The 113081-nt window shown below is 60.5% G+C and carries 103 protein-coding genes and 5 pseudogenes (1 of these 108 running past the window's edge); 56 read left to right on the top strand and 52 right to left on the bottom strand.

The window, feature by feature from the left end:
* The 4 genes in view from ACVC7O_RS21555 to ACVC7O_RS21540 are tightly spaced (at most 47 nt apart) and all read right to left on the bottom strand, a layout consistent with a single transcriptional unit that may run on beyond the window.
* A protein-coding gene (locus tag ACVC7O_RS21555) for a GNAT family N-acetyltransferase (RefSeq protein WP_458326175.1) crosses the window boundary here: on the bottom strand, nucleotides 1–474 show its 5' portion. The gene continues 24 nt to the left of window position 1, outside the view; only the first 474 of its 498 coding nucleotides appear in the window; its start codon is at nucleotides 472–474; the stop codon falls past the left edge of the window.
* Between the two features lie 47 nt (nucleotides 475–521).
* Nucleotides 522–2129 carry an ABC transporter ATP-binding protein gene (locus ACVC7O_RS21550; RefSeq protein WP_458326174.1) on the bottom strand — a complete coding sequence of 536 codons (1608 nt, stop codon included), beginning with the start codon at nucleotides 2127–2129 and terminating at the stop codon, nucleotides 522–524.
* Nucleotides 2126–2941 (bottom strand): ABC transporter permease, encoded by an 816-nt coding sequence (locus ACVC7O_RS21545; RefSeq protein WP_458326173.1) that lies wholly within the window; start codon nucleotides 2939–2941, stop codon nucleotides 2126–2128. The genes ACVC7O_RS21550 and ACVC7O_RS21545 overlap by 4 nt, the downstream gene beginning before the upstream one ends.
* The gene (locus ACVC7O_RS21540; protein ID WP_458326263.1) at nucleotides 2938–3885 is read right to left on the bottom strand and encodes an ABC transporter permease; all 948 of its coding nucleotides are present in this window, start codon (nucleotides 3883–3885) and stop codon (nucleotides 2938–2940) included. The genes ACVC7O_RS21545 and ACVC7O_RS21540 overlap by 4 nt, the downstream gene beginning before the upstream one ends.
* A gap of 79 nt (nucleotides 3886–3964) precedes the next feature.
* Between ACVC7O_RS21540 and ACVC7O_RS21535 the strand changes: the two genes are divergently transcribed.
* On the top strand, nucleotides 3965–5110 hold the full coding sequence (locus tag ACVC7O_RS21535) for an acetoin utilization protein AcuC (RefSeq protein WP_458326172.1): 1146 nt from the start codon (nucleotides 3965–3967) through the stop codon (nucleotides 5108–5110).
* Between the two features lie 144 nt (nucleotides 5111–5254).
* Here ACVC7O_RS21535 and ACVC7O_RS21530 read toward each other — a convergent pair whose 3' ends face one another.
* Both ACVC7O_RS21530 and ACVC7O_RS21525 read right to left on the bottom strand, forming a co-directional pair.
* Nucleotides 5255–5464: a hypothetical protein gene (locus tag ACVC7O_RS21530; RefSeq protein WP_458326171.1), complete on the bottom strand. Its 210-nt coding sequence runs from the start codon at nucleotides 5462–5464 to the stop codon at nucleotides 5255–5257.
* Between the two features lie 449 nt (nucleotides 5465–5913).
* A complete protein-coding gene (locus ACVC7O_RS21525) occupies nucleotides 5914–7365 on the bottom strand; it encodes an ABC transporter substrate-binding protein (protein WP_458326262.1) in 1452 nt (483 codons plus the stop codon).
* A gap of 149 nt (nucleotides 7366–7514) precedes the next feature.
* On the opposite strand from ACVC7O_RS21525, the gene panB reads away from it, so the two are divergent.
* Complete coding sequence (gene panB, locus ACVC7O_RS21520) at nucleotides 7515–8336, top strand: 3-methyl-2-oxobutanoate hydroxymethyltransferase (RefSeq protein ID WP_458326170.1); 822 nt, start codon at nucleotides 7515–7517, stop codon at nucleotides 8334–8336.
* The gene (gene panC, locus ACVC7O_RS21515; RefSeq protein WP_458326169.1) at nucleotides 8333–9187 is read left to right on the top strand and encodes a pantoate--beta-alanine ligase; all 855 of its coding nucleotides are present in this window, start codon (nucleotides 8333–8335) and stop codon (nucleotides 9185–9187) included. The genes panB and panC overlap by 4 nt, the downstream gene beginning before the upstream one ends.
* Before the next feature lie 139 nt (nucleotides 9188–9326).
* Here the strand turns inward: panC and ACVC7O_RS21510 are convergent, their stop codons facing one another.
* From ACVC7O_RS21510 to ACVC7O_RS21490, 5 genes are all read right to left on the bottom strand, one after another.
* Nucleotides 9327–9473, bottom strand: a complete 147-nt coding sequence (locus ACVC7O_RS21510) for a hypothetical protein (protein WP_458326268.1) — start codon at nucleotides 9471–9473, stop codon at nucleotides 9327–9329.
* A 235-nt stretch (nucleotides 9474–9708) separates the two neighbouring features.
* A complete protein-coding gene (locus ACVC7O_RS21505; protein WP_458326267.1) occupies nucleotides 9709–9882 on the bottom strand; it encodes a hypothetical protein in 174 nt (57 codons plus the stop codon).
* A 269-nt stretch (nucleotides 9883–10151) separates the two neighbouring features.
* Entirely contained in the window at nucleotides 10152–10547 is a 396-nt protein-coding gene (locus tag ACVC7O_RS21500) for a hypothetical protein (protein WP_458326168.1), read from the bottom strand.
* A 178-nt stretch (nucleotides 10548–10725) separates the two neighbouring features.
* Nucleotides 10726–11340, bottom strand: coding sequence for a dimethylsulfonioproprionate lyase family protein (locus ACVC7O_RS21495; RefSeq protein WP_458326167.1), 615 nt, complete (start codon nucleotides 11338–11340; stop codon nucleotides 10726–10728).
* 94 nt (nucleotides 11341–11434) lie between these two features.
* Nucleotides 11435–12721, bottom strand: coding sequence for an acetylornithine deacetylase/succinyl-diaminopimelate desuccinylase family protein (locus ACVC7O_RS21490; protein WP_458326166.1), 1287 nt, complete (start codon nucleotides 12719–12721; stop codon nucleotides 11435–11437).
* 195 nt (nucleotides 12722–12916) lie between these two features.
* Here ACVC7O_RS21490 and ACVC7O_RS21485 point away from each other — a divergent pair, with 195 nt between their 5' ends.
* The 5 genes from ACVC7O_RS21485 to ACVC7O_RS21465 all read left to right on the top strand — a co-directional run bounded on the left by ACVC7O_RS21485 (nucleotide 12917) and on the right by ACVC7O_RS21465 (nucleotide 16050).
* The gene (locus ACVC7O_RS21485) at nucleotides 12917–13744 is read left to right on the top strand and encodes a formate/nitrite transporter family protein (RefSeq protein WP_458326165.1); all 828 of its coding nucleotides are present in this window, start codon (nucleotides 12917–12919) and stop codon (nucleotides 13742–13744) included.
* Between the two features lie 66 nt (nucleotides 13745–13810).
* Nucleotides 13811–13999, top strand: a complete 189-nt coding sequence (locus ACVC7O_RS21480; RefSeq protein ID WP_458326164.1) for a PLDc N-terminal domain-containing protein — start codon at nucleotides 13811–13813, stop codon at nucleotides 13997–13999.
* Between the two features lies 1 nt (nucleotide 14000).
* Nucleotides 14001–14906 (top strand): YihY/virulence factor BrkB family protein, encoded by a 906-nt coding sequence (locus ACVC7O_RS21475; protein ID WP_458326163.1) that lies wholly within the window; start codon nucleotides 14001–14003, stop codon nucleotides 14904–14906.
* Nucleotides 14907–14998: 92 nt separating this feature from the next.
* Nucleotides 14999–15496 carry a Dps family protein gene (locus ACVC7O_RS21470; protein WP_458326162.1) on the top strand — a complete coding sequence of 166 codons (498 nt, stop codon included), beginning with the start codon at nucleotides 14999–15001 and terminating at the stop codon, nucleotides 15494–15496.
* A gap of 230 nt (nucleotides 15497–15726) precedes the next feature.
* Nucleotides 15727–16050, top strand: a complete 324-nt coding sequence (locus tag ACVC7O_RS21465) for a hypothetical protein (RefSeq protein ID WP_458326161.1) — start codon at nucleotides 15727–15729, stop codon at nucleotides 16048–16050.
* Nucleotides 16051–16182: 132 nt separating this feature from the next.
* Here the strand turns inward: ACVC7O_RS21465 and ACVC7O_RS21460 are convergent, their stop codons facing one another.
* Nucleotides 16183–16992 carry a response regulator gene (locus tag ACVC7O_RS21460; RefSeq protein ID WP_458326160.1) on the bottom strand — a complete coding sequence of 270 codons (810 nt, stop codon included), beginning with the start codon at nucleotides 16990–16992 and terminating at the stop codon, nucleotides 16183–16185.
* Nucleotides 16993–17041: 49 nt separating this feature from the next.
* Here ACVC7O_RS21460 and ACVC7O_RS21455 point away from each other — a divergent pair, with 49 nt between their 5' ends.
* The 3 genes from ACVC7O_RS21455 to ACVC7O_RS21445 are packed head-to-tail and all read left to right on the top strand — an operon-like array spanning nucleotide 17042 to nucleotide 19538.
* Entirely contained in the window at nucleotides 17042–17257 is a 216-nt protein-coding gene (locus tag ACVC7O_RS21455) for a NepR family anti-sigma factor (protein WP_458326159.1), read from the top strand.
* Entirely contained in the window at nucleotides 17254–17811 is a 558-nt protein-coding gene (locus tag ACVC7O_RS21450) for an RNA polymerase sigma factor (protein ID WP_458326158.1), read from the top strand. The genes ACVC7O_RS21455 and ACVC7O_RS21450 overlap by 4 nt, the downstream gene beginning before the upstream one ends.
* 2 nt (nucleotides 17812–17813) lie before the next feature.
* A complete protein-coding gene (locus ACVC7O_RS21445; protein WP_458326157.1) occupies nucleotides 17814–19538 on the top strand; it encodes a histidine kinase dimerization/phosphoacceptor domain -containing protein in 1725 nt (574 codons plus the stop codon).
* A 337-nt stretch (nucleotides 19539–19875) separates the two neighbouring features.
* On the opposite strand, the gene ACVC7O_RS21440 is transcribed toward ACVC7O_RS21445, so the two are convergent.
* Nucleotides 19876–20442: a cupin domain-containing protein gene (locus ACVC7O_RS21440; RefSeq protein WP_458326156.1), complete on the bottom strand. Its 567-nt coding sequence runs from the start codon at nucleotides 20440–20442 to the stop codon at nucleotides 19876–19878.
* Between the two features lie 203 nt (nucleotides 20443–20645).
* Between ACVC7O_RS21440 and gabT the strand changes: the two genes are divergently transcribed.
* Complete coding sequence (gabT, locus tag ACVC7O_RS21435) at nucleotides 20646–22052, top strand: 4-aminobutyrate--2-oxoglutarate transaminase (protein WP_458326155.1); 1407 nt, start codon at nucleotides 20646–20648, stop codon at nucleotides 22050–22052.
* Between the two features lie 49 nt (nucleotides 22053–22101).
* Here the strand turns inward: gabT and ACVC7O_RS21430 are convergent, their stop codons facing one another.
* The gene (locus ACVC7O_RS21430) at nucleotides 22102–23721 is read right to left on the bottom strand and encodes an FMN-binding glutamate synthase family protein (RefSeq protein WP_458326154.1); all 1620 of its coding nucleotides are present in this window, start codon (nucleotides 23719–23721) and stop codon (nucleotides 22102–22104) included.
* 536 nt (nucleotides 23722–24257) lie between these two features.
* Here ACVC7O_RS21430 and ACVC7O_RS21425 point away from each other — a divergent pair.
* From ACVC7O_RS21425 to ACVC7O_RS21370, 12 genes are all read left to right on the top strand, one after another.
* Nucleotides 24258–25316, top strand: a complete 1059-nt coding sequence (locus ACVC7O_RS21425; protein ID WP_458326153.1) for a carbon-nitrogen hydrolase family protein — start codon at nucleotides 24258–24260, stop codon at nucleotides 25314–25316.
* A gap of 68 nt (nucleotides 25317–25384) precedes the next feature.
* Entirely contained in the window at nucleotides 25385–28138 is a 2754-nt protein-coding gene (locus ACVC7O_RS21420) for an aminotransferase class I/II-fold pyridoxal phosphate-dependent enzyme (RefSeq protein ID WP_458326152.1), read from the top strand.
* 24 nt (nucleotides 28139–28162) lie between these two features.
* Complete coding sequence (locus ACVC7O_RS21415; RefSeq protein ID WP_458326151.1) at nucleotides 28163–29614, top strand: biotin carboxylase; 1452 nt, start codon at nucleotides 28163–28165, stop codon at nucleotides 29612–29614.
* 21 nt (nucleotides 29615–29635) lie between these two features.
* On the top strand, nucleotides 29636–30607 hold the full coding sequence (locus ACVC7O_RS21410) for a C45 family autoproteolytic acyltransferase/hydolase (protein ID WP_458326150.1): 972 nt from the start codon (nucleotides 29636–29638) through the stop codon (nucleotides 30605–30607).
* 128 nt (nucleotides 30608–30735) lie between these two features.
* Nucleotides 30736–32316 (top strand): ABC transporter substrate-binding protein, encoded by a 1581-nt coding sequence (locus tag ACVC7O_RS21405; RefSeq protein WP_458326149.1) that lies wholly within the window; start codon nucleotides 30736–30738, stop codon nucleotides 32314–32316.
* Nucleotides 32317–32406: 90 nt separating this feature from the next.
* The gene (locus ACVC7O_RS21400; RefSeq protein WP_458326148.1) at nucleotides 32407–33972 is read left to right on the top strand and encodes an ABC transporter substrate-binding protein; all 1566 of its coding nucleotides are present in this window, start codon (nucleotides 32407–32409) and stop codon (nucleotides 33970–33972) included.
* A gap of 9 nt (nucleotides 33973–33981) precedes the next feature.
* On the top strand, nucleotides 33982–34962 hold the full coding sequence (locus ACVC7O_RS21395) for an ABC transporter permease (RefSeq protein WP_458326147.1): 981 nt from the start codon (nucleotides 33982–33984) through the stop codon (nucleotides 34960–34962).
* Nucleotides 34962–35918, top strand: coding sequence for an ABC transporter permease (locus tag ACVC7O_RS21390; protein WP_458326146.1), 957 nt, complete (start codon nucleotides 34962–34964; stop codon nucleotides 35916–35918). Before ACVC7O_RS21395 ends, ACVC7O_RS21390 begins: the two co-directional genes overlap by 1 nt.
* A complete protein-coding gene (locus tag ACVC7O_RS21385) occupies nucleotides 35918–36898 on the top strand; it encodes an ABC transporter ATP-binding protein (protein ID WP_458326145.1) in 981 nt (326 codons plus the stop codon). Before ACVC7O_RS21390 ends, ACVC7O_RS21385 begins: the two co-directional genes overlap by 1 nt.
* On the top strand, nucleotides 36898–37860 hold the full coding sequence (locus ACVC7O_RS21380; protein WP_458326144.1) for an ABC transporter ATP-binding protein: 963 nt from the start codon (nucleotides 36898–36900) through the stop codon (nucleotides 37858–37860). The genes ACVC7O_RS21385 and ACVC7O_RS21380 overlap by 1 nt, the downstream gene beginning before the upstream one ends.
* Before the next feature lie 6 nt (nucleotides 37861–37866).
* Nucleotides 37867–39108 carry a flavin-dependent oxidoreductase gene (locus tag ACVC7O_RS21375; RefSeq protein WP_458326143.1) on the top strand — a complete coding sequence of 414 codons (1242 nt, stop codon included), beginning with the start codon at nucleotides 37867–37869 and terminating at the stop codon, nucleotides 39106–39108.
* 28 nt (nucleotides 39109–39136) lie between these two features.
* Entirely contained in the window at nucleotides 39137–39859 is a 723-nt protein-coding gene (locus ACVC7O_RS21370; RefSeq protein WP_458326142.1) for an SDR family NAD(P)-dependent oxidoreductase, read from the top strand.
* Here ACVC7O_RS21370 and ACVC7O_RS21365 read toward each other — a convergent pair.
* Entirely contained in the window at nucleotides 39856–40608 is a 753-nt protein-coding gene (locus ACVC7O_RS21365; RefSeq protein ID WP_458326141.1) for an MBL fold metallo-hydrolase, read from the bottom strand. The genes ACVC7O_RS21370 and ACVC7O_RS21365 overlap by 4 nt on opposite strands.
* 49 nt (nucleotides 40609–40657) lie before the next feature.
* Between ACVC7O_RS21365 and ACVC7O_RS21360 the strand changes: the two genes are divergently transcribed.
* Nucleotides 40658–41785 carry an aminotransferase class I/II-fold pyridoxal phosphate-dependent enzyme gene (locus tag ACVC7O_RS21360; protein WP_458326140.1) on the top strand — a complete coding sequence of 376 codons (1128 nt, stop codon included), beginning with the start codon at nucleotides 40658–40660 and terminating at the stop codon, nucleotides 41783–41785.
* On the opposite strand, the gene ACVC7O_RS21355 is transcribed toward ACVC7O_RS21360, so the two are convergent.
* The 7 genes from ACVC7O_RS21355 to ACVC7O_RS21325 all read right to left on the bottom strand — a co-directional run bounded on the left by ACVC7O_RS21355 (nucleotide 41782) and on the right by ACVC7O_RS21325 (nucleotide 49126).
* Entirely contained in the window at nucleotides 41782–42348 is a 567-nt protein-coding gene (locus tag ACVC7O_RS21355; RefSeq protein WP_458326260.1) for a PqiC family protein, read from the bottom strand. The genes ACVC7O_RS21360 and ACVC7O_RS21355 overlap by 4 nt on opposite strands.
* Nucleotides 42349–42350: 2 nt before the next feature.
* Nucleotides 42351–44435, bottom strand: coding sequence for a PqiB family protein (locus ACVC7O_RS21350; RefSeq protein ID WP_458326259.1), 2085 nt, complete (start codon nucleotides 44433–44435; stop codon nucleotides 42351–42353).
* Nucleotides 44432–45076: a paraquat-inducible protein A gene (locus tag ACVC7O_RS21345; protein ID WP_458326258.1), complete on the bottom strand. Its 645-nt coding sequence runs from the start codon at nucleotides 45074–45076 to the stop codon at nucleotides 44432–44434. The genes ACVC7O_RS21350 and ACVC7O_RS21345 overlap by 4 nt, the downstream gene beginning before the upstream one ends.
* A complete protein-coding gene (locus ACVC7O_RS21340; RefSeq protein WP_458326257.1) occupies nucleotides 45043–45681 on the bottom strand; it encodes a paraquat-inducible protein A in 639 nt (212 codons plus the stop codon). The genes ACVC7O_RS21345 and ACVC7O_RS21340 overlap by 34 nt, the downstream gene beginning before the upstream one ends.
* 64 nt (nucleotides 45682–45745) lie before the next feature.
* Nucleotides 45746–47143 carry an NADP-dependent phosphogluconate dehydrogenase gene (gndA, locus tag ACVC7O_RS21335; RefSeq protein WP_458326256.1) on the bottom strand — a complete coding sequence of 466 codons (1398 nt, stop codon included), beginning with the start codon at nucleotides 47141–47143 and terminating at the stop codon, nucleotides 45746–45748.
* A complete protein-coding gene (locus tag ACVC7O_RS21330; protein WP_458326255.1) occupies nucleotides 47140–48036 on the bottom strand; it encodes an SMP-30/gluconolactonase/LRE family protein in 897 nt (298 codons plus the stop codon). The genes gndA and ACVC7O_RS21330 overlap by 4 nt, the downstream gene beginning before the upstream one ends.
* 58 nt (nucleotides 48037–48094) lie before the next feature.
* A complete protein-coding gene (locus ACVC7O_RS21325; RefSeq protein ID WP_458326254.1) occupies nucleotides 48095–49126 on the bottom strand; it encodes an L-idonate 5-dehydrogenase in 1032 nt (343 codons plus the stop codon).
* A gap of 111 nt (nucleotides 49127–49237) precedes the next feature.
* Here ACVC7O_RS21325 and ACVC7O_RS21320 point away from each other — a divergent pair, with 111 nt between their 5' ends.
* Nucleotides 49238–49996, top strand: a complete 759-nt coding sequence (locus ACVC7O_RS21320) for an SDR family oxidoreductase (protein WP_458326253.1) — start codon at nucleotides 49238–49240, stop codon at nucleotides 49994–49996.
* A gap of 505 nt (nucleotides 49997–50501) precedes the next feature.
* On the opposite strand, the gene ACVC7O_RS21315 is transcribed toward ACVC7O_RS21320, so the two are convergent.
* The 3 genes and pseudogenes from ACVC7O_RS21315 to traA all read right to left on the bottom strand — a co-directional run bounded on the left by ACVC7O_RS21315 (nucleotide 50502) and on the right by traA (nucleotide 53866).
* Nucleotides 50502–51461 carry a BID domain-containing protein gene (locus ACVC7O_RS21315; protein WP_458326252.1) on the bottom strand — a complete coding sequence of 320 codons (960 nt, stop codon included), beginning with the start codon at nucleotides 51459–51461 and terminating at the stop codon, nucleotides 50502–50504.
* Between the two features lie 44 nt (nucleotides 51462–51505).
* On the bottom strand, nucleotides 51506–51994 hold the full coding sequence (locus ACVC7O_RS21310; RefSeq protein WP_458326251.1) for a hypothetical protein: 489 nt from the start codon (nucleotides 51992–51994) through the stop codon (nucleotides 51506–51508).
* A pseudogene (gene traA, locus ACVC7O_RS21305) lies at nucleotides 51995–53866 on the bottom strand (Ti-type conjugative transfer relaxase TraA). It lies immediately after the preceding gene.
* A 202-nt stretch (nucleotides 53867–54068) separates the two neighbouring features.
* Between traA and ACVC7O_RS21300 the strand changes: the two are divergent.
* The 5 genes and pseudogenes from ACVC7O_RS21300 to ACVC7O_RS21280 all read left to right on the top strand — a co-directional run.
* A complete protein-coding gene (locus tag ACVC7O_RS21300) occupies nucleotides 54069–54317 on the top strand; it encodes a TraC family protein (RefSeq protein WP_458326250.1) in 249 nt (82 codons plus the stop codon).
* Between the two features lies 1 nt (nucleotide 54318).
* Nucleotides 54319–54531, top strand: coding sequence for a conjugal transfer protein TraD (locus ACVC7O_RS21295; protein ID WP_458326249.1), 213 nt, complete (start codon nucleotides 54319–54321; stop codon nucleotides 54529–54531).
* Nucleotides 54528–54890, top strand: coding sequence for a hypothetical protein (locus ACVC7O_RS21290; RefSeq protein WP_458326248.1), 363 nt, complete (start codon nucleotides 54528–54530; stop codon nucleotides 54888–54890). Before ACVC7O_RS21295 ends, ACVC7O_RS21290 begins: the two co-directional genes overlap by 4 nt.
* A pseudogene (locus tag ACVC7O_RS21285) lies at nucleotides 54847–56157 on the top strand (type IV secretory system conjugative DNA transfer family protein). Before ACVC7O_RS21290 ends, ACVC7O_RS21285 begins: the two are co-directional and overlap by 44 nt.
* Nucleotides 56158–56250: 93 nt before the next feature.
* A pseudogene (locus ACVC7O_RS21280) lies at nucleotides 56251–56934 on the top strand (IS30 family transposase); the annotation flags it as partial.
* Nucleotides 56935–57384: 450 nt separating this feature from the next.
* On the opposite strand, the gene ACVC7O_RS21275 reads toward ACVC7O_RS21280, so the two are convergent.
* Complete coding sequence (locus ACVC7O_RS21275) at nucleotides 57385–59253, bottom strand: polysaccharide biosynthesis protein (protein ID WP_458326247.1); 1869 nt, start codon at nucleotides 59251–59253, stop codon at nucleotides 57385–57387.
* A 438-nt stretch (nucleotides 59254–59691) separates the two neighbouring features.
* Between ACVC7O_RS21275 and ACVC7O_RS21270 the strand changes: the two genes are divergently transcribed.
* Nucleotides 59692–60327, top strand: a complete 636-nt coding sequence (locus ACVC7O_RS21270) for a sugar transferase (RefSeq protein ID WP_458326246.1) — start codon at nucleotides 59692–59694, stop codon at nucleotides 60325–60327.
* Between the two features lie 4 nt (nucleotides 60328–60331).
* Here the strand turns inward: ACVC7O_RS21270 and ACVC7O_RS21265 are convergent, their stop codons facing one another.
* From ACVC7O_RS21265 to ACVC7O_RS21230, 8 genes are all read right to left on the bottom strand, one after another.
* Nucleotides 60332–61879: a lipid II flippase MurJ gene (locus ACVC7O_RS21265; protein ID WP_458326245.1), complete on the bottom strand. Its 1548-nt coding sequence runs from the start codon at nucleotides 61877–61879 to the stop codon at nucleotides 60332–60334.
* Entirely contained in the window at nucleotides 61845–62663 is an 819-nt protein-coding gene (locus ACVC7O_RS21260; protein WP_458326244.1) for a hypothetical protein, read from the bottom strand. The genes ACVC7O_RS21265 and ACVC7O_RS21260 overlap by 35 nt, the downstream gene beginning before the upstream one ends.
* A gap of 27 nt (nucleotides 62664–62690) precedes the next feature.
* Nucleotides 62691–63986 carry a type III glutamate--ammonia ligase gene (gene glnT, locus ACVC7O_RS21255; RefSeq protein ID WP_458326261.1) on the bottom strand — a complete coding sequence of 432 codons (1296 nt, stop codon included), beginning with the start codon at nucleotides 63984–63986 and terminating at the stop codon, nucleotides 62691–62693.
* Nucleotides 63987–63998: 12 nt separating this feature from the next.
* The gene (asnB, locus tag ACVC7O_RS21250; protein WP_458326243.1) at nucleotides 63999–65756 is read right to left on the bottom strand and encodes an asparagine synthase (glutamine-hydrolyzing); all 1758 of its coding nucleotides are present in this window, start codon (nucleotides 65754–65756) and stop codon (nucleotides 63999–64001) included.
* A 17-nt stretch (nucleotides 65757–65773) separates the two neighbouring features.
* Nucleotides 65774–68473 carry an aminomethyl-transferring glycine dehydrogenase subunit GcvPB gene (gene gcvPB / locus ACVC7O_RS21245; RefSeq protein WP_458326242.1) on the bottom strand — a complete coding sequence of 900 codons (2700 nt, stop codon included), beginning with the start codon at nucleotides 68471–68473 and terminating at the stop codon, nucleotides 65774–65776.
* Nucleotides 68474–68546: 73 nt separating this feature from the next.
* The gene (locus ACVC7O_RS21240) at nucleotides 68547–69029 is read right to left on the bottom strand and encodes a hypothetical protein (RefSeq protein ID WP_458326241.1); all 483 of its coding nucleotides are present in this window, start codon (nucleotides 69027–69029) and stop codon (nucleotides 68547–68549) included.
* Nucleotides 69026–70540: a DegT/DnrJ/EryC1/StrS family aminotransferase gene (locus ACVC7O_RS21235; RefSeq protein ID WP_458326240.1), complete on the bottom strand. Its 1515-nt coding sequence runs from the start codon at nucleotides 70538–70540 to the stop codon at nucleotides 69026–69028. Before ACVC7O_RS21235 ends, ACVC7O_RS21240 begins: the two co-directional genes overlap by 4 nt.
* A gap of 2 nt (nucleotides 70541–70542) precedes the next feature.
* Entirely contained in the window at nucleotides 70543–71652 is a 1110-nt protein-coding gene (locus ACVC7O_RS21230) for an O-antigen ligase family protein (RefSeq protein ID WP_458326239.1), read from the bottom strand.
* Between the two features lie 298 nt (nucleotides 71653–71950).
* On the opposite strand from ACVC7O_RS21230, the gene ACVC7O_RS21225 reads away from it, so the two are divergent.
* The 4 genes from ACVC7O_RS21225 to ACVC7O_RS21210 all read left to right on the top strand — a co-directional run bounded on the left by ACVC7O_RS21225 (nucleotide 71951) and on the right by ACVC7O_RS21210 (nucleotide 75956).
* Nucleotides 71951–72988 carry a hypothetical protein gene (locus ACVC7O_RS21225; RefSeq protein WP_458326238.1) on the top strand — a complete coding sequence of 346 codons (1038 nt, stop codon included), beginning with the start codon at nucleotides 71951–71953 and terminating at the stop codon, nucleotides 72986–72988.
* A 94-nt stretch (nucleotides 72989–73082) separates the two neighbouring features.
* On the top strand, nucleotides 73083–74159 hold the full coding sequence (locus tag ACVC7O_RS21220; protein ID WP_458326237.1) for a GNAT family N-acetyltransferase: 1077 nt from the start codon (nucleotides 73083–73085) through the stop codon (nucleotides 74157–74159).
* A 10-nt stretch (nucleotides 74160–74169) separates the two neighbouring features.
* The gene (locus tag ACVC7O_RS21215) at nucleotides 74170–75219 is read left to right on the top strand and encodes an N-acetylneuraminate synthase family protein (protein ID WP_458326236.1); all 1050 of its coding nucleotides are present in this window, start codon (nucleotides 74170–74172) and stop codon (nucleotides 75217–75219) included.
* The gene (locus tag ACVC7O_RS21210; RefSeq protein ID WP_458326235.1) at nucleotides 75216–75956 is read left to right on the top strand and encodes a class I SAM-dependent methyltransferase; all 741 of its coding nucleotides are present in this window, start codon (nucleotides 75216–75218) and stop codon (nucleotides 75954–75956) included. Before ACVC7O_RS21215 ends, ACVC7O_RS21210 begins: the two co-directional genes overlap by 4 nt.
* Here ACVC7O_RS21210 and ACVC7O_RS21205 read toward each other — a convergent pair.
* From ACVC7O_RS21205 to neuC, 3 genes are read right to left on the bottom strand one after another with little or no spacing between them, the layout of a single operon-like run.
* Complete coding sequence (locus ACVC7O_RS21205; protein ID WP_458326234.1) at nucleotides 75953–76282, bottom strand: hypothetical protein; 330 nt, start codon at nucleotides 76280–76282, stop codon at nucleotides 75953–75955. The two genes, ACVC7O_RS21210 and ACVC7O_RS21205, sit on opposite strands and share 4 nt — an antisense overlap.
* 3 nt (nucleotides 76283–76285) lie before the next feature.
* Nucleotides 76286–76948 (bottom strand): class I SAM-dependent methyltransferase, encoded by a 663-nt coding sequence (locus ACVC7O_RS21200; protein ID WP_458326233.1) that lies wholly within the window; start codon nucleotides 76946–76948, stop codon nucleotides 76286–76288.
* A complete protein-coding gene (neuC, locus tag ACVC7O_RS21195) occupies nucleotides 76945–78153 on the bottom strand; it encodes a UDP-N-acetylglucosamine 2-epimerase (RefSeq protein ID WP_458326232.1) in 1209 nt (402 codons plus the stop codon). The genes ACVC7O_RS21200 and neuC overlap by 4 nt, the downstream gene beginning before the upstream one ends.
* 248 nt (nucleotides 78154–78401) lie before the next feature.
* On the opposite strand from neuC, the gene ACVC7O_RS21190 reads away from it, so the two are divergent.
* Nucleotides 78402–79670 (top strand): hypothetical protein, encoded by a 1269-nt coding sequence (locus ACVC7O_RS21190; RefSeq protein ID WP_458326231.1) that lies wholly within the window; start codon nucleotides 78402–78404, stop codon nucleotides 79668–79670.
* Here ACVC7O_RS21190 and ACVC7O_RS21185 read toward each other — a convergent pair.
* From ACVC7O_RS21185 to ACVC7O_RS21160, 6 genes are read right to left on the bottom strand one after another with little or no spacing between them, the layout of a single operon-like run.
* Nucleotides 79667–80464, bottom strand: coding sequence for a formyltransferase family protein (locus ACVC7O_RS21185; RefSeq protein WP_458326230.1), 798 nt, complete (start codon nucleotides 80462–80464; stop codon nucleotides 79667–79669). The genes ACVC7O_RS21190 and ACVC7O_RS21185 overlap by 4 nt on opposite strands.
* Nucleotides 80461–81381, bottom strand: coding sequence for a polysaccharide deacetylase family protein (locus ACVC7O_RS21180; protein ID WP_458326229.1), 921 nt, complete (start codon nucleotides 81379–81381; stop codon nucleotides 80461–80463). Before ACVC7O_RS21180 ends, ACVC7O_RS21185 begins: the two co-directional genes overlap by 4 nt.
* A gap of 18 nt (nucleotides 81382–81399) precedes the next feature.
* On the bottom strand, nucleotides 81400–82182 hold the full coding sequence (locus tag ACVC7O_RS21175) for an SDR family oxidoreductase (protein WP_458326228.1): 783 nt from the start codon (nucleotides 82180–82182) through the stop codon (nucleotides 81400–81402).
* Entirely contained in the window at nucleotides 82179–82877 is a 699-nt protein-coding gene (locus ACVC7O_RS21170; protein WP_458326227.1) for an acylneuraminate cytidylyltransferase family protein, read from the bottom strand. Before ACVC7O_RS21170 ends, ACVC7O_RS21175 begins: the two co-directional genes overlap by 4 nt.
* Complete coding sequence (locus ACVC7O_RS21165) at nucleotides 82877–83893, bottom strand: Gfo/Idh/MocA family protein (protein ID WP_458326226.1); 1017 nt, start codon at nucleotides 83891–83893, stop codon at nucleotides 82877–82879. The genes ACVC7O_RS21170 and ACVC7O_RS21165 overlap by 1 nt, the downstream gene beginning before the upstream one ends.
* A gap of 5 nt (nucleotides 83894–83898) precedes the next feature.
* Nucleotides 83899–85245 carry an NAD(P)-binding protein gene (locus ACVC7O_RS21160; RefSeq protein ID WP_458326225.1) on the bottom strand — a complete coding sequence of 449 codons (1347 nt, stop codon included), beginning with the start codon at nucleotides 85243–85245 and terminating at the stop codon, nucleotides 83899–83901.
* Between the two features lie 351 nt (nucleotides 85246–85596).
* Between ACVC7O_RS21160 and ACVC7O_RS21155 the strand changes: the two genes are divergently transcribed.
* Nucleotides 85597–86901: a nucleotide sugar dehydrogenase gene (locus tag ACVC7O_RS21155; protein ID WP_458326224.1), complete on the top strand. Its 1305-nt coding sequence runs from the start codon at nucleotides 85597–85599 to the stop codon at nucleotides 86899–86901.
* Between the two features lie 10 nt (nucleotides 86902–86911).
* Here the strand turns inward: ACVC7O_RS21155 and ACVC7O_RS21150 are convergent, their stop codons facing one another.
* Both ACVC7O_RS21150 and ACVC7O_RS21145 read right to left on the bottom strand, forming a co-directional pair.
* Nucleotides 86912–87127: a hypothetical protein gene (locus ACVC7O_RS21150; protein WP_458326223.1), complete on the bottom strand. Its 216-nt coding sequence runs from the start codon at nucleotides 87125–87127 to the stop codon at nucleotides 86912–86914.
* Nucleotides 87128–87154: 27 nt separating this feature from the next.
* On the bottom strand, nucleotides 87155–87592 hold the full coding sequence (locus ACVC7O_RS21145; protein WP_458326222.1) for a hypothetical protein: 438 nt from the start codon (nucleotides 87590–87592) through the stop codon (nucleotides 87155–87157).
* Between the two features lie 59 nt (nucleotides 87593–87651).
* Here ACVC7O_RS21145 and ACVC7O_RS21140 point away from each other — a divergent pair.
* Both ACVC7O_RS21140 and ACVC7O_RS21135 read left to right on the top strand, forming a co-directional pair.
* Nucleotides 87652–88456 (top strand): annotated as a pseudogene (locus ACVC7O_RS21140) (IS3 family transposase).
* Between the two features lie 27 nt (nucleotides 88457–88483).
* Nucleotides 88484–88754, top strand: a pseudogene (locus ACVC7O_RS21135) (integrase core domain-containing protein); the annotation flags it as partial.
* A 443-nt stretch (nucleotides 88755–89197) separates the two neighbouring features.
* Here ACVC7O_RS21135 and idi read toward each other — a convergent pair.
* The 6 genes from idi to ACVC7O_RS21105 are packed head-to-tail and all read right to left on the bottom strand — an operon-like array spanning nucleotide 89198 to nucleotide 95339.
* Nucleotides 89198–89728, bottom strand: coding sequence for an isopentenyl-diphosphate delta-isomerase (gene idi / locus ACVC7O_RS21130; RefSeq protein ID WP_458326221.1), 531 nt, complete (start codon nucleotides 89726–89728; stop codon nucleotides 89198–89200).
* Nucleotides 89725–90903: a geranylgeranyl diphosphate reductase gene (locus tag ACVC7O_RS21125; RefSeq protein WP_458326220.1), complete on the bottom strand. Its 1179-nt coding sequence runs from the start codon at nucleotides 90901–90903 to the stop codon at nucleotides 89725–89727. The genes idi and ACVC7O_RS21125 overlap by 4 nt, the downstream gene beginning before the upstream one ends.
* A 3-nt stretch (nucleotides 90904–90906) precedes the next feature.
* Nucleotides 90907–92193: a BCD family MFS transporter gene (locus tag ACVC7O_RS21120; RefSeq protein ID WP_458326219.1), complete on the bottom strand. Its 1287-nt coding sequence runs from the start codon at nucleotides 92191–92193 to the stop codon at nucleotides 90907–90909.
* Nucleotides 92190–93089 carry a chlorophyll synthase ChlG gene (chlG, locus tag ACVC7O_RS21115; RefSeq protein ID WP_458326218.1) on the bottom strand — a complete coding sequence of 300 codons (900 nt, stop codon included), beginning with the start codon at nucleotides 93087–93089 and terminating at the stop codon, nucleotides 92190–92192. The genes ACVC7O_RS21120 and chlG overlap by 4 nt, the downstream gene beginning before the upstream one ends.
* Before the next feature lie 49 nt (nucleotides 93090–93138).
* Nucleotides 93139–94560, bottom strand: a complete 1422-nt coding sequence (gene ppsR, locus ACVC7O_RS21110; protein WP_458326217.1) for a transcriptional regulator PpsR — start codon at nucleotides 94558–94560, stop codon at nucleotides 93139–93141.
* Entirely contained in the window at nucleotides 94557–95339 is a 783-nt protein-coding gene (locus tag ACVC7O_RS21105) for a cobalamin B12-binding domain-containing protein (RefSeq protein ID WP_458326216.1), read from the bottom strand. Before ACVC7O_RS21105 ends, ppsR begins: the two co-directional genes overlap by 4 nt.
* A 310-nt stretch (nucleotides 95340–95649) precedes the next feature.
* Here ACVC7O_RS21105 and bchF point away from each other — a divergent pair, with 310 nt between their 5' ends.
* The 16 genes from bchF (at nucleotide 95650) to ACVC7O_RS21025 (ending at nucleotide 112383) form a co-directional block, all read left to right on the top strand.
* Nucleotides 95650–96162, top strand: coding sequence for a 2-vinyl bacteriochlorophyllide hydratase (bchF, locus tag ACVC7O_RS21100; protein ID WP_458326215.1), 513 nt, complete (start codon nucleotides 95650–95652; stop codon nucleotides 96160–96162).
* Nucleotides 96159–97484 (top strand): ferredoxin:protochlorophyllide reductase (ATP-dependent) subunit N, encoded by a 1326-nt coding sequence (locus ACVC7O_RS21095; RefSeq protein WP_458326214.1) that lies wholly within the window; start codon nucleotides 96159–96161, stop codon nucleotides 97482–97484. The genes bchF and ACVC7O_RS21095 overlap by 4 nt, the downstream gene beginning before the upstream one ends.
* Nucleotides 97481–98995 carry a ferredoxin:protochlorophyllide reductase (ATP-dependent) subunit B gene (bchB, locus tag ACVC7O_RS21090; protein WP_458326213.1) on the top strand — a complete coding sequence of 505 codons (1515 nt, stop codon included), beginning with the start codon at nucleotides 97481–97483 and terminating at the stop codon, nucleotides 98993–98995. The genes ACVC7O_RS21095 and bchB overlap by 4 nt, the downstream gene beginning before the upstream one ends.
* Entirely contained in the window at nucleotides 98985–102557 is a 3573-nt protein-coding gene (locus ACVC7O_RS21085; RefSeq protein ID WP_458326212.1) for a magnesium chelatase subunit H, read from the top strand. The genes bchB and ACVC7O_RS21085 overlap by 11 nt, the downstream gene beginning before the upstream one ends.
* 55 nt (nucleotides 102558–102612) lie before the next feature.
* A complete protein-coding gene (bchL, locus tag ACVC7O_RS21080; protein ID WP_458326211.1) occupies nucleotides 102613–103512 on the top strand; it encodes a ferredoxin:protochlorophyllide reductase (ATP-dependent) iron-sulfur ATP-binding protein in 900 nt (299 codons plus the stop codon).
* Nucleotides 103512–104243, top strand: coding sequence for a magnesium protoporphyrin IX methyltransferase (gene bchM / locus ACVC7O_RS21075; protein WP_458326210.1), 732 nt, complete (start codon nucleotides 103512–103514; stop codon nucleotides 104241–104243). The genes bchL and bchM overlap by 1 nt, the downstream gene beginning before the upstream one ends.
* Nucleotides 104240–105670: a PucC family protein gene (locus ACVC7O_RS21070; protein WP_458326209.1), complete on the top strand. Its 1431-nt coding sequence runs from the start codon at nucleotides 104240–104242 to the stop codon at nucleotides 105668–105670. Before bchM ends, ACVC7O_RS21070 begins: the two co-directional genes overlap by 4 nt.
* Nucleotides 105671–105692: 22 nt before the next feature.
* A complete protein-coding gene (gene puhA, locus ACVC7O_RS21065) occupies nucleotides 105693–106460 on the top strand; it encodes a photosynthetic reaction center subunit H (RefSeq protein WP_458326208.1) in 768 nt (255 codons plus the stop codon).
* Between the two features lie 58 nt (nucleotides 106461–106518).
* Nucleotides 106519–107151 (top strand): photosynthetic complex putative assembly protein PuhB, encoded by a 633-nt coding sequence (gene puhB / locus ACVC7O_RS21060; protein WP_458326207.1) that lies wholly within the window; start codon nucleotides 106519–106521, stop codon nucleotides 107149–107151.
* Between the two features lie 4 nt (nucleotides 107152–107155).
* A complete protein-coding gene (gene puhC / locus ACVC7O_RS21055) occupies nucleotides 107156–107629 on the top strand; it encodes a photosynthetic complex assembly protein PuhC (RefSeq protein WP_458326206.1) in 474 nt (157 codons plus the stop codon).
* A gap of 13 nt (nucleotides 107630–107642) precedes the next feature.
* Entirely contained in the window at nucleotides 107643–107939 is a 297-nt protein-coding gene (locus ACVC7O_RS21050) for a hypothetical protein (RefSeq protein ID WP_159975315.1), read from the top strand.
* Entirely contained in the window at nucleotides 107936–109081 is a 1146-nt protein-coding gene (gene acsF / locus ACVC7O_RS21045; protein WP_458326205.1) for a magnesium-protoporphyrin IX monomethyl ester (oxidative) cyclase, read from the top strand. The genes ACVC7O_RS21050 and acsF overlap by 4 nt, the downstream gene beginning before the upstream one ends.
* 136 nt (nucleotides 109082–109217) lie before the next feature.
* Nucleotides 109218–110060 (top strand): putative photosynthetic complex assembly protein PuhE, encoded by an 843-nt coding sequence (gene puhE / locus ACVC7O_RS21040; RefSeq protein WP_458326204.1) that lies wholly within the window; start codon nucleotides 109218–109220, stop codon nucleotides 110058–110060.
* Entirely contained in the window at nucleotides 110050–111264 is a 1215-nt protein-coding gene (gene hemA, locus ACVC7O_RS21035; RefSeq protein WP_458326203.1) for a 5-aminolevulinate synthase, read from the top strand. The genes puhE and hemA overlap by 11 nt, the downstream gene beginning before the upstream one ends.
* Nucleotides 111265–111337: 73 nt before the next feature.
* Nucleotides 111338–111751, top strand: coding sequence for a c-type cytochrome (locus ACVC7O_RS21030; RefSeq protein ID WP_458326202.1), 414 nt, complete (start codon nucleotides 111338–111340; stop codon nucleotides 111749–111751).
* Nucleotides 111752–111921: 170 nt separating this feature from the next.
* Nucleotides 111922–112383 (top strand): YHS domain-containing (seleno)protein, encoded by a 462-nt coding sequence (locus ACVC7O_RS21025; protein ID WP_458326201.1) that lies wholly within the window; start codon nucleotides 111922–111924, stop codon nucleotides 112381–112383.
* A 14-nt stretch (nucleotides 112384–112397) separates the two neighbouring features.
* Here the strand turns inward: ACVC7O_RS21025 and ACVC7O_RS21020 are convergent, their stop codons facing one another.
* Nucleotides 112398–113081: a DnaA N-terminal domain-containing protein gene (locus ACVC7O_RS21020; protein WP_458326200.1), complete on the bottom strand. Its 684-nt coding sequence runs from the start codon at nucleotides 113079–113081 to the stop codon at nucleotides 112398–112400.

Here is a 113081-nt window from a genome sequence, read left to right as displayed (position 1 = left end):
CCGGTTGTGACCGTCGCTGTCCGGCGTGGCGGGCGCATAACGGTGGGGCAGGAAGCCTTCCCGGATCCAGAAATGCATGGCCCGGGGGTTGGCCTCAAGCACGGAGAGCTTAAGCGAGGCGATTCCCTGCTCTGATGCGCGCTCCTTAATGAGGTTTACCACAGCCCGCCCGATCCCGCGCCCGCGAAAGGCAGGGTCAAGCAGCACGAGGCCGATCCACCAGTCGTCAGGGAATTCATAGCCATGCGCGATACACATCATCCCCAGCATCGCGTTCCCGTCCATGATCGCGAAATGCAGCAGATCACTTTCCGAGAGCCCTGGAGGTGCTGCGGTAAAGAAGCTGTCGACAAAGTCCATGTTAGGCGCGTGCCCGACCTCGAGCGTCACATAGTCCGCGGCGCGAGTGGCGAGATCGAGTGTGTCCTCGGCGTGGTCTCTGCGGGTGATCGGGAGAAGCGTCGGATCAGCCATGCCGGAGGTCCCGGTGGGCATGGCCACCAGACACAATCAGGCAAAGGTCAGATCGGGCCGACATCTTCGTGCTGCATCCTCAGATCGGGCAGCTTGGGTGCCGCCTCTAACAGCTTTGTGGTGTAAGGATGTTGAGGGTTCGTAAACACGGCCTCGGTTAACCCTTCTTCAACGATTTCGCCGGCTTGCATCACCATGACCCTGTCGGTCACGGAGCGCACCACGCTGAGGTCGTGGGAGATGAAGAGATAGCTGAGCGCATAGGCGCGACAGAGATCGGCGATGAGGTCGAGGATCTGGGCGCGGACGGAGACATCGAGGGCCGAGACGGCCTCGTCGAAGAGAATGAGGTCTGGCTGGATAATCAGCGCGCGGGCGATGGCGATACGCTGGCGCTGACCACCAGAGAATTCGTGGATGTAGCGGGTGGCGTCGTCGGGCCGCAGGCCAACGGCCGTGAGCGCCTCGGCGATGGCATCTTGGCGCGCAGACCCCTTCGGCGGATCGGGCAAGAGGTGAAACGGTTCGGTGATTAGGCGCGCGACGCGGTGGCGCGGATTGAAGCTGCCGAAGGGGTCCTGGAAGACGACTTGTATGCGCCGGCGCACCGCGAGGTTGGGTTTGCCGTGAGAAATGACCGGCGCGCCATCAAGCAGGATCCGCCCTTGCTGAGGCTGTTCTAGGCCCAGGATCGCGCGGGTGAGGGTGGATTTGCCACAGCCGCTTTCACCCACGAGGCCCAGCCGTTCGCCGCACATCAGCGTGAAGCTGACGCCCTTCACGGCCTCGAATTGGCCAGGGCTTGAGAACAGCTGCGTTCGCGGCAGGCGGTAGCTGCGATGCAGATTTTGGACTTCGAGCAGAGGTTCGGGCGGTGGCGGCGCGGGCAGATCGACCCGGTGCCCGGATGCGTCAAAGAGCATGCGTGTGTAGGGGTGCTGCATGCTGCGCAGCAGATGTTCCGTGGGGCCGGTTTCGACCACTTCGCCGTGGCGCATGACGGCGATGCGGTCGGCGATGTCTGCCACCACAGCCAGATCATGGGTGATCAGGATGAGCCCCATGCCGAAGTCCTGTACCAGCCCTTTCAGCAGGGTGAGGATCTGCGCCTGGGTTGTCACATCGAGCGCGGTCGTGGGTTCGTCGGCGATCAGCAGTTTGGGCCGCAGAGCAATGGCCATGGCGATCACCACACGCTGACGCTGGCCACCGGAGAGCTCATGCGGATAGCGGCTGAGGGGGAAGCGGTCGGGCGGCAGACCGACACGGGTGAGCATGTCACGGGCCTGTGCGTCCGCGTCAGCGGTTGGGTCATGCAGGCGGATGGTTTCGGCGACCTGTCGCCCGATGGTATGCACCGGGTTCAGCGCGGTCATCGGCTCCTGAAAGATCATGCCCATGTCATTGCCGCGCAGGTCGCAGAGGTCGGTTTCCGAGAGTTTGGTCAGGTCGGTGCCGCCCAAATGGATGCTGCCGGTGGTCTGTGCACCACGCGGCAGAAGCTGCATGATCGCCAGTGCGGTCATGGATTTGCCAGAGCCGCTTTCGCCGGTGATGGCGAGGATTTCGCCGGGCGCGACAGTCAGGCGCACGTCCTTGAGGATCGGGGTGCCGCTGATCTCTAGCGACATATGATCGATCTGCAGCAGGCTCATGCGCGCACCCGTTGCAGGCGCGGGTCTAGTGCGTCGCGTAGCCCGTCGCCCAGCAGGTTCAGGCCCATGACGATGCCGATGATGGCCACACCCGGCACGATGGCGAGATGCGGGGCGAGGGTGACCAGCGTTTGCGCGTCAGCCAGCATCCGTCCGAGGGATGGGGTCGGGGGCTGCACCCCGAGGCCTACGAAGCTGAGCGCGGCTTCGACCTGGATGCCGAGTGCGAACTGGATGGTGCCCTGCACGATCAGCAGGTTCAGCACGTTCGGCAAGATGTGTTCGACCGAGATATGCACGCGGGTCTTGCCCGCGACGCGGGCGGCGAGGATGAACTCTCGTTCCCAGAGCGGCAGGGCGCCGCCACGGGTGACGCGCGCGAAGACGGGGATGTTGAAGATGCCGAAGGCAACGATGGCGTTGGTGGCCGAGGGGCCGAAGACAGCGGTGATCAGGATCGCCATCACGAGCAGCGGGAAGGCGAAGACGATGTCATTGCCGCGCATGATGGCCTCGTCGAGCCAGCTGCCTTTGTGCATGGCGGCGGCGAGTCCAAGCGGCACGCCGAGGCTGAGCCCGATGGCCAGCGCGAGCAGGGCCACGCCCAGCGACGTGCGCGCGCCCACCATGACCATACTGAGGATATCGCGGCCAAGTTGATCGGTGCCGAGCAGGTGCGCCGCGCCTGGCGGTTGCAATTTGTTCGGGATGTCCAGGGTGGTGTGATCGTGCGGTGTCCAGATGAGGGACAGAAGTGCCATGCCAATCAGGAGGGCCGAGAGCAGAGCGCCGATGATCAGGGTGCGGTTCATGTGCGTGACCTGAGGCGCGGATCGACGGCGGCATAGGCGAGATCGACGAGGAAGTTGATCAGGATCACCGCGAAGACGACGAGCATGACGACGCTTTCCACAACGATCAGGTCGCGGGCGGAGATCGACTGGAAGATGAGCCGTCCGAGGCCGGGCAGGTAGAAGACCTGCTCGATGATGATGGTGCCTGCGAAGAGGAAGGAGAACTGCAGCCCGATGATGGTGAGCACCGGGATCATCGCGTTCCGGAGGCCGTGCCGCCAGAGGGTCTGGCGCGCGGTGAGGCCCTTGGCGCGGGCGGTGCGCATGAAGTCTTCGCCCAGCACGTCAAGCAGGGCCGAGCGCATGACGCGCGTGAGGATCGCCGCCTGCGGCAGGGCGAGCGCGATGGCGGGCAGGGTGAGGGACGTGAGGCCCGCGAGCAGCCCCTCGTCCCAGCCCGCAAAGCCGCCCGCAGGAAACCAGCGCAGCTGGATGGCGAAGACCAGCACCAGCATCATAGCGAACCAGAAATTCGGCAGGGCGACACCCAGCTGCGTGGCGCCCATGACGCCGAGATCCCCCGCTTGCCCGCGCCGGGACGCGGCGAAGATGCCAGCGGGAAAGGCGATCAGGATGGATAGGATCAGCGCATAGAGCGCCAGGGGCAGCGAGACTGCGATGCGGTCGGCCACCATTTCAGAGACCGGCGTGCGGTAGGTGTAGGAGGTGCCGAAGTCGCCCGTCAGCATGCCGCCGACCCAGTCGAGATATCGCTGCACCTTCGGTACGTCGAGGCCAAGCTCGGTGCGCAAGGCAGCCAGGGTTTCGGGTTGCGCATTGATGCCGAGCATGAAGGAGGCGGGGTCGCCCGGCGCCACTTCGATCACGGTGAAGATGATCAGCGACGCCACCGCGAGGCTGAGGACGAGCGAGGCCAGACGTTTGAGCACGTAGCGCAGCATTGCCCCCGACGTTAGGGGTAGGCCCGGCGCCGGTCCAGAGGGGTTGTAGGGCGCGCCGGCTGCGTTAGGTTTTGGGGTCATGACTGCTGCGCGTTTCATCGGGGCGGAGATTTTCCGCCATTCGAGCTATGGCCGCTGGCACCCGCTGCGGGTGCCGCGGGTGAGCACGGTGATGGACCTGTCGCGGGCGCTTGGCTGGTTGCCGAAGGACCAGTTCATCACCGCGCCACGGGCGAAACCGAAGGCGTTGGAGGCCTGGCATACATCTGATTATGTCGCCGCTTTACAACGGGTTGAGGCGGCACAGGCGGCGACAGCAGAGGACTTGAAGCGGCATGATCTGGGCTCGGTCACGAACCCGGTTTACCCCGAGATCTACCGCCGCCCGGCAACGGCCGCGGGGGGCTCGCTGCTGGCGGGTGAGCTGCTGCGAGAGGGGGGCGTGATCTACAACCCGCCGGGGGGAACGCACCATGGAATGCCGGATCGGGCGAACGGGTTTTGCTATCTCAATGACCCGGTGCTGGCGATGCTGAGCCTGCGGCGGAACGGCGTGCGGCGGATCGCTTACGTGGACATCGACGCGCATCATTGCGACGGCGTGGCGGTCGGGTTTCACGGCGATCCGGATTGTCTGATGATCTCGGTGCATGAGGAGCGGCTCTGGCCGCGCACGGGGGTGCTGGAGGATGATGCGGGCGGATCGGCGCTGAACCTGCCGGTGCCGCGCGGGTTGAATGATAGCGAGATGGCGTTCATCCGCGAGGCGCTGATCGTGCCGCAGGTCGCGGCGTTCCGGCCGGATGCAGTCGTGCTGCTCTGCGGGGCGGACGGGGTCGAAGAGGACCCGTTGGCGCATCTGTCGATGAGCAACAATGCGCATTGGGCGGTGGTGGCCGCGTTGATGGGAATGGCGCCCCGGCTGCTGGTGCTGGGCGGTGGCGGATACAATCCGTGGTCGGTCGGGCGGCTCTGGACCGGGGTCTGGGCGATGCTGAACGGACATGCGATCCCGGAGCGTCTGCCGGAGGCGGGGGAGGCGGTGCTGCGCGGCTTGCGGTGGGAGAACACGCGCCGAGGCAAGAGCCCGCCGGAGCATTGGTTCACGACCCTGCGGGACGCGCCGCGCGAAGGGCCGGTACGCGACGAGGTCAAGGACCGCGTGCGTGTCCTAACGCAACGGTCGGTGGGCCGATCGGGCCCACCACGGCGAATCGTAGGTTAACGTGGGAAAACTTGGGGGCCGACACGTCGGTATCACGTCGGTATTTTGTCGGTATCGCGTCGGTGGGGACGTCGGTCCGGACGGGGTTAACAGGGCGCGCGGCTGGCTTTGTGACCAAAGCGTAGCTGGTGCGCCCGGTCAGTCTCAGACAGGCATGTTGTCGAACATGTCCTCAAGCGCTTCGTCGCGCAGGTCGTTGTTTATCCGCTCCAGGCGGCGCGGCACGATCTGGCCGGAGGCTTTGAGGGTGGCGATCACACGGTCGAACTGTGGTTGCAACGCGATGCGCTCTTTCGCCGAGGCGTTCTCGATCAGGTGCTCCAGGTGGGACGCGCGCTGTTGTAGGTCAGTCAAGGCATACTCCTTTCGTCCAAAGAGGGTTGTCTTGCAGGATGCAGCAGCTTCGGATGTTCCCTTATCCGAATGTCTTAGTTGTACTCGGAAAAGTAGAAACTGCACAAGCAAATGCGTAAAAAATGGGCGCCACTTTGCGTTATGATAGCAGCTTAGGCAGCCTGTTTGTTTGACCTCGATCAATTGCTGCGAAGTACAAACGCTGGCGTATGGAAAATGCTGTTTCGCGGCGGAGGGCAGTGAGCCCTCCGGTCTCAATTCCGATGCCCAGTCTGGTGCCTCAGCGTGGGTGATTCGTCAGGTGGTCTGGCAAAGGGCCGTCGCCCGAACCGCTCGCACAGACCGTTGAGCCGCCGCGCCCGGCGCTTGTGCCGGGCAGCGCCCGACCTCCTTCGACAGGAGGGAGGGCGCTCCCTCTCTACCGGTTCTGCCCCTGCCGCGGCTGACCTCTACTCGGCCCAGCTTACGCCGGTGAGGTCCGTGGCCTGGGTCGGCGCATTGGCCCAGAGACCCTGCAGCTCGGCCTTGGCGACCGAGAGCTGCGCGAGCTGGAAGAGGTAGCCGTTGACGTAGTCATCCGCGATGATCTGCTGCGCCTCGCGCATCATCTCTGTGCGCGCGTCAGGGTCGGTCGTGCTGTTCAGCTTTGTGATCAGCGCCTGGAAGTCGGGGTTGTCGTACTGGAAGTAATAGTCCGGGTTGGCGTAGATGCCGATGTCCATGGGCTCGGTGTGGCTGACGATGGTCAGGCCGAAATCCTTGCCGCGGAAGACGCTCTCGAGCCATTGGGCCCATTCGACATTCGTAATCTTCGCGGTGATGCCGACCTCGGCCAACTGCGCCGCGATGATCTCGCCGCCGCGCCGGGCGTAGGAGGGTGGGGGCAGGTGCAGGGTGGTCTCGAACCCCTCCGCCAGCCCCGCTTCGGCCAGCAGAGCGCGGGCCTTCTCGGGGTCATAGGCGGACTGATCGGTCAGGTCCTTGTAGGCGGGGTTATGCGGCGCGAAGTGCGTGCCGATGGGCGTGCCATAGCCGAACATCGCGCCGTCGATGATTGCCTGCCGGTCGATCGCATGGGCGACAGCCTGGCGCACAAGCGGGTTGTCGAAGGGCGGCATCTTGTTGTTGGTCGAGAGGATCGTCTCGCCTTCAGTCGAGCCGACGAGGACCTGGAAGCGCGGATCAGCCTCGAACTGCGGCAGGTTCTCGGGCGCGGGGAAGGCGTAGAAATAGTCGACATCCTCGGCCATCACCGCGGCGAAGGCGGCGGTGGGGTCGGAGATGAATTTGAAAATCGCGGCTTCCAGAGCGGCGGGCTTGCCCCAGTAGTCTTCGTTGCGGGTAAGCTCGATGCGATCCGACTGGACCCACTCGACGAATTTGAAGGCGCCGGTGCCGATGGGCATCTGCTTGATGCCGTCGATGCTTTCAGGGGCCACGATCACCGCATCGCCCCAGGCGAGGTTGAAGAGCATATTGCCGTTAGGCTCGGACAGGGTGAGCTGCACGGTCAGCGGGTCGATCACCTCGACAGATGCGATGGCGGTGTAGAGCGCTTTCTGGGCGTTCGCACTGTCATCTGCCAGGATGCGGTCGAGCGAGAATTTCACATCCTCCGCGTCCATGGTGGTGCCATCGTGGAAGGTCACGCCGGAGCGGAGCGTGAAGGTGTAGGTGAGGCCGTCGTCGCTGATCTCCCAACTTTCGGCGAGACCCGGCACCACCGAGCCATCGGCCATGAAGCGCGTGAGCCCTTCGAAGACGTTGGAGTAGAGAACCGTGTCGATGGCGCCTGCGGCGGCCGAGGTCGGGTCGAGGTGTGGCGGCTCAAGCTGGACGGCAACGGTGATGTCGGTCTGCGCGTGGGCCTGCGCGGCGATCAGACAGGCGGCGGTGGTCATCATCAGGCGGTGGAACATGGTGGTCTCCCCGTGGGTGCGGTTGTGCGCCCAGCTTTCCCGCAAACGCGGCGTCGCGCAAGGGACAGGTGGATTGGGCGCGCGTGGCCTGCTATGCCGCGCGCCAAAGGATCCATGGAAAGGCAAGACCCATGAGCGCCACCGCCCGCAAGACCGCCCCGCTGCCCGATGATATTCGCGCCATGAAGGGGGGCACGCCGATTGTGAGCCTGACGGCCTATACGACGCCCATGGCGCAGATGATGGACGCCCAGTGCGATTTTGTGCTGGTGGGCGACAGTGTCGGCATGGTGCTGCATGGGTTGCCTTCGACGCTGGGCGTGACCATGGAGATGATGGTGATGCACGGGCAGGCGGTGGCACGGGGGTTGTCCTCGGCGATGATGGTGATCGACATGCCGTTCGGCAGTTACGAGGAAGGCCCCGCGCAGGCGTTTCGAAATGCGGCGCATCTGATGCGTGAGACGGGCGCGGGGGCGGTGAAGCTCGAAGGCGGCGTGGCGATGGGTGAGACGATTGCCTTTCTGGTGGCGCGCGGCATTCCGGTGATGGCGCATGTGGGTCTGACGCCGCAGTCTGTGAACACGCTGGGCGGATACATCGTGCAGGGGCGTGGCGAAGCGGGTGCGGCGCTGCTCGCCGATGCGCAGGCGGTCAGCGAGGCCGGAGCCTTTGCGGTGGTGCTGGAGAAGGTGCCGCAGGGGCTCGCTGATGGGATCACCGGGGCGGTGCCGATCCCGACAATTGGCATCGGGGCCTCGGCGGGCTGTGACGGGCAGATCCTCGTGGTCGATGACATGCTGGGGCTGTTCACGGCTTTCAAGGCGAAGTTCGTGAAGCGCTATGCCGAGCTTGGGGGCACCGGCGCGGCGGCGATTGCGACCTATGCCGAGGATGTGCGGGCGCGCCGCTTTCCGGGGCCGGAGCATGTGTTTGCGGACAAAGCACCATGACCGCGCCGATTGTCCGGACACTGGCGGAGCTGCGTGCAATGACGCGCGGCTGGCGGCGGGCGGGCGAGAGCATCGGCGTGGTGCCGACCATGGGCGCGCTTCATGACGGGCATCTGAGCCTGGTGGCGCGGGCCAAGGAGATGGCGGACCGCGTCATTGTGACGATCTTCGTGAACCCCAAGCAGTTCAACAACCCCGATGATCTGGCGAACTACCCGCGCACCGAGCATGAGGACGCGCGCAAGCTGGAACGCTTTGCCGTCGATGCGATCTATGTGCCGGATGGGGCGCAGATGTACCCGGAGGGCTTTGCGACGAACGTCAGCGTGGCCGGGCTGACGGATGTGCTGTGTGGCGCGCATCGGGCGGGGCATTTCGACGGGGTGGCGACGGTGGTCTCGAAGCTGTTTCTGCAGACGGCGGCGGATTTTGCCTTCTTCGGCGAGAAGGATTTTCAGCAGTTGCAGGTGGTGCGGCGCATGGCGCGCGATCTGGATATTTCGGTGGAGGTGGTCGGTTGCCCGACGATCCGCGAGATCGACGGGCTGGCGATGTCTTCGCGCAACTTGCTGCTGTCCGATCAGGCGCGGAGCCGGGCGGCGGTGCTGAACGAGGTGATGGAGGAGATGGCCGCGGAGCTGGGGCAGGGGGCAGCGATCACCGAGCTGCGCGGCGGAGCCGAAGCGCGGCTGGCGGCGGCGGGGTTCGGCGAGATCGATTATCTGGAGATGCGCACCCATGACACGCTGGCGCTCATCGAGCGCGCCCAAGCGCCCGCGCGGCTCTTCGCCGCCGTTTGGGTGGCGGGCGTGCGGCTGATCGATAATATCGAGGTGCCGGTCGCGCAGTAAGACCTTAACCGGGACTGGAGAGGCGACCTGTGCCGCCGTCCGCCCGGCCGACAGGCCGGGCAGCGCCCGACCCCGCTCGATGGGGGCGAGGGCGCTCCTTCCGCATTCGCATTATGGCACCAGTACTGTGTCCAAAGCGTCATGGGTCGAGCTTTGAGAGCCGAGCGCGGAACCAGTCTTCCAACGCGTCTTGCGACATATCACCGGTGACGACATCGACCACCACATCATCGATCCGATCGCCCGTGTGGATCGCCAGATCATAGCCGCTGTTGAGGCAGAGCACCTCGGTGGTCAGCCAAGCGGTGCGTTTGTTGGCGTCATTGAAGCCGTGAGAAGTGGCAAGGCCGTGCAGCAGGGCCGCCGCCTTGCAGTGGATTGGCAGGTGATAGCCATGATAGGGGCGTCCGATGGCGCCGAGGATGCTGTCGAGATTGCATATGCCCGGCAGCCCTCCGAAAGCTTCGAGCGACTGCTCATGCGCCTCCAGAACGTCCCCGAGCGTGACGCGATAGTGCCGTTTACCGATTGGCCAGCCGCTGCAGGGCGTCCCTGTTCTTGCGGATCGAGGAGCTGACCACCTTGGGCGTGGTCTTGCCCGAGGCGTGCACGGAGGTGTCTCCGCCGTCCTTGCGAACGGTGAAGGCGCCCTTCGGGGCGGTGCGGGCGACGGTGGCGGTGGTCTTCTTGGCCATGTCCTCGGGGTCCTTTCTCGCTTTAAAAATGCACCTACCGCGCTCATTTATCAAGGGATCGTAAACCAGTGATGACCTGCGAATTCGCATCTTTCTGTTCCAAATGCCCAGGATGCGGATGCGAGTGCCCTGTGATGGCCTCGATGGCGGAGGTCTGCTGCACTGTCGTGTCAGGCGATCTTGATCACAGGGTAGGCCAACTCTCAGTGGATATCTTAATCTTGGCGATACATCGACATCTTGCGTCATGACGCCCGAGGCGTGCCGCCTCACCGTGCGGTTTCGGCGAAGGGTTCTGCGACCACTTGGACGTCATCCTCGTAGACGACGTAACCGATGCGGCTTTCTTTCAGGACATCAATCGCCCAGCCGTAGCTGCCCAGGATGCCTTTGAGTTCAAATGCCTTGGCGATGTGATCAGTTGCGGACGGTTTGAACCAGCTTAGACCTTTGGTTTCCTTATGGTCGCGATCTTTCGAACTGCTACGCGAAAACCGCTCAGGGCGCTGGAGGTTGTCAGAAAACCACGCTCGCAACTCGTCGATCTGATCCACGACCAGAGTATCCGTCAGAGGGTTATTCGCCACCTCAGCGGCGGCTTGAAAAAAGCCTTCCCGCGCGCCCAATCCCTCGACACGCCTGGCATAGACAAAACGCAGATACATGCGCGCGAAGGTGGCTGAAAATTTTGTCCATATTGCGACCGGTCCGAAGCAGCGTTGCTCTTGTCGTCAGACCATTCACTCAAGGGATGTGCAAAGCTCGGGTTTCGAACCGACCTTTCGCTGCCGCAAGGTTGGACAATCAGGACGCGGGACCGATCCGTCCTCATACCGATTTCAGTCACGCAACCGAGAATGTTGACAGGTCGAGGTCACCGCTCCAGCGCCACGCGCCTAAGAAGGGATCGTTTGTCGTTCTTCGACCGTGGGGTACCCAGGCCGGGTGATGCACGAACTCTCCCGGCAGGCGCCTGACGTAGCCCGTATCGCCAACCACCCATTCCGCGACACCTGCCAATACGATGTACGTCTCCTCTCCGGAGTGGCTTGACACCGGGTAGTCTGTCCAGGCGTCTGAGATCAGCAATCCGACGCGCACGTCTTCAGCCGGTATGTGGCCGTCCGGGCCAAGAAGTTCTGTCGTGAATAGTCGACGAGATATCGTGTTATCCAATCCCTCGCCTTCCCAACACGTCCAGTCCAGTTGCGTGGCGCAGAGCATCACCTGATCGACCACGGGCAAAGCGCCGGGCAACCGGCTGATGGCCTCCAGAACCGACGATGGGTCCTGCTCTGAAGCAATGCGCCGGTACGTGCCAATGTTGGCGCTGCCAAGCGACCGCGACGCCAAGACACCTCCGGCGCGAGGTTCCTTGGAGAATGCAACGCTCAAGGAACGCAGCAAATCTCTGAATCGGATTTGATCTTCCATGCTTGTGGTTTCGGCCCGGTTCATTGCTGATTTGTCGAGCAGTTTGCCTTACCAAAGACGGTCTGCAAAGGCCTCTCGCTGGCTGATCGAAAACCGTTAAGCGCGCTGGCCAAAGCGTTCAGGTGCGCGGCAGCAGCAGGGTCTCCAGCGCGCGGCCCATGACCTTGGCGCTGTCGATCATGTCTTCGATGCCGACGTATTCGTCCGGTTTATGCGCCAGCTCGAGGATGCCGGGCCCGTAGGCGATGCAGTTCTTCAGCTTGCCGATGCGGTCGATGTGTTTCTGGTCGTAGGTGCCGGGGGAGGCGACGTATTCAGGGGGCTTGCCCATGACGTCCTCGATGGCCCGGGCCACCGTCTGCACCACCGGGGCATCGCGGTCGGTCATGGAGGGCAGGACGGAGTTGAGCTCGGTGATCTCATAGTCGAAATCGGCGCGGGTGGCTTTCAGGCCTTCCAGCAGGGCGGTGACCTCGGCGCGGACCTGCTCGAGCGGTTCTTCCAGCAGGAACCGACGGTCGATCACGATGCGGCAGCTGTCGGGGACGCAATGGGCGGGAAGGCCGGTGAAGTCCGGGTCCTGTTCCGCCTGGCCGCCGTGGATCGAATTGATGTTCATGGTGGACTGCCGCGCGCCGTCAGGGACGACGGGCATATCGGTGCGGCGCTGCGCCATGGCGGGAAAGAGCTTGTCTTCGAATTCATTGAGAACCGCGCCCATGTGGCGCACGGCGCAATCGCCCAGGAAGGGCATCGAGCCATGGGCGATCTCGCCCTTGGTCTCGATCTCGGCCCACCAGCCGCCGCGATGCCCAAGGCAGATGCGGTCCTTGTTGAGGGGCTCGGGGATGATCACGTGCTGCACGCGCTTGGGGTCGAAATAGCCCTGTTCGGCAAGATAGGCGACGCCGCCGTAGCCGCCGGATTCCTCATCTGCCGTGCCGGAGATTTCGATGGCGCCGTGATAGCCAGGGTGGGTCTCGATGAAGGCTTCGGCGGCAATGATCGAGGCGGCGAGCCCGCCTTTCATATCGCAGGCGCCCCGGCCGTAGATCTTGCCGTCGTGAATTTCGCCACCGAAAGGCTCGACCGTCCAACCGCGCCCCACCTCGACCACATCGGTGTGGCTGTTGAAATGCACGCAGTCGCCGGACTGTGCGCCGTCGTGACGGGCGATGATGTTCCAGCGCGGGAAGGTCTCGCTGTCTCCGGGGGTGCCGGTGGCGCGAATGAGATGCGTCGCAAAGCCGCGGCCGGTCAGGCGGCGGTCGAGGTAGTCGCAGATCTGGCGATAGTAGGCGCCCGGCGGGTTCAGCGTGGGGATGCGGATCAATTCCTGCGTCAGAACGATCAGATCATCACGTTTGGCGTCAATGGCTTGCGGAAGGGTGGGGCTGTGCAGCATGGGCTCAAGTTGTGCGCGGCGGCGGGGGGCTTGGCAAGGGGCGCGCATGCTGCGGAAGCGTATTTTTCGACAAGGGACCTGGGGCGTGCCATCCGCTTGATCACAGCAGTCGCGTAGAGATGGGGCGGAACCCAGACGGGCGCTGCGGGGTTGGGTGTCATACGACATTCAACAGCGGGCACCCCGGGGCACACGATGAAAGATAGCATGGCGAAAGATGAAGAGATGCAGGAAGAAGCGTCGGTTCAGGACGCAACCGGGCTTGCGCCCAAGCTGATCTATGAGGTCATTCGCCGCGAGGGCGATGAGGAGATGGCGCGGCCCAAGCGCTCGCTGATCTGGTCCGGGATTGCCGCGGGCGTGATGATCAGCCTGTCGGTGCTGGGCGAGGCGATCTTCCGCACCTATCTGCCGGAGGCGCCGCACAGCTATCTGATCGAGAACCTTGGGTACTCGCTTGGCTTTCTGGCGGTAATCCTGGGGCGGATGCAGCTCTTTACCGAGAATACGATCACCACGGTGCTGCCGGTCATGGTTGAGCGCACATGGTATAGTTTCGGCTGTATGCTGCGGCTGTGGGGCATCGTGCTGGCGGCGAATGTGGTGGGCGCCTTCGCGGTTGCTGCGCTCTTCGTGTTCACGCCCGCCCTGCCACCCGAGATCATGCCAGCGGTCATTGACCTGTCGCATCACGCAACGGGCATGGGCGCGCAGGCGTCATTCTGGCGGGGCATTCCGGCCGGTGTGATCGTGGCCCTCATCGTGTGGATGATGCCGCAGGCGGAAAGCGCCAAGTTCTTCCTGATCCTGCTTTTCACATGGCTGATCGCTGCGGGTGACTTCACCCATATCGTGGCGGGGTCGGTTGAAATGGCGGTGTTGGTCTGGATGGGCGATCTGGGGGCCGCGCAGGCCATTGGCGGGTTTTTCCTTCCAGTTCTGGCGGGCAACATCATCGGTGGCACGGCAATTTTCGCGCTGATGGCCTGGGGGCAGGTGCGGGATGAATTGCCCGCCTCCTGAGGTTTTTCGGAACCCTGCCGGCGGCGCGCGCGTTGGCTTTGCAAGCAAACATAGGAGAGATTGATCATGGAATATGCAGGAATTGGCGGTTTTATCGTACTGGTCCTGAACATCTGGGCGATTGTCTCGATCATCGGATCGAGCGCATCGACAGGGTCGAAAGTTCTTTGGACACTGCTGGTGCTCGTGCTACCTGTGGTTGGGTTCATCGTCTGGCTGATCGCCGGACCCCGTTCGTCGAGGGCCGCCATCTAACATGCCCCAGGGGCACCGTTTAAGTTTTGCGATAAGCCGCGCGTCGGTCTTCGCCGCCGGCAAGCAAATCGGCACCAACAACCTCAGCCTCATCGCGGCTGGGGTTGCTTTCTATTCCATGCTCTCGGTTTTCCCAGCACTAGCGGCGCTGATCGCGGTGCTGAGTCTGATCGCCGATCCGGTGGTGGTGATCACCCAAATGGAAGAGTACCGCGGGCTGATGCCCGATGCGGTTTACGACATTCTCAACAGACAAATCGTGGCGCTGGTGAGCGCAAGCTCCGGCACTTTGGGCTGGGCCGGGGCGGTGTCTCTGGGCGTGGCGCTCTGGTCGGCCCGCGCGGGCGTGGGGGCGATGATGCACGGGCTGAACGTGGTCTATGCGCGGGAGGGCCGGTCGAGCTTCAAGCATTACCTGCGGGCGCTGCTGCTGACGGCGAGTCTGCTGGGCGTGGGGGTCGTATCGGTGCTGACCATCGTGATCACGCCCATCCTGCTGGCTTTCTTTCCGCTGGGCCCGCTGGCCTCCTTCGCCCTTGAGCTGTTGCGGTGGATGATTGCCATTGTGGTGATCTTTGGCGGGATCGGGCTGCTCTATCGCTTTGGGCCGAACCGCAAGGGCATCAAGATCGGCTGGCTGACCCCTGGTGCTGTGATGGCGGGGACAAGCTGGGCGGTGATGTCCATCGTCTTTTCCTATTACGTGAAGCATTTCGGAAATTACAACGAAGTCTACGGCTCCATTGGTGCGGTGATCGCGATGCTGGTCTGGCTGTGGCTGAGCAGCTTCCTGGTGCTCCTGGGCGCGGCACTGAACGCCGAGATCGAAAAACGCCAGCCAAACCGGCCCGCCGAGTGGCAAGGGCCACCCGCGCCGGAAGAGGCGCCCCCGCAGGCGGCGGAGTAGCTGCGTCACCCGGTCACGGGGGTGGTCTTTCTTGGAACTGATTGCGCCCCCGCCTCGTTTCTTTCGTAACAGAAAACGAAAGGAGATCCCTGATGACAAGCGCATTGAATGTTGTCCCCGAAACGACAGAGATCAGCACCGGCGTGAAGGACGCCGCGGCGATGGCCACGGGGCTGGAGAGTGCCTTGGCGGACACCTACCGGCTGCTGTTCAAGACCCACGCGATCCACTGGAACGTGGAAGGGCCGCTGTTCTTCTCGGTGCACAATCTGACCGAAGAGCAGTACGAAAATCTCTTTGAAGCGGCCGATGAGCTGGCCGAGCGCATCCGGGCCCTGGGTCAGCTCGCCCCGGCAACGTTGTCGTCGATTGTGGCCAATTCGGTGGTGCAAGACGAGGAAACACCCGCCTCTGCTGGCGAGATGTGCGAAGACCTTGCCGCCGATCACGAGCGTGTGGCGCATCGGTTGCACGCGCTGATCAAGATTGCCGACGAGCACAGCGACCCGGTGACCGAAGACCTCGCCACCGAGCGTGCGGCCTTCCATGAGAAGGCTGCGTGGATGCTGCGTTCGATTGCGAAAAGCTGACCCCGCCGCACCCCAGGCACGGAGAAGCCCCGCCAATTTGGTGGGGCTTTTTCGTGGGTCCGTCGTATGGGGTCGGCTTTTCGGCGCTAGAGCGGCCGTTGCCGGGCGGATATCCGCCCGCTCTGCGGGGGCAGGACACGTTCAGGCAATGCGATTGCGCGCGCAGCTGTTAGGGTCAGGTAACATCGGTTGGACACCGGCATGCCGTTTGCGGAAGGAGAGAGGTTAGCATGAAGATCAGACTGTTGGCGATGGCTGTGGGCGCATCTCTTCTGGCATCGAGCGTGCAGGCCGAGATGATTGTTATCAATGGCAGGTACATCGTCGCGAAAGAGGCCGTGCGGGGGTACTTCTACCGCGAGAACACCCAAAAGACCGTCTTTGACGTGCGGTGGAGTGATTGGTCGACCCAGTACCGGTGCGAGGATACCTATGACCGCTCGCGGATCGAGGCGGCCTCGCTGAACCTTGTGTTGAAGATTGGAGAGGCGAGTTTTCTCGACTTTGAGGGTTTTCTGGAAAGCGAGGGGTTTGTCGGCTGCACGAAGTTTTGAGCGCCTGACGGATCTGTGCGGGCGGGCGCTGGCTGTCGGTTGGTTCCGATCATCGCGGATTTACTCGACCGATGAACGTCAAAAGCCGCGCCAGTTCAGCGCGGCTTTTTCTAGTTAGAGTAGGTGGTTGTGTCAGGCTTTTAACGTTTCGGTTGAAGAGAAGAACATCGCCTGGCTGACCGCCGAGATCACCTGATCCTCGGTGTAGGGCTTGGAGATCAGGAAAGCGGGCTCGTGCTTTTCGCCGGTCAGCAGACGTTCGGGAAATGCGGTGATGAAGATCACCGGGCGCTCGCCGAGATTGGCCATCAGATCGTTGACCGCATCTATGCCAGACGAATTGTCGGCCAGCTGAATGTCGGCGAGGATCAGATCGGGCACATCTGCCGCGCCGAGCTTGACTGCCTCTTCGCGGGTGCGGGCGACGCCGGTGACGCGGTGGCCCATGTCGGAGACGATGCTCTCGATGTCCATGGCGATGATGGCCTCGTCCTCGATGATCATCACCGAGCCGGAGACCGCATCGGCCATCTCGCGCCGCGCGATGCTCACGAGCGCCTCGGCTTCGGACTGGTCGATGCCGATGATCGTGGCCACGTCGGAAAAACCGAAGCCCTCGACACTGTGCAAGAGCAGCGCTTCGCGGCTGTTGGCGGTGAGCCGGGCGAGATGCTTCTGCGCCCGCGCCTGCAGGCCGCTTTCATCATCTTCCACCGGGGCACCGGCGCTGGACCAGATCCGGTAGAGCACACGGAAGACGCCGGTTTTCACCGTGACCCCGTCCAGCACGGAGCGGTCGGCGAGAATGGCCTCGAGGGCGGCGGCGGCAAAGCGGTCTCCGCTGCTCTGGCTGCCTGTCATCGCGCGGGCGAACCGGCGCAGATAAGGCAGAACATGTCCCAGTTCATCGCTGATGTCCGGGGAGACAGAGGCATCCGACATATGAAATCTTCCTTTTTTCACTTTTTCTTGGAACCAAACTCGTATTTGTGTGTTTGGTTCCGACGCAGGTGGGATTATTTTAATCGTCTCGGGAATGATCGGCAGTATGGCTCAAACAGGTGCAAACAGAAAACGCGAAAGCGTGATCGATGAGAATTTGAAGCGTGTTTACGAGGAAACGCTCGATGAGGGTATCCCTGATCGCTTCAAGGATCTGCTCGATGCGTTGAAACAGCAGGACCAGTCTAAGGGGGCTGCAAAGTGAGCGCGCAGGATCCCCGTGACGCGCTGGTCGAGCATCTGCCTGCGATGCGCGCCTTTGCCATCAGCCTGACCCGGAATTCCGCAACTGCGGACGACATGGTGCAGGACACGCTGGTCAAGGCCTGGACCAATATCGACAAGTTCGAGGCGGGCACGAACATGCGCGCCTGGCTCTTCACCATCCTGCGCAACACCTATTACTCGTCGCGCCGCAAGGCCAAGCGCGAAGTCGCGGATGTGGATGGCACCCATACCGAGGGGTTGGCCGAGAAGCCCGCGCATGACGGGCGGTTGCAGATGACCGACTTCCGCGAGGCCTTTGCCCAGCTGAGCGATGAACAGCGCGAGGCGCTGTTGCTGGTGGGCGCATCGGGCTTTTCCTATGAGGAAGCCGCTGACATGTGCGGCGTGGCTGTCGGCACGATCAAGAGCCGCACGAACCGCGCGCGCCAGCGTCTGGCGGAGCTTATGCAGATCAACGACGACGAGTCGCTCGAGCTGACCGATGATGCGACCATGTCGGTGCTGACGGCGGCGAAGGTGGCGTCCTTCTAGCGATGACGGGCGGGTTTCTGGACGGAGATGTCTTCCGGGGGCTCGCCTTCCGGATCCTTGTTTTCCTGTCGCTGGCGCTGTTGCCCTTTGGCCTGATTGCGGTGGTTCAGACCCGCGAGATTGCGCGGCAGGCGGAGGCCAATGCCGAGCTGTCGCTGCTCGGGCTGACCGAGCTGGCCTCGGGTGCGGAGCGCAGTTTCATCCAGGAGGCCTTCGGGGCCGGGGAGGCGCTCAGCTCCATCGTGCGGCTCTTTGGCGAGGAGCAGGAGGCCTGCGTCTCCTTCCTGCGCACCTACCAGGAAAGCTCCGAGATTTATTCGGTTGTGGGCTTCATCCCGACCGATGGCGTGATGACCTGCTCTTCGGCGGGCGGGTCCTATGATTTCAGTGCTTACGCGGATTTCGACACCGTGCTGGCGACGCAGGAGCGGACGGTGATCCTCAGCCGCACCGGCCCGATCAGCCGCGACCCGGTTCTGGCGATGTTGCAGCCGGTGATGGTGCAGGGTGAATTTGCCGGGTTCATGCTTCTTTCGGTGCCCATCACCTCCTTACGTGACCGGCCCGATCCGCCGAGCGATATGGTCCCGAGCGACCTGGTGACCTTCAACGCGCTTGGCGATGTGCTGACCTCTGACCGTCCGCGGCTTGTCACCGAGGCGGACCTGCCGCTGAACCGCAGCCTGAAGACGCTGATCGGCGAGCGCACGGCGGTCTTTGAAGAGGTGAACACGAAGGGCGAGGACCGGGTCTATGCGCTGGTGCCGATCGTGCCCGATGTGGTCTATTCGATGAGCATCTGGCGGCGGGACGAGGTGCTGGCCAGTGCCGGGCCGACCGGCACGCTCAGCATCTTCCTGCCAGTGGTCATGTGGCTGGCGAGCCTCGTCGTGGCGTTCTGGGCGATCAACCGCCTCGCCATCCGCTATATCCGCAAGCTGGGACGGCAGATGCGTCTCTTTGCCTATAACAGAGCGATGCCCCGCACGGCGATGGGCCCAGAGGTGCCGCGCGAATTCGTCCAGATCCAGACCGCGTTCATGGGTATGGCGGAATCGATCCTGCGTGATGAAGCCTCTCTGGAGGACTCGCTGCGCGAAAAGAACATCCTGCTGAAAGAGGTGCACCACCGGGTCAAGAACAACCTTCAGCTCATCTCGTCGATCATGAACATGCAGATCCGGCGTGCGCCAACCGAGGAGTCGCAGCGCGTGTTGCGCCGCCTGCAGGAACGTATTCTCAGCCTCGCGACCGTGCACAAGAACCTCTATCAGAATGACGGGCTTGAACGGGTGAACGCGGGGGAGCTGGTCGAAGAGATCATCGGCCAGCTTCTGGTCGTGGGGCTGCCGCCTGGCTCGGCCGTGAAGGTGACGCAGAGCTATGACCCGGTGCAGCTGGACACGGATGACGCCGCGCCGCTGACGCTGCTGGTCTCCGAGGCGGTGACGAATGCGATGAAATACATCGGCAATGCCACGGCGGCCAACCCCGCGACCCTTGATATCGCGCTCAAGCAAGGAGATGCCGAAACCGCCACCTTCACGATCTCGAACACGGTGGGCGAGGCCTCGGAGGCGGAAGGCACGGGGCTGGGCACCCAGCTGATCAACGCCTTCTCAACCCAGCTGAATGCAGAGGTCACGACGGTGGAAGAGAACGGCGTACATACGCTGACGCTGAGCTTCCCGGTGCCGCACCGGGTCAAGCTTGTCCAAGACTATTAAATTTTTTCGGATAGATCGTGGAACAAAGCCTGCGCATCTCGCGTTTTGGCTCGGAACACTGAAGAAAGGAACCCGACATGTCGACTGACCTGTTTGTTTTCGGGCTTTCCATTCTGACTGTGGTAGCGCTGATTGTTCTTGTTTTGACAAGTGAGGGCAAAGGCGGACGTGGTGATGACAAAGACTAGAGTATCCGTCATCGCCTGACCATTGTTGGTCGCTTGGGTGGGTGCACAGCGCCTTACATGACCCCAATAGGACTGTCCGAGGCGGGCAGATGGAATCCGAAGAGACAACCGAAGCCCCGACCGTGATACGCGGTCGGGGTTTTCACGTCTCAGAAGCTTGGCGGCGTGCAGGCGCTGATGATCTCACAGTCTTCATGGCCGGTGTTGCGGAAGCGATGCGGCAGGCGGCTGTTGAAGAGATAGCCGTCACCGGGGCCCAGCACGCGCACCTCGTCATCCACCGTGATCTCGACCTCGCCGCGGATCACCACGCCCGCTTCTTCCGCCTCGTGGCTGAGCATGCCGGGGCCGGTATCCGCGCCCGGAGCATAGCGTTCATGCAGCAATTGCAGCGCGTGGTCCTGCGCATTGCCAAGCTGGCGCAGCGACAAAAGCCGGGCCTGCGGGCCTTCGAGGTTGGGCGGTGCGATTTCGGTAAACTCCTGTGCGCTGTAGAAATATTTGCTCTGCGCGGGGTCTTCCAGGGTGGCGAAAAACTCGGCCATGGAGATCTGAATCGCATCGAGCAGGCTTTTCAGCGAGGCCACCGAGGGGCTGGTCTTGTTCTGCTCAATCAGAGAAATCGTGCCGTTTGTCAGCCCCGCGCGTGTGGCAAGTTCCCGCTGGGACAGCCCGCGATTTTTGCGGATTGCGCGCAGCCTGTGTCCGATATCCAAGGGGGGTATTCCTCGCTGGTGCTGTGACGTCTTGGTTTTGCTTGGTTTTTTAAACAGCAACTGCCGCCGTCGCTCAATGATTTTCTTGGCGGGCACTGGTGCCGCGTAAAATTGACGGCACAATGATGATTGACAACAAAATTAAACGACGTATCGATATTTTAAACACAAGTTCGTTCACCTCACAGCGAAGGATTCTGCCAATGGCCACCACCGTGAAATCGCCCGACGCCAAGCCCGCCACGCGCAAGCCCCGTAAGCCGCGCGCCAAGAAAGCGCCGAAGATCGAGGTGGTCGCCTCGACCCCGGAGGCGCAGAGCAATGCGGCCCTGCTGGCTCGGCGCGAGGCCGCGGTGCCGCGCGGGGTGGCTTCGGCTGCGGCTGTCTTTGCAGATCGGGCCGAGAATGCGGAACTGTGGGACGTCGAAGGCAATCGCTACATCGACTTTGCGGGTGGCATCGCGGTGCTGAACACCGGCCACCGTCATCCGGAGGTCATCGCGGCGGCGAAAGCACAGGAAGATCGCTTCACGCATACCTCGTTCCAGGTGGTGCCTTACGAGCCCTATGTGGCTTTGGCCGAGAAGCTGAACGCACTGGCGCCGGGGGATTTTGCGAAGAAGTCCCTGCTCGTGACCACCGGAGCCGAAGCGGTGGAGAACGCGATCAAGATCGCGCGGGCGGCAACGGGGCGGCCGGGGGTGATTGCCTTTACCGGCGGCTATCACGGGCGCACGCTGCTGACGCTGGGCATGACCGGTAAGATCAGCCCGTACAAGAAGGACGTGGGCCCGTTCCCGGCGGATATCTTCCGCGCGCCCTTCCCGTCGGTCCGCGATGGCATCACGGTCGAGGATGCGCTGACCGGGTTGCAGAACCTTTTTCTGACCGACGCGCAGCCGGACCGGGTGGCGGCGATCATCATCGAGCCGGTGCTGGGCGAGGGCGGGTACATCCCTGTGCCCTTCGAGATGATGCAGGCCCTGCGCGCGATCTGTGATGAGCACGGTATTCTGCTGATCGCGGATGAGATTCAGGCGGGGTTTGCGCGCACCGGAAAATGGTTTGCCGTCGAGCATTCCGGCGTGGTGCCAGACCTGATCACCGTGGCAAAATCCATGGCGGGCGGCTATCCGCTGGCCGGGGTGATCGGGCATGCCGATATCATGGACGCGATGGACCCGGGCGGTCTGGGCGGCACATACGGCGGCAACCCGGTGGCCTGTGCCGCGGCGCTGGCGGCGATCGATGCGATCGAGCAGGAAGGGCTGCTGGCGCGGTCGTTTGAGCTGGGCGAGACCTTCCGGGCACGGTTTGCCGAGATTGGCGCGCGGGTGGCACCCTACCGGATGTGGGACATCCGGGGCTTGGGCGCGATGCTGGCGGTGGAGTTTGTGAGCGATTTCGACAGCGCTACCCCGGATGCCGCGCTGGTCAAATCCATCTGCGCCCATGCACTGAAGCGCGGGTTGATCCTGCTGGGCTGCGGGATGCACGGCAATGCGCTGCGGATCATGGTGCCGCTGACTGCTTCGGATGAGATCATCGCGGAAGGCATGGCGATCTTTGAAGCAGCGCTGGCGGATGCGGTGGCCGAACAGGCGGCCTGATCTTCCATGGAGACGTAAAGGGGCGCCCACAGCGGCGCCCTTTTTCATGTCAGCAGGGTGGGGGCGCGAAGCTGGCGGCACTCGCCCGCGCCCAGCGTTTGCGATAATCCGCACCGACGTCGGACTGGTTGTCGAAGAGAAAGCCCATGGGCAGATAGGGGTAGGCGTCGCTGCCCTCGGCCATTTCCTTGTCGCCTAAGCGCACCATCAGGTGTTGCGGCATGAAATCGCCCGGGTGTTTGAGACCCGCCGCGCCCGTCATTTCACCCAGAGCTTTCAGCGTGTTGTCATGGAACCGCGCGACGCGCTCGGATTTCGAGCCTACGTCCAGCGCGCGCTGGCGGATCGGATCTTGGGTGGCGACGCCGACGGGGCAATGATTGGTATGGCAGGCCTGCGCTTGGATGCAGCCGATGGCGAACATGAACCCCCGAGCAGAGTTGCACCAATCCGCGCCCAGAGCCAAGGCGCGTGCGATGTCGAAGGCGGAGATGATCTTGCCCGCCGCCCCAATGCGCACCTGATCGCGCAGGCCCGCGCCGCGCAGGGTATTGTGCACGAACGTGAGCCCTTCGGTCAGCGGCATGCCGATGTGGTTGGAGAATTCCACGGGCGCCGCCCCGGTTCCGCCTTCGGTGCCATCGACGACGATAAAATCAGGGGTGATTCCGGTCTCCAGCATCGCCTTGACCATGCACATGAACTCGCGCCGGTGGCCGATGCAGAGTTTGAAGCCGACAGGCTTGCCGCCGGAGAGATCGCGCAGCTGGCCGATGAACTGCATCATCTCGATGGGGGTGGAGAACGCCGAATGCGCGGCGGGTGACACGCAATCCTCACCCATGGGAATGCCGCGCGCCTCGGCGATTTCGGGGCTGATCTTGGAGGCGGGCAGCATGCCCCCGTGGCCGGGCTTGGCGCCCTGGCTGAGCTTCAGCTCGATCATCTTGATCTGGTCGAGGCTGGCGGTGTCGCGGAACTTTTCGGGATCGAATGTGCCATCGGGCGCGCGGCAGCCGAAATACCCCGAGGCCACCTGATAAATCAGATCGCCGCCCCCCGCCTTGTGATAGCGGCTGACCGAGCCTTCGCCCGTGTCATGGGCAAAACCGCCGAGTTTCGCACCGGTGTTCAGCGCCTGGATCGCATTCGCGGAGAGAGAGCCGAAGCTCATCGCCGAGATGTTGTAGAGCGAGGCGTCATAGGGCTGTGTGCAGGCGTCGCCGCCGATCTTCACGCGGAAATCGCAGTCTTCGATCTCGACCGGTGCGACGGAATGCGTGACCCAGGAATAGCCCGCGTCATAGACCCGCTGGCGCGTGCCGAAGGGGCGCTTGTCTTCCTGACCCTTGGCGCGCTGGTAGACCAGGCTGCGGGCGTCGCGGGAGAACGGCTCCTCATCCTGATCGGACTCGATGAGATACTGGCGGATTTCGGGCCGGATGCCTTCGAAGAGGAACCGCATGTGCCCCAGCACCGGGTAATTGCGCAGGATCGAGTGATGCGGCTGGCGTACATCGTGCAGGCCGAGCAGCGACAGGAAGATAAACGCCGCGGCCGGGATCAGCATCCACCAGGTCCATATGGCTGCGGTGATCAGGCAAAGGAAACTGGCCGCCACAACCCCGGCAAAGGTGGTGTAGCGCATCATCGACGAGAGATCTGGCATGCTTCGGTCCTGCTCTGGCTGCAGCGAAAATGGGCGCGCGCCCCGGCTGGTTGGTTCACGATAAATTAAACATCTGAAAATGATGAGTCATTGTGCAGATTTGCGCAAGGATTTCTGTATCACCCTTTTGCGACGGCGCCTTTGGCCATGATGCTTGATCAGCGGCGCAAAGCTTCGTACGCTTTAACCCAGTCGGCTGCGCGTATGATCAAAAAGTCGAATCCCGCGACACGACGGGGTGGCGCAGACCGCAGAAAGAAACGGGGGACCTGTTGCCAACGTGCTTGCCCATGGATGCGCCCCTGCGCTTTCCCAGTCAGCGACCTGCGGGGAGAGGTCATGGGTTTGTTTAAAATAATAGTCAGCATAGCTGTCTCGGCGCCTGCTCCATGGGCAAAGCGCCAGTTCCCCAACGTTCCTTTTACTCCACATGCGTATCAGTGGTTCCAACCTGCGCCCGATGGGCGTAAGGCAACGCGGTGCGAAGCCATTCGCGGGCCAAACCGGCCCCCTTCGCCGCGACGGAGTGTTTTGTTATGACCCCATTCGCCATTGCCGGCGTGCAGATGTATGTGAACGCGTTGCATTCCAACGTGGAAGGGATGATCCACCGGTTGGACGTGCTGATGGCGCGCTTCCCCTGGACGCAGATGGTGCTGTTTTCCGAGCTGGCGCCTTATGGCCCGCTCGATAAATTCGCTCAGCCGCCGCAGAACGAGGCGCTCGAGACCTTTTGCGAGGCCGCGCGCAAACATCGCGTTTGGCTGATCCCGGGCTCGATGTTCCTGCGCGACCCGGAGACGGGGCTGGTATTCAACACCGCCGTGGTGATCAACCCCGAGGGGGAGATCATCAAACGCTATGCCAAGATGTTCCCGTTCCGGCCCTATGAGACGGGGATTGCGGCGGGCACGGAGTTCTGTGTGTTCGACGTGCCCGAGGTGGGCCGCTTTGGGCTGTCGATTTGCTATGACATCTGGTTCCCCGAGACCACGCGCCAATTGACTGCACAAGGCGTGGAAGTGTTGCTGCACCCGGTGCTGACCGGCACCACCGACCGCGATGCAGAGCTCGCCATTGCGCGCGCGACGGCGGCGCAATTCCAGTGTTATGTCTTTGATGTCAATGGCTTGGGTGCAGGCGGGGTGGGGCGCAGCCTTGTGGTCGATCCGTCGGCGCATGTGCTGCACCAGTCGGCGGGGCAAGAGGATATGTTCCCCATCGAGATCGACCTCAACATGGTGCGCCGTCAGCGCGAGACGGGCATGAAGGGGCTGGGCCAGGTGCTAAAAAGCTTCCGCGACCGATCCGTCGATTTCTCCGTATATGACCGTGACAGCGGAACCGATGCCTATCTGAAGACGTTGGGCCCACTGGAAATACCGCAACAGGGGACGCGCGCGGGACTTCACGTGGATGTGCCAGCTCAGAAAGTGCAGGAGACGCCAGCCTTCAAGGGCATGGCGATCGACACGTTGTCCGGTGCCGTGGCCGCGCACCCGGCATCCCATACCGACAAAGCCGCAGCGACCGAAGTGGCGCCAAAACCCCTGACCGAAGGTACGGGGGAAAACGAAAAACAATCTAGCGGGTAGATCGCCGGAGTAAGGCGGGCCTGGCCCGCGCAGCATCGGTGGTTGTCCCGGACAGCGGAGGACGACTGATGCATGCGATAAACGATTATTCTTCGGCGATTCAATTGCGATCTGACCGATGGAGCGCGCTGCGCGAGGCCACCTCGGGCTTGACCCGCGGCCCAAAACCCAAGCAGCAAGCCGCGCTGTGCGAGACCGTCGAGGAGCTCTTCAAATCGCTTGCAGTCATCGAGCCTTACTGGGCGTTTCCCGGCATGGCGGCCTTTGATCACATGCGGCGGCAGTTCGAGCACGGCTCCTTCGATGATCTGGCCTTTGCGGTGGGGCGGGTTACGCGGGCGCTGACCACCGGGGCGTACCGCCGCCGTCACATCCCGCTGGAGCGGGACAGCATTGATCACGAAGAGCATGACGATGAGGCGATGCTGCCCCCGGAGGCGCGGGCGTTGGCCAAGCCTTATTTCGAGGTGCTGATCGTCGATAATGTGAATGAGCATCAGGAGCGATGGCTGCGCAGCAATGTCACCCGGATGCGGCGGCCGGAAGACCCGTTTGTTTACGAGGCGTTGGTGGTGCCGAGCCTTGAGGACGCGCTGGTGGCGGTGCTCTTCAACCACAACATTCAGGCGATTGTCGTGCGGCCTGGGCTGGTGCTGAAATCGCGGATGGATCAGGAGATCGTCGCGCGATTTATCACCCGCGCGGGCGGGCAGGAAGAGATCGACAACATGCTGCCCGAAAACTACGGGCCGGAGCTTTGCCGGTTGGTGGCGAAGGTTCGGCCCGAGCTGGATGCCTATCTGGTCACCGAACGCTCGGTCGAGGAGATTGCGGGGCTTGATCTGGGGATTTGCCGGCGGGTCTTCTACAATCAGGAAGACTTCATGGAGCTGCACCTGAACATCCTGCGGGGGGTGCAGGCGCGCAACAAAACGCCGTTTTTCACGGCGCTCACCAACTATTCCAAGCAGCCCACGGGCGTGTTTCACGCGATGCCGATCAGCCGGGGCAAGTCGATCTCGCGCTCTCACTGGATCCAGGACATGGGGGCATTCTACGGTCCGAATATCTTCTTGGCCGAGACTTCGGCGACCTCGGGCGGCCTCGACAGTCTTCTGGAGCCGCATGGGCCGATCAAGGAGGCGCAGGAATTGGCGGCCCGCGCCTTTGGTTCGAAACAGACCTTCTTCGCGACGAATGGCACCTCAACCTGTAATAAGATCGTCGTACAAGCCCTTGTTCGACCTGGAGATATCGTGCTTGTGGATCGCGACTGCCACAAGTCACATCACTATGGCATGGTGCTGGCCGGGGCGCAGGTGAGCTACCTCGACAGCTATCCGCTCAATGAATATTCGATGTATGGCGCTGTGCCGCTGCGCGAGATCAAGCACCGGCTGCTGGAGCTGAAGGCGGAAGGCAAGCTCGACCGGGTGCGGATGCTGCTCCTGACCAACTGCACCTTTGACGGGCTGGTCTATAATGTTGAGCGGGTGATGGAGGAATGTCTGGCGATCAAGCCGGATCTGATCTTCCTCTGGGACGAGGCGTGGTTCGCCTTTGCGCGGTTCAACCCGACCTATCGGCAGCGGACGGCGATGGCGGCCGCGGGCACGCTGAAAGAGAAGTTCCGCAGTGACACGCATGAACGGCTTTACGAGGCGCAGCAGTCGATGCTGGAGGGCTGCGACGATGAGAAGCTGCTCGACACACGGCTGATCGCGCCACCGAACGCCCGGGTGCGGGCCTATTCGACGCAATCGACGCATAAGACGCTGACGTCGCTGCGCCAGGGTTCGATGATCCATGTGTTCGATCAGGATTTCAAAGGCGAAGTGGAACAGGCCTTTCACGAAGCTTATATGACCCACACCTCGACCTCGCCGAATTACCAGATCATCGCGAGCCTCGACGTGGGGCGCCGGCAGGTGGAGCTGGAAGGCTTCGAGTTCGTGCAGCGCCAGATCGAGGCGGCGATGTCGATGCGGCGGGCGATCATGACGCACCCGCTTTTGTCGAAGTATTTCAAGGTGTTGACGGCGGGGGACATGATCCCCGATCACCACCGGCAATCCGGCATCACCAGCTACTATGACGCGCAGCAGGGCTGGACCGACATGTGGGACAGCTGGGAGCAGGATGATTTCGTTCTGGATGCCACGCGGGTCACGCTGGCCGTTGGTGGCACCGGCTGGGACGGGGACACGTTCAAGACCGATATCCTGATGGATAAATACGGCATCCAGATCAACAAGACCTCACGCAATACGGTGCTGTTCATGACCAACATCGGCACCACGCGGTCGTCGGTCGCCTATCTCATCGAAGTGTTGGTGGAGATCGCCAAATCCATCGATGAGCGGCTGGACGATGCGAGCCGGATGGAGAAACTGTCGTTCGAGCGGCGGGTCAAGGGCCTCATGGAAGAGCTGCCGCCGCTGCCTGATTTCAGCCGGTTCCACGATGCTTTCCGGCAGTGTGATGTGACGGGCGAGGGCGATATCCGCTCGGCCTTCTTCCTCGCCTATGACGAGGAGAAATGCGACTATTTCGACATCAACGGAGCGCTTGGTGCGGCGCTGGATGCGGGTGAAGAGGTGGTGTCGGCCAGCTTCATCATCCCTTACCCGCCGGGCTTTCCAATCCTGGTGCCGGGGCAGGTGGTCAGCAAGGAAATCCTCGCTTTCATGCTGGCGCTGGATGTGAGCGAAATCCACGGCTACCGGCCCGATCTGGGGCTGCGGGTCTTTACCCAAGAGGCGCTGCAGACGCTCGTCGACGCCAAGCCGGTGATGCAAAAAATGGCCCAGGTGGCCGAATAATCCCAACAGGAAGGACATTAAGACATGGCAGCTACGGTTCTGAAGAATATCTCGGAGATCCGCCGCTATTTCCACCGCAACGAGGACCCGATCTATTTCATCTCGGCCACGAATTTCAACCTGTTGGGCCTCGACGAATGGGTGAAGAATTTCAAGTACATCTGCTACATCGACTGTTACGGCGGGAAGCATCCCAATGTGTTCTGCCCCTCCGAGCAGCCGCATGCGGAGTTCCAGTCCATCGAGGACATCAACAACTATCTGCTGCAGCACAAGGAGGTCATCGACTTTATCAAGCGGCGCGGCGGCAAGCCGAAATTCGTCTTCCTGATGTTTGATGCGGAAACCGAGCGGCTGTCGAAAGAGCTGGGGGCAGAGGTCTGGTTCCCCAAAGCCAAGCTGCGCACGAAGATGGACAACAAGATCGAAACCGTGCGCATCGGCAACAAGGCGGGCGTGCCCTCGGTGCCCAATGTGCTGGCTGAAGTGAAATCCTACGAAGATCTGAAGAAGACCTGCGAGAAGGCGAAGATCGGGCATGATCTGGTGTTGCAATCCGCCTTCGGGGACTCCGGGCACACCACGTTCTTCATCAAGTCCGAGGCGGATTTCCGGCGGCATGAGCATGAGATCGTCGGGGAGGGCGAGATCAAGATCATGAAGCGGATCGATTGCCGGGGATCGGCGATCGAGGCCTGTGCCACTAAGGAAGGCACCATTGTCGGGCCGTTGATGACGGAGCTTGTCGGCTTCAAGGAGCTGACGCCCTATCGCGGTGGTTGGTGCGGCAATGAGATCCTGTCGACGGCCTTTCCGCCGAAAGTCAGACAGCAGGCGCGCGATCTCACGTTCAAGTTCGGCGAGCAGCTGCGCAAGGAAGGCTATCGCGGGTATTTCGAGCTCGATTTCCTGATCGACAAGAAGACGGGTGAGCTGTGGCTGGGCGAGTTGAACCCGCGCATTACGGGGGCCTCGTCGATGACCAACCACGCGGCCTTTGCCCATGCGGATGCGCCGCTGTTCCTCTTCCACCTGCTGGAGTTCTCTAAACGGAAATTCAACCTCGATGTGGATGAGCTGAACGCCCGCTGGGCAGATAGCGCGAACATCGACAGTTGGTCTCAGATGGTGATCAAACACACCGAAGACAGCGTGGATATCTGCACCTCGGCGCCTGAAACCGGCATTTACCGGATGCTGGAGGACGGGCGTGTGGTTTATGACCGGTTCGATTATCACCGTCGGGCAGTCGAGAGCGAGAACGAGGCGTTCTTCCTGCGTATTCTCGGCCCTGGCGACTACCGCTACGAGGGTGCGGACATCGGCATTCTGGTCACTCGGGGGCGTTCGATGACCAAGAATTTCCGGTTGAATGAGCGCGCCAAAAAATGGATTCACGGGATCAAGCAGAGCGTGACGGCTAAGCCGCTGCCCACCGCGACGGCGCTGGCGGATCCGGCGTTCAAGATCCTCTGACCCGAAAGGACCGCGCAACAGATGTTATGGCGCGCCGTGAGTGAAGACAGCCCTGGGCCGAAATGGTCCGGGCTGTTTGCCGAATATTGGCCGGATTACAAACGCTGGTGGCTGAAAGAGGGCGAGACCGCGCGGCCCACCTATGCGGAGTCGCGCGGCGCTTTGCAGCAGCATATGCCGGAGATCGTACCGCTTTACGATGAGCTCTGCGAGCTGGTCGGTGGTGGTGATCTGGCGGCGCGATTTTTGTCGTTCTATTGTCCGCCGCCCTATCTGGCCGGGTGCAGCCAGGCCATCTGGACCGGCAAGGAGCCGGTCATGGTGCGCAACTACGACTACAATCCCAATGCCTTCGACAGCCTGGTCCTGCACACGAAATGGCAGGGGCGGCAGGTCATGGGCACGTCGGATGGGCTTTGGGGGCTGGTTGATGGGGTCAACGACGCGGGTCTCTCGATTTCGCTGACGTTCGGCGGACGGCGCGTCGTGGGCGAAGGCTTCGGTGTGCCGTTGATCCTGCGCTATGTGTTGCAAACTTGCGAGACGGCGGAGGAGGCGGGTGCGGCGCTCGCACGGATCCCGACGCATATGAGTTACAACGTGACCGTGCTGGACCGAAAGCGTCAGTATCTGACCGCGATGATGGCGCCGGACCGCGAGACGCTGATCACCCACGCGGCCGTGGCGACGAACCATCAGGAGAATGTCGAGTGGGTGAGTCACGCGCGGTTCACCGCGACGGTGGAGCGTGAGCGGTTCCTGCTGCATCGTTTGACCCTGCACCGTGATCCGGAAGAGAAGTTCATCGGCGCTTTCCTGAAGCCGCCGCTTTATTCGACCGCGTTCAACGTAGGTTTTGGCACACTTTACACGGCGGTTTACCGTCCGAAGCGGCGGCAGATGGAGCTGCGCTGGCCCGGAACTGTCTGGCCGTTGTCGCTGAAAGGTTTCGAGGAAGGCAGCCAGCATATCCTGTTGCCCGGTGCGGCCTGAAATCTTGGCAGTCTCAGATTTTTACCAATGAAGTCAGAGCTCTTCGCATCGAAGTTGCAGAAGGGGCTTGCCAAACCCGGCGCCGTCCCGAAGATGGGTGCCAGAAAAACAAACCGGGGAAAAATATCATGAGAATGACGACAACTGTTTTGTCGGCAGCGGTACTGCTGTCGAGCACGGCGCTGGCTTCCGCCGAGACGCTGCGGTGGGCGCGCGCAGGTGACAGCCTGACGCTGGACCCGCATGCGCAGAATGAAGGCCCGACCTCCACCTTTGCGCATCAGATCATGGAGCCGCTGGTGCACCGCGATCATGCCGGCACCATTGTGCCCGCGCTGGCCACCGAATGGGCGCCGTCGGAAGACGACCCGAACGTCTGGGTGTTCAAGCTGCGCGAAGGCGTGAGCTTCCATGACGGCGCGGCTTTCGACAGCTCAGACGTGAAGTTCAGCCTCGAGCGGGCGATGACCGAAGATTCCGACTATAAGGAACTGCTGGCCTCTGTCGCTGAAGTGCGCGCGCCGGATGCCTATACGATTGAGATCGTGACCAATGGTCCGAACCCGATCATGCCGAACAACCTGACCAATATGTTCATCATGGACCAGGATTGGGCCGAGGCGAACAACGCGGTGAAGGTGCAGGACTATGAAGGTGGTGAGGACACGTTTGCGGCGAAAAACGCAAATGGCACAGGGCCTTACAAGCTGGTGAGCCGAGAGCCTGACGTGAAGACGGTGCTGACCATCAATGAGAACTACTGGGGCAAGGACGAATTCCCGCTGGATGTGACGGAGATTGTCTTCACGCCGATCCAGAACGCGGCGACCCGTGTGGCGGCGCTCCTCTCAGGCGAAGTGGACTTCATCCAGGACGTGCCGGTGCAAGACCTCGACCGCGTGGCGGGCACAGATGGGCTCGACGTGCGCACTGCGCCGCAGAACCGGGTTATTTTCTTCGGTATGAACGTCGGCGATGAAGACCTCGCCAATGACAGCGTCGAGGGCGCCAACCCGCTCTCTGACGTGCGTGTGCGCGAGGCGATGAACCTTGCGATCAACCGCGACGCAATAAAGCAAGTGGTGATGCGCGGACAGTCGGCCCCCGCGGGCATGATCGCACCGCCCTTTGTAAATGGCTGGGATGAGGCGATGGATGCCTCCTCGACCACCGATCTCGACAAGGCCAAGACGTTGATGGGCGAGGCGGGCTATGGAGATGGCTTCTCGATCCAGCTCGACTGCCCGAACGACCGCTACATCAACGATGAGGCGATCTGTCAGGCGGCGGTCGGGATGCTGGCGCAAATCGGGATCACCGTGAATCTCGACGCCAAGCCAAAGGCCCAGCACTTCCCGCTGCTCAGCAATCTTGAGACAGATTTCTACATGCTGGGTTGGGGTGTGCCGACCTACGACTCCGAGTACATCTTCAACTTCCTCGTGCACGGGCGGGACGACAAGTATGGGTCGTGGAATGCCACGCGCTACACCAACGACGATCTGAACGCCAAGATCCAGAGCCTTGCGTCGAACACAGATCTGGAGGCGCGCGATGCGGATATCGCCGCGATCTGGGAAGTGGTGCAGGATGAAAAGCTCTATATCCCGATCCACCACCAGGTGCTGAACTGGGGTATGAAGTCTGGCATCGACACCGTGGTTGAGGCGGAAGATTCGCCGAAAATCAAGTACTTCAAGCTGAACTGAGCCTGATGGGCTTGTAAAAAATCTGGCGCGGCCCTGGCAAAGGGCCGTGTCTTCACCGCTTTCCCGCAAATCTGCCGAAAGGGTTATCCGATGCTCCGTTCCCTCTCTTTTGCTGCTGTTTTGATGGCCACCGCGTCTGCGCTTGGGGCCGAAGACTTCCGATGGGCTGAGACGACAGACCCGCAGACGATGGATCCACATGCGGTGAACTCGGCGGCCGTTCTTGGCTTTCTGAACAATGTCTACGAAGGGCTGGTGCGGCGCGGCAAGGACATGACCATTGAACCAGCGCTCGCTACGGCATGGGAGCCAATCGAAGGTGGGGCAGGCTGGCGGTTCACCCTGCGCGAGGGCGTGACCTTCCACGACGGCAGTGCGTTTGACGCGCAGGATGTGCTCTTTTCGTACGAGCGCGCGTCGAGCGAGGCGGCTGATACTCGCAGCTGGTTTGCACCGGTCTCCGAGGTGCGCGTGGTGGACGACTATACCGTCGACATCATGACCACCGCGCCGAACCCGATCTTCCCGGACAGCATCGCGAACTGGATGATGATGGACGCGGGCTGGGCCGAGACGAACAACGCCGGGTTGCCCGACAAGGACAACGGCAACTTCGCCACGCTGAATGCCAATGGCACGGGGGCCTTTCAACTGGTGACGCGCGAGCCGGGGCTGCGCACGGTGCTGGAGCCCTTCGACGCATGGTGGGACGAAGCGGAACACAACATCACCCGGGCCGAGCTGACACCGATTCAGAACCCGGCGACAGCGGTGGCGGCGCTGCTCTCGGGGGATGTGGATTTCATCAACCCGGTGCCGATTCAGGATACGGCGCGGCTGGCTGCGAACGATCAGGTCAAGGTGATCCAAGGCATTGAGGCGCGGGTCATCATGCTGGGCTTCCCGCATGAGGCCGAGGCGCTGAAGTATTCCGGAGAGACGACAGACGCCAACCCCTTCGCCGATGTCCGTGTGCGGCAGGCGGTGGCACACGCGGTGAATGTGCCCGCGATCCTGCAGACGATCATGCGGGGAAATGCCGAAGAGGTGAGCCAGCTTGTGAGCCCGACGATGCGCGGGTTTAGCGGGGACTTGGCCGCACGGCCTGCGTTCGATCCGGAGAAGGCCCGCGCGTTGCTCACCGAGGCGGGGTACCCCGATGGCTTTTCCTTTGGTCTGAAATGCCCCAACGACCGCTATTTGAATGACGAGTCCGTCTGCCAGGCAGTGACGGGCATGTTGGCGCAGGTTGGAATGCGCGCGACGCTCGATGCGATGCCGGTGCAAAACTACTGGCCGGAGCTGCGCAGTGACAACTACGACATGTACCTGCTGGGCTGGTCGCCCGGCACGTTCGATGCCGAGCATCCGGTGCGGTTTCTGGCCAGCACACCGAATGAAGAAAAGAAGCTAGGCTCTTGGAATTTCGGCGGATTTTCGAATGCGCGGATCGATGAACTTCTGCCGATGATCCAATCGGAGATCGACGATAGCAAACGGCAGATGATGCTCGACGAGACCACGAAGATCCTGCAAGACGAGGTCGCTTACGTGCCGCTTTATGTGCAGCCGCTGGTGTGGGGCACACAGGCGAATATCGACCTGACGCAGCGGCCCGATAACTTCTTTCTGCTGCGCTGGGTCACCGTGAACTAGAGAACCGACATGCTCGCCTTCATCATCCGCCGTGTTTTCCAATCGATCCTTGTGTTACTTGTGGTCGGCGCGGTGGCCTTTTCGATGTTCCGCTTTGTTGGTGATCCGATTGACAACATGCTGGGGCAGGAGCGCACGCAGGCGGATATCGAGCGTCTGCGCACCGAGCTGGGCCTCGATCAGCCTTTCCCGGTGCAATACTACAAGTTCCTCGAAGGCGCGGTGCAGGGCAATTTCGGAGTGAGCTACCGGCAGGGGCGGCCGGTGTCCGACATCCTGATTGAACGGGCGCCCGCAACGCTGGAGCTCGCCGCAGTCTCCGGGTTTTTGGCGATCAGCATCGGGATCGCGCTGGGGGTCTTCACCGCGATCCGGCGCAACGGGTTTGCGGCGAATGCGATCATGTCGGTCTCGCTGATTGGGGTATCATTGCCCACCTTCCTGATTGGTATCCTGTTGATTTACCTGTTTTCCGTTGAGCTCGGCTGGCTGCCAAGCTTCGGGCGGGGTGATACGGTGATGGTGGGCGGCTGGTCCACCGGGTTCCTGACCGAAAGCGGGTTGAAGGCGCTGATCCTGCCGTCGATTACACTGGGGCTTTACCAGATGACGCTGATCATGCGGCTCGTGCGGTCGGAAATGCTGGAGGTGCTGCGGCAAGACTACATCCGTTTTGCGCGCGCCCGTGGTCTGCGGGACCGGGCGGTGAACTTCCGCCATGCGCTGAAAAACACGCTGGTGCCTGTGATCACGGTCACGGGGCTGCAGCTTGGCTCTATTATCGCCTTTGCGATCATCACCGAGACGGTGTTTCAGTGGCCCGGGGTGGGGCTCCTTTTCATCAACGCAATCCAGTTCGTGGATATCCCGGTGATGGCCGCGTATCTGATGCTGATTTCGGTGATGTTCGTGGCGATCAACCTGATCGTTGATCTGCTCTATTTTGCAATTGATCCACGCCTGCGCGTGGACAGGACGGCGGCGCACTGATGGCGGAGACCTCTCTCAACACACCGGCTGCGGTCAAAGAACGCTCGCGCCTGCGGCTCGCGCTCGAGAGCGATTTTGCCTATCAGTTCCGCAAATCCCCCGTGGCGATTGTCTCGGCGGCGATCGTGTTGCTGATGGTCCTCTGCGCCATTTTCGCGCCGTTGATTGCCCCCTATGACCCTTTCGATCCGGCCTCGCTGAACCTGATGAACGGCTTCTCCAAACCGATGGAGCCAAATGCCTTCACGGGTGAGACCTTCTGGCTTGGCACAGACGATCAGGGGCGCGATGTGTTTTCGACGATCCTCTATGGCATGCGCATCTCGCTCTTTGTCGGTGTGGCGGCGGTGCTTTTCGCGATGGTGCTGGGCGTCACGCTGGGGCTGATCGCAGGGTATCTTGGTGGCTGGACCGAGACGATCATCATGCGCGTGGCCGACGTGCAGCTGACCTTCCCGGCGATCCTCGTGGCGATGCTGATTTTCGGCATCGCCAAGGGGATCACGCCGGTCGAGTACCGCGATCAGATGGCGATCTGGGTGCTGATCATCGCGATTGGTCTGTCGGACTGGGTGCAGTTCGCGCGTGTCGTGCGGGGCGCGACGCTGGTCGAGAAGAACAAGGAATACGTACAGGCCGCCCGGCTCATCGGGCGCGGGTCGGGGGCGATCATGCTGCGGCACATCCTGCCGAATGTGCTGTCTCCGGTGCTGGTGATTGCCACCATTTCGCTGGCGCTGGCGATCATCGCAGAGGCCACGCTGAGCTTCCTGGGTGTCGGCGCGCCTCCGACACAGCCGAGCCTTGGCACGCTGATCCGCATCGGGCAGGGGTTCCTGTTCTCGGGCGAGTGGTGGATTCTGCTCTTCCCGGCGCTCACCCTCTTGGCGCTCGCCCTAAGCGTCAATCTGCTGGGTGACTGGCTGCGCGATGCGCTGAACCCGAGGTTGCGATAATGGCTGATCCGGTTCTGTCCATCCGTAACCTGACGGTCGAGATCCCGACACGGCACGGTATTCTGCGCCCTGTCAGCGGTGTTTCCTATGACATTGCCGCAGGTGAAATCCTGGGCGTTGTGGGTGAGAGCGGCGCTGGTAAATCAATGGCCGGCAATGCAGTCATCGGTCTTCTGAACCCGCCTGCGCATATCGCAGGCGGTGAAATTCATGTGCGGGGCACGCGGGTGGATCAACTTGCCGGCGATGCCATGCGACGCCTGCGGGGCAAGGAAATCGGCATGGTGTTTCAAGACCCGCTGACCTCGCTCAACCCCCTGCTCCGGATCGGGGATCAACTGACCGAAACGATGCTGGCGCATCTGGACATCAGCCGGGCAGATGCGGACCGGCGTGCGGTTGCCGCACTTGAGGAGGTTGGCATTCCGGGCGCGGCGGAGCGCGTGGACAGTTATCCGCACGAGTTCTCCGGGGGTATGCGCCAGCGGGTGGTGATCGCCTTGGCCCTTTGCGCCGAACCGAGCCTGATCATCGCAGATGAGCCTACCACCGCCCTCGATGTCTCGGTGCAGGCACAGATCATCGCGCTCCTGAAGAAGCTCTGCCGCGAGCGGGGCACGGCGGTGATGTTGATCACCCATGACATGGGTGTGATTGCCGAGGCCGCTGACCGGGTGGCGGTGATGTATGCCGGGAAACTCGCGGAGCTTGGGCCGGTGCGCGACGTGATCACGACGCCGCGCCACCCCTATACCCATGGGCTCATGGGATCGACCCCGCTGGCCTCACGCGGCAAGGATCGGCTGCACCAGATCCCCGGCGCGATGCCGCGACTTGATGCCTTGCCGGAGGGATGCGCCTTTCATCCGCGCTGTCCGCGCGTGCATGACAGTTGCCGGGTTTCGCCCGGGCCGCGTATCGAAGATGGCGATGGCCGCGCTGCCTGTCTCTTTCCGATGGTCGAGGAGGCCGTGGCCTGATGGCGCTGGTCGATATTCGCAACCTGACCCGTATTTTCGATGTCTCGAAACCGTGGTTGAACCGGGTGGTGGAACGGCGCGAGAAGTCCTATCTCACCGCCGTCTCAGACGTCAGTTTCGAGATTGCGGAGCGGACCGTCTATGCGCTGGTGGGCGAGAGCGGCTCGGGCAAATCGACGATCGGAAAGATGCTCGTCGGTTTGCTTGGGCCCAGCGACGGCGCAGTGGAGATCCGCGGCACCGATCTTGCACGTGAGACGGACGCGGCGAAGGTCGATGCGGTGCGGCGCGAAATCCAGATGATCTTTCAGGACCCGTTCGCCTCGCTCAACCCGCGCTGGCGAGTGCGGGATATCATCGTCGAACCGGTGGCGGCACGCGGTGGCAACACCGATGGCATGGCGGAGCGGCTGCTCGAACAGGTGGGTCTGTCGGCGAAGGATGCGGGCAAGTTTCCGCATGAGTTTTCCGGGGGACAGCGACAGCGCATCTGCATCGCCCGCGCACTGGCCTCTGAGCCCAAACTGATCGTCTGTGACGAGCCGACCTCGGCGCTCGATGTCTCGGTGCAGGCGCAGGTGCTGAACCTGATGAGCGATTTGAAGGACGAGTTTGGCCTGACCTATCTCTTTATCAGTCACGATCTGACGGTTGTGCAGCATATGGCCGACCGGATTGGCGTGCTCTATCTGGGACGTCTGGTGGAAGAGGCGGGGCCGGATGAGCTCTTTGATGACCCCAAACATCCCTATACCCAGATGCTGTTGGCAGCAGCACCGCAGCTCGACAGTTTCGGGCGCGAAGTGCCGCCGCCCACCGGCGAGATTCCCGATCCGATCAATCCGCCGAAAGGCTGTGCATTCCACCCGCGCTGCCCGCTTGCAGAGGACATCTGCAGCCAGACCCGCCCCGAGATGCGCGAGATCCGGGGCGCGCGCGTGGCCTGCCACATGGCGGGCTGACCGGCGATGACCGTTCTCATTGCCGGGGCCGGGATTGCGGGGCTGACACTGGGCCTGACGCTGCAGCAGATTGGCGTGCCGTTTTGCATCTACGAAGCCGTGCGCGCGCTCAAGCCCATGGGCGTGGGTATCAACCTGCAGCCGAATGCGGTGCGCGAATTGTATGATCTGGGCCTTGCCGACGACTTGGCGGAGATCGGCGTATCGACCCAAAGCGTCGGGTTCTATAGCAAGACGGGTGGTGAAATCTGGACAGAGCCGCGCGGTACGGCGGCAGGCTATCACTGGCCACAGGTGTCGATACACCGGGGGCGGTTGCAGATGTTGCTCTATGAGACGCTGCGCGCGCGGGCGGGGGAGAGCTGCGTTATGACCGGACATCGCGCGACCGGGTTTTCCGGCACGGAGCTCACGCTGGAGGGCCCCAGTGGTACAACCCCGGTCGATGGCACGGTGATCATCGGCGCGGATGGCATCCACTCGGCCCTGCGCGGGCAGATGTACCCACGGGAGGGCCCGCCGGTCTGGAGTGGCGCAATCCTCTGGAGGGGCACGACGCGGGCAAAGCCGTTTCTGAGCGGCGCCGACATGGTCCTCGCGGGGCATGACAACCAGCGGATCGTGGCCTATCCGATCACAAGGGCCGATCCGACCACCGGAAACGCGGTGATCAATTGGATTGCGGAACGGCGTGTCGATCCGAGCGAAGGCTGGCGCAAGGAAGACTGGAACCGCGCGGCGGACCTTGCAGACTTTCTGCCCGCCTTCGAGGACTGGGTGTTTGACTGGCTGGATGTGCCCGCACTGATCCGGGGCGCAGAGGCGGTGTTTGAGTATCCGATGGTGGATCGCGATCCCGTTGACCGCTGGAGAGATGGAGTGGTGACACTGATGGGCGATGCGGCACATCCGACATATCCGGTCGGCTCGAACGGGGCGAGTCAGGCCATTGTGGACGCGCGCACGCTCGGCGCCTGTCTGCTCGCACATGGTGTCACCGCTGATGCGCTGGAGGCTTATGAGCGCAGTGTGCGGCCTCGAACCACCGCTGTCACGCTGGCCAATCGCGGCAGCGGCCCGGATGCGATCCTGCAGCTGGTCGAAGACCGCTGTGGTGGTGTGTTTGACAGCATCGAAGATGTGATCCCACGGGAGGAACTGGCCGCCCATTCGGCCAAGTACAAGCGGCTCGCGGGCTTCGATGTGGGTGCGTTGAACGCGCAGCCGCCGCTGATTGGCCCGCTATGACCAACCCTGCTTTCAGGAAGGAAAACCCATGACCCGAACCGCTGTGGTGACCGGCGCGGCCGGAGGTCTGGGGCGGGCGATTGTCGACCGGCTCGTCGATGACGGGTTTCACGTCATCGGGTTTGACATCGACGAGGCCGGTTTGGCGCAGATGGCGCGCGGCGGGTTTGACGGCGAACGCGTTGATCTGACCGACCCCGCGGCGATTACCGAGGCCTTCGACGATATCGCGGCGGTGCACGGCGGGCTCGATGCTTTGGTGAACAACGCGGGCACCTGTCTTATGTCTGATTTCCCGGAGATCCCCGCCGATGTGTTCGAGCGGCAGATGGCGTTGAACTTCACGGGCGCATTCCATTGCTGTCAGGCCGCGGTCAAGCTGATGCTGGGGCGGGCAGGCGTACGGAAGATTGTGAACATCTCCTCGAACGGGGCCTACAACTTCGATGCCTTTGATCCGCCGCATTACCGCGCCTCGAAAGCGGCGCTCGACACGCTGACCAAGGATCTCGCTCGGCGTTATGCGACAGAAAGGATTGCGGTTAACTCCATCGCACCGGCAATGACGGAAACGCCGCTTTTCGGCGTTGTGAGTGAGGAGGTGCTGGCCGATGCCATCGCGCAGATGCCGCATGGGCGGGCGATGCAGCCCTCTGAGATTGCGGCTTGGGTCGGGTTTCTGCTGTCGCCTGCCGGCGATATCTCGAGCGGCAACGTGATTATTCTCAACCAGGGCCGCGATGTGCGTTAGGCGTACCAGTCCGGCGCCTTGCGCAGCTTGGGCCATTGCTCGGGGCAGTGACCGTAGATGACCATCGCCTGCCGGTCCTTTGCAATGCGCATCAGTCTGGCGCCGCTGGCCATTGCGGCGGGCTCGTTCCAAGACCCGGCAAACCGCTCGTCGATCTCGGCGGGACGGCTGATAGCATCCGATGTGAGCAGGAAAGGGCCGGTATCCGGCAGCTCGATCAGAAAGGCCAGCTGGCCCGGAGCGTGGCCCGGAACCAGATAGATGTCGAAGCCCGGACCGACAGATGTATCACTGTCGACCTCGATGTAGGTCCGGTCCGGCCAGTCCATAACCTGCTTGCCCGACCAATAGAGGGGCCGGGGTAAGGCACGTTCGGCGGCAGCGATCACAATTGGCGCATCGGGGAAGCCGTGCAGGAAACCAACGTGATCGATATGCGTGTGGCTCTGGATCATGACCGTGATGTTATCAGCAGACAGGCCCAATTGTTCCAGCTGAGCGGGCGCCAGGTTGTCTGCGGTCAGCGACAGAACACGGCCAAAGCTGCCCAATTCGTCCTCGGCTGTCGCGGCAACGGAATCTTCGGCATATTTGGCGGGAAAGCCCGTGTCGATCAGCACGTTTTCACCGGCATCCGTCTGGATGAGGTAGCCGCAGATGCCAATGATTCGCCCGTTGGCGTGCACCTGAAAGAGCCCGTAATCGAGCACCGCCATCCGCAAGGGACGCCCTGTCAGAAGGGGTTGCATCTCACCTGCCTCGCCAGTCTTCTTGGCCCAAGTAGGCGGGGGAGGGACCATGAAAGTCAAGATACACGCGTTGTTCCAGTATCTGTTGGAGACAACCGAGGCCGACCCCGAAGCCGTTGTCGGGTTCTCGCTGTCGGCCTCACCCACCTTGGGCGCGTTTCTGGATGAGCTCGACCCGGCGCTGCCCTTGGATTGGAACAACCGCGACTTTCGCGGCCTGCCAGAGCTGCGCGCACATGTGTTGACGCAGGCCGGGCTTGAGCACCATTGCGGACTCGAGGATGTGCTGATCACTGCCGGGGCGGCGGAGGCCAACTATCTGGCGATCATGCAGCTGTTGCAGCCGGGCGATGAGATTGTCGTTGAAACGCCGGGGTGGCCGCAGGCCGCGGTGCTGGCCCGCGCGGTTGGCGCCACAATCGTCGAGGTGAGACGCGAGGAGGCCGATGGTTGGCAGCTGCCGCTGGACGCGCTGGCGGAGGCGGTGACCGCAAAAACGCGCATGATCTTCCTGAGCAATCCGAACAATCCCACGGGGCAGCTTCTCGGCCACGATGAGCTGACCGCGATGGTGGCTATCGCCGAGCGGGTGGGGGCGTGGCTGCTGGTTGATGAGGTCTATGCGGGGCTGGAGTGGCAGGGACCGCGGGCGCCGTCGGTCGCCGGGCTTTATGCGCGCGGGATCACCACCGGATCGGTGTCAAAGGCCTTGGGGCTGCAAGGGCTGCGGACAGGCTGGCTCATCTGCCGCGATCCTCAACTGTTGATGGACGCGGTGATCCTGCGAGAGAATTCCTCGGAGATCATGAACATCATGGGAGAGGTCATCGCGGAGATCGCGCTGCGCCCGGAGCGATACGCGGCGTCTCTGCAGGCGGCGCGTGCCGCCGGGGCCGACAACCTTGCGCGATTGAGCGGCTGGCTGGACGCGCAGCCAAATCTCAGCTGGGTGCCACCGCAGGCGGGGCTCATCGGTCTGGGCCGGTTGCCGGACGGCATGGATAGTGACGCTTTCGCACGGCGTTTGCTGGAGCCGCCGTACCGCACCTTCCTGCTGCCGGGCAGCGCCTATGATCAGCCACAGCACATCAGGCTGGGTGTCGGTGGCGGGACCGAGGTCAACCTCGAGGAGGGGCTGGGCCGGGTCGCCCAAGCGTTGGCGGATTGGCAGCGTTAGCGCAGGCCGTTGGCGGCCACGAAGGCCGCCACATCGAGGATGATCTGCCCCCGTGCGGTGGCAATTGCCTGTGGGCCGCCAGCCGGATCGAAGGGCACCGCCAGATCAAAGAGGCCGGACCGCTCGCGTCGACCATCGGGCACGGCGACAAAATACTGACCCGTCGCGCGGAACCGGCCGTCGGCTTCGGCCACGAGGCTCTCAAATCGCAGATCGAGCCGGGCATCGGGGAAGCTCTCGAAGGGCCAGGGGGCCGAGGCCACCCGCGCGCCGGTGATCCGGGCCAGATGGCGTGACAGTTCAAGTGCGACCGCGCGTTCGGGCGTATCGGCCCAGAGCGTACCGCCATCACTGCTGAGCCGCCCATCCGTGTCCTGCTGCGGGATTTCGTCCGATGCAGCATAGGCCGGCAGGGACACTTCGCGGATCTCGACGGCACGGAAGGCGATCCGCTGGCGCTCTGTCACCGTCGGGTCGGGTACGACATAGCGATCCGGGCTTACACCGCAGGCGGTGAGCGCCAAAAGGGCGGCGCCTGCGACTGAGACAACTTTGGTAACCATGGTCAACGCCCTCTGATCAATGCGCTGGGATTGCGCTCCAGCAAGCGGGCGAGGGAGGTCAGCGCATCGGCGGCCTGAGAGATGTCTCGAAGCGCGGCCTGTGCATCGCGGCTGATCACATCGCCTTTGTTATAGCCTTCGATGGTGCGGCTGGCCTGGTCGAAGACCTCCGTGATCCGCTCCACCAGCGCAGGCAGATCACGGCTCGACAGGGCCACGGCATCCGCGGCCTCGCGGGTCGAGGCCAGCGTGGCGTTCACGTTGGTCACCGCGCCGCCTTCGCGCAGCTCGGCCAGCGTTGCGTTCAACTCATCCAGAGCGGCGCCCAAGGACGCGGGTAGCTCCTGCGCCGCGGTGGTGGCGAGGATATCATCGGCAGAGGCCAGCAGTTCGGTGAGCTGCACGGTCAGCTCTTCCAAGGGCATCGCCTCGGCCTTGGCGGCCACGCTGCTGAGGTTATTGATAAGTTCGGGGACGCCCGCTACGGAGGCATTGACGGCCGCCGCTGCATCTGTCGCCTCGGCGATGGCCTGCACGATGCGGTCCACGGCGCGCCCGTCCTCGATCTGCGCCAGGATGGTTTCAACCCGCGCAATCGCTGCGTTCAGCGAGACGGGGATGTTCTGCACATCCTCAGAGGTCAGAATGCCGCGCAGATCACCTAGTAGCGCGCGCACCTCCAGCGGGGTTTCCCGCAGCTCCTGGCTCGAGACGAAGGCCTCGGCGCTTTGCATGAAACCGATGGCGCTGTTGAGCAGCTCTTCGATGGGCAGGCTGTTGATGCGGGTGAAGACGCCTTCGACGGTGGCTGTCGCATCGGAGATTTCACTGTCGGTCGAGGGCAGGCGTGCGATGTCGTCTTCCGAGACGATCACCTCGGCGGGCTCCGCGTCCTCGATCTCAACCAGTTCGACCTTCAAGCCGCCCGTCAGCAAGCTGCCGGTGGCGAGCCGGGCGCGCATGCCTTCCGCAACGCGGGCGCGCAGGAATTCAAGCGCGCGGGCGGGATCGATATCCCCCTGCAGGCCGAGGCGAGCAGGCTGGATACCAATCACCACGTCAAGGCGCACACGGCTGTCGCCAAACTCATCGGAATCAACAATGCCAGACAGGCTTTCGACCGAGCCGACACGCAACCCGCTCCATTCCACCGGAGCACCGACGGTGAGCCCGGAGATATTCTCGTCAAAGATCACCCGAAGCTCCAGCAGATCGGTCTCGGAGGCGTTGAAGACACTGTTGCGGGCGCTGACATCGTCCGGATAGACCTCGAAAACCGTGCCATCGGTGACCCGGCGCCCACCGGAGACAAAGGTGTCGAAGGTCAACCCACCGCCGACCAGCGACGCGAGCGAGGAGAAATCAACCTCGGCGCCCGACGGGCCAAGCGAGACGCTAAAGCCGGAGCTGTCCCAGAAGCGGGTGGAGTTGGTGATCAGACGCCCATGCGGTTCAAAGATGATGGCCTCGGCGATGGCGAAGGAACCCGTGCGCGAAATGCGGGCCGGGCCGACGCGCCCAACCTCGATGCCGCGAAAGAGGATTGGGGCGTTGTCCGTCAGATAGCCCCCGGGCCGGGTGCGCAGCGCGATCTGCAGACCTTCCTTGCCGGGCTGGAAGAGGGGCGCGGCCTCGAGACCCCTGAAGCTCGTCCGCTCCGGACCAACCTCGCTGTCCCACGAGCCTTCGATGAAAATCCCGCTGAGCACGGTGTCGAGACCGGAAACGCCTTGGATGGTCAATTCCGGCTGCACCACCCAGAAAGAGGCGCCTGCATCTACGAAGGGGGCGATTTCCTTCTCGAGACGCACCTCGGCGACAACGCCTTCGAGCCCTTCGGCAAAGGTCACGTTCTCGACCACCCCAACGGTCACATCGCGGAACCGCAGCTCGGTCTGACCCGCAGCGATGCCGGCGCCACTCTCAAACTCTACCGAGATCAGCGGCCCGCGGTCGTTGTAGGACTGCCAGGCCACCACCAAAGAGATAACCAGCGCGATCAAAGGGATTACCCAGACGATGGAGGCCCGGCCCAAGAAGCTCTCGCGTGCAGGATCGATCGGCACGGGGGCGGGGGTGTCGTTCATTCTTGTTGTTGTCCTTTGCCCTGCTGCGCATCCCAGATCATACGACTGTCAAACGCCTGTGCCGAGAGCATAGTGAAAATCACCGAGAGCGCAAAAAAAAGACTGGCGAGCCCGGGGTTAATGGCCACCAGCACCTTGAGCTGAACCAGGGAGGACAGGATGGCGACAACGAAGATGTCGATCATCGACCAGCGTCCGATGTATTCGACCACCTCGTAGAGCATCTGGCGCTGGGTCTTGGAGATGCTGGAGGGCCGGGTGACCGAGATGGCGAGAAAGGCGATGGCCATGAACTTGCCCAGCGGGATGGCCACGCTGGCGAGCAGGATGATCAGTGCGATACCGACATTGCCATAATGGATGAGCTCGATCGCGCCACCGACGATCGTGTCTTCCTGCACGTAGAAAAGCGTGCGGGTGCGCAGCATCGGGTAGAGGTTGGCGGGAATGTAGCACATCAGACCCACGATCCACCACGCCCAGACCCGTTGCAGGCTTTTCAGGTCCCTCTGGACGAGCCTGCGCCCACAGCGCGCGCAGGATTCCGTCTCTGCGGGCCAGACCTGCAGACAGCGCGTGCAGGCGACGACACCAAGGTCGCGGGCGTTTATGACCGTTTCGGTTTGCTCAGCGCGTTCCATACCGACCACCTGCACAGGAAGTTGTCCTGCACCACAACGAGCACCACGAGGATGGCGAACATCCAGAACGCGGGGCCAAAGGTTACATCCGCCAGGTCGCTGATCTTGACGAGCGCCACCGCGCAGCCGATGGCGAAGATTTCGGCCATGGACCATGGGCGCAGCGCCTCGGCCAGCCGAAACGCCTGGACCGCGTGCCGCGCGGGCGGGCGGTCCATCACGATGGGCACCAGCACGTAGAGCGACAGCAAAACACGGGTCAGGGGCACAAAGATGATCAGCGCGGCCGTGGCAAGCGACAAGACGATCAGCGGCCCATCGCTGAAAGCGAGGGCGGCGTCGAGGATCGAGACAGAGTTCCGCGCGCCTGCCGCCGAGATGGACAGAAACGGAAAGATCGCCGCCGCGGTGATCAGGATCACAATCGCCACCGAAAGTGCGATGATCTGGAGCCCGGCTTTGCGCCGCGGCATGATCAGCACTGTGTCGCAGCGGTGACAGACGGCACGCTCGCCGTGGCCGGGGCGGGACAGCGTATAGGCCGCATCGCAATGCGGGCAGACGATCAGGTCCTCACGGGGAATCGGCGCATTCACAGCGGTCATGATCTGATTTTACACGTATTTTTCACAAAGACATATGCTGCAAACCAGGCCCGGCACTATGGTGCTAGCCCGCCCATGGCCCATGCTGATCCGTGCTGCCATCATCCAGTCGCGCAAAACCGTGCAGCCCGAAGTAGTCGCGCTGCCCCTGGATCATGTTTGCAGTGCCCCGCGCGGTGCGCATAGCGTCGAAATAGGCGAGGCCCGATGCGAGGGCAGGGGCCGCAGTCCCGTGCAGGGCGGCGGCGGCCACCACCTGGCGCAGGGCATCGTGGCTGGCTTTGAGATGATCGGCGAAGTAGGGCGCGAACATCAGATTTTGCGCCGGGTTCTGCGTCAGGGCGTCCGCCATATCGTTCAGCATGTCGGACCGAATGATGCAGCCTTCGCGCCAGACCCGCGCGATGTCGGGCAGGGGCAGCGCCCAACCGAAGGCGTCGGAGGCCGCTGAGATCATCGTGAACCCCTGCGCATAGCAGAGGATCTTGCCGCAGATGAGCGCCTGTTCGAGCAGGTCCTCACCCAGCGTGTCGGGCGGGAGTGCCCTGGGTGCCGCGCCAAAGAGCGCCTCACCGTCCGCGCGGGTCTCTCGCCGGGACGAAAGGTTGCGTGCCACCACTGCCGCCTCGATGGCAGGCACCGGGGCGGCGAGATGCTGCGCCTCAATGACCGTCCAGCGCCCCGTGCCTTTCTGGCCTGCCGCATCGACGATCACATCCAGCAATGGCCCGCCAGTTGCCGGATCGATGGTGCCCGCCACGTTCCCAGAAATCTCGATGAGGTAGGACCGCAACGGGCCCTCGTTCCACCGATCAAAGACCTTGCCGATCCTTGGCGCGTCATAGCCCATGCCATCGCGCAAGACGCCGTAGACCTCGGCAATCATTTGCATATCGGCATATTCGATGCCGTTGTGCACCGCTTTCACGAAGTGGCCCGCACCCTCTTCGCCCATCCAGGTGGCGCAGGGCGCACCGTCGTATTTGGCACTGATCGCTTCAAGGATATGTGCCACGCGATCCCAATGCGCGCGCTGACCACCGCCCATGATCGACGGCCCATGCCGCGCGCCCTCTTCACCGCCTGACACGCCAACGCCCAGAAAGGGCCCCGCGGCGTCCCGCATCCGTCGGTTGGTGTCGTGAAAGTTCGCGTTGCCCGCGTCGACGATAAGATCATCCGGGCCGAGCAGGGGCCTCAAAGCTTCGATCTGCGCGTCCACGATCTCGCCCGCAGGCACCATGAGGATGATGGCACGCGGCTCCGCGAGCGCTTTGACAAATTCTTCCAGCGTCTCCGTCGGCGTGATCCGCTTGGCGAGATCACCCGCTTCGGTATGGAAGTCTCGGGTGACCTGCGCAGTCCGGTTGAACACCGCGATGTCGAAACCCTTCTCGGCGATGTTCAGTGCCAACGCCGACCCCATCGTGCCAAGGCCAATGAGGCCGATTTCGCTGCTCATGGAAATTGCACTCCGCGCCGGTTCAGGATGACCCGATAGACGCTGGTTGTCGCTGTAATGTAAAGCTCGTGTTTCGCACGTCCGCCAAAGCAGATGTTCGACACAAGCTCGGGCACGAGGATCTTGCCCAGAAGCCGCCCATCCGGCGCGATGCAATGCACCCCGTCGGCGGCGGAGGACCAGAGGTTGCCGTCGGTATCGACCCGGATGCCATCCGCTGCGCCGGGATCGATCGTATGGAAGTGACGACCACCGGCAACACCGTCGGTGGCGACGTCATAGACACGAATATGCTGCGCATCATCGCTGAACATTCGCCCCGTGTCGGCAACATACAAAAGTGCCTCGTCCGGCGAAAACGCGAGACCATTGGGGCAGTTCATGTCATCGACCATGACGTCGAGCGCGCCCGTTTCGGGGTCGGCGCGATAGACCACGCAGGGGTTTTCCTGCGCGCTCGCGAACCCTTCGTAGTTGGTCATGATCCCGTAGTGCGGATCGCTGAACCAGATGGTGCCATCCGACTTCACCACCACATCGTTGGGGGAATTCAGCGGCTTGCCGTCGTAGCTGTCGGCAATCACCGTAATGCTGCCGTCCAGTTCTGTCCGCGTGACCCGCCGCCCGCCGTGCTCACAAGAGACCAGCCGCCCCTGCCGGTCTCGTGTGTGCCCGTTCGCATAGTTCGACGGCGTGCGATAGGTGGTGATGCCCGTCTCAGGCGTCCAGCGCAGGATCCGGTTGTTGGGGATGTCAGAAAACAGCAGGCACCCCGCATCCCCAAACCAAACAGGCCCCTCGACCCAGTCAAACCCGGTGGCGAGCTGTTTGACCGGCGCGTTGCCCAGCACGTATTGACCGAAGACCGGGTCATGCACCTCGAAGAATGACATCGGATTGTCCCCTCTTTTTCTGTCAGGATAGCAGCCGTGTGCCGACTGAGAAGCGGTCTTAGGCGAAGGCGATTTGGGCTTTCATGGCTTGGGTGCGATCGCTTGCCAGTTCGAAGGCCTTGACCGCGTCTTTCAGATCAAGCGTCTGGGTGATCAGAGGCTTTACATCAATGAGACCCTTCTGCATCAGCGTGACACCGGTGAAGAATTCCTCGTGAAACCGGAACGAACCGCAAAGGCGCAGCTCCTTCGCCGTGAGAGCCTGAACCGGCAGGGTCATATCGCCACCCAGCCCCAATTGCACGATCACACCACGCGGACGCAACGCCGCGATCCCACCTGCAAGCGCGGGGGCCGCGCCTGTGCACTCAAAGAGAACATCGAAGTGCCCCTTGTCGGCCTCGTACCCCGCCAGCCCGTCCGGCGCGCTCGCCATATTGATCACCCGGTCAGCGCCATTGTCAGCGGCCATCTTCAGGGTGAAATCGGTCAGGTCGGTGGCGACAATCTCTGCCGCCCCGGCACGCCGCGCGGCCAGAATGCAGAGCAGACCGATGGGCCCGCAGCCGGTTACCAGCACACGTTTGCCCAGAAGCTCGCCAGCTTGGCGCGCGCCGTGCAAGCAGACGGCCAGCGGCTCGGCCATCGCCGCCTCGCCCGCAGTCAGCCCATCGGCGGGTACGCACTGCCGCTGATCCGCGACCAGAACCTGGCGAAATGCTCCCTGGATGTGCGGAAAGGGCATTGCAGAGCCGTAAAACCGCATATTGAGACAATGATTGTGCGTTCCTTCCTCGCAATAGCGGCACTGGCCACAGGGCCGAGACGGCGACACGGCCACCAACTGGCCGACCTCGAGGCCCGAGACCCCCGATCCAAGTGCGGTGATGTGGCCTGACACCTCATGCCCGAGGATCATGGGTTCCTTGATCCGGATCGTGCCAAAACCACCGTGCTGGTAGTAATGCAGGTCAGATCCACAGATCCCGCCCGCCGCAATGGCGACCTGAACCTCGCCGGGGCCAGGGGCTTCTTCGGGCTTGTCTTCGATCCGCAGATCACGGGGCGCGTGGATCACCAGCGATTTCATGAGGTCCTCTCCCAAGCCGCGTTTTGCGCGACCCTTAGCTTGCTTGACTTCGTGCGTTACCGGTAACATAACCAGCTTCGAAATTGACGTCGAGCGCAAAGAGGGACCCCCATGAGCCTAAATCTTTTTGACCTGAGCGGCCGTCGTGCCCTGATCACCGGCTCCTCTCAGGGGATTGGCTTCGCCCTCGCCAAAGGCCTGCAGGACGCCGGTGCTGAGGTTGTCCTGAACGGTCGCGATGCTGCCAAACTGCAGACCGCCTCCGAGAAACTCGGTGGAGCGGTCCACATGTTGCCCTTCGATGCAACTGATCATGAAGCCGTGCGCACAGCCGTCGACGGGTTCGAGGCGGAAACGGGCGCCATCGATATCCTTGTGAACAACGCGGGCATGCAGCACCGCACCCCTCTGGAAGACTTCCCAGCCGATGCCTTCGAGCGGCTGATGCAAACCAACATCGCAAGTGTCTTCCACGTCGGCCAGGCCTGCGCACGGCATATGATCGCACGTGGTCAAGGCAAGATCATCAACATCGCCTCGGTCCAAACGGCCCTGGCACGGCCCGGCATCGCACCATACACCATGACTAAGGGCGCAGTGGCGAACCTGACCAAGGGCATGGCGACCGACTGGGCGAAGCACGGGCTCCAATGCAACGGCCTGGCGCCCGGTTACTTCGACACACCCTTGAACGCAGCGCTGGTCGCCGACGCAGAGTTCTCGGCATGGTTGGAGAAGCGCACACCCGCAGGCCGCTGGGGTAAGGTCGAAGAGTTGGTTGGCACCTGCATCTTCCTCGCCTCGGATGCATCGTCATTTGTGAACGGTACGACGGTTTTTGTGGATGGCGGGATTACCGCCTCCTTATGATCGGTTTTGCAGCAATCGTCTCGGTTTGTGGCTGCACCACAAGCAAGCGCCGGTAGTTGGTTCTACTCCAGCACGCCGTTCAGCCACCAGAGACGTCGTTTCCAACACAGCTTCTCCACAGGCTTTTTGTGGTTAGGCATCAAAAGCAATCTCCAGCACTTATACTATATCAGTCTCGGAAACTACGAGTCTCGATGCCTATATCCTCTGAGAAACCAAGTTGTGTCGTAACAGGAAGAAGTAAGGTTTGCGGAAGGCCGCGCAAAGACGCTTTCAATCCTGACAGCGTTGTAGGGCGCCTGCTACTGACAGTTTCGCCTTGCCTCTTGCGCTCCATTGCGCGGGCACCTGAAACTACTACAACCTCAGATCCCGCTTGGGTGACTGCTTCAAGGTCTGCCGCTTAGCCAGGCTTTGCTTCACGCGCTGCAGATGTCGCAGGCTGGGAATTTGCGCCATGAGACGCTTCCTCTCGGTCTTGGCGACCTCTCCAGGGGCAAGTGACCTACGAGGAAGCGCTCAGCTGCCATAGGCGCTTGCTGAGCGCCGCCTGAAAGCCGTCCAGCCGTGCCATGACCTCTGGAGCGTCTTTCCTCGCCTGTTCAAGCGCTGCCGCAAACGCCTTGTCACCCTCGTGCGCGGCGCCATGGAGCAGCGACGATGCCTCTTGCGAGAGGGCAGGGATGCCAACGCCAAGCCGCTCCCGGCGTTCGCTCTCAATGCAGCGTTCCTTGGCTTCCATCGCTCCAAACATTCCGCGGTCGTCGCCGATGCGCCGCCGCGGCGGCGGGATGGCGGCAATTGCTGCGGCGCGCTCCTCTGGGGCCGCCCGTCCTGCCATCAAGCCAGTGCTCCCTCGCAATGCGGCCACACTCTCGGGATCTTTCTGAACCCGACTTCCCATTTGATCCGCCGCATCGAGCGGCTCGGACAGTAGCTGTCGGAGCATCGCCATCGTGGCGTCCGGGTTTCGGAAGAGCTTTGCTGCCGCAGGCTGCAGGTCGCGCTCGGCCGCCGCTACTTTTGGCGAGATCAAGGCACGGTCATGCGCCAACTTCGCTGCGTTGCGATCCGCCTCAACCAGTGGCGCAATCAACCATTTGCTCAATCTCGACACCTCTGGGGCAACAGCCTTCAGCCGGGTCACGAGGCCAGCAAGGCGCTTGGCCTGGCGCGCGATGGTGTTGCGCACACTGCGTAGTACCAACTGTCTGGATGCGAGGCCACGCCGCTCGCAAAATTCAATGGCGCTCTTGATGTCGAAGCCGTTCACGTAGTCGAGTGTGCTGGATTTCAGTCCAGACCGCGACGGTCGGTTTTCCAATTGAGCATGCGCCAGATCGTCGACGGTCTGAAGCTTCCACGTGTTGCGATGGGTCTGCGTGTTGTCAGGCAGGGTAACAGGGGTGGAGCCAAGATGCTGCAACCCGATTTCGTCCCCGATCTGAGGCGCCGCTTCCTCCATCACTCGGCCCAGATCGACACTCCAGACTGTGTGTTGTTTCCCGTTCAAACTCTCCAGCGTGACAAAGTAGCCGTCTTTGTTGTCCGGCTTGTTCTCATAAGGCGCAACACGGTGTGCCACCAACCGGCCCGCCCGTTTGTCTGCGAAATCATCCACGGCGGCATAAAGCTATCCGTCCGATGCCGCGTCATCGCAACGTAAGCGAGCTGCCGGTCCATCGCGCGCGACGCGAGGACAAAGGCACGGTCCACGGTTGCACCGTGCGTCTTATGGATCCTGGTCGCATAGCCGTTGTCGATGGCGGCGTAGGCCTCGGTCGACACGTTGACCCGCGCACCGCCGCGCCCGCCCAGATTTCTGCTCAAACCACCGGCGTCGACGGCAGTCACCGTGCCCAGCATCCCGTTATTCACGCCGAGATCGCGATTGTTCTTCAGGAAGACAATGCGGTCGCCCACGGCAAAGCCCCGGGCACCATAGTTAGTCTGGTAGCGGTGTGCCGCTGGGGTGGCCTCGCCAATCTGATCACGCACCTAGCGGGCTGTGGGCCCGTCATCCGCACCCGGTTTTTCGACACGGGCTAACGCGCCGCGCGACTGCAGCTCCGCCCGGATCGCCTCATTGATCGCTCGCACATAAGCCCGGCGATGCGCCATCGCCACGCGTATATCACCGCCACCAACATCATCATCGGCAAGGTAGTCATGCGCAATCGCGCGGATCGCATGGTATCTGGTTTCACGAAGGTCAATCGCACCCTGATCTCGGTACGCCATCAGAGCCCCTGTCGCCCGATGCGTCGCAAAGGCCATCGACGCCTCCCGTTGCCACGCGGCACGCTGGCGCCGGACCTCGGACAGCTCCGCACGCCCGATGTACTCCGTGATCGTACGGAACGGCGCACCTGCGCCAATGGCTTGCAGCTATTCATGGTCGCCCACCAGTACGATCTTGGCATCACGCGCCCCGACCTCAGCCACAAATTCCGCCAGCTTACGACTGCCCACCATCCCAGCCTCGTCGATGACAAACACATCGCCTCGGCCGATCCGGTTCCGGTCATGATCCCAACTGCGCGTCCAGGATGCCAGCGTGCGACTCGATATGCCGGACAACTCTTCCAGCCCCTCCGCCGCTTTACCCGACAGCGCAGCTCCATGGACGCGATACCCCTGGGCCTCCCAAGCCTGCCGCGCAGCGGCCAGTATCGTGCTCCTGCCAGCCCCCGCAAATCCAACGACAGCGGAGACACGTTCTGCACAAGTGATATGTTTGATTGCGCCTTTCTGTTCCTCAGAGAGACCGGCACTTGGATCTCCCGAACTCATTTGGATCGCGGCGCTCTGCGCGCCAATAGCCCGAGCGACATGACGTGCATCGACTGCATGATCCGTACTCCCATGAAGTCGAATCGCCGCTGCCAGCATGCCGGTTTCGACGTCCACCATCTTTTTGGTCGAGTACAACGCCAGCCCGCTGTCGCCCGGTCCAGTCGTCTCATACTCGGCCTGCAGCTCAACGAAGGCAGGGGAGGCCATGACCTTCGCAAAGACGCTCTGGAACTCCGTCGCATCATCGTTGATGTACCGATGCAGCGTGCGCGCTACATCGCGGCGATCGAAGACACTCTTCTCCGCCGTGATGATGTCCAGCACCTGCTCGGGCTTCTGACGGATCAGATCCGCATTGTGCTGCGCCGCCTCGGCCCCCAACCGCACCCGCGATGGCGTGGCTCCAAGTCGCTCGAGCTGCGTCGCCTGCACACCCATGTGCTCGGTCGGGATGATCTCCAAGCCACGTGCAATATGAGACCGGTGATCAATTCGCACATCGAACCCGGCCAGCGCCAACCGCTCGTTGACGATCACTTCCCAGGCCTGCCGCAGCTCCCGCAACTGCATGTCTGTGGTCGCGAGGCTGTTCGCCAGCAGCCACTTATTCTCCCGTTCGATTTGCGTCTTCTCTCCAAACCCATCGGCTGTGACTTGCCGTGTCGTCATCAGGATGTGGGCGTGATGATTGCGCACATCCGCTTCTTCGTGCGGTGCGTGAATGGCAAAGTCGACCGCAGCCCCATAGCGATCCGCGAGCATCTGCGAGATGTCCCTCGTGACCCGAAGCCGCTTCTCAGCATCCAGTTCATGCGGAAGCGCTACCTCAAACTCCCGCGCAACGCGCGCATCTTTCCTCTTCTCGGCTGCCTCAGCGCCGTTCCACAGATCAGATCGAACTTGTGCCCAAGCCGCCTCGACGCCCTCCGGCAACACAATCTCCGCATGCAAAACGCCACGCTTGTTGGTGAAGTCGTGGGTCAGATCATCACGTGCATTGGTGAGGCTGACCCCGGCGCGATAGGCCGCCGCAGCCACAGCGCCGCGCCCTTGCGACCGTGAGATCGGCTTCATGCTGAGATGGTAGATCGCCACGTGGCTCGTCTCTCAATCGTCTGGATTCACTGAATGAATCTTGGCGATTTCGCTCTGAGTTGCAATCGCAACTCGTAGGTGCGCACTTGAAGGCAAGTGACCGCCTACGGCGAAGAGGCCGCTTTACGGCCGGTCTGCTCTAAGCCAAGATTCCCGTAATACGAGAACAAGGAGCAGCACCATGGCACGTAAATCTATCACGACACTCAAGGCAGAGATGGCAGCTTTGGAGGCGCAGATATCCGAAGCTGAGGAGCGCGCGGCCATCAAAATCGGAAAGCTGGCCGCTGCAGAAGGTCTGCTTGATCTCAGCATTTCCGACGCAGAATGGAAGGCACTCTTCAAAGAGTTTGCCGGGCGATTTCAAAAGCGGACCAGTGACAAAGCGCAAGAACGGCCCGTTGGGCACACTTCGGGCCAGGCTGCGTAAGGTGGAAGCAGACCGCGCGAGAGCGGCTCTCTCAGAGCGCAAGAAAGACATACGCCACAAAATCGAACTCGGGGGCCTGATCATCAAGGCAGGCATCGGCGAGGTGGACAAACTCGTACTCTACGGTGGGCTTGTTGAACTGGCGGAAGCGCTCGCCAACCCGGACGAACAGGACCGCCTGAAACGCCGCGGACGTCGGGCTTTCTTCTCATGATGCGAGCGATCTACATGACTGGTCCGGTGGCTGCCGCAATGCTCATGGCATTCGTCGTCAGCTTCTTCTTTGACAGCTTCGCAGGAGCGGTCGATACTGACCTCCTGCGCCTCGGCCCACCGCTTGTCATCATTTTCCCGATGTTCGCGCTCATGCTCTTCTTGCGCGCTCTCATGAATGAGACAGGCTTTCGTGACGTCGCAGTGGGCAGCGCAGTTGGTGTCCTCGTCGTGATTGGCTGGGCGGCTGTCGTGGAGTATCAGCGCCTCGCGCCCTTCACACTGCGTGGATACTCTTGGCCAGATCTGATGCCGCATGTGGACGCTTATGCACTCACCGATGCGAACCCGGTCCGGTAAGACACGTGCCAAGCGGTCACGCAACGCAACGTACGGCGATGCGGACTGGATGACCGACAGCGAAGCTGCGGAACTTTTCCCGGACGGCCCGGGCATTGTCATCGGCGAGAACTACCGTCCAGATGAAGACTACAGCGCCGGTCCGACTTTCGTTCCGTCCGACAAGTCCACGTGGGGGCAGGGGGGACGCCACGACAAACTGTGCTTCAACGGACAGTTCGGCCCGACCCACGGATTGGTCTTTGCCGGGTCTGGCGGCTTCAAGACAACCGCGGTTGTCGTGCCAACCGCGCTCAACTGGTCCGGCTCTCTTGTCGTTCTGGACCCGTCCAAAGAAGTCGCACCCATGGTGGCTGATGCGCGTGATGCGCAGGATCGGATCATTCGCTCACTTGATCCGGATCGTCCAGAACTCGGGTTCAACGTGCTAGATTGGATAGCGGCCTCCGACAATCCAGAGGAAAGCGTCGCGGCAACCGCTAGCTAGCTCATGACGGAAAAGCCCTCCGTCTCCACAGGCTCCGACGACTTTTTTCGCAACTCGGCACTGCAGCTTATCACCGGTATTCTGGGAGATATCATGCTCTCAGGCAACACGGACCCGTCCAAGCAAAACCTGAGATACCTTCGCCAGATCATCGCGTCACCCGAGCCTGATTTGAGGCAGCGCCTTGAGGACATCTATCAGGAAAGCTGCAACAGTTTCGTGCGGGAAACCGTCGCTACCTTCATTCGCATGACCGATACGACCTTCTCGGGCGTCTACGCAAACGCCGCGAAGGAGACACAGTGGCTGTCCTTTGAGCGCTTCGGCCAGCTCGTCAGCGGGAACCATTTCACATCGGCCTCGCTACGCGAGGGGAAGACAGATGTCTTCATCAACCTCGATCTGAAGACACTGCAAACCCATCCCGGCTTTGGCCGGGTGATCGTTGGCGCCTTGCTCAACTCGCTCTACGAAGCCGATGGCGATGTCAAAGACCGCACCCTATTCTTGCTCGATGAAGCGTTTCTGATCGGGCGCACGGGCATCTTGCAGACCGCGCGGGATGCCGGTCGAAAGTACGGGATCACATTGCTCATAATCTATCAAAGCATATGTCAGCTGGTCGACACTTGGGGACCACAGGCCAAACCCGTGTGGTTCGAGTCCACATCCTTCCGGATCTTCGCGGCTAGTGCTGATCCCAAAAATACCAGCGTCGCTCCATTCATGGTCCACAAAGGCATGGTGAGCCGCTTCAACACTCACTATTTTTTACCATAAGACGCATTATTGGCGCTCTATCTATAGCCGGAGTACATTTTAAACTGGGTTGCGACAAATTCCCTATCTTACTGAAAGGCAAGGAGAGCGGACATGGCCCCGACAGAAGTGGATTTGCGTGAAAGACGCGCAATCGAAGACATGTTGAACACAAAGATGTCGGTGAGCGAGATCGCAGTCGAGATTGGCAGGCATCGCTCGACGGTGTATCGTGAGATCAAGCGCAACGGTTTCAAAGACGGCGAGTTGCCGGAAATGGCCGGCTAACATCGTGTGACAGCACAGAGAACGGTCGATGCGCGGCGCCGCGAGTTGATCCGACTGGATCATCTGCGCGCCCATGTCATCAACCGCTTGGAGATGGGCTCGACGCCAGAACAGATCGCTGGTCGCCTCAGATATGACGGTCAGCCCGTGCGCGTGAGCCATGAGACGATCTACGCCTATTTCTACAGCAAGGAAGGACAGTCGGAAGAACTTTCACGCTACCTGCCCAGCCGACGCAAGAGACTGCAACAGCACTACACCAGACGGCCCCGAGGCCAGGTTTTCCCGCCCGATCGGTCCATCCATGAACGCCCAGAGCGTGTGAAGACGGGCGAAGACTTTTGCGATTGGGAAGGCGATCCGATGATCTTCGAGCGTGCCAACGGCGTGATGAACGTCGCCTCGCTGGTTGAACGGAAAGCACGGTTCGCGGTTCTCTTCCGTAACAACGACCGAAGCTCGAACCACTTCATGAGCAAGCTTATGGGTGTCATGGAAACCCTGCCCCAGACACGTGCTGTGTTTGCGCTTCGCGTTCCAGAGCCTGCCGGACCGTCACCTTACCCTGTCGGTGTGCTTTGGTCGGAACATCGGGTTGAACTCCGGCGAGGCACGCATCCTCAAGAACAAGACCGACCGGCCGTCCGAAGTGTTTCGAGACGGCCAACCACTCCGCTCATACTGCGGTCTTGAGCTGGGTGTGTCGAGCCGGTGCGATTAACGTTCAGGCGTATTTTGATTTGGGTAATTCAATTGATCTCATTTAATATCGCTGGCACTTCGCCTAGCCTGCATCAGCCTCTTCTCTCATTTTTGTGGTCCGGGACCACATTTCTCAGACCCGGCCGTTTTGCCGAAGAAGCACCTTCGCTTTATGGCCTCACTGCATCGGAGGGGTCAAAACAGGATCGGCTACCCCCCTACGCTCCGACATCGCAGCAGAACCCTAAACAGATTTGCTCAACTTGATGGACAGCTGGTGTAACCATCCACAGTGTCGAGGAACAAGGCTCGTATTGCATTGGGGTCGTTTTTGTCGACTGCGTCTCGAAGACGGGACAGCGCTTCAGCGCTTTGCACACGATCCAGGAAAGTCTCGCGCGCGCACATTATCTTTGGATGCGGTGTTGCAATCTGATTTTCGCCAATCAGCAGTTCTTCATATAATTTTTCGCCTGCCCGCAAGCCGATAAACTCCAAAGCGATGTCTCCGTCTGGGTTATCCTCCGTCTGCTCTGTCAGCCCGCAAATTCGGATCATGTTACGAGCCAGATCCACAATCTTGACCGGAGAGCCCATGTCCAACACGTAAACCTCGCCTCCTCTGGCGAAAGTACCCGCCAGCAATACAAGGCGCGCTGCCTCGCCCAAAGTCATAAAGAAGCGCGTCACCTCGCGGTGTGTGACGGTGAGCGGGCCCCCCTTTGACAACTGTTCCCTGAAAAGCGGGATCACCGAGCCGGAACTGTCTAGGACGTTGCCGAAGCGGACCATTGAAAAGACCGTGCCGCTGTGCCGTGTCTGAAGATCCTGCACCAACATCTCGGCAAAGCGCTTGGTCGCACCCATCACATTGGTTGGGCGTACGGCCTTGTCAGTCGAGATCAAGATGAAGCGTTCGATGCCTATCTCCGCACAGGTCTCAGCTGCGTCATAAGTCCCGATAGCATTGTTGCGCGCGCCGACAACCTCATTGTGTTCGACTAGGGGCACATGCTTGTAAGCTGCGGCATGCAAAACGACCGTTACGGCGTGATCTCGAAGGGCCCGCGCCAAAACGTCTCTTTCCAGCACGGATGCAAGTATCGGCACGATCTCGCACTGCACGTTGTTGGCCCTCAGCCGCCGCTCGATGTTGTAAAGAGCGACCTCACTGTGGTCCAACAGCAATAGCTTAGCGACAGGTACCGAAGAAAGTTGCAAGCAGAGTTCCGACCCAATGGATCCCCCCGCCCCAGTAACCAGGACGTTCCGCTCGGCATAGGCGGCCGAAATCTCGGGCATGTCCAGTGACTGTGGTAACCGCCCTAGCAGATCTTCGCTTGTGACGTTCTGCAACTGTGCGGTCAGCGGCTCTCCCGTCATGAAATTCAGAAAGTGCGGCAAGGTACGCAAAGTCACCGGATAGTCCGTGAGACTGCGCAGGATTTCCTGCTTACGTGACCGAGAGGCCGACGGCATCGCCAAGATGATCTGCGTAATTCCGCGGGTTCGGATCAGCTTATCAATCTGTGAGGGACCGAAAACGCGCAAAGCCCCAACCAATACGCGACGCATTGAAGGGTTGTCGTCAACGAACGCAATCGCTTCTGCTCCATCGAAACTGCGCATCGCACTAGCTAGTTGTAGCCCCGCGGCACCCGCTCCGTAGATGAGCACTCGGTCCTGCCCCTCCTGACGTGGCGACCAGCGGTCAAGGACTTGACCGAAAATCAACCGCACGCCAACCAGCCCCACCAGAAGAACAGGTATCATGATCAGCGGAGCGGATCGCGGAACGAGCCACGGCCCCCATAGGTTGAAACAAAAGAAGGCGACCCCAAGACCAAAAGCGAACATACCCAACCGCAGAACTCCATGCATGCTGAAGGCGCGCATGGAAACCCACGGAATGGACATCATCGACGAAGCGATACTACCCAGCAGACATAGCCCCAAAAGCGAGGTCGAGAAGCCTGTCCAGTAGATACCAAGATCGAAATTGCTAATTCGCAGAGCGATTGCAGTGTAGAGTGACAGCGCCATGACAAAGGTGTCTAGCAGTAACACAAGACCAACTTTGCGGCGCCGCTCGAGGCCGACAAGAAATTGCAGAGTCGGGATCGTCACTTGTTAACCTGCTTCATTTGGAACAGTCTGGCAGCACAGATGTCCGATAGACCGAGAATGCATAACATTTTCAATGTGATCAGCTTTTCCACCCGTGGTTGCGTAGGTCTCTTTTGCCCTATTTTAAAGGATAATGCCAAGCGGTATCTGGCAGATGCAATTGTACCTCGCCTTAAAATTCAGCGTTCTAGAGTAACCTTTTTGCCGTGATTTTGGGCAGCTACCCATGCACGGCGGAGTAGACAATGTCATAAATTCGTTTGACCCTCTCCGAAAGTTCAAACCCAAGCCGCTTTCAAACACTCTAAGCATCATATATCTTGATTTTTGGACGGTGACCCGTCAGACCACAGGCGGACATGGCATCCCAAAAGAGATGCCGACAGTGACGTGTGTTTCACATCAGGAGAACGTACGTAAAGCTCATAGGCCAAATTGATGAGAGATACAGATCCGCATCGCCTTGGCGACCATTTGATGCGCATGACCGACCTTGTAGTATGCGCAATTCTTTTGCCGTTGATCGCGGCTGCATTTCTTATCGTCGCGCTCGCCGTCAAGCTGGATGACGGTGGACCCGTATTGTTTCGCCAAATTCGAATCGGTCGCGGAACGAAACCCTTCGAGATGCTCAAGTTTCGTACCATGCGCGTCGATCCTGAGCGCGCGTCTGGAGCAGCCAGCGTTGCTTCGGATTTGGTGGCCGAGCGGGCGAAATTCCAAACGGCGCAACGGGACGATCCGCGCATAACAAAAGTCGGCCGCATTCTCCGCGCCACTCATCTTGATGAGTTACCGCAAATCCTTAATGTGATGAAAGGCGATATGTCACTTGTTGGTGTCCGTCCGGATGTGCCAGTCCAGCAAGTGGACTACACGTCTGAGGAATGGGATGAGCGCCACCTACTGAGACCCGGAATCACAGGTCTAGCGCAGATCGATCATGGGGCTAACAGTATCCCCGGCGTGCGGACTCAGAAGGATCTCGAATGGGTCCGAACGCGGACTTTTGACGTCTATCTGAAAGTGTTGCTCGGCACTGTAAGAAAAGTGGTAAATCGCAGCGGCGTTTAGCCGGTCAGCGTTGCTTCCGAGTATCTCGAAGCTTTGCCAGCTCAAAGAAGAGATGTGCGTGTATCAAAAGAAGAAACAGACCGAGGGTAGCAATTAGCACGACATCGGATATTGTTACGGTATCGTCCCGAAGCCGCGGGCTTAAGAAGACAACGGGAGCCATAAGCATAATGGTAACGAAACCGGCGCCGCCGCAGACACGAAACGTTTCCAATAGGCCTGTTACGCCGCGCACTGCAATCACTGCAAAACAGCATGCAGCAATGTGAAAGCTTACGAATGCGAATTGCGCTGATGTCGCCGCGGACATCCCGAAGATAGGAAAAATCGCGTAGAACCCAAGGGCCAGTGCGAGCGCGCCTGAAGTACACATCAATACAAGCCATGTTCTGTGGCTTGCGTTCAACGCCGTGGCCATGGCTTGAAAGACAGCGAAGAAGGGCAACGCGACGAGCAATATCTGGACGATTCCAGCAATCCGCTTGCTGCCGTCACCCGCCATTTCACCGTAACCGAAAAGTATGGTTACGATCGGGCGAGCGAACACGCCACCTATCAAAGCTGCGATTAGGCCTACGACAAATGCGACTCTCATTGCCAGATTGGTCCGGTCACTAAAAACAGGGTCATCCGGTCCGGACAGCGCGGAGAGTAGGGGCAGAAAAACCACGACGATTGGTGCAATCAGGATACCCATAGGCAGTTCAAATACACGTAGCGCGTAGCTAAACGCTGAGAGATCGCCGGGGCCGTTCAAAGCATAGAGAGACCGAAAAAGCACTGGTGCTCCAACGATGACAGAATAGGCAAGAACACCCTGAAAGAACTGCGCCGCGAAACCAGCGTCAAATCTGTGATCGCCTCGGCCAGGGCGCAAAGCTTCTGTCATTCGGCTGAACTGGACGGTCAGTCGCAACAGACACGCTCCGAGAAGTACGACGCCGAATACTGCAAAATTTACGGCACCCGTCTCCAGCCCAACAGAAAAATAGACCGCTAAGGCACCGTTAAACGCCAGAACGCTGAGCGCGGGGACTGAATACTTTCCAACCGCGCTCAAATAAGCCGAAGCGACACCGATGACGGCTGCAACTGGTACGGCCAGAAGCGATACAGCAAACCCTAAACGAAAATTGATCAGTGTGTTAGGCTCGAGCGCGGGTGCCAGCAAAGAGAGAACAAGCGGCATGGCGACAAACAGAATGCCAGCGAGGCCCAAACCAACTGCGCCCGTCCAAACTACGACGCGCTGCATCAGAACCACCCTTGCCGGGGGCTCTGCCCGTGTAAGCGCAGGGATCAGTGCAGCACCAAAACCGCCCGATAGCAGCAGCCCGACCAAAAGATCTGGCAGGGTCAGCATCAGCACGGCCGCGTCGGTATCGGCGCTCAAACCGAGACGTGCCCCAAGGACCTGTTCACGTATCAGTCCAGATAACCGGCTCAAAAGCAGGGCAAAGCTGACCAGGGTCGAGGCTGTTAGAAGTGAGTGCGCCATATACCCCGCCAGTTTCTGCTTATGCGGTTTCAACAGCTCGCAAAAACCGAGCATGGTTTTCGGTCAACGCGACGGGGTCCGCACTCTGAAACTCACGGTAGATTTTCAGGAGTTTTCCGATCTCGTGTGCGAAATCCATGTTCGCCGTCAAGGCTTCCAGACTGGCAGCGCGTCGATGAAAGCTCCGTGAGAGGATTGCCCCGGTTGAACCCAATCTTGCATGTTCACCAAGTAGAAGCTCGGGTGGAACTTTGCCCTCCCCCGCGCGCGCCACACCACCAATACCAAAAGGAACAGCCGCTTCGCTTAGCGCGATCGCAGACGCGTCAAGCACACCCGCGGCAAGGGGTGTGAACATCATCGGATCGCCACGCTCAAGATGCAGATCATTCAGCCCAAAATGAAGCCCAGTCAGCGGAAGATCTCCCACCATGCTCGGCAACGCCTGCAGAGCGCCAACGGTTTCAAATAGCGGCAAGGCCTCGGCACGAGCAGCCAACAGATCGAAGAACCTCGCCAGAGTGTCTCGATCATGGAACATCGGAAGCATGATACTGTCCGCCCCGCGGTCCAGTACGGCGTCAATCTCAGACTTTGAACCGTCATGCATCGGATTGATTCTGACTAGAAGATGCTTGTCCGGGACAACTTCACGAATGCGCGCCACAGTATCCACCGTTTGAACAGATTGAACGGTGTCTAGATGCCCCTGCCGCTCAGCCTTGCCCATGATTTCCAGATCGACGAAGAGTTTGTCGACCCCGCTATCAGCCGCAAATTGCGCGATGGCCGGGTCTTCCACAATCATGAGCAGGCTGAGGTCTTGTGATGCAGCCATGAGATCGCCTCGCCCTGTTGGTCTGCCTCAGATATCAATGGCGTTCGTGCGTTCCCACGCCGAATAGTGACCCAGAAAGGCACTCCACTCGGCACGTTTCAATTTGAGATAGGCAGCCGAGATGTCTGAACCCATTGCTTCTTGCAGCCCAGCATCATTCGCCAAAGCTTCCAATGCAACATCGAGACTCGATGGCACCGGTGGAGCTGTGCGCTTTTCCGGTGGTACTTCATACATGTTGCCATCGCTGCGCGGTGGCAGAGTCATTTTCTGCGCCACCCCATTGAGACCCGCAGCGAGAATGACGGCTTGCATCAGATAGGGGTTTGCAGCCCCGTCTGCCAGACGCAATTCGAACCGACCAGGACCCGGAACCCTGACCATATGAGTGCGGTTGTTTCCCGTCCATGTAACCGTGTTGGGCGCCCAAGTGGCACCCGAAAGAGTGGTCCCCGGTTGTAGTCTTTTGTAGGAATTCACGACTGGGTTCAAAAAAGCCGCCATGGCAGGTGCGTGATTCAGAACGCCGGCGAGGAAGGATTTCCCAAGAGCGGAAAGACCGTCGCGGTCCGCTACATCGTCGAACAGACAAGTGTCGGTGCCCGGCGTCCAGCCCGATACGTGCACGTGACATCCGTTGCCGGTCAGGTCAGCGAATGGTTTGGGCATGAACGTCGCCCGAAACCCGTGTTTCTCAGCCACCGACTTTGTCAGGAACTTGAAAAACGCGTGCCTGTCAGCTGTGCGCAGGGCAGTATCGTAGTCCCAGTTCATCTCAAACTGGCCATTCGCATCCTCGTGATCGTTCTGGTAAGGACCCCAGCCCAACGTCTGCATGTGATCGCAGATCTCGGCGATCACATCATACCGCCGCAATAGAGCGGCCTGATCATAACAAGGCTTCTCCGCAACATCTCCGACGTCTGAGATCGCGTCTCCCTCAGCTGTCAGCAGAAAGAATTCCGGCTCCACTCCCGTACGCATTTCGATGCCCTGCTGGGCTGCTTTCTCTGTGAGAGTTTTCAAGAACCCTCGCGGAGAATGCGCCAGCGGAACCCCGTCCAGCACAAGATCAGACGCCACCCAACCGACATCGGTTTTCCACGGCAGTTGTACCGCGCTCTGCATATCGGGCATGGCCAGCAAATCAACATCCGCCGGTGACAAATCAAGCCAGCTTGCGAAGCCGGCAAATCCGGCGCCGTTTTCCTGCGCACCGGCAAAGGCCGCCGATGGCACAAGCTTGGCCCGTTGATACCCGAAAAGGTCCGTGTAGCTGATCAGCCAATACTTGATCTCGGGGTTCTCAGTTATGTCCGTCATCAATCGGCTCCGTTATGCGGCGGTGGTCTGTTGTTGCATCCAGGTGGCCGACATCAGCAGCGTCCGCAACTCTCTTGTATGATTGGCTTTCTCGGCGATGTGATCATCCAGCATCATCTGCGAGTCGGCGATACTGTAGCGGGTCGGATCAAGCGTGTTCAGCGTATCACGCGCCCATGTCTCAAGCGGACCCTTGATCCATTCGCCAATCGGCATGGTCGGCATCGACTTCTGGCGGAACATGAGGTCGCGATCAAAATGCCGCAATCCGTAGTCTTTGAGGTAATGCTTGCTAACACCATCGCGCAGCTTGTCGGTGACCGGTAGGCGCGCAAAGGCTTCGGAGATGCGATGATCCATGAAGGGAGAGCGTCCTTCAATGGATTGCCCTGCTCCCATCCGGTCGGTCTTGATCAGATTGTTGCCCGGGCTCAGCGACGTGCACTCGTAAGCGGCAATCTGATCAACGGGCTGCAAATGCCGCCAAGGGTCCAGAATATCTTCAAAAACCTCGATGGGCTGCGCCATGGTCGCGCGAAAGTCATCTGTCAACAGGCGGGTACGAGACGGCTCGGGCATGAAGCAAATCTTGGCGAAATACTCCGTCAGTGGAAAATTGGTGCGGGTCTGGGTCGAGAAGAACGCCTGATTGTGGTAAAAGCCGGACAGCACTTCATCCGGACCATCCCCGTTAAAGGCGACGATAACTCCGGCTTCATGTGCTGCCTGACAGAGCTTGCGTATCAGGAAGAACGAAAAGTCACCATGCGGCTGATCGGCGTGATGCAGCACAGCGCTGATGCTTTCGGGAACGATGGCGTGGTCATATTGGATAGGATGCAGGTCGATCATATCGAACTGGCCAGCCACTTGTTCGGCAAGGTGGTATTCGCCAAACCCCTCCTCGCGACAATCGAGACCAAAAGCCAGCATCCGGGGCGCGTTCCAGCGGCGGTGCAGATGTGCCAAGACAACCGAACTGTCGACACCGCCAGACAGGAACAGGCACCCCTTCACGTCAAAGCGCATCTGCAACCGTATTGCATCGTCCAACAGCTCCGCAAAGGCGTCATGCGACATTGGTGTCGTCTCAGTGGTCAGAGGCCATGACCAATAGCGATGTTCGGTGCGCGTACCATCGACCGCGATCTCCAGATAACTGCCAGGTTTGAGATGCGTGATGCCCTCATAACACGTGCGCGGCGGCGGGCAGTAGTTGAAGCTGTGCATGAGGTTCAGCCCGACGTCATCAATGCCCGGGTTGACGCCCGGCAATGACAGGATCGTCTTGATCTCGGACCCGAAGGCAAAGCCGCCCCCAGGCAGATCCATCAGATAGCACGGCTTGATGCCCTGACGGTCCCGCGCCAGAATGCCCTTATTCAGCTTTGTATCCCACAAGCAAAAGGCGAACATACCGATCAGATCGTCCAACATGGCCACGCCCTTCTCACGCCACAGATGCACAAGGACTTCGGTGTCGCAACGGGATTTGAACTTGTAGCCTTTAGATTTCAGGTCTTCGCGCAGCTCGATGAAGTTATAGATTTCACCGTTGAACACCACCCAGACAGTGTCGTCCGTATTCGACATCGGTTGGCCCCCGTTTTCGGGGTCGACCACGGCCAGACGCGCATGACCCAGCAACGCGGGACCAATCTGAACGACATCCTGCTCATCCGGGCCACGGTAGGCGATGCAATCGATCATGCGGGCAACATCGTCTTTGGTAAATTTGTAGGTCCCGATGACCCCTGCAATTCCGCACATCTGCGTAGTCCTTATCTTTATACAATCAGCCGAGAGACAGGGCTGAAGTGAGGTGCGTTCTCGGCGACGCTTGTGTCTTCATGCGCTTCGGTCAGTATCTCGGTGATGACGGCCACGAGATTGTCGAGATCCGCCTTGCTTTCGGTTTCCGTCGGCTCAAACAACATTGCTTGCGTCATATTCTCGCCATAGTAAACGCAGCCCGCGCCGACAAGCGTCGGCGGGTGCACATCGAAATCAATCATCCGTTTGGCGAGGTCCAGCGTTGTGATCGGCAGCTTGCTGCCATCTAACAGCGCTTCATGCATGCAAGGGCGATCAAAAATCGGCGGAATGACTGGCGCCAGAGCCCGCATCAAGTAATTTGCATTCAGAACGGCGTCGGCTGATGCCTGTTTCAAACCCTCCGGGCCCAGCGACCGGATGTATGCATAAGCACGCAGCAAAACAGAAATATGCCCATGAAACAACTTGGCCCGCAACGGATCGGCGGCGCGTGGATCGCTCAGGCCCGGAGAAAGATATTTGGCCAATGGGGCCTTCACACCGATGGGTCCTGCCCCTGGACCACCGCCGCCGTGTGGTGTCGAGAGCGTCTTGTGCACGTTGATGTGCGCAATATCAAAACCCATAAGACCTGGCGTGGTATGGCCCATGAGGGCGTTCATATTGGCGCCGTCATAGTAAAGCAGCGCGCCGGCGGTGTGAGCGGCTTCAATCAGATCGCCAATCTCTTCCTCGAACACACCGAAAGTGGACGGGTTCGTCGTCATAACGACGGCGGTCCGGTCCGACAATACCGCCCGGAAGGCGTCAATATCCATCAGCCCATCGGGTCGGGTCGGAACGATGCGGCAAGTGAAACCAACCATCGTCGCGCTGGCAGGATTGGTGCCGTGGGCACTGTCGGGAATGATCACCTCACAGCGTTGATGTTCGCCGCGATCTTCAAAATATCTGCGGGCGATCAACAGCCCCTTGAGCTCGCCATGGGCACCAGCCGCCGGGGTCAGGTCGATACCATCCATGCCGATCAAAGCAGCGATGTCTGACTTCAGCTCGTTGTAGATCGCCACCAGCCCATCCATCGTCCCCTCTGGCTGGAAGGGGTGCAGCGCCTGAAACCCTGACTGCTCCGTGAGCAGGTCGTTTCGCTTTGGATTGTACTTCATCGTGCAGGAACCCAACGGATAGGACCCTGTATCAACACCAAAATTCTTGCGACTGTAGTTGGTGTAACGCCGGACCAAACCAATCTCGGGAACCGGCTGAAGATCGGGATGGGTGGTTTCCGAAAGGACCGGGGTTCCTTGCTGAGCGTGCAGCGTCTCCTCCAGCGCGGTCAAAGCGGTCCCCGAGGCTGTGTCGACGGCGGCGCAAACGCCTTCAACATAGGCCCGCAAATGCTCAGGAGTTTTTGTCTCGGTCAAAGCCACAAGAAGCTGCGATCGTGTCAGCCCCGCGTGATCCACAAAACTTACACCGGCAAAAATTCCCCGCCTGTTCAGGGTGTCCAGAACCTGCAAACAAGTATCCGGCGTATCGAACTCCACCACAAACTCATTGAACACAGGACCATCGATTGGCAGCACCACGCCCGGGATCTCGGCCAGGGCTGCTTGGAGGGCCAAGGCTGAATTTGCGGCTCCGCGCCCACGCGCTGCAATTCCCTCCCGGCCCAACAGAGCAATGTAGGCCCCGGCGCGCAACGCGTTCAGAGCCTGGTTCGAGCAGATATTCGACGTTGCCCGGTCGCGCGCAACATGCTGTTCGCGATCTTCGAAAACAAGTGCTAAAGCGGATCGGCCATTGATATCGCTGACCTTGCCGATCAGCCGACCCGGTGTGTAGCGACGCAGTGCATCCGTGCAAGCAAGGATACCGAGATGGGCACCGCCGGCGAACATGTGCAGACCCAAGGGTTGCCCTTCCAGCGCCAGCACATCGTATCCTCTGACGGCGCCTGCGCCGCGCAAGAAAGGAATAAACGGGTGCATCGCCCCGATCAGCAGCGCACCGTTGTCATGGGCCAGATCAGAAAACCCAGCCTGATCCTCAAGAACGCCAAGGCCGTTGGGGGTTTGCAGTAGGATCGCAGCCACCTGCCCCGCCGCGCAGTCCGCGCGCACCCGACCGCAGGACGGGTCCGCGGGCAGGTCATGTATTTCAACCGAACGCGCCCAGCAGTAGGTTTCGAGAACGGCGCGGTATTGCGGCAACAGGTAAGGTGATACCGCAATGGCTTTGCGACCGGTGGCCTGCACGGCCATCCAGGCCGCCTCAGCAAGCGCGGTTGCGCCATCGTAATGCGACGAGGTGACAACCGGCAAACCCGTCGCAGCAGCGACTTTGGTCGTGAAATCATTGAGGGCGGCCAGCAAGCCCTGACTCATCTCAGGCTGATAAGGCGTATAGGCGGTCAGAAATTCCCCGCGCGCCGCAATCGCGTCCAGCACAGCGGGCACATGGTGATCATAAACCCCAGCGCCAAGAAAGCTGACAGCATCAAGGCAGGTTATGTTTTGCTGCGCTTTTGCTCGCATGTCGCGCGTCAGCTGCCATTCTGACTGCGCTTGTGGTATGTCGAGAGCACCTTCTAGCCGGAATTTAGGCGGTATCGGTGCAAAAAGAGTATCTGTTGACGGCACGCCAAGGTCATCAAGCATCGCAGCGCGATCCTGCGAGGTTATACCTTGCAGAACGGGATCATACATCATCGGCCCTCCTTTTTACAGATGCGGGCGAACGTGCCCCATAGTTGGGTAGTGTCGGGAACAACAGGAGGTCGTTTCATTGTGCAGCGATCTCGGCGCAAAGAGCGGTACCTAAGAGTGGCACGAGGGCTGCACGGATGAGATCAGCCCTATTGATCCTCGTCGGTAACGTCTTCCACAGGGCTTGGATCTCGGGCGCCGTAAACGGGGTCGCGACAGCTGTATCTTCGCGGCCCGTGATCAAGGAAATGCCATCCTTCCGCGCCAGAGCGACCAAATCCGGCACATGGTGCTTGGCGGAGCTGTGCTGCTCTGGGCAAGTCTGATGCAATGCGCCGAAACGAATGGCTGCGGCGCGTGCTTTGATGTCGCTCGAAACTGCATAGCAGCGAACCGGTTCGGAGCGATAAAGGCTCATAAAGCCAAGAACCGCCATATCTTCCGCCACTCCAGTCAGCGCAACGCCGCATTTACTTTCAGACGCCGATCTGCGCGTCGCGTCATCGAGCAAGGACAACAGTCTGGCCTGCGCGGCCCCAAAACTGATGCTATCACTCATGCCGCGGCCTCATGCGTCAGCGTGTGCCGAATGGCGGAGATTACGCCATCCTGTTCTGCTTGCGTCATGGCCGACCCCGATGGCAGGCAAAGCGATCGCAAAAACAAACCAATGCTGATCGCTTCATCCTCGGAATGGGGCTCAAATTGGGCCCCCCGCAACAGCGGCTGCATCTGCATGGGTTTCCAAGACGGCCGCGTCTCGATCCCACTGGCGCGCAGCGCGCGCATCAGTTGATAGGCATGCATCGAAATGAGATCGGGATCGAGGGTGATTACGGTTAGCCAGCGGTTGCCGATTGCACCCGGCAGCTCAGCTTGGAATCCGAGACCTGGAACATCACCCAAACCGGAAGCATATCTATCGTGCACCGCGCGCCGAGCCGCCACACGCTCAGCAAGCACTTCCAACTGACCCCGGCCAATTCCGGCGAGCACATTCGACATCCGATAGTTATATGCAATCTCTGAGTGCTGATAGTGATCAGCCGGCTCCCGTCCCTGGGTTGCGAGTTTCTGCGCCCGAGCAATGAGATCAGCGCGATCCGAGACCAGTGCTCCACCACCAGAAGTTGTGATAATCTTGTTTCCATTAAAGGAATAGACGCTTAGCAACCCGTGCGCACCGGAGGCCTTGTTGCCAAAGGTGGCACCCAGGCTTTCTGCTGCGTCCTCAATCACCGGAATGTCATACGCATCGGCCAGCGCCATGATGCCTGCCATATCAGCGGATTGCCCGTATAGGTGCACAACGATGATTGCTTTCGGCAGCGTGCCGGCGACCGCATCACGCGCCAAAGCACGGCGTAACGCCTCAGGAGACATGTTCCAACCGACCGGCTCGGCATCTATCAAGACTGGGATCGCCTGTTCGTAGAGAATGGGTTGAACGGAAGCAACAAAGGTCAAATCCGACACATAAACCCTATCACCGGGCGCGATATCCAAGACGCGCAGTGCGAGATGCAGACCGGCTGTCCCGGACGAAACGGCCAAAGCGTGCGCGCGCCCCGACACCTCGCAGAGCGCCGCTTCGAACGCCGTCAGGTTCGATCCAGCAGGTGCGACAAAGTTCTCGTCAAAAGCAAGTTGCACATAAACCGCCTCGGCCTCACCCATATGAGGCGGCGAGAGAAACAACGTCTTTGTCAGACTGGTGCGGTCTGCGAGATCGACGACGCGCCCGTCATTGTCCGTGAGTACAATCACATCAATGTTCTGTGCGTTCAACTCTGCCACTAGTTCAGACTTCTGTGCGCCCGCGGGCATGGTAACCGGGGCGCGCCCCGGCAGCGCAGTCACGACAGCTTCCAGATCAGCGCCTTGCAATAGCGCACGCCGAATGTCGCCATCTGTGATGGTCCGCAGGATACGCCGGTCGTCATCCACGACCACACACAGCTTGACCGAGCAGTCTTCCAAAGCCGTCAGGGCCTGACGCAAGGTCGCACCAGGAAGCAGGATGTGCTGTTGAAGCGACATGAGAAAATCCAAATCAACTTGAGGTAACACACCTAATCGTTTCGTTCTTCAAGCGCAATCGATCTTGCTGGCGCTGTCCGCCCTGTCGACTGGCGAAGAGCCGCCAAGATCAACAGGACGGAAACCAACGAGAGTGCTGTGGTAAACGCCGAAATCGAAACGAAAAATACGTTATTGACCACCGCGACACCAACAAATGCACAGCTTGTCAGCACACCAATCTGCCGACGCGCGTGGGCAACAGCTGCATCGAGGCCAGCGGAGTTACGACAGCCCGCCCAAGCTGGTACAGCAAGGATCAGAAACAGCAGAACCACAGCGACCAGACCACCCGCGACGCCATGCGTCAGGAAGTCGTTGTGCAGATGAGACAAACGGATCGGAAGCGATGAAACATCGGGGAAAACCGCATCAAAGCGATTCTGCGGGCCGTGACCGAAGAAGGGTCTTTCCAGAAAAGTACGCCAACCCTCTTTAAACATTGTCACTCTCAAGCCTGTTGACCACTCAACCTCGCCTGCGGGCTTGGCAAGTGTTTGCGCCGCCGCGACGTATCGGTTTGATACACTTGGGTCAAACGCGACGACCATAGCCAGCAAGCCCATTGTTGCCAGTATCGAGAGGCTGGTTTTAAGCTTTGCCCGCAAATCAACCGGAGACAGCATTTCGAATGTGATCCGTATCATGACCAGCACACCAAGTCCGAGGAACAAGCCGCGTGATTGTGACAGACCCCCAATCACGTAACCTCCGAGAAAGAAGCTCAGGAGGCCAAGCCAAACCCACTTTGGAGATGGCGCGAATTGCGTCATCGTCACCAACATACATGGCACCAACAAGAGCGGGGTCAGGTTGAGCGGATTTCCAAGCAGGAGCTCTGGCCGCCAAACTCCGAGAACGACACGTTCAAATACGGCGAGCAAAAAAACCAGCAAAGACATCAGCGTTGTTCCACGAAACAGCCATCCCATGTCAAGTCGCACGGGCTGGCGCATCGCCCAAAATGCAAGACCAGCGGTCAATATCAGCGGCAGGGTGTCGCCGATCGGCTCCTTCGCGTTTGGACCGGCAGCCAGCGACCTGGTGATGATGTAAGCAGTGTAAGCGGACGAGATAGCGAAAAACGCTCGCAACTCGGACACTACGGGTCCGTTTCTCATCCTTCGTAGCGGTACCAGTATGAGAAAAAGGAGTCCCGATAGATTTCCCAGAATAGGCATCGCCATCCACTGCAGCAATATCGCAGCGGCACCGCACGGGATTTTAAGAGTATTTTTAGTGTGCTGTCTAAGGGTCATCAGCTCTTTTGCAAAAGAGTAGACGGCATCCAGGTCAGGGGCAACCTGAATTGGGTGGAAACACCTGGAAGTTCAAAACAAGTAAGGGCTGGACAGCCCTAAGGGGAATGCTTAGTAAACATTCAATTTAAGTGAGAATTTTATGCTAAAGTCTAGCCCCCGGATTTCTCCAAACAGTGTTGCCGCAATCACGCTTCTGATGTTCGGCGCCGCCGTGATAAGCGGCCTCCACCAGGCCTCACTTTGGAGCCAGGTAGTCTATCTCTGGGATCACGGGTGGACCATCACCAACTGGCATCTGCCGCCGACAAGCGATCCTGATGACCTCGCCCGCGCCGAAAGCAAGCGACCATCGGCACATCGTTTGCGGTATTTCTTGAGCTATCCTCTTTTTTCGCTGGGCGCTCAATTCAATATCAGCGCACACACCGTATTCACCGGTGTCGTCCCACTGCTGGCAGCCATTACGATGTGGTCAGTTGCAAAAATTGTGGTCGAGCGCAGCGGTCAAGCGATGCATTCGACGGGGCTTCTCGCCATCCTGCCGGTCATCGGTATCCTTGCTGCAATGGATGGACGGCTGCTATTCGCATACTGCGGTTATGCCATGTTACTGGCCAGCCACCTGACCACGGCACCGAAATCACCGTATCTAGTAGCTCTTTGTTCCGCGCTTGGGTTGTTTCTTACGTCGGTTTCCAGTGGTACTTTTTTCTCAGCATTTGCAGCGCTTGTCGTGCTAAGCGCCTGTGCCGCCGCTCAGGCGTCCAGCATTTCAGAACGGCTTGAAAAACTGATCCCTTTGGTATTTTGCGCTCTGCTTTACTATTTTGACCTTGCGGCCATGCTGATTAAAAACCTGACGTACTATGGAGGAGGTATGATGGGCTGGAAAGGCATGGCGGGCCACGGATTCGGAACGTTTTTTCTAGACTTGGACATCCTGTCCATCAAACTTCCAATATTCTGTCTGATGGGGGCCCTTTTGGCCTTCCTGCTGCGTCAAATTTTTCGGCGACAGTTTGAGATCTCGATTTGGGTTGTCCTGCTGGTCTCGATTAGCGTTGGAATGTTTGGTTACTCAGCGCTCTCGCTGGCTCTGATCCCCGCCTGTCTGCTTGCCGGCATCGCTGCGCAACATCACGTGTTTGGAAAACCGGCCACTGTGGCGGAAGGCTGAAGTAACCCTGGAACCGCGACCAATTGCACTTGGGCTGGCAAAGAAGTAACACCGCGATCAAAAATGATGTCGCCGGATCGAACGCCTGAGCAAAATGACCGCATTCCATCTTTCAACTGACAGTGATGACCGCAAACGCTGGCTTGATCTCCTCCAGACCCTGCCGCCACGATTGCAAGACATCCATTTCCATCCTGACTATCTGAACATCTACGAACGCACCTATCCAGATCAGATCGCGCATCTTTTTGGATGGCAGACGTCGGGTTGCACACTCTTCAAACCCTTCATGTCAAAGGCGATACCGGGAACGGACCTCCTCGACCTGTCATCGGTCTACGGGTATGGTGGGCCGCTTGCCATTGGCGCGCCAAAACAACAGGACCTGCTCGATTTCGATGACGCATTCACAGAATACGCAAGACGTCTTGGCGTCGTCAGCGAGTTCTGTCTGCTGCACCCATTGTCAGCCAAAGACCAAAAACCGCTGATCGGGGCCGAACAACCCATCGACTACCGCAAGGAGGTCGTCGTGGTCGACCTTTCAAAGCCTCTTGAACAGATCTGGGCGCGCATCGAAGAAAGACAACGCAAGGCCGCCCTTGCGGCGCGAAAGTCGGGCTTAATCGTCAGGATGTCCGATCTCAGCGAGGCAGACTTTGATGCCTATCACACTCGATATCTAGCCACCATGGAAACGGTTGACGCCCGCGCCTTCTGGCATTTCCCGAGAACGTACTTTCAAAACTGCCGGGATGCTCTCGGGCACGATCACGTCAGCCTATTCCACGCAGAGAAAGATGGCGAAATCGTCGCCTCAGTCTTTCACATTCACATGTATGATACCGCCTACTATCATTTCTCCTGTTCCGAACCTGGCGCAAAATCCCTGAACGCCACGCCCCTGCTCCTCTTGGACAGCTTGATATGGGCCAAAAATGCCGGCTACCGCTGGTTTCACTTCGGCGGCGGTCGAACCGACGGTGAGGATGCGCTCTTCACCTTTAAGCGGGCGTTTTCCGGTCAGACAAAACCGCTGTTCAGTACTCAGCGTATTCTTGATAAGAAAGCCTATGCCGCATTGACCAGCGCAGCCAAGCAACGCGAGACCGATATTCTGGGCCAACCGCGCGAAACCAGCTTCTTTCCACGATATCGTCTGCAGACATGAAGGGTCCGATATGAACTTTGGCAGCACCACGATCGACTTTGCGACAACCGAAAAGGCAGTTTCGATCATTGAGATTGGTGTCAATCATAATGGTGATCTCGATCTGGCCCGGACGATGGTGCGCGAAATCGCCAAGCGTGGCGGCGATGTTGTCAAATTTCAGGCCTTTATCTCAGAGGAAGAGATTTCCATTCACGCCGAAAAGGCAAGTTATCAGAAAGATACGACTGGCGCGGACGTAGGCCAGTTGGAAATGGCTAAGGCGCTTGAGCTGTCGCACGACCAGCTCAAAACGATGCGCGACTTCTGTCGCGGTCTGCAAATGCCATTTCTCTGCACCGCTTTCGAAAGCAAGAGCCTTGACTTTCTTTTGAACGGGCTTGGCGTTCAATCCATCAAGATCGCCTCATCGGAGGTCACGCATCATCCCTTTCTGGCCGAGATCGCACAAAGCGGCGCCAGTATGATCTTGTCAACCGGCGCAAGTACGCTGGAAGAAGTCGCGGCAGCCGTTCGCGTCATCGAAGAAGCGAAAACAACACCGGATCTGGTCCTTCTGCATTGCGTGTCAGAATATCCAGCGCCGTTGAATGAGGTCAATCTGCGATCAATGGAAACAATGGCCCGGGCATTTGGATATCCTGTCGGGTATTCAGATCACACTCGGGGGATTGTCGCGCCGATTACCGCCGCCGCCTTGGGCGCTTGCGCGGTGGAAAAGCACTTTACGATGGACCGGAACATGGACGGGCCGGATCACCGGGCTTCTATCGAACCTGATGAGTTGTCCGACATGATCGTTGGCATGACGGGCGCGCGGGCCGCTTTGGGAAATGGCGTGAAGGTGCCGGTGCCGTCCGAACTTCCACAGCTTCCTCTGATCCGGAAAAGTATCGTGGCACGCCATTCCCTTCCCGCTGGCCATGTGGTGACCGAAGCAGACCTCGCTTTCAAACGGCCCCTGAACGGCATCGAGCCTTTCGATCTTGATAAAGTTCTGGGGCGGGCGTTGAAGGTCGACAAAGAAACCGATGCGCCTTTCCAGTGGTCAGATTTATGACCAATGCCCAAAAACCGGAAATGAGCGCCGCGACAATCTATGATGCTTTTGCGCAGAAGTACCGATCCTACAGTGAAACTAAATCGGCATACATCAACGCTGTCGATGAGATGATTTGTGATGCCCTGGACGGGCAAGCAGGCGTGGTTCTGGACTATGGCGCGGGTGACGGTGTCCGCGGCGCCGGCCTGGCAGCGCGGATCAACCCAGAGGAATTCTATCAGGCGGACGTTAGCGCAGAAATGATCACGCGGTGCCAAAGCGTCGGGGTTGCAAAAGAAGTCTTTCAAGCTCTCGAAGCGAACTGGTCTGACGACTTGCCCCCCATCAATACTATCCTGTGTCTTTGGAATGTGCTGGGGCACGTTCCGGACACAGATGGGCGCCGCAAACTCCTGGCAGATTTAAACAGCTTGCTGTGCGCTGGCGGGCGGCTCTTTATCGACGTTAACAACCGTCACTACGTTGGATACGGAAGGCTGAAGGTGCTCGGGCGGCGGATCATCGATACCCTCCGGCCCGACTACTCCCGCGGGGATGTCCAGTTCAACTGGGCCATCGACGGCGTGGACTACCCCGCATCCGGCCACTTCTTCACGCCTGCTGAAATGCGAGACCTGCTGACCACTGCCGGTTTCCTTATTGATGAGTCCAAGGCTACCGATTACGTCACCGGTGCGATCAGCAGCGATCTGACTCAGGGGCAGCTTTTCTTCGTTGCGAGAAAGCCCGCCTAAGCGCTGACGGCATAGGCGGAGCTTTTGAAGGCGCGCGCGTATCTCTGCCGAAGTTTGCCAGCTACTCTTTGTATCTCCGAGTTAACCGTGTTCCGCAGGTTATCCGGCTCCCCTGCCGCCAGCAAATCAAGCGCGAAGATCAAGGCCCGCTGCATCTGTTGATCAGGTTCCAATCCGGAACGAAGCGCCTCGATTACTGCAGGATCAATAATCGGCGATCCCTCCCGCGTGCTGACGAGGGGCTGCCCTTCCGCTCGCCGCTTTGCCAGGCCGTTGCCTTGATCGAGAATGCTCAGAGCGCTTTGGAGTATGGGGTCGGATTGCATCGCTTACTTCTTGGCCCAGATGACGAACTCTTCGATGTGATCGCCGCCTGCCTCTTCCGTGACCCTCCGGGTTATCTGCAAATCCGCCCAGCCCCGGAACATCTCCTCAATTTCAGGCCGGGAAAAGAAATGCGACACGCCCATGTCCTTGCAAGGACCTGCTGTCGGATTTTCCGATGTACCGGCTTCCAATCGCTTCCCGCTGTCCGCACCACTTGTCTCTGATCCCCAGACGCAGGCATAAAATCGACCCCCATCGACCAACATCTCGCGCACTTTTGCATATGTCTCTACAATTACTGCGAGTGAGTTGGCATAGACCGCGAAATGATCGACGATCAGATCGAAACTGCCGGCCTTGGCTTCAATGTCCTCGAACGTGCTGACTACCAGCTCAAAGGTCTGACCTTCGGTCACCAGTGGTCGCAACCGATCTTCTGCATTTGTTATGGCACTGGGTGCCCCATCAAGACCATGCGTCTGAAATCCTTCCGCTAGGAAAAAGCTCAGATTTGCCCCGGCACCGCACCCCAGTTCAAGCACGCGCGTGTTCGCGCGGCTTTCAGGCGTCTGGTATGCACGCATGACGGTACGGATCAACGGCTCAGCTGGGTATTTACCCCAAGGACGGCTCGCATGCAGTTCTTCCCAGATGGCGTCCATCATGTTCCCCTCTGAATACTCAGGCCCAAACCTAGAGAAAGCGGATCAAAATCAATCTCGTGGAACTTCTTGAGCGTTAGTGCCGTATCCAAGGGAACGGCCTTCAAAGTGTCCAATGTCAGTCGCGAAGCGGTGCCATCCCCATAGGGGTTCTTCATGCCACGCAACGTACAGTGGAACTCCGACGACCGCGCCGTTGCCAAGGCAGACCGCATTTCCGCCGCATCAAGACCTGTCACATCGATAACGTTCTTACCTCTGACGCGCCCATTCTGACGCTCGCCAACATTGACAGCAGGTAATTCGAAGCTCGGGGCTTCCCACAAACCAGAGGATGAGTTACCAACCATATACACAGCATGCGCCATCAAACCATAAAACTCAGTGCGATCAAATGACGTGCGCACAATCGCATCCGTCCTCCGGGTCCGGAAACGCTCCAGCATATCGACGAGCGGTTGGAACCCGGGATCAATGTTCGGCCGCATCATAACCGGTCGCTCAGGCACATCGGTCAGGGCTTCCAACAGACAGGCGTACTGCTGTTCAGCGGTGGCGTCGCCCAGGGTCTGCGGATGGTATGTCGACAAGCAAAAGGAGGTGTCATCATCCAATCCGATCAGCTCGGTAAGGTCTCTGCGCGACATCTGAGGTTGCTCAAGAATAACGTCAATCGCGGCGTCCCCTGTTAAAGTGACCCGCCATGGCTCCTCGCCCATCTGGATGACCCGGCGGGCGTGCTCCGGCATCGAAACGAAATGCAAATGCGCCAGCTTGGTCATTACATGTCGAACCTGATTGTCGAGCGCCCCTTCGGTGATATCCCCACCGCACATATGCGCGATGGGAATACCAAGTGTTGTCGCCGCCACAAAAAGAGACAGGTTCTCCAGGCGATCCCCGGAGACGCAGACAATATCCGGACGCTGTCTGCTCAACGCCTCTGTAAACGCGGCAACCCCCTTGCCGAGGCCCAAGGCAAAATCAGCCGCGCAATCACTCTCTGAGAGGAAGTCGACCTTCTCGGCAATCCGCAGCCCGTCACTCTCTAACTGGCGCCAGGTTTCTCCGAAAGCGGGCACAAGATGCATGGCTGCGCAGAGGATACGCGCGTCGATATCGGGATCCTCCTGCGCCATTCGCATGACAGGAAACATGGTGTTATAGTCACTGCGCGCGGTCGTGACGAATGCAATGCGCCGGTTCATCAGGCAGAACCCGCCAATGATCCACACCCGTGTTTCAATACATCACGCTCCTCTAGCAGAATGACCTCGCCAAGGACCAATCCGACATCTCCCTAGTTGATCTTGCCCGCCAATAGCGACGATGATGACGAGGCGTGGAACTCCAAAATCACTGGATTGTCGTAGTCCAGACGATGAAGCGTCGCAACGGGATTATGAGTACTGCGTGTGGATTGACAGCTTCCCGTCATTACGTCACATCCCGACCTATGGCCCAACCCACTCCAGCAGAAGTTCTTTTTGTCACATATGGCGGCGGCCATGCTCAAATGGTCATTCCGGTCATCCAGGCACTGAGAGATCGTATCAAAATCTCTGTTTTTGGGCTGCCATCAGCCCTCAAGCATCTCAACATGGCTGGTATCCCGACCTTGACTTGCAATGATGTCATCGATCCCAAGAGCGACTGTGATGCGCTGAAATGGGGGGAGCAGCTTGCAAAGGAGCACCATGCCGATCACAGCGGCATTCCACGTGAACAATCCGTTGCCTATCTTGGGCTGAGCTTTTCAGATCTGGTCACACGTCTTGGCTTTGAGGCAGCAGAAAAGAAGATGAAAGCAATGGGAAGACATGCTTTTCATCCTGTTGGCGTGTTGGACCGTGTCTTGGATATTGTTGAACCAAAGGTCGTTATAGCAACAAACTCCCCACGTGCTGAGGCCGCCGCAATCGAAGCCGCCAACAAACGGGGCCTGAAGACCATCTCGATGACCGATGTTTTCATTGCCATGAAACATCACCGCAACCAGGCGCAAGACATTACCTATCTCAACGCTTTTGCGATGGAGAATTTGGCACGCATTGGAATTGTAGATCCGACCAAATCAGAATCGCATTTCACTGGAAACCCGGCCTTTGACTCGCTTTTCGAGATACCTGCACAGCCCGACCCGCGTTGGCTTGGAAAACAGTTTCCGGATGCCGATGAACGCCCAATGGTGCTGTTCGCCGACATGGTTTCATGGGTGAATGCCGGGACAAATACCAGTCATCGGCAAAGCGAAGAGCAGGTTTTTGATCAACTGCAAACTTGTGCGAAGGCCGCCGACGCGGCCAATGTCAATCTGGCACTTCGCCCGCATCCCTCGCAAGATCCTGGTCCACATGAGCAGGTGGCTTCGGAACGATCCGGATGCTTCATTGCTCGGCAGGACGCGCTGCATGATCTGCTGCGAAATGTGGACGCTGTTATCGCAAGGTCATCCACTGTGGCGCTCGAAACCGTTATTTTGCGCCAAAGACTTATTCAGCTCGAACCGGAGCGACACCCTGACATGCCACTCACCGCACTTGGAACAGCCTGGGGCGTCCCGCACATGGATCAGTTGTCGGCCGTCATACAAAATGCGGTGTCCGACAAGGCGGCAGCCGCTGAGGTCTTGGCGAACATCGACCGGCATTTCCCGCGACAACACGCTTCCGAGGCAATCGCAGCGCTGATCATGGCAAGATTGGACGAGGCAGTCTCGGCTTAGCGAATATGCAGCCGGGTAAAATTGCCATCATCCGCATGCAGTACGGCGTCGCGTATATCTTCGGGGGTCGGTTCATGATCCAGCCAGTTTTGCGCAATCTCATCGGTAAACTCGGCGTTACGCGAATAGCGGATTTCCCGGCCACGATCTTGCTCAACCGGACTTACCGACAAAAGACTACCATCGCGGACTTTTTCGAGAATGACGTCATGCGCGCTACGCACCGATGCCATGGTGAATTCGAAGCTATCACCATAGAGTCTGGGCTCTGGACGAACATGGTAAAGCATGCCGCCCGTATCAAGGCCTTTCGAAAGCAGGTGAAGCGTCGCACCCACGTATTGGGGATTACCATCTTTGCAGGCCCAGAAGTTGCAGGCCGCTCCCCGATACCAAGGCGACATACCCATGTGCAGATTCACCGTGCGTTTTGACATCAGGAAATCAATCAACCACCCCCTGATCCAACTGCCTCCGAACACAATGAATAAATCTGCGTCCAGAGCAGAACCAAATTGCTCACGCGACATATGGTTCAGGTCACCCGATTTCAGAGGAACGAGATTGATGTTTCTCAAATTATGGCTCGACGTTGAAAATACCTTCTCCTCGGCCGCCAAAACACGCGAGAAATAGCGCTGCATCGGCTCGGATTTGTTATAGAAATCCTGCACTTTTCCTGGGAAGACCGACAGTGTCTCCATTACCACATGAAGATCATCCGTAACCTCCTGTAAGCCTCTGATCAAATGTAGGTGTCGGGTTTGATTTGAGGTGAACAGAGTGACCTTCAAAGCAAATCCCTCACCAGATTGGCGTGATCTTCCCGCGGTATTTCCAGAGGCGAGACGATTTGGCGCTTGGTGATTGTGGATCGGAAGCCGACGGTCACCCCAAGATCACGAAGTATTTTGAGCGTGCGCTCATCGTAGTGGCCGCAAGGATGTGACATGCTCACCGCGGCTTGGCCCGTTTGCATCTGCAGAACCTCATGGTTGGTCTGGTACTCCCAGGTCTGCTCTTCTTTGGTCAATTGGGTCATCACCATAGGGTGTGAATGACTGTGCAGGCCGACTTCGTGGCCCGTCGCGTTCAACTCGTGAATCATCTCCGGGCTCATCAGCAGCAATGCGGCACGCTCCGCGAAAGGATAACCTGTGGCGGCCATCATCGACTTCATCACTTTGTCGTAGTCCTTTGGACCAAGCACGTAATCGCGTACGTAGCGATAGACCTTGTCGTTATAGGTAAAGAAAGGGCAGTCTCCAAGAAAACCGGTCTTGATGGCATCATGCGCAGGATCAAGCAGGCCATCGTCATTCGCGCGCACTGCGCTAAAGAAAGCCGAGTAAAAGGCTTCGATATCATCAAAGAATACATTTCGAAAATCCCTGAAGAACTCCAAGGTCGTCACGTTTGGCAGCGCGAGATTGGTGTAGCAAAAGAAAAAACCCCGGAGATCATGGGCCTTCATGACCGGCAGCGCCACGTCGAACTGGCATCTCAGGCTGTCGTCAAAGGTCAGTGCGGTTTGATTGTCCTCAAGCGTGCCGTCGAGCGCGCGTTTAATATAGTCCTGCGGATCGAGATACTGGACACCAAGGCGCTTGGTACAGCAAATCAGGTCATCAAACGTTTGAGCGGAAATCGACCCCTGCCCAACAGGATGGGTGTCATCGTGAAAGTGATGGTACATTTGCGCAAAATGCATCGGGGCTATCTTCTCGTCCTACCAGGCCGTCCAGCCGCCATCGACGATCAGGTTCTGACCGGTGATGTAGCTGGCCCGAGGGTCAAGCAGAGCTTTGATAGCATACGCCACATCACCCTCATTTGCCATCCGCCCCAACGGCGTCTTGGCTTCGTAGCGGGCAAGGAATTCCGGGTTTTGTCCCCGCTCCACGCCTCCGGGCGTCACGGTGTTGACGCGGATGTCGGGTGCCAGGACCGTCGAAAGCCATCGGCTTAGGGCAATAAGCCCCCCTTTTGACGCCGCATAAGCAGCTGGATTTGTCATCACTGTCCCCGTGTAAAGTCCGTGATCCGGCCCGACCAACCCATAAATTGAAGCGACGTTGACGATAGCCCCAACGCCATTTCCCCTGAGGAGCGGCGCCAGCTTTTGGCTCAGAAAAAACGGGGCTAGCAGATTGACCTGCATCACCGCCAGCCAGGCCTCGTAACCCTCTTCATCAAAAGGCACACCCCAACCGGGCATATCGTCATAGAAAGCGGCGTTATTGACCAGACCATCAAGCCTGCCAAATTGATCGCCAACCTGCTGCACAACCTCAACAAAACAGGATTTTGCTCTCAGATCGGCTTCGATCAGCACCGCGTTTACACCGTATTCCGCCCGGATCTGAGTGCAGAACGCATCAACGTCCGCGCTGGCTCTGTCAAGAATTGCAAGATGGCATCCCATCTCTGCCAGAGCAGCGCCCGTCGCGCGGCCAATGTGACCACCGCCACCTGTGATCAATACCACTTGGTCCTGCATCGGTTTTGTCATGATGATTCCTCAAATGGGCTGGACAGCAACAGATCGGCAAGATGCAAATCGAATGGCGTGTCGATATCAAGCGCGCGGTGGGCCGGAATCTCGACCGACCCGACCTTGCCGGACATTAGGCTCGAGCAGCTGTCGATGTATGACACAGCGCCAATGTAGACACAGGTCGTGATGTCATAGACGTCTGGAACATCCTGTCGCCGCACCGCATTCAGGCCGGGATTTACAAGCGAAATCGACCCCTCTGCATCCCGGGTGACCATGTTCAGATACGGTGACCGATGGCTCGGACTGACGCCAAAGACGATATCGCTCCGACCACGGTTGAACTCCTCCATGGCCGCATCGATATCCGCCGGGCTGCGCAATGGGGATGTCGCCGGGAGCGAGATGAAAACGCCCTCGAGACGCGCCCGCTCCGCATTGATGGCATGCCGCCAGGCAAGCAGTTCTGAAGCCTGATCCGTCGCAAGTTCTGCCGGACGCGCCAGCACCTCCGCCCCGGCCGCGTATGCAACATCTGATATTGCGGTGCTATCGGTGGAAACAACCACCCTCGAGACATAGCTTGATGCCAGCGCGCTTTCGACGGCCCATGCCAGAAGCGGCTTTCCACCGACCGGGCGTATGTTTTTGTCCTTGATGCCTTTGGAACCGCCCCGGCAAAATATGAAAGCGGTGTAATCGGTGCGCATCAGACTTGGATCCGCTGGCCAGTTCTGGCCGACATGCGTGCGGCGTCAACCAGATCCAGAACCGCTTTCGCCTCACCAAAAGTCGCAAAACCAGCCTTCGCGCTGGCCTCAGACTGGAAGACGTAGTCATCAAACGCATGGCCTAGGAACGCATCAAATTGTCTGAGATACATATCATTTCCAGTTTCCATCTTCGGGACGTCCAAAACCTGTCGACCTTCGGGAGTGCGCAACTCCGCTGTCTCCTCGATCAAATCCGCATACAGGGTCGCTTCTGCCCCTACAACCTTCAGCGTCATGGCCGGAACACGCTGCAGAAAATCGATACTGATTGTAACCTGCCGGTCCGGATAGCCATAGATGATTGTAGCCTGATCTTCGACGTCAATATCCAGCGCGCTGATGTGGCCGGTTTCCGCGGTTATCGTGGCCGGATGCCCAAACAGCCACCTCGCATAGTCGAGTTCGTGGCTCAATTCCAGCAAGACCCCCCCGCCCAGTTTCGACTGTGCGCTCACGCCATCACGATAGTCACTGTCAGGACGCCAGTCTGGCAGATACTGTCCCGTCGAGATCTGGGCCGTTCTGACCTCACCTACCAGCCCTTCGTGAATGCTATGGCGCAGAAAGCCAAGGATCGGCTGGAAGCGCAGAACATAGCCGACGAACAACAGCCCGTTCCCCTTTGCCAAAGCTGCTTCCAGCGGCGGCAAGGCATCTGCGGAGATTTCTAGGGGTTTTTCGACAAAGATCGGCAAACCGCGCTCCGCAAAGGGTACACATTGTGCTGCATGCATCGAGGCCGGCGACGATACCAGAACCGCGTCTGGCAAAAAAGCCAAAGCATTCGCAAGGGAATATGCCATCTCAACCCCGTCCGCTTCTTGCGGCAACGAGCCGGGCTTATGGCGCCAGACGCACAGCGTCGCCTCAGGTATCAGGGTCTGAATGTTGCGTAAATGTCGGCGACCAATGCTACCAAGAGAAATCAGCAAGATGCGTTTGGGCCGTGCCATGTTTCTCAGGTGATCAAATTGGAAAGATGCGCCGAATCCAGATAGATATCACGTCTGAAAAACGGCACGACATCCCTCAAAATCACCTTGTCGTGCTGAGACGAAACATCCCCGTGGAATTTCTTGAATGCATCCGCGTACCCCAGCTTTGCCAGCTTGAAGGACACAGGAATACGCTTCACATCAGCAGCGACCAAGTCCGCATCGGAGTCGACAACCCCCAGTTCTTTTATCTCGGCCCAGACATCGGTGGCGAGGCTATCCGGGTCATTCCAATGCGCGCTGCCAACTTCCGCCGGACATTCACAGGTCACGAATGACACACCGTCATCCCGAACCTGATGGCTGAACCGACCTGCGGCGGCACTTCGGTATGTCAGTTGGTCGGGGTCAAAATTTTGCAGATAAGTGAAGTCACGCACTTTGTCGGCCTGCGTCAGCAATGTCGCAAACAACATCGGAGTGCCGTATTGCTTGCCATCGACATCTCCCGGCAAATCGAGGGCAGACCCAAGCGCCCGCAGGCTGTCGTTGGACCAGATCAGGGTGTCGACTTCAAAGGTTTCGTTTTCAGTGTGTACCGTAACTGCCTGGTCGGTCTCGACGATCTTGGTGATCTTCTTACCAAGCGTGATCGTTACGCCTTTTTTCTCGAGCCAGGTTACGGCACGGTTGCACCATCCCTTCATCGCGTCCCCGTCGCTGGGATAGATCGAAACGAGATCGTCAACTTTGCCTACAGCCTTGCGACGGGCAGCCAGTACAGTATCAAGGAATGGGTCTTTCTTCAGGTCTAGCATATCCAAGTCATCAAGAAACTTGAGCCGCCCCATGGATGTTTGCGCAATTGCAGTCGCCTCCACCTCGCCAGCGGTGATCCCATATACCTTCTTGAAAATCGAGGCAAAGATATCGCCTGCTGTTCGTCCGTAGCGCTGTGCAAACAGATCGCTCAGCGTACCCGGTGCTTCGGTCGGCACATTTTGCGCCAGTTGCAGCAGCTCTTCTCGTATCCGTTCTTTCACCGACTCGTCATCGATTGAGGCAAGGTCAGGCAAAGAAAAGCCGGGAGTGACTTTGCTGTTGAAGGCAGATGCGGACACGAAATCAATCTCATGGACCTGACCATCCATGATGTCAGTAACAACATCGGCGAGCGACACCGGGATCGAGTCGAAGATATGAACGCCCTTATCGACCGCAAATCCGTGAATGTCTAAAGAGTGCATGACACCGCCGAAAAACGGCGCACTATCGAGAATGTGAAGTTCGAGATCATCATTATCGAGGAGGTGCAGGGCGTCGCAAAAACCGCGAAAGCCCGAACCGACAATCATGACGCGTTTTTTCATATCAATGGCATCTTTCTCGATATGCTGATTTGGCGGAGAAATTTATCCCTATGTGCCAAAATGGCCGTGGAGTGGCAAGGTTGATAGCAGGCCTTAATGCCGCAGCCAAATCTTCGGCTTCGAGAGATCGGGACGTGGTTGCGTCATCGGGATGGTGTTGGGTGGGTTGTCGGTGAGACCAGACAGATCGATCACGTGCGCTGTTTATCCTCTCCTCACCAAGACACAAGACCTTGCGATTTGCCGATCATCGTTCAAACAGATATCTGCGGGTCAACGAGATCAAAGACCCGGCTCCTTTTGCTACCCCCAAGAAAACAACCCCGGGGTCCACCCCACCGAAAGACCAAGATGAAACACATGCTGCTCGAAAAACTGAAGGGTAAGACCGCCACTATCGGCATTGTCGGCATGGGCTACGTCGGCCAGCCCGTGGCCTTGCGCTATTCGCAGATCGGCTTTGGTGTGCTGGGATTCGACATCGATCCCGAGATGGTCAGCAACCTCAATGCCGGGCATTCCGCCATTGAACATATCGCCGATGAGGACGTCGCCGCCGCCAACGCCGCGGGCATGTCCTGCACGACCGACTTCGCGCGCATCTCCGAGGTCGACGCCATCATCATCTGCGTGCCGACCCCTCTGAACAAGCACCGCGAGCCTGACCTGAGCTTTGTCACTAACACCTGCGACACCCTTTCCCCGTTCTTGCGGCCGGGGCAGGTGATCGCGCTGGAAAGCACCACCTATCCTGGCACCACCGAAGAAGAGGTCCTGCCCCGGTTCACAAAGGGCGGGCTTGTCGTGGGCAAGGACATCTTCCTTGTATATTCCCCGGAACGCGAAGACCCCGGCAACGCCAATTTCTCAACACATTCCATTCCCAAGGTCGTCGGCGGGCACACGGCGCCCTGCCTCGAGGCGGGCATCGCTCTTTACGAAGCGGCGATCGACATCGTCGTGCCGGTGAGCTCCACCAAAACAGCCGAAATGACGAAGCTGCTCGAAAACATTCACCGCGCCGTCAACATCGGACTGGTGAACGAAATGAAGGTCGTCGCCGACCGCATGGGCATCGATATCTTCGAGGTGATCGACGCCGCGGCCACCAAACCCTTCGGCTTCACACCCTACTACCCCGGTCCCGGTCTGGGGGGCCATTGCATCCCCATCGACCCCTTCTACCTGACCTGGAAGGCACGGGAATACGGGCTGCACACGCGGTTCATCGAGCTGTCGGGTGAAATCAATCAGGCCATGCCCACCTACGTGCTTGGCAAACTTGTGAGCGCCCTAAACACCCGCGGCAGAGCGCTGAAGGGCGCAAAAGTTATGGTTCTGGGCATCGCCTACAAGAAAAACGTGGATGACATGCGCGAATCTCCCTCAGTACAGGTGATGGAGCTGATCCGCGATGGCGGCGGTGTGGTGCTCTACTCAGACCCCCATGTGCCTGTGTTCCCGCGCATGCGAAACCACCAGTTCGACCTCTCCAGCACCGAGCTGACCGCCGACGCCCTCCAAAACCTCGACGCGGTGGTGCTGACGACGGATCATGACCGGTTCGACTATGATCTGATCCGGGCCGAGGCACCGCTAATCATCGACAGCCGCGGGGTCTATCGCGAGACCGCTGCGCATATCGTCAAGGCCTGAAAAGGGCCCGTCACAAAACCGGGCTGCGGGTCCCCCACACGAACAGCGCGATTTCGCAATCCTCGCGGCGCACCTCGGTCCGGTCGCCGACAATGGACTGTGCCAGTTGCTGCCCCGCCAGATGCCCGATCCGCCGCGCCGGCAGCCGAACGGTTGTCAGACCCCGCTCCATCTCCTTCGATCCCTTGAAATCACCGATCCCGTTGATCGAGATACGCCCCGGCACATCGAACCCACGTCGCCGGGCCGCACATTATTGATCAAGCACTTCAAGCACGCCGGAAAGCCGCCCCCGCGCCCAGTCATTGTCCGGCATTGGCGGAAAAACCACCCCGATCTCCCGGTGCCCCAGATCGATCAGATGCTGTGCCGCCAAGGCACCTGCGCAGGAGGTCGGCGAGGTCGCGTCATAGTTCCAGATCGAAATCGCTGGTATCTGCTGCTGGTCGATCAGGTTGGTGGTCTCCGCCGAATGGTCCAGCCCGATCAACGCAACCCCGTCCACGCGATGCTCGTGAAACTTCCTCAGGATCGCATACTCCCGCTCCAGATCGTAACCATGCGAGGTCAGAATGATCGTGAACCCACGCTGCCCCACGGAATCCGAAAATCCCTGGATCACCTCGGCAAAGATTGCATGGTCAATCGTTGGCACCGCCAGTTCGATTGTGCCGCTGCGAATGCCGTGCATGGTTGAACCTATCCAACTGAATAGGTCCACCGCTATGCTTAGGAAACGGAGGACGAAGAATGGCAAACAAGCGGCCAAAGCCGGAAGAGATTGTCTCGAAGTTACGGCAAGTTGAGGTGCTGATGGGGCAAGGGATGTGCCGTCTTGATGCGATCCGCCAGATCGGCCTTGTCGAACAGACGTATTGCCGGTGGCGCAAGCAGTATGGTGGAATGAGCGTCGGTCAATTGAAGGAACTGAAGCGTCTCCAGAAGGAGAACGAACAGCTGAGGCGCGCTGTATCGGATCTGACGCTGGACAAGCTGATCCTCAAGGAGGCGGCTCTGGTTGAATGACGGATCGTGCGTCAGGCTGCGGCCTGAGTATCGAAACCATGTCTGGAGCTATGACTTCGTTCATTGTCGAACCGATAACGGAAAGGCATTCCGAACACTGAACATTCTGGATGAGCACAGCCGTGAGTGCCTGGCGATCAAGGTGAAGCGCAAGCTGAACTCGACATACGTGATCGATGTTCTTACCGACCTGTTCGTCCTGCGGGGAACTCCCACCTTCATCCGCTCGGACAATGGCCCTGAGTTCGTTGCACAAGCGGTTCGGGATTGGATCGCCGCCGTCCGAGCGAAGACCACTTACATCGAGCCAGGATCACCTTGGGAGAACGGATATTGCGAAAGCTTCAACGGGCGGATGCGGGATGAACTGCTCAACGGCGAAGTCTTCTACAGCCTGCGCGAGGCTCAGATCCTGATCGAGCAATGGGGTAAACCCTACAATACTAAGAGACCACATAGCGCATTGGGCTATCGCCCACCAGCTCCAGAAATCATCATCCCAATGGAAACCAGCCCAATCATGCACTAACAATCAAATCGGACCAATCAGATCAGGCTGCTTAGCAACGATGGAACCGAACTGACCAGTAACGCAATACCGAAGTGGCAGGAGGATCGCAAGGTCGACTGGCACTACATTGCCTCAGGCAAACCAATGCAGGACGGGTTCATCGAAAGCTTCAACGGACGCATGCTTGAATGAACATCTGTTTGACAGCTTGCGTCATGCTAGAAACCTGATCGCGACTTGCCGCACCGACTTCAATAACAACCGGCCTTATTCCAACCTCGCTGGCCCGACGCCATACCAATATGCTAACCAGTGAAAAGAGGAGCAAAACCTGAACAGAGCTAACCCAGATTGGCGGACTCAAAGGGGAGCAGGTCAACAGGATTGCGCTACAAGTCCTCGGTCCAGATTGGGAAATGGCGGGGTTTTTGCCCTCGTCCTTCTGCCGCTCTACTACTTGCAATTCTTGTCGCTTTTGACCAATCGCTTCATCGTGATATCTGGAAAAATGCGTCTGAAACTGCTCAGCTCGATCCTACACCTGAGCCTGATGAGCATTAGCCCAGTATTGTTCAAAGCAGTTGGCTTTGATTAGGGGAGGGTTATTTGCCTGACGTCAGCGATCTTGTGCTGCTCACATCTATCCATATTTGCTCTGATACTTACGTCATCAAGATGGGTGGTTTTCGATCCCCTAACGACCCAAACCAATACATGAGATTGCGAGCAATGAACTCAGCCGTGATCGAAGTGGTCCACCTATGCGTTTATCAGAGTTCCAAAGATCACATCGCCGTGCTCGCGCAGGTAAATCCTCAACCACGGAGTGAAACGTTCCGGCGTTTCCTCGACTTCGCGACGCAGATCGTCAAATCTCATCCATGAAACCGCCATGACCTCATCCGGGTTGAGCGTAATCTTCAACCTTTCAGGGGTCCCCGCCACGAAGACATCCACAACCTCATGCTCGGTCAGGCCACCACCCACATCTGCGCGATACTCCAGATGATGGCGGTGTTCCGGCACCAAACCCGTCACCCCGATCTCTTCCCGCAGCCGCCGTACCGCGCAATCGAGCGGGTCTTCGTCCCATTCGGGATGCGTGCAGCAGGTGTTCGCCCAAAGCCCCGGCGTGTGGTACTTGCTCATCGCCCGCTGCTGCAGCAACACCTCATCGCCCCGCATGACAAACACCGACACAGCCTTGTGGCGCAGGCCTTTCACATGCGCCTCAAGCTTTTCCACCGGTGTCAGTTTGCCGTCGACCCAGGCCGGGATCATGATCGTCATACACGCGTCGGTGCCACAAGACCGCTCAGATGTGCAAGGTTCTTCAATCCGATTTTCAGGTGCGCCAGCGGCCGCGCGCGGACCAGCTTCTTGTTCATATAGGCCTCGAAGGTCAGGCGCTGTACGTCGATGTCATGGCACAGCGAGACAAACCGCTCCCGCCGATCATCATTGCGGTAGTAGGCATTCTGCATGGAGCCGAGCACGCGGAAAACCATCTTGTGCTCCTTCATGAAGAGGCTGCGTGCCAGACGCAGATCGCGCATCCGGCCCGAGGCCAGCGTGGCGGCACAGGCGGTTGCAGCCACCCTGCCGCCCACCATTGCGTAATAAATGCCCTCGCCAGAGGACGGTGCCACAACTCCCGCCGCGTCACCTGCCAGAACGACGTCATTGCCATTGTCCCAACGGTCCAGCGGTTTGAGTGGTATCGGCGCCCCTTCTTTGCGCAGCGTCTCGCAGTCGCTGAGCCCGGCCGCCTCGCGCAACGCCGCTGTGGCCTGCTTCAAGTCGACCGAAGAGACCTCTGTGCCCATCCCAACACTTGCGCTGTCTCCATGCGGGAAAATCCAGCCGTAGAAATCGGGCGAAATGTCTCCGTCATAGATCACATCACAACGCACCGGATCGTAAACATCCGATTTGCCCGGCGCCTTGATGATCTCATGGTAGGCCAGCACATAAGGAATCTTGTCGCCGCCCGGCACCTCAGCCCGCCCCACCTTGGAGCGCGCGCCATCCGCGCCGATCACCAGCTTCGTCTGAACCCGCCGTTCTTCACCCGTTGCCTTCTCGCGGTAGACGACAAAGGTGCGGATGCCCTCGCGCTCAATCCGCAAAAAGGTCCCCGTCAGCGCCGTGGCCCCCGCCGCCGCCGCGCGGGCACGCAGGAACGGGTCGAAATCCTTGCGATCCACCATGCCGACAAAGCCGTTCTCGATGGGGATATCCACATGCCTCCCCGTGGGCGAGATCATCCGCGCCGTGTTCACCTTTGCGACGAGCTGCTCGTCTCGGATGTCGAAATCCTGCATCAGCCGCGGTGGAATCGCCCCACCACAGGGCTTGATGCGCCCATCTCGGTCCAAGAGCGCCACCTTGTGCCCCGAGTTCACCAGATCCAACGCCGCGGTCGCCCCCGAAGGTCCACCGCCGACGACAAAGACATCATACATAGGTCATTCTCCCGGGACCAATGTTCGGTGCGGCACACCGGGCCGGTCCATGACCCGCAGTGCCATAAGCGCGGAGGCTACGAAAAGCCCCGCCTCGATCAGAAAAACTGTGCCGAAGGCGGTCGCATCTTGCCCGACCCCCGCGCGCATCACATCAACCAGCGCGGCCCCGGTCAGGCCACCAAAGCCCGCCGCCATCGCCTGCGCAGCGCCCCAAAGGCCCATGCGCGTGCCTTCGCGAGCACGCCGCCCCTGCCCTGCCAGCGCCATCATCGAGCCGATGGCCGCAACCGCAAAGACACCGTTGAAAAATCCAAGGCCAACGACCGCGGCGACCAAAAGCCCGCCCAGCCCGGTCTGGCCCAGCAGCGTCAGCGCCGCCAGCATCGCCGCCGAACCGAGGCAACCGCCGATTACCCAGGCGCGCAGGCTGCCCAGCTTGAACCCGGTGCACATGATGCCGACGACGACCATACCCAGGAAGACGCCGCCGTTCTGCGCGCCGGACAGCGAGGTCGATTGCCCGGGCGTGAAGCCGAAGACGAGCCCCGCATAGGGTTCCAGGATCAGCTCCTGCATGAAGTAGGCCGTCATCGACAGGAACACGAAGAAGGTGAAGTTGCGCGCCTTGCGCTCGGCCCAGATCTCGGCAAGCCCTTCGCGGAACGGCATGGGCGCGGCCTCTGGTGCCGCCTGCACACGCGCCTCGATGCCCCAGACAGCGAAACAGGTGAGCACGAACGCGCCACCTGTCACACAAGCAACGATGCGCAGCAACAGGCCTGTAGAATAAGGATCAAGCTGTGCGCCCACGACGCCTGCGGTGATCGCAATGCCAGCGATCATCATCAGCCATGTGATCGTCGCAGCAGCAGCTCGGCGCGCGGGCGCCGTCGCCGTAGCAAGCAATGCCAGCAGGGAGGTGCCAGAGGCCCCGACTCCAAGGCCGATCAGCGCGTAAGCCGCGACCGAGATGCCAAGGCCCAGCCCAAATCGGCTCTCCAGCACAACCACGCCGTACGCGGCCAGCATTGCACCGGCAGCCAGCGCAGCCATGCCAAGGATGATCCAACGGGTCCGGTTGCCGCCGGTGTCCGACAGGAACCCCCAATTGGGCCGGGTAATCTGAATGCCGTAATGCAGCGCCACCAGCAGACCGGGCAGCACCGCAGGCAATGCCAGTTCCACGACCATCAGCCGGTTCAGCGTCGAGGTGGTCAGCACCACAATCGCGCCGAGGCACATCTGCACGAAACCAAGACGGATGATGGCAAGCCAACTCAGCGTCATGTCAGCCCCCGTACTGCAAAGGCCGTGATCATCATCCCGCTGACGTAGAGCAAGACGCCCGTGCCGTTATACCAGGGCGCCTTGGCTTTCGGGTCTTTGAACATCACGGTCATCGCCCAGAATTGCGCGCCCAGAACAATGGCGACGCCAAGACCATGCAGCGGCTTGTCCCAGAGGAACAGCAGCGCCACAACGATCATCTGTGGCAGAGCCATGACGGTGCAGGCGACCTTTGCCGCGCGCTCTGGCCCGAGGCTGACAGGCAGCGAGTTCACACCGGTTTGCCGATCGCCCTCCAACGCCTTGAAATCGTTCAGCGTCATGATGCCGTGTGCGCCAATCCCGTAGAGCAGCGCCACGGTGATCACGTAAACAGAAGGTGCACCTGCGCTGAGGATCGCCGCGCCGGTGAACCACGGCAGCGTTTCATAGCTCAAGCCGACAAGCCCCGGCCCCCAGACCCCCGACCGCTTCAGCCGCACGGGCTCCGCCGAATAGGCCCAAGCGGCAAGGACACCGATAACCGTGGCGCCAAAACCCCATGGCCCGAACTGCCAACCTACGATGAGCGAGAGCACCGACATGGCCAGCGCAATCCACAGCCCCCAGCGGCCCGGAATGCGACCAGACGGGATCGGCCGGTCGGGCTCATTGATCGCGTCCACATGGCGGTCACACCAATCGTTCGCCGCCTGGCTCATACCGCAAACGATAGGCCCCGCCAGAATGACCCCGAGGATCACCAGCCACCACTGCCCCGCAGGCCAGACGCCAGAAGAGACAACGCCACAGAGATAAGCCCACATCGGCGGAAACCACGTGATCGGCTTGATCAGGCGCAGCGTAGCGGCAGGGTCAGGAAAACGGCGCGACTGTATGACCTGAGTGACAGACATGTGTCAACTATGGCTGACAGTTTGAGTCGGCGCAAGAGGACAGACCGCCTCAGCCGTTCTTGCTGAGCAGCCCGTATTTACGCAGTTTCACATAGAGGCTCTGGCGTGAAAGGCCGAGCATCTCGGCGGCTGCCACACGGTTGTTGCCTGTCAGCTCCACGGCAGTCTCGATGCACATCTTTTCGACCACATCCGTCGTCTCGGCGACGATGTCCTTCAGCGAGGCGGAGCCGACGAGATCCATCACATTGCGCGACGGTTCGGCGGGCATCTGCGCCGTCACCGGCCCATTCGGTCTGCTGGCCTCCATATGGCTCACGTCGCGTATGATGCACCCGATGAGCTGCGGCCCTTGCTCATCCAGATGGGTCGCCGACACTTCCACCGAAAGCCGGGTGCCGAGGTCATTGATCAACTTGGTCGAATAGATGCGCATCTGGCCCGACCGCTGTGGCTGGTCAACCAGCACACCGAGATCGATCTGCCCCCGACCAAGGAAATCCGACAGGCTGCGCCCCACCACATCCGACAGATGCGCGGCTCCGACGATGTCAAGAAAGCTCTCGTTGACGGAGGTGATCACCCCCTTGCCCGTCATGAACACCATCGCGTCGCTGCCCGCGCGGAAAAGCGCCAGCGCCTGCGTGGCCGCAGTATCGGATGGTTTCGCCGCTTCATCGTCGGTCGTGATCCGGCACATCAGAATGCGTTGACCACCCGCCCGGAAGACGACGGGCCGCACGATCAGCGACTGTCCGCTTTTCTGCGCGCGCAGGGTCACCCGCCCGCCCTCCTCGGCCAGCGTCGCGTTCATCAGGCTCTCGGTCAGCTCGACTGTCGAGCGATCTGCAAAATGCTGGGCAAACGTGCTGCTGCGCAACGCGTCGAGCTTCAGACCCAGAAGGCTGGCGGCCGCGTCATTCGCATCATCCACCCGACCGGACTGAACAGAAACAAAGACAATCGCATCCTCGGTGTTCGACAAAAGCACCCGGAACCGCGCATCGAACTCGCGCCGCGCCTCATACCCCTGTTCGAGGGCGATCTGCGCCTGAACCAGCTGTTGCTGGGTTTCGGCAATGGGGCGCAAGTCGCGACCCAGCAACAGCACCGCATTCTCATGCCCGAAGCGATGGAAGGTGTAGCGGACGGGATACTGCCACACCGCATTGTCGCTGTGGTTCAGCTCCAGGGGCTTCCGCGGCACTTCGCCATCCAGATAAGCCTTATGTGCGGCCTCGAACTTCGGCACCGTCTCACGCGTCAGGAACTGAACGATGGGTCGCCCTTCCCAATGCTTGAGGTTACCGAAGGACTCGCTGTGCGTGTTCAGCACCACCGACAGGATGATACCTTCCGCGGAGACCACAAGGGCGATGTCCGATGCGGCTCCGATGATGCTGCTCAGAAACTCCGGCTCAATCAGTGGAACAGCACCGCTGCTCCAGAATGTATTGCCACCGGTTGTCATCTAGGAGTTGGCGCCTTGCCGCGTTTGGAACAGAAGGCGACGGCGTCCTTTGCAGTACTGGTCACGATATCAACGCCTGCCTGATCCTTCACATCTTCCATATCATCCAGAACCGCACCGCCAAGGGCAATCACCGGCTGCTCGATGGATGACGTTCGGATGATGTGCACTGTCTCGGCCACAGTTTCAAGGGTCTCGCGCCGCGCGCAGGAGATCATCACGAGAGTGGGGCTTTCCGCCAACAGTCGCGCCTGCAGACACCCCAGCGTCTCATCGAAGGACACAGACACCTCGCAGCCCATGCGCCGCAACTGCGCGGCCACCACGCTGGTGCCCAGGAAATGCTGCTCGCCCTGCGGCAATACAATCAACGCGCGCACACGGCTCTCGTCGGGTGTGAGATCGAACCGCATCTGTCCCGTCGCCTCACCCAGCAGCGCCTGCAATCTCAGGGCGCCCACAGTCACGTCGGCAAAGCTGATGTCGTCGGCAACCCAGCTTTCGCCCAACATGCAGGACGCCTGCGGAATATAGAGGTCGATGATTTCGTCAACACTCAGACGGTGACCCCGGATCTCATCCAGCAAAAGGGCCGCATCAAAAGCGGTGCGCGACAGGATGGCACGATACAGATGATCGAGCACAAACTGACGTGCGCCATCGCGGCCCACGACTTGACGGTCGCGCAGCACTGAAATGACCTTAGTCGCGAGCGCACCTACATCGTCGGGTCGGTTGCGCTGAAGGCCACGCGTCTGTGATTGATCATCTTGCGACATGGCACCACCTGACCGGACTCCTTGCAAACTGCGAGATACGCGCCGCTCAGAGTCGTCAATTTGTCACAAGCCTCTGCCTTGAACACCTCAATGTCAAATCAAATTGACAGGTTCGACCCCCCTGACACCCATAAAATAATGCGATAACGCACCCATCCGTTAACTATCGTTGGTTTTTGCTGTGAAAACGGGCAGAGCGGCCCGATGCCAGAGTGTAAATCTGATCTGTCACATGTGTAAGTTTGAGTTGACACTTTTCTGTGAAAGCAGCTACCGTCAAAGGTGAAGATCGGGAGAGGTCATTCACACGATGCACAGTCAGAGGGCTCGAAAAACCGTGCCGGCGGGGCTCTACACCGCTGAGGAACGCGCCCGGCGCGACGCGACGGTATGGACCCTTGTTCAAGGCATTCTGGCACCACTGCAGTTCCTCGTCTTTCTGGTCTCCCTCGCGCTCGTGCTGCGCTATCTCGCGACAGGTTTGGGCTATGAGGTTACGACCGCCTCGATCCTCCTGAAAACCGCCCTGCTCTACCTGATCATGATCACAGGCGCGATTTGGGAAAAAGTCGTTTTTGATCAATACCTTTTCGCGCCCGCCTTCTTCTGGGAAGACGTGTTCTCCTTTGCCGTGATTGCGCTGCATACAGCCTATCTCTGGGCACTGTTTTCAGCGGCACTTTCGCCCGTCTCGCTGATGCTTCTCGCACTGGCCGCATACGCGGCCTACGTGATCAATGCAGCGCAGTTTTTGCTCAAGCTGCGCGCCGCCCGGTTGCAGGCCCAAAGGGCCCCGACCCAAGCGCGCGAGGCCACGGCATGACCGAAGCCCCGCGCCTTCCGGTTTCGGGCGGATGCCGCGATGAACCGATTCTGAAACAGCGCGGTCAGCGCGAGGTGTTTTGCGGCCTCACCGGCATCATCTGGCTGCACCGCAAGATGCAGGACGCGTTTTTTCTGGTGATCGGCAGCCGCACCTGCGCCCATTTGCTGCAATCCGCCGCCGGCGTGATGATTTTTGCCGAACCGCGCTTCGGCACGGCGATTCTCGAAGAATCAGACCTTGCCGGCATGGCCGATGCACAGACCGAGCTCGACAAGGTGGTCGATCAACTGCTTGCGCGGCGCACCGATATCAAGCAGCTCTTCCTTGTGGGCTCCTGCCCCTCCGAGGTCATCAAGCTCGATTTGAGCCGCGCCGCCGAGCGCATGACCGAGAAATACGCACCCTCCGTCCGGGTGCTGAATTTCTCCGGCTCCGGCATTGAGACCACCTTCACCCAAGGGGAAGATGCGTGCCTTGCCTCCATGGTCCCAGTGCTGCCCGAAACGCAGGACCGCCAGTTGCTGCTCGTGGGCGCCCTGCCCGATGTGGTCGAAGAACAGGCGCTCTCGCTGCTCACCGACATGGGCATCGGCCCAATCAAGGTCTTGCCAGCTCCCCGCGCTGACGCCGACCTGGGCATCGGTGAGAACACCGTCTTTGCATTGACCCAACCTTTCCTTGGCGACACCCATGCAGCGCTCGAGCGCCGCGGCGCGCGGCACCTGCCCGCCCCCTTCCCATTCGGCGAAGAGGGCACGACAGCCTGGCTGCGCGTGATCGCAGAGGAATTCGGTGTCGACGCCGAAACCTTCGAACGGGTCACCGCGGCCCCCCGCGCCCGGGCCCGCAAAGCCATCGCCCAGGCGGCGCAAGCCCTGCGCGGCAAATCCATCTTCTTCTTCCCCGACAGCCAGCTTGAAATCCCGCTGGCCCGCTTTCTCACCCGCGAATGTGGCATGGACGCGACCGAGATCGGCGCGCCTTTCATTCACAAGGGTATCGTCGGCCCGGACCTCGACATGCTGGCCCAGGGCCCAACCTTCTCCGAAGGCCAAGACGTGGACCTGCAACTCGACCGCTGCCGCGCCGCTCGGCCTGACCTAACGGTTTGCGGCCTCGGCCTCGCCAACCCGTTGGAGGCAGAAGGCCTCGCCACCAAATGGGCGATCGAGCTGGTCTTCACGCCGGTGCATTTCTACGAACAGGCTGGCGATCTCGCGGGCCTCTTCTCCCGCCCCCTGCGCCGCGCGGACCTGCTGGAACTCGAGAACCCCACCCTTCACCCTTCCAAAAATACTCAAACCCGGTGCGCGTCATGAAGCTCACCGTCTGGACATATGAGGGCCCACCGCACGTTGGTGCCATGCGCGTCGCCACCGGCATGACGGGCCTGCACTATGTCCTGCACGCGCCGCAAGGCGACACCTACGCCGATCTGCTCTTCACCATGATCGAGCGGCGCGACCATCGCCCGCCCGTCACCTACACCACCTTCCAGGCCCGCGATCTGGGCTCCGATACCGCCGATCTCTTCAAGACATCCCTGCAGGACGCCTACACCCGTTTTGAGCCCGAAGCGCTGATCGTCGGCGCCTCCTGCACAGCGGAACTCATCCAGGACGACCCTGGCGGCATGTCCGAAGCCATGGATATCCCGGTGCCCGTAATCCCGCTGGAGCTGCCGAGCTATCAGCGCAAGGAGAACTTCGGCGCCGACGAGACCTTCTTCCAGATCGTGCGCGCGCTCGCCAAGCCGATGGAGCGCACCGCGCAGATCACCTGCAACCTGATCGGGCCAACCGCCCTCGGCTTCCGCCATCGCGACGACATCACCGAGATCACCTCGCTGCTGAGCGATATGGGCATCAGCGTGAATGTCGTTGCACCGATGACCGCGTCGCCCTTCGACATCACGCGCATGGGCGCTGCGCATTTCAACGTGCTGATGTACCCCGAAACCGCCGAAAGTGCGGCGCGCTGGATGGAGCGCGCGCTCGACCAGCCCTACACCAAAACCGTGCCCATCGGCGTCGGCGCCACCCGCGATTTCGTTGCCGAAGTCGCCCGGATTACGGGGCTCGACCCCTACCTGGACGAGTCGCGCCTGCGCCTGCCCTGGTACTCCAAGTCGGTGGACAGCACCTATCTCACCGGCAAGCGCGTCTTCCTCTTCGGCGATGGCACCCATGTGGCCGCCGCCGCCCGCATCGCGCGGGACGAAATGGGCTTCGAAGTCGTCGGCCTGGGCTGCTACAACCGCGAAATGGCCCGTCCCATTCGGGCGCTGGCCAAGGACTATGGCGTCGACGCACTGATCACCGATGACTACCTCGAAGTCGAGCGTGTCATCGAAAAGCTCCAGCCCGAGATGATCCTCGGAACCCAGATGGAGCGCCACATCGGCAAGCGCCTCGGCATTCCCTGTGCCGTGATCTCTGCGCCCGTGCATGTGCAGGACTTCCCTGCCCGCTACTCCCCGCAGATGGGTATCGAGGGTGCGAATGTGATCTTTGACACCTGGGTGCATCCGCTGGTGATGGGCCTCGAAGAGCACCTCCTGCATATGTTCCGCGACGATTTCGAGTTCCACGACGCAGCGGGTCCCTCGCATCACGGTGGCCACGCGCCGAAGCCCGAGGAGCCACAAACCGCCCCTGCCCCCATGGGCAATGTCATCTGGCTGGAAGACGCCGAGCGCGAGTTGAAAAAGATCCCCTTCTTCGTGCGTGGCAAGGCGCGCCGGAACACGGAAACCTTCGCGACCGAACGCGGGGTGTCAGAGATCAGCGTCGACACGCTCTACGAAGCCAAGGCCCACTATGCGCGATGATCAGGGCATAAACGGGCGCCTGCCCGGATATCGCGTCGTCATCCTGACGCTCGACAGCCACGCGGCGGGCCCCGCCCTTCGCGCGATGGAGCGGCTCAGCCTCGACTACCCCGGCCTCACCCTCTCGATCCACGCCGCCGCCGAATGGGGGGAGACCCCCGGCGCCTTCGAGGCCGCGAAAGAAGCCGTTGAAACCGGCGACATCATCATCGCCAATCTGCTCTTTCTCGAAGAGCATATCTCGCGCATTCTGCCGAGCCTGCAGGCCCGTCGCGATCAGTGTGATGCGATGATCGGCGTGATCGCCGACGCGACCATCGTCAAGCTCACCCGCATGGGGTCGCTCGACATGATGGCGCCGCAGTCTGGCACCATGAAGCTGATGAAACGGCTGCGCGGCTCGTCGAAACCGTCCAGCTCCTCCGGCGCGCAGAAAATGGCGCTGCTGCGCCGCCTGCCGAAGATCCTCAAATACATCCCCGGCAAGAGCCAGGATCTGCGCGCCTGGTTCCTGACCATGCAGTATTGGCTGGGCGGGTCCGATGACAACGTCGAAGCGATGGTCCGCTTCCTCGTGAACCGCTACGCGAGTGAGCCGGGCTGGGCCAAGGCCCCCGAAGCCGCAGCCCCGATCGAATACCCCGACACCGGTCTTTATCATCCCGATCTGCCTGGTCGGATCACCACCGATGCTGCAAAGGCGCCCGGCCCGGCACAGGCCAAGATGACTGTCGGCCTGCTGATGATGCGCTCCTACGTGCTATCATCGGATACCGCTCACTATGATGCCGTCATCCGCGCGTTCGAAGCCCGGGGCATCAAGGTGCTCGCCGGGTTTGCCGGGGGGCTCGACGGGCGTCCGGCGATCGATGGCTACTTCCGGGACGGCGCGGAGGTGAAGATCGACGCGCTGGTATCGCTCACCGGCTTCTCGCTGGTCGGTGGCCCGGCCTACAATGACAACGCAGCAGCCGTCGATGTGCTGAAAGACCTCGATGTGCCCTACATCGCGGCCCATCCGCTGGAGTTCCAGACGCTGGGTCAATGGTCAGCCTCGGCGCAGGGTCTTGGCCCCATCGAGACCACGATGCTGATCGCCCTGCCCGAGCTCGACGGCGCCACCACACCCACCGTCTTTGCCGGGCGCCATGGTGAGGCCGGCTGCGCGGGGTGTGCCCGGACCTGCAGCGCGGCGGTCCAAGGCAAAGCCATGGCCCCCTGCCCCGAACGGATCGATGCACTTGTCGCCCGCACCGAGCGGCAGGCCCGCCTGCGCAAATCCGCGGCCTTTGACCGGACCGTTGGCGTGGTACTCTTCGGTTTCCCGCCCAACGCCGGGGCTGCAGGCACCGCCGCTTACCTCAGCGTTTTTGAAAGCCTTTTCAATACGTTGAGCCGGATGAAGGCGGAGGGCTATGATGTCGAACTGCCCGATACGGTCGATGACCTGCGCGCCGCAGTTCTGCAAGGGACCGCGCAACGCTACGGACAGGAGGCCAATGTCGCCGCCCATGTGAGCGCCGATGAGATCGTCTCGGGCACCCCTTGGCTGAGCGAGATCGAGGCGCAATGGGGCCCTGCCCCGGGCCGTGTGCAATCGGACGGACGCGGTGTGTTTGTGCTGGGCGCACAGTTCGGCAAAGTCTTCGTCGGGCTGCAACCGGGCTTTGGCTACGAAGGCGACCCGATGCGCTTGCTCTTCGAGCGGGGCTTTGCGCCGACCCATGCCTTCACCGCCTTCTACCTCTGGCTCAAGAACACACTGAAGGCCGATGTATTGCTGCACTTCGGCATGCATGGTGCGCTGGAATTCATGCCGGGCAAACAGGCCGGTCCCTGTGGTGCCGATTGGCCCGACCGGCTGATTGGTGACATGCCGAATGTGTACCTCTATGCGGCCAACAACCCTTCAGAGGCGACGTTGGCCAAGCGGCGCAGCAATGCGGTCACGGTTAGCCACCTGACCCCGCCGCTCGCGACCGCCGGACTCTACAAAGGCCTTGCCGAGCTGAAAGACAGCCTGACCCGCTGGCGCGGCACCGATCCGTCAGCCCCCGAACGCGTCGAGTTGGAAGCCTTGATCGCCGAACAGGCCGAAGCGGTCGATATGGCTGGTGTGCCCGCCGAGGCGCTGTGGATCAAGCTACTCGAAACCGAGGATGCGCTCATCCCCGAGGGCCTGCACATCGTCGGACAGCCGCTGACGGATGCAGAGCGCGCTGAGTATCTGCGCATCCTGCCCGATGTGGATGACGACGCCCGCGCCCGCATTGATCACCTGCTGCAACAGGAAACCGAACTCGACGCGCTCATGGCTGCCCTTGCGGGCCATTTCACCGCACCTGTCGCGGGCGGTGATCTGATCCGCTCGCCCGAAATCCTGCCGACGGGGCGCAACATTCACGCCTTCGACCCTTTCCGCATGCCCACCGCCTTCGCTTGCCAGGACGGCGCGAAACAAGCGCAGCTCCTGCTCGACACCCATGCCACCCTGCCGCGCACCGTGGCCCTGGTGCTGTGGGGCAGCGACAACATCAAATCCGATGGTGGGCCTATCGCACAGGCGCTCGCGCTGATGGGCTGCACGCCGCGGTTTGACAGTTTCGGACGCATTTCCGGCGCGGATCTGATCCCGCTCGAGGACCTTGGTCGCCCGCGCATCGACGTGATCATGACACTCTCGGGCATCTTCCGCGATCTGCTGCCGCTGCAGACACGGATGCTGGCTGAAGCCGCGCTGAAATGCGCCACGGCCGAAGAACCGCTGGAGCAGAATTACATCCGTGCCCACGCCCTCGCCTATGCCGAGAAAACCGGCTGCGCGATGGAAGAGGCGGCGCTGCGCGTCTTCTCCAACGCCGAAGGCGCTTATGGCTCGAACGTGAACGGGCTGGTGGACAGTTCGGCCTTTGGCGATGAAGACGAGTTGGCCGACGCCTATGAAGCGCGCAAGAGCTATGCCTATGGCACCGACGGCAAGGCGGCTGCCAATGCGGCGCTCTTGCAGGCGACGCTGGCCGAGGTCGATGTGGCCTACCAGAACCTCGAGTCCGTCGAGCTGGGTGTCACCACAGTGGATCATTACTTCGACACGCTCGGCGGCATCGCGCGCGCGGTGAAGCGTGCCAAAGGCACGGACGCCGCCGTTTACATCGGCGACCAGACACGCGGCGCAGGCAAGGTTCGTACGCTGAAGGATCAGGTCGCGCTCGAGACACGTGCGCGCAGCCTCAACCCGAAATTCTTCGAAGGGCTGCTGAAGCACGGTCCCGAGGGCGTGCGCCAGATCGAGGCGCAGGTCACCAACACGCTCGGCTGGTCCGCGACGACCGGTCAGGTGGACGACTGGGTCTATCAGCGCATCTCGGAGACCTTTGTGCTGGACGATGCGATGCGCCAGCGCCTCGCTGATCTCAACCCCACCGCCTCCAGCCGTATGGCGAACCGCCTGCTGGAGGCCCATGACCGCAACTACTGGTCCCCCGATGCCGACACGCTGGCCGCCTTGCAGGAAGCCGCGGATGCGCTTGAGGACCAGCTCGAAGGGATCGCTGCGCAATGACCGCGATCCCAACCGAAACCCCAAGGGGAGCGCGCCCCTTTGAAAGGAGACTGACATGAGTCCCTTGGACAGAACACCGCCCTCCCTTCGCGGCCTCGACGGCGAAGGCTCGGTGCAGGTGCATCAGGATGAAACTGCCAAGATCGAAGGCGCCAAGGTGTTTTCGGTCTATGGCAAGGGCGGGATCGGGAAATCGACGACCTCGTCCAATCTCTCGGCAGCGTTTTCCATGCTGGGCAAACGCGTGCTGCAGATCGGCTGCGACCCCAAGCATGACAGCACCTTCACCTTGACCGGCAGCCTCGTACCCACCGTCATCGACATCCTAAAGGAGGTCGATTTCCACCCCGAGGAGCTTCGCGCGGAGGACTTCGTCTTTGAGGGTTTCAACGGCGTGCAATGCGTCGAAGCCGGGGGTCCGCCCGCAGGCACCGGCTGTGGCGGCTATGTGGTCGGACAGACGGTCAAGCTGCTGAAACAGCACCATCTGCTCGATGACACCGATGTGGTGATCTTCGACGTCCTCGGCGACGTGGTCTGCGGCGGCTTTGCAGCACCTTTGCAGCACGCCGACCGCGCGCTGATCGTGACGGCGAATGATTTCGACAGCATCTATGCGATGAACCGGATCATCGCGGCGGTGCAGGCCAAGTCGAACAACTACAAGGTGCGGCTCGCAGGCTGCGTCGCCAACCGCAGCCGTGAGACCGACGAGGTCGACCGCTACTGCAAAACCGTGGGCTTCAACCGCATCGCGCATATGCCCGATCTGGATGCCATCCGCCGCAGCCGTCTGAAGAAGAAGACCCTCTTCGAAATGCCGGATGACGAGGAAATCGTGCAGGTCCGTAAAGAATACATCCGCTTGGCCGAGACGCTGTGGAACGGGACCGAACCGCTGGCCCCCGCCCCCCTGCCCGACCGTGAGATATTCGAGCTTTTGGGGTTCGATTGATGCGTGACCTTGCCACCTCTCCCGCGCCGCAGCCTGCCCGCCCTGTCCGGGCCGGGTATGATGCCACGCGCGACCGGGTGGAAACCTATTTCGACAAGACCGCGACCAAGACGTGGGAGCGCCTGACCTCGGACGCGCCTGTCTCGAAGATCCGCGAAACCGTTCGCCAGGGGCGGGACCGGATGCGGGCGCTGATGCTCAGCCGCCTGCCCGCCGATCTGAGCGGTCAGCGCGTGCTCGATGCGGGCTGCGGGACCGGGCAAATGAGCGCGGAGCTTGCCGCACGGGGTGCCGAGGTTCTGGGCGTGGATGTCTCGCCCCAGCTCATCGACATCGCTGAGCTGCGCCTGCCCGAAGAATACCGCAAACAGGTGCGCTTCACCGCAGGTGACATGCTCAGCGCAGCTCATGGTCACTTCGATCATGTTATCGCCATGGACAGCCTGATCTATTACAGCGCGCGCGACATCGGCAACGCGCTGAACAGTCTGGAAAAGCGGACACGCGGCACAATTGTCTTCACCGTCGCGCCGCGCACGCGGCTGCTGATGGCAATGTGGTATGCGGGCAAACTCTTCCCCCGCTCCGACCGCAGCCCGGTCATGGTGCCCCACGCGCATCAGCCACTGGCGCAGGCGGCGCGGGCGCAAGGGGTCAGCGGCCTGATCCGCCCCGTGGAGCGTGTCACCTCGGGCTTCTACATCTCCCAGGCGATGGAGGTACGCTCATGACCTCTCGCCTGCAGTCTCTCTCGATCCGGGCGATGCCCTTCGCCGATGCCGCGAGCCCCGATCTGCCGATGGCCCAGTTGTTGCGGCTATCGCTCTTCCAGGTGTCGGTCGGCATGGCGGCGGTGCTGCTCTTGGGCACGCTCAATCGCGTGATGATCGTCGAACTCAGCGTCCCGGCCATGATCGTCGCCGCCATGATCGCTCTCCCGGTGCTGATCGCGCCGTTCCGCGCGCTCCTGGGCTTCCGGTCGGACACGCATAAATCCGCGATCGGCTGGAAACGGGTGCCCTACATCTGGTTCGGCTCGCTCTGGCAATTCGGCGGGCTGGCGGTGATGCCCTTCGCGCTGCTGGTGCTCGGCGGCGACGTGGTGCACGAGATCCCCTTTGCCGGAGAAATCCTCGCCGCCCTCGCCTTCGTCATGACCGGCCTCGGCATGCATATGACGCAAACTGCCGGTCTGGCCCTCGCCTCAGACCGCGCGACGGATGAGACACGGCCACGAGTCGTGGCCCTGCTTTACGTGATGTTCCTCGTCGGCATGGGCATCTCTGCGGTGATCATGGGTGTGCTGCTCACGGATTTCACCGCGCTGAAACTCATCCGCGTGGTGCAAGGCGCAGCAGTTGTTGGCATCCTACTGAACCTGATTGCTCTCTGGAAACAGGAGACCGTGCGCCCCATGAGCCGCGAGGAGCGCGCGCAACCGCGCCCGGCCTTTTCAGATGCCTGGCGCGATTTCATGGAGGGCGGACGGGCCGGGCGGCTGCTCGTCTGCGTCTTCGTGGGCACGATGGCTTTCAATATGCAAGACGTGCTGCTGGAACCCTATGGCGGCGAAATCCTTGGCCTGTCGGTCTCTGCCACAACGCTTCTCACAGCCCTCTGGGCCGCGGGCGCTCTGCTCGGCTTTGCATTGGCCGGAGCGCGCCTCGCCAAGGGCTCGAACCCCTACCGTCTGGCGGGTGCAGGCATCGTGGCAGGCATCTGGGCCTTCTCGCTGGTCATCTTCGCAGCCCCCATGCAGTCAAATGTGCTCTTCTACGCAGGCGCCGGCATCATCGGCTTTGGCGGCGGGCTCTTTGCCGTCGCCACGCTCACCGCCGCGATGACCATGCCCGCCACCGGCACCGCGGGCCGCGGCCTCGCACTCGGCGCCTGGGGCGCTGCACAGGCGACGGCGGCGGGCCTCTCGATTGCTATCGGCGGCGGCCTGCGCGACTGGATCGACCATGCCGCGATGTCCGGCCAGTTGGGCGAGGCTCTGCAAAGCCCCGCCACCGGTTACTCTTTCGTATACCACACCGAGATTGGCTTGCTCTTCGTCACTCTCGTGATCCTGGGACCGCTAGTGCGCCAAAGCGGTTCCCTCACCCCGCAGGATGTCGGTACCCGCCCCATGGGCCTTGCCGATTTCCCCACATGACCCCGATTGAGAGGGAAACGACATGACAGAAACATTCTTTGGCGAAGTCGATCTGGCGAGCGTAACCTTATGGTTATTCTACATTTTCTTCGCAGCTCTGGTGATCTGGATCCAGCGCGAGAACATGCGCGAAGGCTATCCACTGGAAGATGACGAGGGCAACCCCTCATCCAACTCGGGCATGTGGCCACTGCCGGAAGACAAGACCTTCAAGCTGCCCCATGGCCGCGGCGAGGTCACCGTGCCGAGCGGGCAGACGCCCGAACGCGCCGACATCCCGATGAAGCGCACGGGCCCCGGCAACGGCTATCCGCTGGAGCCCACGGGTGACCCGATGCTCGACGGTGTTGGCCCGGCCAGCTGGGCGCCCCGCCGCGATGTGCCCGAGCTCGACGGTCACGGCCATCCGAAGATCGTGCCGATGTCCGCCGCAGAAGGCTTCCAAGTGGCCGCCGGGCGGGATCCGCGCGGCCTTCCCGTGGTGGCCGGAGACGGCGAGATCGTCGGCAAGATCATCGACATGTGGATCGACGAGCCCGAACAGCTGGTCCGCTATCTGGAGCTGGAGCTCGACGCGAAATGGGGCTCGGGCAACCGCCTGCTGCCGATGACCTTCGCGCGTATCCGCTCGGATCGCGTCAGCGTGCATGCGCTCTACGGCAAGCATTTCGCCACCGTGCCCAGCATCGCCAGCCCGCGTCAGGTGACGCTGCTCGAGGAGGACAAGATCTCGGGCTACTACGGCGGCGGCAAGCTCTACGCCGGCACCCGCGCCGAACCGAAACTCTGATCACGGCGTGGGGCCCCTGCCCCGCGCTTCACCCGCAACCAAAATGGAGATACTCGCCATGTCCCATGATGATTTCGAGATCGAGCCCGTTGAGGGGCTTCCCGAAAAGCCGCCCGAGGGCGAACAGATCCTCTGGCAGGGCCGTCCCGACTGGTGGCGCCTCTCTGTCGAGGCGCTCTGCCTGAAATGGGTTGCGGGGTACTTCCTGCTCTTGGCGGTCTGGCGGTTCGTTTCCGTTCTGGACCTCTTGCCCTTGGGGCACGCCATCGGGGCCGCGGTGCCCTTCCTGATGCTAGGGGCCGTGGTCTGCGGGCTGCTGATCGCGGTGGCCTATGTGCAGGCCCGGGCGACCATGTACACCGTCACGGACGCGCGCGTGGTGATGCGGATCGGGGCCGCGCTCACGGTCACCTTGAACCTGCCCTACACCCAGGTCAGCAACGCGATGCTCGACCTGCGCAAGGGCGGCACCGGCACCATCGCGCTGGAGACTATGGGCGAGACGCGATTGAGCTATCTGGTATGCTGGCCACACGTCCGGCCCTGGCACATGCGGCATACACAGCCTGCGCTGCGCTGCATCCCGGACGCGGAAAAAGTGGCCGCCCTGCTAGCCGAAGCCGCCGAGGCGCGCATCTCGGTGCCAAAGGTGTCCCGCCCCCTGCCCGCCAATGCCGTGGCCGCGGAGTAGGCAGATGAACACCCAGACTCAACCCCGCATCCACGCCAAGCCCGAAGAGATGATCCCGCGCATCCTTGTGCGCGCCATGTTCGGGCTGGTCGCTCTCGTCCTGGTGATGGTCAGCATCGCCACGCTCACCGGTCGCCCCGTCGACAGCACACCGCCCGTCGCACCTGTCATCGCAGAACGCGCCATCATCCTGACCGGGGATGCCTCTGGCGCGGCCCGTGTCTTTGACGCCAATGGCGTGCTGATCGCTGATTTCCCGTCCGACAAGGGCGGCTTTGTCGCCGGTGTCGAACGCGTGCTGGCCCGCACCCGCGGGCTGCAGGGTATCGACCCCAGAACCCCCGTTCTTTTGCAATTGCGCGAGGGCAATCGCCTGTCGCTGCATGACCCCGCCACCGGATGGTCTGCCGAGCTCATGGGCTTCGGCGCATCCAACTCCCGCGTCTTCGCCAGACTGCTGGACCAACCCAAACCTTAGGAGGAAGCCACCTATGGGACTACTGACGAAAGACTTTGAACGTGCACCCTGCACGGTCGAAATCAGCCACAAGTTCGAGAGCCTGCACGCGCATGTGCGCTTCAACAACGGCGCCGTGATCTACCCCGGTGACGAGGTGAAGGTGCACGGGCCTGAGATCATGGCGCCTTTCGGCGAGATCGTGACCGAGGATCGCGAAGCAACGATCATCCGCGCCAGCAAGCTCGAACAGCTCTGGACCCGCCTAACGGGCGATTTCGAAGTCATGGAGCTGTGTGAATTCTCCTTCTCCGAGGAGGTCACGCTATGAACGTCCAGACCCCCCGCGCCTCTGATGCGCCGAAGACACTCAAGCACACCGCCGATGCCACCACCGTCGAAGAAGGCCTCGCGATCCAGGAGGAACAGGCGAAGTTCGACAGCAAGGCCGCAACCGAAGTGGCGATGCGCAACACGCTGCTGACCCCACGCTTCTACACCACCGACTTCGATGAGCTGGATGCGATAGACGTCTCCGGCGTCCGCGAGGATTGGGACAAGCTCATCGACCAGATGGTCTCCGACCCCAACAAGGGCCACTTCAAGAAAAACGAAGACTGGGACCATGTGGATTGGGAGAACATGGAGCCGCAGTTGAAGAAGGAGTTCATCGACTTCCTGATCTCCTCCTGCACCGCCGAATTCTCCGGCTGCGTGCTCTACAAGGAGATGAAGCGGCGCGGTGCCAACAAGGACATCACGCAGCTCTTCCAGCTGATGGCGCGGGACGAGGCGCGGCACGCCGGCTTCATCAACGATGCGTTGCGCGAGGCGGGCGTGGCGGTGAACCTCGGGTTCCTGACGCAGAAGAAGAAATACACCTACTTCCGGCCCAAGTTCATCTACTACGCCACCTATCTGTCCGAGAAGATCGGCTATGCGCGCTACATCACGATCTTCCGGCATCTGGAGGCGCACCCGGAGCATCGGTTCCATCCGATCTTCAAGTGGTTCCAGGAGTGGTGCAATGACGAGTTCAGCCACGGAGAGGCCTTTGCCCTGCTGATGAAGACCGATCCGAAGCTGACCAGCGGTATCAACGTCTACTGGATCAAGTTCTTCCTCACCGCCGTTTACGCGACGATGTACGTCCGCGACCACCAGCGCCCGGCCTTCCATGAGGCGCTTGGCGTCGATCCGGACTGGTATGCGCATGAGGTCTTCACCAAGACCTCGAAGCTCAGCGAGCAGATCTTCCCGATCACGCTGGATATCGAGCATCCGCGCTGGCAGCCGACCTTAGAAAAGCTGCAGAAGGCCAATGCCGATCTTGCAGAGGCCACCGAGCAAGGCCGCTTCTTTGCCAAACTCGGCGCACAGGTGCGGGCAGCGGCGGCGTTTATCTCGCTGATCACGATCCCGGCGAACAAGCACCAGGTGCCCGCCTCCACTCGGTTGGAGCCAGCCTATTGAAACAGGCATGCGGCATAACCCGTCGCGTTCTGGACACGGGGCGCGGGCGCTTGGGCCATACGAGGCCCTGCGCGCCCGTGGCCGTTGATTGCGTGCAATCAACGACCTGCCGCACCGCTCAGAGGGGGCATGTGCTGTGAGCCTTTGGACCCCTGCCCTCTTTGCGCTCTTTCTGTGGTGGTTCTCTACCGGTGCGATCCTATGGGTCGTGAAATCGGCTGACCGCAACGGGCTGGCGGCCCGGAAGCGCGCGGTGCTTTGGGGCCTGCCCTTCCTCGGGCTGGGATGCCTGGGCTTCTGGGCCTCACTGCACGATACCTCGGCGTTCGGCGCCTATCTCGGCTTCATCGCCGCTCTCGCCATCTGGGGCTGGATCGAGCTCGCCTTTCTCACCGGGATCATCACCGGACCCAACCACCACGAGCTGCCCCGGGACGTACCTGAATGGGAGCGGTTCATTCGCGCCTGGGGCACGCTCGCCTATCACGAGATGCTGCTGGTCGCGACGTTAATTGCGATGATCCTGATCGACTGGAACCTCGGGGCCGAAAACAAATTTGCCACATGGACCTTCGCGGTGCTGTTCTTCGCGCGCCTCTCGGCCAAGCTGAACCTCTTCTTCGGCGTGCCCAAGATCAACATCGAGTTCCTACCGGAAGCCCTCGCACATCTGCCCAGTCACTTCCGGCACCGCGCGATGAACTGGTTTTTCCCGGTCTCGATCACCGCGCTCACTTTTGCCGCCGCCTGCTGGCTCGAGCGGCTCTACGCTGCCGACACTGCGGGCGCAGTCGCCGGCTTCACTTTGCTGACAGCGATCACCCTGCTGGCGCTCTTCGAACACTGGATGATGGTGCTGCCGATCCCGGACGAAAAGCTCTGGCGCTGGATGATACCGACCGACACACCGACACGACACAGACGTGATACCGACACACTACCGACAGCTAAAATCAAGGGGGGACATCATGGACTTTGATGCACTGTTCCAGGCACAGCTCGACGAGCTCAAGAACGATGGCAACTACCGCATCTTCGCGGAACTGGAGCGCAAGGCGGGGTCGTTTCCGACGGCCAAATGCCACGATGAGGACAGCCCTGATGAGGTGACGGTCTGGTGCTCGAACGACTATCTGGGGATGGGCCAACACCCCTCAGTCATCAATGCGATGAAAGAGGCAATCGACAACTGTGGCGCAGGTGCGGGCGGGACACGCAACATCTCTGGGACCAACCACAATCACAAGCTTCTGGAGGCGGAGCTCGCCGACCTGCACCGCAAGGAGAGCGCCCTGCTCTTCACCTCCGGCTATGTCTCGAACTGGGCCGCGCTCAGCACGCTGGGGGCTCGTATCCCTGACTGTGTGATCCTGTCGGATGAGTTGAACCACGCCTCGATGATCGAAGGCATTCGCCATTCGCGCGCCAACAAAGTGCTGTGGCGCCACAACGACCCCGAGGACCTCGACCGCAAACTCGCCGCCCTGCCCGCCAATGCGCCCAAGATCGTCGCTTTCGAGAGCGTCTATTCCATGGATGGTGACATCTGCCCCATGCAGGAGATCGTCGAGGTCGCCGAGAAACACGGCGCAATGACCTACCTGGACGAGGTGCACGCCGTTGGCCTCTACGGTCCGCGCGGTGGTGGCATTTCCGAGCGTGAGGGGCTGCAGGACCGCATCACCCTGATCGAAGGCACCCTGGGCAAGGCCTATGGCGTCGTGGGCGGCTATATCACGGGCTCTGAGGCGCTCTGCGACTTCATCCGGTCCTTCGCTTCCGGTTTCATCTTCACGACCGCGCTGCCCCCTGCCGTGGCCGCTGCGGCGCAAACCTCGATCCGCCATCTCAAGCAGTCGGACCAGGAGCGGCTGTTGCAGCGCGAGCGCGTCGCTTATCTGCGAAAGCGGCTGGACATGGAAGGCATTCCCCATCTGGAGAACCCCAGCCACATCATCCCGGTGATGATCAAGGACCCGGTCAAATGCCGGATGATCGCGGATTACCTGATGCAGCAGTACGGGATCTATGTGCAGCCCATCAATTACCCGACGGTCCCGAAGGGAACGGAGCGGCTGCGCTTCACCCCCTCACCGCTGCACAGCGCCGATGACATCGAAAAGCTGGTGATGGCGCTGAAAGAGCTTTGGAAACAATGCGCGATTGCCCACGCGGTGGCCTGATCACGCGACATTGTGACTGTTGACTCTCGCCGCGATCTTCTACGTTGTATGCCAAGCAACTGAGGAGATAACGATGACACGTACCTTTGCAGCCATCATCGCCCTGAGCTTCGCCACACCTGCACTTGCAGAAGGTGACGCAGCCGCAGGCGAGAAAGAGTTCAACAAGTGCAAGTCCTGCCACATGATCGTCGCCGACGACGGCACCGAGATTGTCAAAGGCGGCAAGACCGGCCCGAACCTCTACGGCGTCATCGGCCGTCAGGCGGGCACGGCTGACTTCCGCTATGGCGATGATCTGGTCGCCGCGGGCGAAGCCGGTCTGGTCTGGGACGAAGCAAACCTGGCCGAGTACACCAAGGACCCGCGCGCCTTCCTGCGCACATTTCTTGACGATTCCTCGGCAAAGTCGCGGATGGCCTTCAAGCTGAGAAAGGGCAGCGAAGACGTCGCAGCCTATCTCGCCTCGGTCGGCCCGCAGAGCTGATCTCAACACGTTGTGCACAGACCGCCGTCTTCCCCTCGGAGGCGGCGGTTTTCTTTTGGAGGTCACGACGGGCCACACCGCCGATAAACTCCGCGTGTGCCTGCTGGCGCCCCACACCCCCGAGGCCCATCTTTGGCCCAGCAATGATCCCAGTCAGGACGGAGACCTCGATGACCTACACCAGACGCCACCTCCTTACGCTCGCTGCTGCGGCGCCCACCCTCACCTTGCTCGGACGCGCGGCTTGGGCTGCGACACCGCCGGTGTATCAATCACGCGGTGTCGCCGTCGATGGCACTGACGTCGTGGCTTACCATACCGACGCGCGGCCTATGGCAGGCAACGCTGACATCTCACACGACTGGATGGGCGCGACATGGCGGTTTACAAGCGAAGATAACCGAGATGCCTTTGCCGCTGACCCCGTCCGCTATGCACCGCAATACGGCGGCTATTGCGCCTATGCGGTCAGCGAGGGCTACACCGCCTCAACGACCCCTGAGGCGTGGAAGATCGTTGATGGCAAACTCTACCTGAATTATTCGCGCCGCATCCAACGCAGATGGGAGCGGGACATTCCCGGGCGCATCGCGTCAGCCGATGCAAATTGGCCCGCGGTTCTCTCCGCATAGCCAACGCACCGAAGTCAGGTCACGATCCTGAGTTCCGAAACCTCGCCATCGACATCCTGGCAAGCGGTCAAAAGCCGCGCGGCCAGGTGGGTCTGCACATAGGCCGCATGGAAACGTGAGGGCGCCCGCAACGTCAGGCGCCCCCCTGCCCTCTCCGCACGGGCGAGCGCCGCGATCCAACTGGCATATGTGCCAGGGTCCTCGGCGTGCAGCAATGCCTGCGCCAGCGCCCATTCTGCCCCGGAGGAGACATCCGGGGGCGAAACGGCGCCGGGCACGGGCAGTGGCACAACGTCAGGCTCTGCAGCGCCCTGCCCCCCCATGCGCAGCTCAAAGTCAGGCCCGACACACCCCCAGGTGACCGCAGTGTCCTCAAGAAGCGTATCGATGCCCAATCCATATTGCGTCACCCGCCCCCGTGCACCTTGCCGTCTGACGACGAGCCAGCCTTTCGCGCGGAACATCGCCATCTCGCGCTTTACCGTGCGTTCATCGACGGACCACAGCTGTGCAATCTCGCGCTGGCCGACCGCGAGTTCGTCGCGCGCCCAATTATAGCGCGCAGTAATCAAAGTCATGAGCCGCAATGCTCTGCGTTGGTCATGTTTGCTCTGCGACAGGGCGTAAGCCCCTAGCGCAGTAAGCAAATCATACTTGCGTGCAGACGCTCCGCGACCGACCGGTCGGGTGGAAAACAT

Source organism: Roseobacter cerffii, from assembly GCF_054226325.1.
The sequence above is the reverse complement of the archived record's forward strand: the minus strand, read 5'-3'. Positions and strand labels throughout refer to the sequence as shown.

What these genes read in the sequence shown, in the direction of transcription:
- ACVC7O_RS21550 (WP_458326174.1), bottom strand. Translation starts at nt 2,129, where the DNA reads ATGAGCCTGCTGCAGATCGATCATATGTCGCTAGAGATCAGCGGCACC.
- ACVC7O_RS21545 (WP_458326173.1), bottom strand. Translation starts at nt 2,941, where the DNA reads ATGAACCGCACCCTGATCATCGGCGCTCTGCTCTCGGCCCTCCTGATT.
- ACVC7O_RS21540 (WP_458326263.1), bottom strand. Translation starts at nt 3,885, where the DNA reads ATGCTGCGCTACGTGCTCAAACGTCTGGCCTCGCTCGTCCTCAGCCTC.
- ACVC7O_RS21535 (WP_458326172.1), top strand. Translation starts at nt 3,965, where the DNA reads ATGACTGCTGCGCGTTTCATCGGGGCGGAGATTTTCCGCCATTCGAGC.
- ACVC7O_RS21525 (WP_458326262.1), bottom strand. Translation starts at nt 7,365, where the DNA reads ATGACCACCGCCGCCTGTCTGATCGCCGCGCAGGCCCACGCGCAGACC.
- panB (WP_458326170.1), top strand. Translation starts at nt 7,515, where the DNA reads ATGAGCGCCACCGCCCGCAAGACCGCCCCGCTGCCCGATGATATTCGC.
- panC (WP_458326169.1), top strand. Translation starts at nt 8,333, where the DNA reads ATGACCGCGCCGATTGTCCGGACACTGGCGGAGCTGCGTGCAATGACG.
- ACVC7O_RS21505 (WP_458326267.1), bottom strand. Translation starts at nt 9,882, where the DNA reads ATGGCCAAGAAGACCACCGCCACCGTCGCCCGCACCGCCCCGAAGGGC.
- ACVC7O_RS21500 (WP_458326168.1), bottom strand. Translation starts at nt 10,547, where the DNA reads ATGTATCTGCGTTTTGTCTATGCCAGGCGTGTCGAGGGATTGGGCGCG.
- ACVC7O_RS21495 (WP_458326167.1), bottom strand. Translation starts at nt 11,340, where the DNA reads ATGAACCGGGCCGAAACCACAAGCATGGAAGATCAAATCCGATTCAGA.
- ACVC7O_RS21490 (WP_458326166.1), bottom strand. Translation starts at nt 12,721, where the DNA reads ATGCTGCACAGCCCCACCCTTCCGCAAGCCATTGACGCCAAACGTGAT.
- ACVC7O_RS21485 (WP_458326165.1), top strand. Translation starts at nt 12,917, where the DNA reads ATGAAAGATAGCATGGCGAAAGATGAAGAGATGCAGGAAGAAGCGTCG.
- ACVC7O_RS21480 (WP_458326164.1), top strand. Translation starts at nt 13,811, where the DNA reads ATGGAATATGCAGGAATTGGCGGTTTTATCGTACTGGTCCTGAACATC.
- ACVC7O_RS21475 (WP_458326163.1), top strand. Translation starts at nt 14,001, where the DNA reads ATGCCCCAGGGGCACCGTTTAAGTTTTGCGATAAGCCGCGCGTCGGTC.
- ACVC7O_RS21470 (WP_458326162.1), top strand. Translation starts at nt 14,999, where the DNA reads ATGACAAGCGCATTGAATGTTGTCCCCGAAACGACAGAGATCAGCACC.
- ACVC7O_RS21465 (WP_458326161.1), top strand. Translation starts at nt 15,727, where the DNA reads ATGAAGATCAGACTGTTGGCGATGGCTGTGGGCGCATCTCTTCTGGCA.
- ACVC7O_RS21460 (WP_458326160.1), bottom strand. Translation starts at nt 16,992, where the DNA reads ATGTCGGATGCCTCTGTCTCCCCGGACATCAGCGATGAACTGGGACAT.
- ACVC7O_RS21445 (WP_458326157.1), top strand. Translation starts at nt 17,814, where the DNA reads ATGACGGGCGGGTTTCTGGACGGAGATGTCTTCCGGGGGCTCGCCTTC.
- gabT (WP_458326155.1), top strand. Translation starts at nt 20,646, where the DNA reads ATGGCCACCACCGTGAAATCGCCCGACGCCAAGCCCGCCACGCGCAAG.
- ACVC7O_RS21430 (WP_458326154.1), bottom strand. Translation starts at nt 23,721, where the DNA reads ATGCCAGATCTCTCGTCGATGATGCGCTACACCACCTTTGCCGGGGTT.
- ACVC7O_RS21425 (WP_458326153.1), top strand. Translation starts at nt 24,258, where the DNA reads ATGACCCCATTCGCCATTGCCGGCGTGCAGATGTATGTGAACGCGTTG.
- ACVC7O_RS21420 (WP_458326152.1), top strand. Translation starts at nt 25,385, where the DNA reads ATGCATGCGATAAACGATTATTCTTCGGCGATTCAATTGCGATCTGAC.
- ACVC7O_RS21415 (WP_458326151.1), top strand. Translation starts at nt 28,163, where the DNA reads ATGGCAGCTACGGTTCTGAAGAATATCTCGGAGATCCGCCGCTATTTC.
- ACVC7O_RS21410 (WP_458326150.1), top strand. Translation starts at nt 29,636, where the DNA reads ATGTTATGGCGCGCCGTGAGTGAAGACAGCCCTGGGCCGAAATGGTCC.
- ACVC7O_RS21405 (WP_458326149.1), top strand. Translation starts at nt 30,736, where the DNA reads ATGAGAATGACGACAACTGTTTTGTCGGCAGCGGTACTGCTGTCGAGC.
- ACVC7O_RS21400 (WP_458326148.1), top strand. Translation starts at nt 32,407, where the DNA reads ATGCTCCGTTCCCTCTCTTTTGCTGCTGTTTTGATGGCCACCGCGTCT.
- ACVC7O_RS21395 (WP_458326147.1), top strand. Translation starts at nt 33,982, where the DNA reads ATGCTCGCCTTCATCATCCGCCGTGTTTTCCAATCGATCCTTGTGTTA.
- ACVC7O_RS21390 (WP_458326146.1), top strand. Translation starts at nt 34,962, where the DNA reads ATGGCGGAGACCTCTCTCAACACACCGGCTGCGGTCAAAGAACGCTCG.
- ACVC7O_RS21385 (WP_458326145.1), top strand. Translation starts at nt 35,918, where the DNA reads ATGGCTGATCCGGTTCTGTCCATCCGTAACCTGACGGTCGAGATCCCG.
- ACVC7O_RS21380 (WP_458326144.1), top strand. Translation starts at nt 36,898, where the DNA reads ATGGCGCTGGTCGATATTCGCAACCTGACCCGTATTTTCGATGTCTCG.
- ACVC7O_RS21375 (WP_458326143.1), top strand. Translation starts at nt 37,867, where the DNA reads ATGACCGTTCTCATTGCCGGGGCCGGGATTGCGGGGCTGACACTGGGC.
- ACVC7O_RS21370 (WP_458326142.1), top strand. Translation starts at nt 39,137, where the DNA reads ATGACCCGAACCGCTGTGGTGACCGGCGCGGCCGGAGGTCTGGGGCGG.
- ACVC7O_RS21365 (WP_458326141.1), bottom strand. Translation starts at nt 40,608, where the DNA reads ATGCAACCCCTTCTGACAGGGCGTCCCTTGCGGATGGCGGTGCTCGAT.
- ACVC7O_RS21360 (WP_458326140.1), top strand. Translation starts at nt 40,658, where the DNA reads ATGAAAGTCAAGATACACGCGTTGTTCCAGTATCTGTTGGAGACAACC.
- ACVC7O_RS21355 (WP_458326260.1), bottom strand. Translation starts at nt 42,348, where the DNA reads ATGGTTACCAAAGTTGTCTCAGTCGCAGGCGCCGCCCTTTTGGCGCTC.
- ACVC7O_RS21350 (WP_458326259.1), bottom strand. Translation starts at nt 44,435, where the DNA reads ATGAACGACACCCCCGCCCCCGTGCCGATCGATCCTGCACGCGAGAGC.
- ACVC7O_RS21345 (WP_458326258.1), bottom strand. Translation starts at nt 45,076, where the DNA reads ATGGAACGCGCTGAGCAAACCGAAACGGTCATAAACGCCCGCGACCTT.
- ACVC7O_RS21340 (WP_458326257.1), bottom strand. Translation starts at nt 45,681, where the DNA reads ATGACCGCTGTGAATGCGCCGATTCCCCGTGAGGACCTGATCGTCTGC.
- gndA (WP_458326256.1), bottom strand. Translation starts at nt 47,143, where the DNA reads ATGAGCAGCGAAATCGGCCTCATTGGCCTTGGCACGATGGGGTCGGCG.
- ACVC7O_RS21330 (WP_458326255.1), bottom strand. Translation starts at nt 48,036, where the DNA reads ATGTCATTCTTCGAGGTGCATGACCCGGTCTTCGGTCAATACGTGCTG.
- ACVC7O_RS21325 (WP_458326254.1), bottom strand. Translation starts at nt 49,126, where the DNA reads ATGAAATCGCTGGTGATCCACGCGCCCCGTGATCTGCGGATCGAAGAC.
- ACVC7O_RS21320 (WP_458326253.1), top strand. Translation starts at nt 49,238, where the DNA reads ATGAGCCTAAATCTTTTTGACCTGAGCGGCCGTCGTGCCCTGATCACC.
- ACVC7O_RS21315 (WP_458326252.1), bottom strand. Translation starts at nt 51,461, where the DNA reads ATGGAGGAAGCGGCGCCTCAGATCGGGGACGAAATCGGGTTGCAGCAT.
- ACVC7O_RS21300 (WP_458326250.1), top strand. Translation starts at nt 54,069, where the DNA reads ATGGCACGTAAATCTATCACGACACTCAAGGCAGAGATGGCAGCTTTG.
- ACVC7O_RS21290 (WP_458326248.1), top strand. Translation starts at nt 54,528, where the DNA reads ATGATGCGAGCGATCTACATGACTGGTCCGGTGGCTGCCGCAATGCTC.
- ACVC7O_RS21270 (WP_458326246.1), top strand. Translation starts at nt 59,692, where the DNA reads ATGAGAGATACAGATCCGCATCGCCTTGGCGACCATTTGATGCGCATG.
- ACVC7O_RS21265 (WP_458326245.1), bottom strand. Translation starts at nt 61,879, where the DNA reads ATGCTCGGTTTTTGCGAGCTGTTGAAACCGCATAAGCAGAAACTGGCG.
- ACVC7O_RS21260 (WP_458326244.1), bottom strand. Translation starts at nt 62,663, where the DNA reads ATGGCTGCATCACAAGACCTCAGCCTGCTCATGATTGTGGAAGACCCG.
- glnT (WP_458326261.1), bottom strand. Translation starts at nt 63,986, where the DNA reads ATGACGGACATAACTGAGAACCCCGAGATCAAGTATTGGCTGATCAGC.
- asnB (WP_458326243.1), bottom strand. Translation starts at nt 65,756, where the DNA reads ATGTGCGGAATTGCAGGGGTCATCGGGACCTACAAATTTACCAAAGAC.
- gcvPB (WP_458326242.1), bottom strand. Translation starts at nt 68,473, where the DNA reads ATGATGTATGATCCCGTTCTGCAAGGTATAACCTCGCAGGATCGCGCT.
- ACVC7O_RS21240 (WP_458326241.1), bottom strand. Translation starts at nt 69,029, where the DNA reads ATGAGTGATAGCATCAGTTTTGGGGCCGCGCAGGCCAGACTGTTGTCC.
- ACVC7O_RS21225 (WP_458326238.1), top strand. Translation starts at nt 71,951, where the DNA reads ATGCTAAAGTCTAGCCCCCGGATTTCTCCAAACAGTGTTGCCGCAATC.
- ACVC7O_RS21220 (WP_458326237.1), top strand. Translation starts at nt 73,083, where the DNA reads ATGACCGCATTCCATCTTTCAACTGACAGTGATGACCGCAAACGCTGG.
- ACVC7O_RS21215 (WP_458326236.1), top strand. Translation starts at nt 74,170, where the DNA reads ATGAACTTTGGCAGCACCACGATCGACTTTGCGACAACCGAAAAGGCA.
- ACVC7O_RS21210 (WP_458326235.1), top strand. Translation starts at nt 75,216, where the DNA reads ATGACCAATGCCCAAAAACCGGAAATGAGCGCCGCGACAATCTATGAT.
- ACVC7O_RS21205 (WP_458326234.1), bottom strand. Translation starts at nt 76,282, where the DNA reads ATGCAATCCGACCCCATACTCCAAAGCGCTCTGAGCATTCTCGATCAA.
- ACVC7O_RS21200 (WP_458326233.1), bottom strand. Translation starts at nt 76,948, where the DNA reads ATGATGGACGCCATCTGGGAAGAACTGCATGCGAGCCGTCCTTGGGGT.
- neuC (WP_458326232.1), bottom strand. Translation starts at nt 78,153, where the DNA reads ATGAACCGGCGCATTGCATTCGTCACGACCGCGCGCAGTGACTATAAC.
- ACVC7O_RS21190 (WP_458326231.1), top strand. Translation starts at nt 78,402, where the DNA reads ATGGCCCAACCCACTCCAGCAGAAGTTCTTTTTGTCACATATGGCGGC.
- ACVC7O_RS21180 (WP_458326229.1), bottom strand. Translation starts at nt 81,381, where the DNA reads ATGCATTTTGCGCAAATGTACCATCACTTTCACGATGACACCCATCCT.
- ACVC7O_RS21175 (WP_458326228.1), bottom strand. Translation starts at nt 82,182, where the DNA reads ATGACAAAACCGATGCAGGACCAAGTGGTATTGATCACAGGTGGCGGT.
- ACVC7O_RS21170 (WP_458326227.1), bottom strand. Translation starts at nt 82,877, where the DNA reads ATGCGCACCGATTACACCGCTTTCATATTTTGCCGGGGCGGTTCCAAA.
- ACVC7O_RS21165 (WP_458326226.1), bottom strand. Translation starts at nt 83,893, where the DNA reads ATGGCACGGCCCAAACGCATCTTGCTGATTTCTCTTGGTAGCATTGGT.
- ACVC7O_RS21160 (WP_458326225.1), bottom strand. Translation starts at nt 85,245, where the DNA reads ATGAAAAAACGCGTCATGATTGTCGGTTCGGGCTTTCGCGGTTTTTGC.
- ACVC7O_RS21155 (WP_458326224.1), top strand. Translation starts at nt 85,597, where the DNA reads ATGAAACACATGCTGCTCGAAAAACTGAAGGGTAAGACCGCCACTATC.
- ACVC7O_RS21145 (WP_458326222.1), bottom strand. Translation starts at nt 87,592, where the DNA reads ATGCACGGCATTCGCAGCGGCACAATCGAACTGGCGGTGCCAACGATT.
- idi (WP_458326221.1), bottom strand. Translation starts at nt 89,728, where the DNA reads ATGACGATCATGATCCCGGCCTGGGTCGACGGCAAACTGACACCGGTG.
- ACVC7O_RS21125 (WP_458326220.1), bottom strand. Translation starts at nt 90,903, where the DNA reads ATGTATGATGTCTTTGTCGTCGGCGGTGGACCTTCGGGGGCGACCGCG.
- ACVC7O_RS21120 (WP_458326219.1), bottom strand. Translation starts at nt 92,193, where the DNA reads ATGACGCTGAGTTGGCTTGCCATCATCCGTCTTGGTTTCGTGCAGATG.
- chlG (WP_458326218.1), bottom strand. Translation starts at nt 93,089, where the DNA reads ATGTCTGTCACTCAGGTCATACAGTCGCGCCGTTTTCCTGACCCTGCC.
- ppsR (WP_458326217.1), bottom strand. Translation starts at nt 94,560, where the DNA reads ATGACAACCGGTGGCAATACATTCTGGAGCAGCGGTGCTGTTCCACTG.
- ACVC7O_RS21105 (WP_458326216.1), bottom strand. Translation starts at nt 95,339, where the DNA reads ATGTCGCAAGATGATCAATCACAGACGCGTGGCCTTCAGCGCAACCGA.
- bchF (WP_458326215.1), top strand. Translation starts at nt 95,650, where the DNA reads ATGCACAGTCAGAGGGCTCGAAAAACCGTGCCGGCGGGGCTCTACACC.
- ACVC7O_RS21095 (WP_458326214.1), top strand. Translation starts at nt 96,159, where the DNA reads ATGACCGAAGCCCCGCGCCTTCCGGTTTCGGGCGGATGCCGCGATGAA.
- bchB (WP_458326213.1), top strand. Translation starts at nt 97,481, where the DNA reads ATGAAGCTCACCGTCTGGACATATGAGGGCCCACCGCACGTTGGTGCC.
- ACVC7O_RS21085 (WP_458326212.1), top strand. Translation starts at nt 98,985, where the DNA reads ATGCGCGATGATCAGGGCATAAACGGGCGCCTGCCCGGATATCGCGTC.
- bchL (WP_458326211.1), top strand. Translation starts at nt 102,613, where the DNA reads ATGAGTCCCTTGGACAGAACACCGCCCTCCCTTCGCGGCCTCGACGGC.
- bchM (WP_458326210.1), top strand. Translation starts at nt 103,512, where the DNA reads ATGCGTGACCTTGCCACCTCTCCCGCGCCGCAGCCTGCCCGCCCTGTC.
- ACVC7O_RS21070 (WP_458326209.1), top strand. Translation starts at nt 104,240, where the DNA reads ATGACCTCTCGCCTGCAGTCTCTCTCGATCCGGGCGATGCCCTTCGCC.
- puhA (WP_458326208.1), top strand. Translation starts at nt 105,693, where the DNA reads ATGACAGAAACATTCTTTGGCGAAGTCGATCTGGCGAGCGTAACCTTA.
- puhB (WP_458326207.1), top strand. Translation starts at nt 106,519, where the DNA reads ATGTCCCATGATGATTTCGAGATCGAGCCCGTTGAGGGGCTTCCCGAA.
- puhC (WP_458326206.1), top strand. Translation starts at nt 107,156, where the DNA reads ATGAACACCCAGACTCAACCCCGCATCCACGCCAAGCCCGAAGAGATG.
- ACVC7O_RS21050 (WP_159975315.1), top strand. Translation starts at nt 107,643, where the DNA reads ATGGGACTACTGACGAAAGACTTTGAACGTGCACCCTGCACGGTCGAA.
- acsF (WP_458326205.1), top strand. Translation starts at nt 107,936, where the DNA reads ATGAACGTCCAGACCCCCCGCGCCTCTGATGCGCCGAAGACACTCAAG.
- hemA (WP_458326203.1), top strand. Translation starts at nt 110,050, where the DNA reads ATGGACTTTGATGCACTGTTCCAGGCACAGCTCGACGAGCTCAAGAAC.
- ACVC7O_RS21030 (WP_458326202.1), top strand. Translation starts at nt 111,338, where the DNA reads ATGACACGTACCTTTGCAGCCATCATCGCCCTGAGCTTCGCCACACCT.
- ACVC7O_RS21025 (WP_458326201.1), top strand. Translation starts at nt 111,922, where the DNA reads ATGACCTACACCAGACGCCACCTCCTTACGCTCGCTGCTGCGGCGCCC.
- ACVC7O_RS21020 (WP_458326200.1), bottom strand. Translation starts at nt 113,081, where the DNA reads ATGTTTTCCACCCGACCGGTCGGTCGCGGAGCGTCTGCACGCAAGTAT.